General features: G+C 64.6%; 100 protein-coding genes, 1 tRNA gene and 1 pseudogene. 48 read left to right on the forward strand and 54 right to left on the reverse strand.

The genetic code is table 11. The features are described from left to right. Positions 1-321: 321 nt before the first annotated feature. Both RAD15_RS17685 and RAD15_RS17690 read right to left on the reverse strand, forming a co-directional pair. A complete protein-coding gene (locus tag RAD15_RS17685) occupies positions 322-1,092 on the reverse strand; it encodes an alpha/beta fold hydrolase (RefSeq protein WP_458179421.1) in 771 nt (256 codons plus the stop codon). Between the two features lie 306 nt (positions 1,093-1,398). Beyond that, entirely contained in the window at positions 1,399-1,857 is a 459-nt protein-coding gene (locus RAD15_RS17690; RefSeq protein WP_458179422.1) for an Hsp20 family protein, read from the reverse strand. Positions 1,858-2,077: 220 nt separating this feature from the next. On the opposite strand from RAD15_RS17690, the gene RAD15_RS17695 reads away from it, so the two are divergent. After that, positions 2,078-3,025 carry an alpha/beta fold hydrolase gene (locus RAD15_RS17695; protein ID WP_458179423.1) on the forward strand — a complete coding sequence of 316 codons (948 nt, stop codon included), beginning with the start codon at positions 2,078-2,080 and terminating at the stop codon, positions 3,023-3,025. Between the two features lie 50 nt (positions 3,026-3,075). Here the strand turns inward: RAD15_RS17695 and RAD15_RS17700 are convergent, their stop codons facing one another. Further along, the gene (locus RAD15_RS17700) at positions 3,076-5,883 is read right to left on the reverse strand and encodes a di-heme-cytochrome C peroxidase (protein ID WP_458179424.1); all 2,808 of its coding nucleotides are present in this window, start codon (positions 5,881-5,883) and stop codon (positions 3,076-3,078) included. A gap of 178 nt (positions 5,884-6,061) precedes the next feature. Beyond that, positions 6,062-7,858, reverse strand: a complete 1,797-nt coding sequence (locus tag RAD15_RS17705) for an adenylate/guanylate cyclase domain-containing protein (protein ID WP_458179425.1) — start codon at positions 7,856-7,858, stop codon at positions 6,062-6,064. Between the two features lie 214 nt (positions 7,859-8,072). On the opposite strand from RAD15_RS17705, the gene RAD15_RS17710 reads away from it, so the two are divergent. Beyond that, entirely contained in the window at positions 8,073-8,705 is a 633-nt protein-coding gene (locus tag RAD15_RS17710; protein ID WP_458179426.1) for a LysE family translocator, read from the forward strand. Between the two features lie 151 nt (positions 8,706-8,856). Here the strand turns inward: RAD15_RS17710 and RAD15_RS17715 are convergent, their stop codons facing one another. Further along, on the reverse strand, positions 8,857-9,609 hold the full coding sequence (locus RAD15_RS17715) for a sulfite exporter TauE/SafE family protein (RefSeq protein WP_458179427.1): 753 nt from the start codon (positions 9,607-9,609) through the stop codon (positions 8,857-8,859). A 91-nt stretch (positions 9,610-9,700) separates the two neighbouring features. On the opposite strand from RAD15_RS17715, the gene RAD15_RS17720 reads away from it, so the two are divergent. Beyond that, the gene (locus RAD15_RS17720) at positions 9,701-10,591 is read left to right on the forward strand and encodes a LysR substrate-binding domain-containing protein (RefSeq protein WP_458179428.1); all 891 of its coding nucleotides are present in this window, start codon (positions 9,701-9,703) and stop codon (positions 10,589-10,591) included. Positions 10,592-10,651: 60 nt separating this feature from the next. Here RAD15_RS17720 and RAD15_RS17725 read toward each other — a convergent pair whose 3' ends face one another. The 3 genes from RAD15_RS17725 to RAD15_RS17735 form a co-directional block, all read right to left on the reverse strand. Then, a complete protein-coding gene (locus tag RAD15_RS17725) occupies positions 10,652-11,632 on the reverse strand; it encodes a Bug family tripartite tricarboxylate transporter substrate binding protein (RefSeq protein WP_458179429.1) in 981 nt (326 codons plus the stop codon). A 22-nt stretch (positions 11,633-11,654) separates the two neighbouring features. Then, positions 11,655-12,437 (reverse strand): histidinol-phosphatase, encoded by a 783-nt coding sequence (gene hisN, locus RAD15_RS17730; protein ID WP_458179430.1) that lies wholly within the window; start codon positions 12,435-12,437, stop codon positions 11,655-11,657. A 526-nt stretch (positions 12,438-12,963) separates the two neighbouring features. Next, entirely contained in the window at positions 12,964-13,854 is an 891-nt protein-coding gene (locus RAD15_RS17735) for an N-formylglutamate amidohydrolase (RefSeq protein ID WP_458179431.1), read from the reverse strand. A 360-nt stretch (positions 13,855-14,214) separates the two neighbouring features. Here RAD15_RS17735 and cpdR point away from each other — a divergent pair, with 360 nt between their 5' ends. Continuing rightward, complete coding sequence (gene cpdR / locus RAD15_RS17740) at positions 14,215-14,574, forward strand: cell cycle two-component system response regulator CpdR (protein ID WP_007597092.1); 360 nt, start codon at positions 14,215-14,217, stop codon at positions 14,572-14,574. A 75-nt stretch (positions 14,575-14,649) separates the two neighbouring features. Then, positions 14,650-14,724: transfer RNA gene (locus RAD15_RS17745), tRNA-Val, on the forward strand. Between the two features lie 237 nt (positions 14,725-14,961). On the opposite strand, the gene RAD15_RS17750 is transcribed toward RAD15_RS17745, so the two are convergent. Further along, positions 14,962-15,408, reverse strand: coding sequence for a DUF4440 domain-containing protein (locus RAD15_RS17750; RefSeq protein WP_458179432.1), 447 nt, complete (start codon positions 15,406-15,408; stop codon positions 14,962-14,964). A gap of 235 nt (positions 15,409-15,643) precedes the next feature. Here RAD15_RS17750 and RAD15_RS17755 point away from each other — a divergent pair. Further along, positions 15,644-16,117 (forward strand): annotated as a pseudogene (locus RAD15_RS17755) (L-2-amino-thiazoline-4-carboxylic acid hydrolase). A 12-nt stretch (positions 16,118-16,129) separates the two neighbouring features. On the opposite strand, the gene RAD15_RS17760 reads toward RAD15_RS17755, so the two are convergent. After that, on the reverse strand, positions 16,130-16,597 hold the full coding sequence (locus RAD15_RS17760; RefSeq protein WP_458179433.1) for an NUDIX hydrolase: 468 nt from the start codon (positions 16,595-16,597) through the stop codon (positions 16,130-16,132). Positions 16,598-16,838: 241 nt separating this feature from the next. On the opposite strand from RAD15_RS17760, the gene RAD15_RS17765 reads away from it, so the two are divergent. Next, entirely contained in the window at positions 16,839-17,261 is a 423-nt protein-coding gene (locus tag RAD15_RS17765; RefSeq protein ID WP_458179434.1) for a RidA family protein, read from the forward strand. Positions 17,262-17,298: 37 nt separating this feature from the next. On the opposite strand, the gene RAD15_RS17770 is transcribed toward RAD15_RS17765, so the two are convergent. Next, entirely contained in the window at positions 17,299-18,390 is a 1,092-nt protein-coding gene (locus RAD15_RS17770; RefSeq protein WP_458179435.1) for an enolase C-terminal domain-like protein, read from the reverse strand. A gap of 189 nt (positions 18,391-18,579) precedes the next feature. Between RAD15_RS17770 and RAD15_RS17775 the strand changes: the two genes are divergently transcribed. Continuing rightward, complete coding sequence (locus tag RAD15_RS17775) at positions 18,580-20,142, forward strand: adenylate/guanylate cyclase domain-containing protein (RefSeq protein ID WP_458179436.1); 1,563 nt, start codon at positions 18,580-18,582, stop codon at positions 20,140-20,142. 300 nt (positions 20,143-20,442) lie between these two features. Here RAD15_RS17775 and RAD15_RS17780 read toward each other — a convergent pair whose 3' ends face one another. Both RAD15_RS17780 and RAD15_RS17785 read right to left on the reverse strand, forming a co-directional pair. Then, positions 20,443-21,666 carry an ABC transporter substrate-binding protein gene (locus RAD15_RS17780; RefSeq protein ID WP_458179667.1) on the reverse strand — a complete coding sequence of 408 codons (1,224 nt, stop codon included), beginning with the start codon at positions 21,664-21,666 and terminating at the stop codon, positions 20,443-20,445. Between the two features lie 137 nt (positions 21,667-21,803). Next, positions 21,804-22,826, reverse strand: a complete 1,023-nt coding sequence (locus RAD15_RS17785) for an AraC family transcriptional regulator ligand-binding domain-containing protein (RefSeq protein WP_458179437.1) — start codon at positions 22,824-22,826, stop codon at positions 21,804-21,806. Positions 22,827-23,018: 192 nt separating this feature from the next. Here RAD15_RS17785 and RAD15_RS17790 point away from each other — a divergent pair, with 192 nt between their 5' ends. Then, a complete protein-coding gene (locus RAD15_RS17790) occupies positions 23,019-24,173 on the forward strand; it encodes a DUF3047 domain-containing protein (RefSeq protein WP_458179438.1) in 1,155 nt (384 codons plus the stop codon). 290 nt (positions 24,174-24,463) lie between these two features. Here RAD15_RS17790 and RAD15_RS17795 read toward each other — a convergent pair whose 3' ends face one another. The 3 genes from RAD15_RS17795 to RAD15_RS17805 form a co-directional block, all read right to left on the reverse strand. Continuing rightward, a complete protein-coding gene (locus tag RAD15_RS17795; RefSeq protein ID WP_458179668.1) occupies positions 24,464-25,393 on the reverse strand; it encodes a carboxylesterase family protein in 930 nt (309 codons plus the stop codon). A gap of 125 nt (positions 25,394-25,518) precedes the next feature. Further along, positions 25,519-26,004 (reverse strand): hypothetical protein, encoded by a 486-nt coding sequence (locus RAD15_RS17800; protein ID WP_458179439.1) that lies wholly within the window; start codon positions 26,002-26,004, stop codon positions 25,519-25,521. A gap of 23 nt (positions 26,005-26,027) precedes the next feature. Then, the gene (locus RAD15_RS17805) at positions 26,028-26,432 is read right to left on the reverse strand and encodes a DUF3606 domain-containing protein (RefSeq protein ID WP_458179440.1); all 405 of its coding nucleotides are present in this window, start codon (positions 26,430-26,432) and stop codon (positions 26,028-26,030) included. A gap of 272 nt (positions 26,433-26,704) precedes the next feature. Between RAD15_RS17805 and RAD15_RS17810 the strand changes: the two genes are divergently transcribed. Continuing rightward, entirely contained in the window at positions 26,705-26,845 is a 141-nt protein-coding gene (locus tag RAD15_RS17810; RefSeq protein WP_018321489.1) for a hypothetical protein, read from the forward strand. On the opposite strand, the gene RAD15_RS17815 is transcribed toward RAD15_RS17810, so the two are convergent. From RAD15_RS17815 to RAD15_RS17825, 3 genes are read right to left on the reverse strand one after another with little or no spacing between them, the layout of a single operon-like run. Beyond that, entirely contained in the window at positions 26,842-28,371 is a 1,530-nt protein-coding gene (locus RAD15_RS17815; RefSeq protein WP_458179441.1) for an ATP-binding protein, read from the reverse strand. The two genes, RAD15_RS17810 and RAD15_RS17815, sit on opposite strands and share 4 nt — an antisense overlap. Positions 28,372-28,387: 16 nt before the next feature. Continuing rightward, positions 28,388-29,092, reverse strand: coding sequence for a response regulator transcription factor (locus RAD15_RS17820; RefSeq protein WP_458179442.1), 705 nt, complete (start codon positions 29,090-29,092; stop codon positions 28,388-28,390). Positions 29,093-29,111: 19 nt separating this feature from the next. Continuing rightward, positions 29,112-30,608: a DUF4153 domain-containing protein gene (locus RAD15_RS17825; protein WP_458179443.1), complete on the reverse strand. Its 1,497-nt coding sequence runs from the start codon at positions 30,606-30,608 to the stop codon at positions 29,112-29,114. A gap of 187 nt (positions 30,609-30,795) precedes the next feature. Between RAD15_RS17825 and RAD15_RS17830 the strand changes: the two genes are divergently transcribed. Further along, positions 30,796-32,139 carry a glycoside hydrolase family 3 N-terminal domain-containing protein gene (locus RAD15_RS17830; RefSeq protein WP_458179444.1) on the forward strand — a complete coding sequence of 448 codons (1,344 nt, stop codon included), beginning with the start codon at positions 30,796-30,798 and terminating at the stop codon, positions 32,137-32,139. Here RAD15_RS17830 and RAD15_RS17835 read toward each other — a convergent pair. The 3 genes from RAD15_RS17835 to RAD15_RS17845 form a co-directional block, all read right to left on the reverse strand. Next, entirely contained in the window at positions 32,136-33,755 is a 1,620-nt protein-coding gene (locus RAD15_RS17835; protein WP_458179445.1) for an ABC transporter substrate-binding protein, read from the reverse strand. The genes RAD15_RS17830 and RAD15_RS17835 overlap by 4 nt on opposite strands. A 94-nt stretch (positions 33,756-33,849) precedes the next feature. Continuing rightward, positions 33,850-35,304 (reverse strand): dihydropyrimidinase, encoded by a 1,455-nt coding sequence (gene hydA, locus RAD15_RS17840; RefSeq protein ID WP_458179446.1) that lies wholly within the window; start codon positions 35,302-35,304, stop codon positions 33,850-33,852. A 115-nt stretch (positions 35,305-35,419) separates the two neighbouring features. Beyond that, positions 35,420-36,028, reverse strand: coding sequence for a TetR/AcrR family transcriptional regulator (locus RAD15_RS17845; RefSeq protein ID WP_458179447.1), 609 nt, complete (start codon positions 36,026-36,028; stop codon positions 35,420-35,422). A 101-nt stretch (positions 36,029-36,129) separates the two neighbouring features. On the opposite strand from RAD15_RS17845, the gene RAD15_RS17850 reads away from it, so the two are divergent. The 5 genes from RAD15_RS17850 to RAD15_RS17870 all read left to right on the forward strand — a co-directional run bounded on the left by RAD15_RS17850 (position 36,130) and on the right by RAD15_RS17870 (position 39,848). Next, positions 36,130-36,825: a PspA/IM30 family protein gene (locus tag RAD15_RS17850; protein ID WP_458179448.1), complete on the forward strand. Its 696-nt coding sequence runs from the start codon at positions 36,130-36,132 to the stop codon at positions 36,823-36,825. Between the two features lie 43 nt (positions 36,826-36,868). Then, positions 36,869-37,144, forward strand: coding sequence for a YiaA/YiaB family inner membrane protein (locus tag RAD15_RS17855; RefSeq protein ID WP_458179449.1), 276 nt, complete (start codon positions 36,869-36,871; stop codon positions 37,142-37,144). A gap of 195 nt (positions 37,145-37,339) precedes the next feature. Beyond that, positions 37,340-38,365: a hypothetical protein gene (locus RAD15_RS17860; RefSeq protein WP_458179450.1), complete on the forward strand. Its 1,026-nt coding sequence runs from the start codon at positions 37,340-37,342 to the stop codon at positions 38,363-38,365. After that, entirely contained in the window at positions 38,362-39,555 is a 1,194-nt protein-coding gene (locus RAD15_RS17865) for a hypothetical protein (RefSeq protein WP_458179451.1), read from the forward strand. Before RAD15_RS17860 ends, RAD15_RS17865 begins: the two co-directional genes overlap by 4 nt. Positions 39,556-39,641: 86 nt before the next feature. Then, positions 39,642-39,848 carry a hypothetical protein gene (locus RAD15_RS17870; protein WP_458179452.1) on the forward strand — a complete coding sequence of 69 codons (207 nt, stop codon included), beginning with the start codon at positions 39,642-39,644 and terminating at the stop codon, positions 39,846-39,848. Positions 39,849-39,966: 118 nt separating this feature from the next. On the opposite strand, the gene RAD15_RS17875 is transcribed toward RAD15_RS17870, so the two are convergent. Next, positions 39,967-40,812, reverse strand: a complete 846-nt coding sequence (locus RAD15_RS17875; protein ID WP_458179453.1) for an SDR family NAD(P)-dependent oxidoreductase — start codon at positions 40,810-40,812, stop codon at positions 39,967-39,969. 185 nt (positions 40,813-40,997) lie between these two features. Between RAD15_RS17875 and RAD15_RS17880 the strand changes: the two genes are divergently transcribed. The 4 genes from RAD15_RS17880 to RAD15_RS17895 all read left to right on the forward strand — a co-directional run bounded on the left by RAD15_RS17880 (position 40,998) and on the right by RAD15_RS17895 (position 46,338). Further along, the gene (locus RAD15_RS17880) at positions 40,998-42,494 is read left to right on the forward strand and encodes an aldehyde dehydrogenase family protein (RefSeq protein WP_458179454.1); all 1,497 of its coding nucleotides are present in this window, start codon (positions 40,998-41,000) and stop codon (positions 42,492-42,494) included. Positions 42,495-42,613: 119 nt separating this feature from the next. Next, positions 42,614-43,741 (forward strand): alkene reductase, encoded by a 1,128-nt coding sequence (locus RAD15_RS17885; protein ID WP_458179455.1) that lies wholly within the window; start codon positions 42,614-42,616, stop codon positions 43,739-43,741. 138 nt (positions 43,742-43,879) lie between these two features. Continuing rightward, entirely contained in the window at positions 43,880-44,383 is a 504-nt protein-coding gene (locus tag RAD15_RS17890; protein WP_458179456.1) for a GFA family protein, read from the forward strand. Positions 44,384-44,676: 293 nt separating this feature from the next. Then, a complete protein-coding gene (locus RAD15_RS17895; RefSeq protein ID WP_458179457.1) occupies positions 44,677-46,338 on the forward strand; it encodes a thiamine pyrophosphate-binding protein in 1,662 nt (553 codons plus the stop codon). A 49-nt stretch (positions 46,339-46,387) separates the two neighbouring features. Here RAD15_RS17895 and RAD15_RS17900 read toward each other — a convergent pair whose 3' ends face one another. Further along, positions 46,388-47,767, reverse strand: a complete 1,380-nt coding sequence (locus RAD15_RS17900) for an LLM class flavin-dependent oxidoreductase (protein ID WP_458179458.1) — start codon at positions 47,765-47,767, stop codon at positions 46,388-46,390. A gap of 252 nt (positions 47,768-48,019) precedes the next feature. On the opposite strand from RAD15_RS17900, the gene RAD15_RS17905 reads away from it, so the two are divergent. The 6 genes from RAD15_RS17905 to RAD15_RS17930 all read left to right on the forward strand — a co-directional run bounded on the left by RAD15_RS17905 (position 48,020) and on the right by RAD15_RS17930 (position 53,745). Further along, positions 48,020-49,405: a M20 family metallopeptidase gene (locus RAD15_RS17905; RefSeq protein ID WP_458179459.1), complete on the forward strand. Its 1,386-nt coding sequence runs from the start codon at positions 48,020-48,022 to the stop codon at positions 49,403-49,405. 101 nt (positions 49,406-49,506) lie between these two features. Continuing rightward, the gene (locus tag RAD15_RS17910; RefSeq protein WP_458179460.1) at positions 49,507-50,418 is read left to right on the forward strand and encodes an amino acid ABC transporter substrate-binding protein; all 912 of its coding nucleotides are present in this window, start codon (positions 49,507-49,509) and stop codon (positions 50,416-50,418) included. 130 nt (positions 50,419-50,548) lie between these two features. Then, on the forward strand, positions 50,549-51,280 hold the full coding sequence (locus tag RAD15_RS17915; RefSeq protein ID WP_458179461.1) for an amino acid ABC transporter permease: 732 nt from the start codon (positions 50,549-50,551) through the stop codon (positions 51,278-51,280). Between the two features lie 3 nt (positions 51,281-51,283). Beyond that, a complete protein-coding gene (locus tag RAD15_RS17920; protein ID WP_458179462.1) occupies positions 51,284-51,976 on the forward strand; it encodes an amino acid ABC transporter permease in 693 nt (230 codons plus the stop codon). 12 nt (positions 51,977-51,988) lie between these two features. Continuing rightward, entirely contained in the window at positions 51,989-52,720 is a 732-nt protein-coding gene (locus RAD15_RS17925) for an amino acid ABC transporter ATP-binding protein (protein ID WP_458179463.1), read from the forward strand. 164 nt (positions 52,721-52,884) lie between these two features. Further along, the gene (locus RAD15_RS17930; RefSeq protein WP_458179464.1) at positions 52,885-53,745 is read left to right on the forward strand and encodes a D-amino-acid transaminase; all 861 of its coding nucleotides are present in this window, start codon (positions 52,885-52,887) and stop codon (positions 53,743-53,745) included. A 137-nt stretch (positions 53,746-53,882) separates the two neighbouring features. Here RAD15_RS17930 and RAD15_RS17935 read toward each other — a convergent pair whose 3' ends face one another. The 3 genes from RAD15_RS17935 to RAD15_RS17945 all read right to left on the reverse strand — a co-directional run bounded on the left by RAD15_RS17935 (position 53,883) and on the right by RAD15_RS17945 (position 57,281). Then, positions 53,883-54,344, reverse strand: coding sequence for a carboxymuconolactone decarboxylase family protein (locus RAD15_RS17935; protein ID WP_458179465.1), 462 nt, complete (start codon positions 54,342-54,344; stop codon positions 53,883-53,885). Between the two features lie 25 nt (positions 54,345-54,369). Next, positions 54,370-55,986, reverse strand: coding sequence for an MDR family MFS transporter (locus tag RAD15_RS17940; protein ID WP_458179466.1), 1,617 nt, complete (start codon positions 55,984-55,986; stop codon positions 54,370-54,372). A 116-nt stretch (positions 55,987-56,102) separates the two neighbouring features. Further along, positions 56,103-57,281, reverse strand: a complete 1,179-nt coding sequence (locus RAD15_RS17945; protein ID WP_458179467.1) for an HlyD family secretion protein — start codon at positions 57,279-57,281, stop codon at positions 56,103-56,105. 311 nt (positions 57,282-57,592) lie between these two features. Between RAD15_RS17945 and RAD15_RS17950 the strand changes: the two genes are divergently transcribed. After that, the gene (locus tag RAD15_RS17950; RefSeq protein ID WP_458179468.1) at positions 57,593-58,501 is read left to right on the forward strand and encodes a LysR family transcriptional regulator; all 909 of its coding nucleotides are present in this window, start codon (positions 57,593-57,595) and stop codon (positions 58,499-58,501) included. Positions 58,502-58,623: 122 nt separating this feature from the next. On the opposite strand, the gene iaaH is transcribed toward RAD15_RS17950, so the two are convergent. Then, positions 58,624-60,042 (reverse strand): indoleacetamide hydrolase, encoded by a 1,419-nt coding sequence (gene iaaH / locus RAD15_RS17955; protein ID WP_458179469.1) that lies wholly within the window; start codon positions 60,040-60,042, stop codon positions 58,624-58,626. Between the two features lie 76 nt (positions 60,043-60,118). Beyond that, on the reverse strand, positions 60,119-63,568 hold the full coding sequence (locus RAD15_RS17960) for an indolepyruvate ferredoxin oxidoreductase family protein (protein ID WP_458179470.1): 3,450 nt from the start codon (positions 63,566-63,568) through the stop codon (positions 60,119-60,121). A gap of 154 nt (positions 63,569-63,722) precedes the next feature. Here RAD15_RS17960 and RAD15_RS17965 point away from each other — a divergent pair, with 154 nt between their 5' ends. Further along, positions 63,723-64,178, forward strand: a complete 456-nt coding sequence (locus RAD15_RS17965) for an Lrp/AsnC family transcriptional regulator (RefSeq protein WP_458179471.1) — start codon at positions 63,723-63,725, stop codon at positions 64,176-64,178. A 132-nt stretch (positions 64,179-64,310) separates the two neighbouring features. Here RAD15_RS17965 and RAD15_RS17970 read toward each other — a convergent pair whose 3' ends face one another. From RAD15_RS17970 to RAD15_RS17980, 3 genes are read right to left on the reverse strand one after another with little or no spacing between them, the layout of a single operon-like run. Beyond that, complete coding sequence (locus RAD15_RS17970; RefSeq protein WP_458179472.1) at positions 64,311-65,096, reverse strand: fumarylacetoacetate hydrolase family protein; 786 nt, start codon at positions 65,094-65,096, stop codon at positions 64,311-64,313. 15 nt (positions 65,097-65,111) lie between these two features. Further along, entirely contained in the window at positions 65,112-66,479 is a 1,368-nt protein-coding gene (locus RAD15_RS17975; RefSeq protein WP_458179473.1) for an LLM class flavin-dependent oxidoreductase, read from the reverse strand. Positions 66,480-66,500: 21 nt separating this feature from the next. Beyond that, complete coding sequence (locus RAD15_RS17980) at positions 66,501-67,553, reverse strand: Ldh family oxidoreductase (RefSeq protein ID WP_458179474.1); 1,053 nt, start codon at positions 67,551-67,553, stop codon at positions 66,501-66,503. 296 nt (positions 67,554-67,849) lie between these two features. On the opposite strand from RAD15_RS17980, the gene RAD15_RS17985 reads away from it, so the two are divergent. Next, positions 67,850-71,965 carry a bifunctional diguanylate cyclase/phosphodiesterase gene (locus RAD15_RS17985; protein ID WP_458179475.1) on the forward strand — a complete coding sequence of 1,372 codons (4,116 nt, stop codon included), beginning with the start codon at positions 67,850-67,852 and terminating at the stop codon, positions 71,963-71,965. On the opposite strand, the gene RAD15_RS17990 is transcribed toward RAD15_RS17985, so the two are convergent. The 5 genes from RAD15_RS17990 to RAD15_RS18010 all read right to left on the reverse strand — a co-directional run bounded on the left by RAD15_RS17990 (position 71,939) and on the right by RAD15_RS18010 (position 77,784). Then, positions 71,939-72,280 (reverse strand): hypothetical protein, encoded by a 342-nt coding sequence (locus tag RAD15_RS17990; RefSeq protein WP_458179476.1) that lies wholly within the window; start codon positions 72,278-72,280, stop codon positions 71,939-71,941. The two genes, RAD15_RS17985 and RAD15_RS17990, sit on opposite strands and share 27 nt — an antisense overlap. A gap of 228 nt (positions 72,281-72,508) precedes the next feature. Next, entirely contained in the window at positions 72,509-73,501 is a 993-nt protein-coding gene (gene galE, locus RAD15_RS17995; protein ID WP_458179477.1) for a UDP-glucose 4-epimerase GalE, read from the reverse strand. Between the two features lie 19 nt (positions 73,502-73,520). Then, positions 73,521-74,327 (reverse strand): WecB/TagA/CpsF family glycosyltransferase, encoded by an 807-nt coding sequence (locus RAD15_RS18000; protein WP_458179478.1) that lies wholly within the window; start codon positions 74,325-74,327, stop codon positions 73,521-73,523. Then, positions 74,320-76,692 carry an exopolysaccharide transport family protein gene (locus RAD15_RS18005; RefSeq protein WP_458179479.1) on the reverse strand — a complete coding sequence of 791 codons (2,373 nt, stop codon included), beginning with the start codon at positions 76,690-76,692 and terminating at the stop codon, positions 74,320-74,322. The genes RAD15_RS18000 and RAD15_RS18005 overlap by 8 nt, the downstream gene beginning before the upstream one ends. Positions 76,693-76,983: 291 nt before the next feature. After that, positions 76,984-77,784 (reverse strand): methyltransferase, encoded by an 801-nt coding sequence (locus tag RAD15_RS18010; RefSeq protein ID WP_458179480.1) that lies wholly within the window; start codon positions 77,782-77,784, stop codon positions 76,984-76,986. 405 nt (positions 77,785-78,189) lie between these two features. On the opposite strand from RAD15_RS18010, the gene RAD15_RS18015 reads away from it, so the two are divergent. Further along, positions 78,190-79,215, forward strand: coding sequence for a glycosyltransferase family 2 protein (locus RAD15_RS18015; RefSeq protein ID WP_458179481.1), 1,026 nt, complete (start codon positions 78,190-78,192; stop codon positions 79,213-79,215). A gap of 16 nt (positions 79,216-79,231) precedes the next feature. Here RAD15_RS18015 and RAD15_RS18020 read toward each other — a convergent pair whose 3' ends face one another. Beyond that, positions 79,232-80,218, reverse strand: coding sequence for a glycosyltransferase (locus RAD15_RS18020; RefSeq protein ID WP_458179482.1), 987 nt, complete (start codon positions 80,216-80,218; stop codon positions 79,232-79,234). Between the two features lie 309 nt (positions 80,219-80,527). Between RAD15_RS18020 and RAD15_RS18025 the strand changes: the two genes are divergently transcribed. Both RAD15_RS18025 and RAD15_RS18030 read left to right on the forward strand, forming a co-directional pair. Next, a complete protein-coding gene (locus RAD15_RS18025; protein WP_458179483.1) occupies positions 80,528-81,880 on the forward strand; it encodes an O-antigen ligase family protein in 1,353 nt (450 codons plus the stop codon). A 122-nt stretch (positions 81,881-82,002) separates the two neighbouring features. Beyond that, positions 82,003-83,148 carry a GNAT family N-acetyltransferase gene (locus tag RAD15_RS18030; protein ID WP_458179484.1) on the forward strand — a complete coding sequence of 382 codons (1,146 nt, stop codon included), beginning with the start codon at positions 82,003-82,005 and terminating at the stop codon, positions 83,146-83,148. Between the two features lie 22 nt (positions 83,149-83,170). On the opposite strand, the gene RAD15_RS18035 is transcribed toward RAD15_RS18030, so the two are convergent. Continuing rightward, positions 83,171-83,710, reverse strand: coding sequence for an RBBP9/YdeN family alpha/beta hydrolase (locus RAD15_RS18035; RefSeq protein WP_458179485.1), 540 nt, complete (start codon positions 83,708-83,710; stop codon positions 83,171-83,173). 122 nt (positions 83,711-83,832) lie between these two features. Between RAD15_RS18035 and RAD15_RS18040 the strand changes: the two genes are divergently transcribed. Beyond that, a complete protein-coding gene (locus tag RAD15_RS18040) occupies positions 83,833-84,309 on the forward strand; it encodes an Lrp/AsnC family transcriptional regulator (protein WP_458179486.1) in 477 nt (158 codons plus the stop codon). Between the two features lie 52 nt (positions 84,310-84,361). On the opposite strand, the gene wrbA is transcribed toward RAD15_RS18040, so the two are convergent. The 3 genes from wrbA to RAD15_RS18055 form a co-directional block, all read right to left on the reverse strand. Further along, positions 84,362-84,961: an NAD(P)H:quinone oxidoreductase gene (gene wrbA, locus RAD15_RS18045; RefSeq protein ID WP_458179487.1), complete on the reverse strand. Its 600-nt coding sequence runs from the start codon at positions 84,959-84,961 to the stop codon at positions 84,362-84,364. Positions 84,962-85,163: 202 nt separating this feature from the next. Next, on the reverse strand, positions 85,164-85,862 hold the full coding sequence (locus RAD15_RS18050; RefSeq protein WP_458179488.1) for a pirin family protein: 699 nt from the start codon (positions 85,860-85,862) through the stop codon (positions 85,164-85,166). A 49-nt stretch (positions 85,863-85,911) separates the two neighbouring features. Beyond that, positions 85,912-86,664 carry an SDR family NAD(P)-dependent oxidoreductase gene (locus tag RAD15_RS18055; protein ID WP_458179489.1) on the reverse strand — a complete coding sequence of 251 codons (753 nt, stop codon included), beginning with the start codon at positions 86,662-86,664 and terminating at the stop codon, positions 85,912-85,914. Positions 86,665-86,779: 115 nt separating this feature from the next. Between RAD15_RS18055 and RAD15_RS18060 the strand changes: the two genes are divergently transcribed. Continuing rightward, entirely contained in the window at positions 86,780-87,715 is a 936-nt protein-coding gene (locus tag RAD15_RS18060) for a LysR family transcriptional regulator (protein WP_458179490.1), read from the forward strand. Between the two features lie 118 nt (positions 87,716-87,833). On the opposite strand, the gene RAD15_RS18065 is transcribed toward RAD15_RS18060, so the two are convergent. Then, on the reverse strand, positions 87,834-88,091 hold the full coding sequence (locus RAD15_RS18065; RefSeq protein WP_458179491.1) for a hypothetical protein: 258 nt from the start codon (positions 88,089-88,091) through the stop codon (positions 87,834-87,836). A gap of 163 nt (positions 88,092-88,254) precedes the next feature. On the opposite strand from RAD15_RS18065, the gene RAD15_RS18070 reads away from it, so the two are divergent. Together RAD15_RS18070 and RAD15_RS18075 are read left to right on the forward strand one after the other, a co-directional pair. Beyond that, positions 88,255-89,241 (forward strand): tripartite tricarboxylate transporter substrate binding protein, encoded by a 987-nt coding sequence (locus RAD15_RS18070; RefSeq protein ID WP_458179492.1) that lies wholly within the window; start codon positions 88,255-88,257, stop codon positions 89,239-89,241. 95 nt (positions 89,242-89,336) lie between these two features. Beyond that, complete coding sequence (locus RAD15_RS18075) at positions 89,337-89,687, forward strand: hypothetical protein (protein WP_458179493.1); 351 nt, start codon at positions 89,337-89,339, stop codon at positions 89,685-89,687. Positions 89,688-89,693: 6 nt separating this feature from the next. On the opposite strand, the gene RAD15_RS18080 is transcribed toward RAD15_RS18075, so the two are convergent. The 3 genes from RAD15_RS18080 to RAD15_RS18090 all read right to left on the reverse strand — a co-directional run bounded on the left by RAD15_RS18080 (position 89,694) and on the right by RAD15_RS18090 (position 91,239). Further along, on the reverse strand, positions 89,694-90,161 hold the full coding sequence (locus RAD15_RS18080; RefSeq protein WP_458179494.1) for a YbaK/EbsC family protein: 468 nt from the start codon (positions 90,159-90,161) through the stop codon (positions 89,694-89,696). 28 nt (positions 90,162-90,189) lie between these two features. Further along, entirely contained in the window at positions 90,190-90,921 is a 732-nt protein-coding gene (locus RAD15_RS18085; RefSeq protein WP_458179495.1) for a haloacid dehalogenase type II, read from the reverse strand. Positions 90,922-91,065: 144 nt separating this feature from the next. After that, positions 91,066-91,239 (reverse strand): hypothetical protein, encoded by a 174-nt coding sequence (locus RAD15_RS18090; protein WP_458179496.1) that lies wholly within the window; start codon positions 91,237-91,239, stop codon positions 91,066-91,068. Between the two features lie 768 nt (positions 91,240-92,007). On the opposite strand from RAD15_RS18090, the gene RAD15_RS18095 reads away from it, so the two are divergent. Further along, positions 92,008-93,138, forward strand: coding sequence for a sterol desaturase family protein (locus tag RAD15_RS18095; protein WP_458179497.1), 1,131 nt, complete (start codon positions 92,008-92,010; stop codon positions 93,136-93,138). Positions 93,139-93,305: 167 nt separating this feature from the next. Here the strand turns inward: RAD15_RS18095 and RAD15_RS18100 are convergent, their stop codons facing one another. Continuing rightward, the gene (locus tag RAD15_RS18100; RefSeq protein WP_458179498.1) at positions 93,306-94,190 is read right to left on the reverse strand and encodes an amidohydrolase family protein; all 885 of its coding nucleotides are present in this window, start codon (positions 94,188-94,190) and stop codon (positions 93,306-93,308) included. Between the two features lie 285 nt (positions 94,191-94,475). Here RAD15_RS18100 and ykgO point away from each other — a divergent pair, with 285 nt between their 5' ends. From ykgO to RAD15_RS18115, 3 genes are all read left to right on the forward strand, one after another. Then, positions 94,476-94,601 (forward strand): type B 50S ribosomal protein L36, encoded by a 126-nt coding sequence (ykgO, locus tag RAD15_RS18105; protein ID WP_006611362.1) that lies wholly within the window; start codon positions 94,476-94,478, stop codon positions 94,599-94,601. A 107-nt stretch (positions 94,602-94,708) separates the two neighbouring features. Next, positions 94,709-95,362: a tetratricopeptide repeat protein gene (locus RAD15_RS18110; protein ID WP_458179499.1), complete on the forward strand. Its 654-nt coding sequence runs from the start codon at positions 94,709-94,711 to the stop codon at positions 95,360-95,362. A gap of 246 nt (positions 95,363-95,608) precedes the next feature. Continuing rightward, positions 95,609-95,869 (forward strand): hypothetical protein, encoded by a 261-nt coding sequence (locus tag RAD15_RS18115; RefSeq protein WP_458179500.1) that lies wholly within the window; start codon positions 95,609-95,611, stop codon positions 95,867-95,869. Positions 95,870-95,881: 12 nt separating this feature from the next. On the opposite strand, the gene RAD15_RS18120 is transcribed toward RAD15_RS18115, so the two are convergent. Beyond that, positions 95,882-96,064, reverse strand: coding sequence for a hypothetical protein (locus RAD15_RS18120; RefSeq protein ID WP_458179501.1), 183 nt, complete (start codon positions 96,062-96,064; stop codon positions 95,882-95,884). 329 nt (positions 96,065-96,393) lie between these two features. On the opposite strand from RAD15_RS18120, the gene RAD15_RS18125 reads away from it, so the two are divergent. Beyond that, complete coding sequence (locus RAD15_RS18125; protein WP_458179502.1) at positions 96,394-97,350, forward strand: alpha/beta fold hydrolase; 957 nt, start codon at positions 96,394-96,396, stop codon at positions 97,348-97,350. A gap of 118 nt (positions 97,351-97,468) precedes the next feature. Here the strand turns inward: RAD15_RS18125 and cycA are convergent, their stop codons facing one another. Next, positions 97,469-97,879 (reverse strand): cytochrome c-550 CycA, encoded by a 411-nt coding sequence (gene cycA, locus RAD15_RS18130; protein ID WP_458179503.1) that lies wholly within the window; start codon positions 97,877-97,879, stop codon positions 97,469-97,471. A 229-nt stretch (positions 97,880-98,108) separates the two neighbouring features. On the opposite strand from cycA, the gene RAD15_RS18135 reads away from it, so the two are divergent. Then, positions 98,109-99,602 carry an FAD-linked oxidase C-terminal domain-containing protein gene (locus tag RAD15_RS18135; RefSeq protein WP_458179504.1) on the forward strand — a complete coding sequence of 498 codons (1,494 nt, stop codon included), beginning with the start codon at positions 98,109-98,111 and terminating at the stop codon, positions 99,600-99,602. Positions 99,603-99,648: 46 nt separating this feature from the next. Here RAD15_RS18135 and RAD15_RS18140 read toward each other — a convergent pair whose 3' ends face one another. Next, complete coding sequence (locus tag RAD15_RS18140; RefSeq protein ID WP_458179505.1) at positions 99,649-99,972, reverse strand: putative quinol monooxygenase; 324 nt, start codon at positions 99,970-99,972, stop codon at positions 99,649-99,651. A 235-nt stretch (positions 99,973-100,207) separates the two neighbouring features. On the opposite strand from RAD15_RS18140, the gene RAD15_RS18145 reads away from it, so the two are divergent. The 4 genes from RAD15_RS18145 to RAD15_RS18160 all read left to right on the forward strand — a co-directional run bounded on the left by RAD15_RS18145 (position 100,208) and on the right by RAD15_RS18160 (position 104,624). Next, the gene (locus RAD15_RS18145; RefSeq protein ID WP_458179506.1) at positions 100,208-101,446 is read left to right on the forward strand and encodes an FAD-binding protein; all 1,239 of its coding nucleotides are present in this window, start codon (positions 100,208-100,210) and stop codon (positions 101,444-101,446) included. Next, entirely contained in the window at positions 101,443-102,765 is a 1,323-nt protein-coding gene (gene glcF / locus RAD15_RS18150) for a glycolate oxidase subunit GlcF (protein WP_458179507.1), read from the forward strand. Before RAD15_RS18145 ends, glcF begins: the two co-directional genes overlap by 4 nt. Positions 102,766-102,833: 68 nt before the next feature. Further along, on the forward strand, positions 102,834-103,211 hold the full coding sequence (locus RAD15_RS18155; protein WP_458179508.1) for a histone: 378 nt from the start codon (positions 102,834-102,836) through the stop codon (positions 103,209-103,211). Between the two features lie 405 nt (positions 103,212-103,616). Then, positions 103,617-104,624, forward strand: a complete 1,008-nt coding sequence (locus RAD15_RS18160; RefSeq protein ID WP_458179509.1) for a TorF family putative porin — start codon at positions 103,617-103,619, stop codon at positions 104,622-104,624. Between the two features lie 237 nt (positions 104,625-104,861). Here RAD15_RS18160 and RAD15_RS18165 read toward each other — a convergent pair whose 3' ends face one another. Further along, positions 104,862-106,625: an ABC transporter ATP-binding protein/permease gene (locus RAD15_RS18165; RefSeq protein WP_458179510.1), complete on the reverse strand. Its 1,764-nt coding sequence runs from the start codon at positions 106,623-106,625 to the stop codon at positions 104,862-104,864. 313 nt (positions 106,626-106,938) lie between these two features. On the opposite strand from RAD15_RS18165, the gene RAD15_RS18170 reads away from it, so the two are divergent. Together RAD15_RS18170 and RAD15_RS18175 are read left to right on the forward strand one after the other, a co-directional pair. Next, entirely contained in the window at positions 106,939-108,603 is a 1,665-nt protein-coding gene (locus tag RAD15_RS18170; protein ID WP_458179511.1) for an L-lactate permease, read from the forward strand. A gap of 139 nt (positions 108,604-108,742) precedes the next feature. Then, positions 108,743-109,141, forward strand: a complete 399-nt coding sequence (locus tag RAD15_RS18175) for an META domain-containing protein (RefSeq protein WP_458179512.1) — start codon at positions 108,743-108,745, stop codon at positions 109,139-109,141. Positions 109,142-109,302: 161 nt separating this feature from the next. Here the strand turns inward: RAD15_RS18175 and RAD15_RS18180 are convergent, their stop codons facing one another. The 3 genes from RAD15_RS18180 to RAD15_RS18190 form a co-directional block, all read right to left on the reverse strand. Continuing rightward, a complete protein-coding gene (locus RAD15_RS18180; RefSeq protein ID WP_458179513.1) occupies positions 109,303-110,514 on the reverse strand; it encodes a hypothetical protein in 1,212 nt (403 codons plus the stop codon). Between the two features lie 199 nt (positions 110,515-110,713). After that, positions 110,714-112,345, reverse strand: a complete 1,632-nt coding sequence (gene groL / locus RAD15_RS18185; RefSeq protein ID WP_458179514.1) for a chaperonin GroEL — start codon at positions 112,343-112,345, stop codon at positions 110,714-110,716. A 158-nt stretch (positions 112,346-112,503) separates the two neighbouring features. Then, positions 112,504-112,800 (reverse strand): co-chaperone GroES, encoded by a 297-nt coding sequence (locus tag RAD15_RS18190; RefSeq protein ID WP_458179515.1) that lies wholly within the window; start codon positions 112,798-112,800, stop codon positions 112,504-112,506. Between the last annotated feature and the right edge of the window lie 71 nt (positions 112,801-112,871).

The raw sequence follows: 112,871 nt of genomic DNA on the forward strand, positions 1-112,871 counted from the left end.
TCCTCGCCCATTGCGCCTCGGTCAGCTCATATCGCTTCGCCGCCATCATCTGCTCCGTGTCGAATCACGGAACTCTATGAATCAGCGATCAAACCACTTGGGAATCCTGAATGTCGATCGGCCCTAGTGCGCAATTGCGCACGGGAGCCAGGACCCATACCGCGTGATCTATCGAGTGGGTGAGGTGCGAGTACCGGACTAGGAGTCTTCGCCAAACGTTTGCTTGGGGTAATGGGTCCTGGCTTTCGCCAGGACGACATCGCAGCAAAACAAAAGGCGCCTGAAATGCTCAGGCGCCTTTTTGCATCGAAGCAGCCGTCCCTAGCTCCGCGGATATCCCGCGGCTTCCAGGATCAGATTCGCCACCTCCTTCGGATGTGAGACCAGCGAGAGGTGGCCGGCATCGAGCTCGATCGTGGTGGCGTTCATGCGCTTGGCGAGGAAGCGTTCGAGATCGGGATTGATGGTGTAATCGTTCTTCGACACCGCGTACCAGCTCGGCTTCGAACGCCATGCCGCTTCCGTGGTGCGGCCGCCGAAGATCGAGGCCGCGGTCGGCCATTGCACCGCATAGAGCTCCTTGGCCTGCTCCGGCTTCACGCCATTGGCAAAGTACTTCAGGAACGCGTCTTCCGAGAGCTTGGTGTAACCATCGCGCTCGACGATGCCGGCGCGCACCGGGCCGGTCGGAAACTGCTTCGACAGCGCGACGAAATCCTCGTCGGCATCGGGTGCGCGCGCGGCGACATAGACGAGGCCGGTGACCTTCGGGTCAGTGCCGACCTGGCTGATCACGGTGCCGCCCCAGGAATGCGCGACCAGGACCGTCGGTCCATCCTGCTCGGCCAGCGCGCGCTTGGTCGCCTCGACGGAATCGGCAAGCGACGACAGCGGATTCTGCACGGCGGTCACATGCAGGCCTGCGGCCTGCAGGATCGGGATCACCTCCGACCAGCTCGAGCCGTCGGCCCAGGCGCCGTGCACCAGCACGACGTTCTTCGCCTTCACGGCCTGCGGTGTTTGCGCGTGAGCAAGGCTGAGGGGGGCCGCCAACAGGCTCGCGGCGACGAAAAGGCTGCGCCAAAGTGACATGATCGTTCTCCGTCTTGTTTTGTGTTCGATAGCCAAAGGACGGTGCGCAAGGCGGCGGCGTTACGCTCAATCACTCGCCTGTGACCAGCGTCCTGGTCGGGCGCGCACGAGACGTGCAGGCGAGCTTACGCAGTGTGAGGGTGACCGTGGAACGAGAGACCCAGCCTGTATTTCCAGTTCGACCGAAAACCAGCCGGCGTGTCGGCGCTTCCCGCGAGCCAACGATTGAACACGCAAAAAAACGCCCCGGGGCACCGGGGCGCTTTCTCAAACCTGGAAGTGGCGTTGCGTGATTTATGCGGCGGCTTACGCGGCCGCGTTCTCGATCACCTGCGCCTTCGGGGCGCTGGTGCTGATCGCGATCTGGCGCGGCTTCTTGGCTTCGGGAATCTCGCGGACGAGATCGACGTGAAGCAGTCCGTTCTCGAGCGAGGCGTCCTTCACCTGCACGAAATCGGCAAGCTGGAAGGCGCGCTCGAAGGCGCGCGCGGCGATGCCGCGGTAGAGCACCTCGGCCTTGCTGTTCTCGTTGGCGACTTTCTCGCCCTTGATCGTCAGCGTGTTTTCCTTCGCGACGATGGAGAGCTCGTCCTTGGCGAAGCCCGAGACCGCAACGGTGATGCGGTAGGCGTTCTCGCCGGTGCGCTCGATGTTGTAGGGGGGATAACCGGGGCTGCCGTCCGAACCGGCCTGGTCGAGCAGGTTGAAGAGGCGGTCGAAGCCGACGGTGGAACGATAGAACGGGGTGAGATCGTAGGTACGCATGGTCAAGTCCTCCATTGAGCGACTGTTGGGTAACCCGCCCGCCATCGGGCCGGGCTTTAGTCTGTGTGCAGCCTGATGTTCCGGTTCCGAAACACTGGTAGCGGCCTGCACCATGGTGATATGGGTTCAGGGGAACGGCGTTCAAGAGGGCGGTCACTTGCGCCTTTTCGGCGCTTCCGCCCCTTGATTTGTAGCCCTTCGCGCCCAACCACCTCCCATCATGACGCTGGTCTCGATCCCGTCTAATCCCGTTCCCGAAGACGTCGTCAGCGGCACCATCAAGACGCCGGACGGCGTCGAGCTGCGCTTTGCGCGCTGGGCGCCGCCGGCGGGCCGCAAGGGCACCGTCTGCGTCTTCACCGGGCGCAGCGAGCAGATCGAGAAATATTTCGAGACCGTGCGCGATTTGCGCGACCGCGGCTTTGCGGTGGCGATGATCGACTGGCGCGGGCAGGGCCACTCCTCGCGCCGCCTGCGCGATCCGCGCAAGGGCTATGTCCGCGACTTCGCCGATTTCGAGATCGACGTCGAGACCTTCGTGCAGCAGGTGGTGCTGCCGGATTGTCCGCCGCCCTTCTTCGCGCTCGCCCATTCCATGGGCGGCACGGTGTTGCTGCGGGTGGCGCATGCCGGCAAGCGCTGGTTCGACCGCATGGTGCTGTCGGCGCCGATGATCGACCTGCCCGGCCGCACCACCTCGTTTCCGGCGCGGGCGCTGCTGAAGACGATGCGCCTGATGGGAATGGGCGGCCGCTACGTCCCCGGCGGCAGCGATCGCATCACCGGGCTCGATCCCTTCATCAACAATCCCGTGACCAGCGATCCCGTGCGCTATGCGCGCAATGCCGCGATCCTGGAGGAGGATCCGACGCTCGGACTGGCATCACCGACGGTCGCCTGGGCCGACACCGCCTTCCGCGCGATGCAGACCTTCAAGGGCATGAACTATCCCTCCGAGATCCGCCAGCCGATCCTGATGCTGGCGGCCTCCAACGACGCCGTGGTCTCGACCGCGGCGATCGAGGAGTTCGCCTATCATTTGCGCGCCGGCTCCCATCTCGTGATCGCCGGTGCCAAGCACGAGATCCTCCAGGAGCAGGACCGCTACCGCTCCCAGTTCTGGGCCGCCTTCGACGCCTTCGTGCCGGGCACGCCGCTGTTCAAGTGAGAGACGGTCTGCTCTCTCGCCCCGCTGGCGGGGCGAGAGAGCAGAGCAACTCATAGCGTCTTCAGATACTCGATCAGGTCGTAGCGCTCTTGTTCCCTAAGCACGCGGCCGATGGTGCCGTCCTTGCCGGGGCCTGGCGTGCCATCGAACGAGTGGCCGGCATTGCTGTTGCCGAACATCTCGGTGCCATCAGACGCGCGCGTCGAGAAGCGCGACTGCCCGGTCTTGCAGCTCTCGCCGTCGGCGACCGCAAAGCCGACCTGCTTCGGATCGTAGTCGCGACCACCACCCATGCAGAACGATTTGGGGCGCTCGGCCGCGGGGCTCAGCATCCAGTAGAGCGAGGGCACCGATCCGTTGTGCAGGTAAGGCGCGGTGGCCCAGACGCCGTTGAGCGGGCGCGCGCGATACCAGGGGCCCGGCTCATTCTTCTCGGCCGGCTGCGGACCGGGATTCGGGCAGTTCTTGCGCTTGCCCCACCAGGCCTGCTGAACCTTCGGGTCGATCTTCGCGTCGTCCATCGCCTTGCGGCTGACGATGTCGACGAGCACCATCAGCCCGAGCGAATACGGCATGTCGGTCGAAGAATAATCCGGCAGATTGCAGCTCCACCAGGCATTGAGATTCTGCGTGGGATCGAGCTTGAAGAAGCCCGGCACCTGAACCGTCCGCGTCTGCAGGATACTGGCCTGAGCGGGGTCGGTTCCCATGCCCCTGACGCTCTTCTGCACCTCGTTCAGGAATTTGTCGTCCCCGATGGTTTCCCACCGTGACGAGGACCAGATGCTCTGCTGCGGAAATTCGCTGTCGAACACGGGGTCGTTGACCGGGCCGAGATGGCACTCGACGCAGATCTCCGCATAGAGCTTGCGGCCGCGTTTGACGCGGTCGCCATCGATCTTCCACGCGGCATCGCCGAAGATGTCCGACGGCCATTTCGGCGACGTCAGTCCGGAGAGCTGCTTTTTCGGAAGGGGGGCCGATCCCTTCAGCAGATCCTCGATCCAGTTCAGATTCTTGATGTCCATCGACGAGCGGAACAGCGCGTCCTTGGGTGTCGTGTCGGACAGATTGAGCAGCGCGGTCACCCCCAGCGCTTCGCCGGCGTTGCGGATCAGCGGTTGCTCGATGGACGCGTCGTATTGCGCGAATTTGAGCCAGGGCACGGTCCAGATTGGCGGGAAGCTGACCGGCGCATCCTTGGCGTGCAGATTCTTCTCGAAGCCGCTGAGGCCGCTGAGAGTCATGTCCTGCGAGAAGACCTGATTGCCGATGCGGTTGAGCGCATCGAGGCGGCCATAACCTTCCTCGGTGTCCTGTTGCTGTTCGTTCTGCTTCGTCTTCTCGTTGAACCTCGTCTTGCCTGCGACGGTCTTGTCGTAGGTCGTTTCCCAGTCTTTCAGGAACGTGCCGATCGCACTCAGCTTCTGCTTCAGCGCATCGCGATCCGCATCGCCGGCGGAGGGGCCGAGCACGCGGTCGGCGAAGCGCGTGAAGCGACCCGGCACGAGCAGCGTGTAAGCAATCGACAGGCCGGTCGTGATCTCGAGCTTCCTGAGGTCGGTCATCGCCGGGCCGCCATCGAAGCGGATGTCGATGCCCTTGTAGTGGATCTGGCCGGTGTGGCAGGCGGCGCAGGTCAGACCGATCCGGTCCTCGCCGACCTTGCCGGTCGCGGGATCGGGCACGCCGGTCATGCGCGCAAACCCGACGGGCAGGCCGCCGACGTTTTCAGCCTGGGCCCCCCAGTTGACCGGCGGATCCCAGAGCCGCGCCGGCACCGGCTTCGTCTTGTCGTAGACATTGGCATAGCCGAACCGGCGCAGCGTGGCGTCGTCGGTGTTGATCGTCTGCGGGCTCGGGATGAAGCCGAAGCGCTGCAGATGGTCGCTGTCATGGAGCATCCCGGGCTTTGCGAAGAAATGCAGCCGCGGCTGCTCGAGCGCCATGAACCAGCTATAGGGCACCGGGAAGGTCGCGGTGCCCTGGCTGGCATGATGAAACCAGTGCCGGTCCTCCAGCGCCCAGTTCTGCTCGAGCCAGTATGCAGCCCGGGCTTCGACGAGCTTCGGCAATGGCGGGGCCACGAGCTGGCCGACGACGTTGGGCAGCATCGGCTGGAATTGATCGGGAAAGCGCAGCGCCACGACGCCAAAGACGAGCAGCGCGGCGACGAGACCGCCGATAGCGCGCAAGATCAGCGAGGGCGGGGTGACCGGCTGGCTGACGACCCGCTGGGTGATCCTGTCAGGGAATCTGCGCTCGTTGAACAATGTCCTCACCTCGGCCACGCTGAGATAGCGGTCGTCACCCTGACCCTTGCCCATGATCTTGAGCAGGACCGGCCATTCGAACTTCATCAGGATCGGGTAGTACCAGCGCGATTGATTGCCGGCGCGCTTGAGATTGTCCTTCATGAAGGTCTGGATTTGCGAGGCGTTGAGCCCGGTCTCGGTGCCGCCATCGGGATCGGCATAGGTGCTGCCGAAACCGGCGAGCCGCGCGATCTCGTCCTCGTTGACGCGCCCGTCGACGCCGAGGATGCGCGAGCCGGCACCGAGCTTGTCGAGCGGGCCGCCGCGCAAGCCATTGAGCTGCGCGCCCCAGAAGATGCTTTGCAGGATGTGACAGGCGCCATTGGCGATCAGCGCGACGCCGCGGACCTGGATGCGGGCCGAGGTCTTCTTCAGCCCGGCCTCGCCGCTTGCATTTGCGATGGTCTGCGACAGCGTCCGGAGCGGGACGGTCCCACCGTCGACGAAACCTTCGCCGACGAGGCCGCGCAGGAATGGACAGGGATTGTTCGGCGAGACCTGGATCGAGGGATCGAAGGGCGGCTTCGAAGCGTGGTCATGCATGGCCCAAAATCCTGAAAACGGCGAATCGTGAAATACGGACGCGCGGATCAAGCGCGGAAAGTCCTAACAAACCGACAGCAACTTATACTACTTCAGCGTGTAGCGAAGTGTGGCTGAATTCACTGTCCTGTCAATAAGAGCAGGCGAACTGCACGGGGGACGCAGGGGATCGCGGCGCTCAGGACTCGGCGGCGCGCTTCAGGTCGCTCTGGACCAGGGTCAGCTTGCTGAGCGGCACGCCCGCTTTCAGAAGCCCCTCGCGGTAATGGGCGAGGTCCTCGGGCCGCTTCCAGTGGAAATTGCGCAAGTGACGGTCGACGTTGAGAGTCGGATAGTTGCCCATGAGCACGCCCGCCGCCTCGAACGCCTCCTCGTTCCGCCCCAGTTGCGCCAGCGCCGCGGCGCGGATCGCCAGCGCCTGCATGTGGTTGGGGTTGATGTAGAGCTGCTCGCGCGCCCACGACAGGGTCGCGTCATATTGCCCTAGGAGATAATGGCTGAATGCGTTCAGCGCGGTCCATTGATAGCGCGGATCGCTGTTGTCGCGCTGCGAGGCCATCGAGAACAGCTCGATCGCCTCGCGATGCTCGCCGATGATGAAATGGCAGATGCCGAGCACGCCGCGCGCGCCGTTGTCGTAAGGGTTGAGCGCGACCGCACGCTTGGCGGCATCCATCGCGGCCTCGTAATGGCCTTCCATGCCGTGAGCCCAGGACAGGATCGAGAACGCGAAGGAGGAGCGCGGGTCGAGCCGGACGCTGGTCTCGGCGAGGTGCATCGCCTCGGCCCACATCTCCCGCGTGCCCTTCACCCAGCCGAACTGGATGCTCTGGATCTGGATCGTGGCGAGATAGGCATGCGCGATCGACAGCTTGGGATCGACCCTGATGGCCTCCCGGAACAGGTCCACGGCGGTGGCCAGATCTTCCTTGGTCTGGCGGTAGTAATGCGACAGCCCCTTGAGGAAGCGGTCCCAGGCGGTCACGTCGGTCGAGAGCCGCGCGGGTGCCGAGGCTTCGGCCCGGACGATCTCGGTGGCGATGGCGGCGGACAAATTGGTGGTGATCTCGTCCTGCATCGCGAACAGGTCGCCGATGTCGCGGTCGTAGCGGCCGGTCCAGAGCTGCTCGCCGGTCTCCGGTGCGATCAACTCGGCGGTGACGCGGATCTTGGCTCCGGCGCGCCGCACCGAACCCTGGATCAGATAGGTGGCGTCGATCTCGCGCGCGATCAGGCGGGTGCTGGTGTTCTTGCCCTTGAAGGCGAAGGTCGAGTTGCGGCTCAGCACGCGATAGAAGGATTGCAGCGACAGCGCGTGGATCAGGTCTTCGGTCAGGCCGTCGGAGAAATATTCGTCCTGGGCGTCGCTGAGATTGGCGAAGGGCAGCACGCCAACGATGGCGGTGCGGTACTGCTGCGAGAGCGCGGACGCTTCCCTCAATTCGGGCGCGAGCGCCGGGGCACCCTCCGGCGTCCAGGTCCAGACCCCGACCGCATCCTTGATGTTCTTGAAGCGATGGTTGCCGGCGTCGGTCAGCAGCACGGTGAGATGCTTGCTCGCTTCCCGATAGGCCTTGGCCGAGATCGCGAAGCCGCCGGGGCTGGCCACGGATTCGAGGCGGACGGCAATGTTGACATCGTCACCGAAGACCTCGTCCTCGTCGGCGATGACATCACCCATGTGGATGCCGAGCCGGAATTGCATGGCGCGGTCGGCCGGCAGGTGGTGGTTGCGCTCCGCCATCAGCGTCTGCATCGCGATCGCCGCCTCGGTGGCGCCGACGATCGAGGCAAACTCCAGCAGGAAGCCGTCGCCGGTGTTCTTCACGACGCGGCCGCCGTGATTGAGGATGATGGGATGGATCGCGCTGCGATGGGCCTTGAAGGCGGCATGGGTGCCGGCCTCGTCGCTGCCCATCATGCGCGAATAGCCGGCGACATCGGCGCAGACGATGGCAGCCAGACGTCTTTCCATATCCCGAGAGCTCCAACAGACCGAGGACCGGCCACGGCGTGGCAGTCGCCTCGAATCCCGCATTTCAAGAACCCTGCCTTTATAAAGCAGATGAGGCCGAGCGGAAGTATGATCCGCATTGCAAATTCGACGTAAATCCCACGCAATCCCGGTGGTAGACGCCGGCGGCCGAACCGAATAAGCCCGCTTCTCGAGGCCGACCTGGGTACCTTACATGCTGGGCATTCACGAAATCTGGCTCTTCATCCTGTCGGGCGTGCTGCTCAACATCACGCCGGGGCCGGATACGGTCTATGTGATCGGCCGCAGCATGCAGATGGGCTGGCGGGGCGGGGCCGCGGCCGCATTCGGCATCAGTTGCGGCTGCTTTTTCCATGTGGCGGGCGCTGCGATCGGCCTTTCGGCCCTGCTGATGGCCTCATCGACCGCCTTCTCGATCCTGAAGCTGGTCGGCGCGGCCTATCTGGTCGTCACCGGCCTCCAGATGCTGTGGTCGCGCCCCGTGCTGACCGCGGTCCGGGATGAGGCCGAGCGAAGCTCGCTGCGGCGGGTCTTCCTCCAGGGCGTCTTCACCAACGCGCTTAATCCGAAGGTCGCGCTGTTCTTCCTGGCCTTCCTGCCACAATTCGTCGCAGCCGACGCGCCCCACAAGCCGCTCGCCTTCCTCACGCTCGGCCTGATCTTCATCTTTACGGGGACGCTGTGGTGCCTGGTGCTTGCGGCGTTCGCGGCGAAAGCCGCACACCGGCTGCGCAAATCCGAGGGGGCGATCGCCTGGGTCAACCGCGCCCTCGGCGGCCTCTTCATCTATCTCGGCATTCGCGTCGCCATGCTGGAGACGCGGTAGCTCGTTCGAACGGATGACATGAGGCTGCGTAGGGTGGGTTAGCGTAGCGTAACCCACCATGTCTCCTCGAATGCGGAACGAAGTTGGTGGGTTACGCCTCGCGACTTGCGCTGTGCGCAATCCGCGACGCTAACCCACCCTACGTTCTTTTCTAGGCGAATTCCTTCACCAGCGCGCTGCCAGCCAGATAAAGGCCGAGCAGGATCATCGCGATCAGAAACCAGCGGCGAAATGCTTCCGCCGGCATCCGTGCGCGCACCGACTGGCCGATGAACATGCCGGCAAAGGCCATGGCCATGCCGACGGCGCCCGGCACGGCATTGGCCGGCGTCAGCAATCCGCCGGCGGTGAGGTTGAAGGCGAGCGCCAGCGTCGCCGTCGTGAAGAACACGCCGAGCGCCTGCACCAGCTCGTCCTTCTCCATGCCGATCGCCTGCATGAACGGCATCGAGGGGATCACCTGCACGCCTGTCGAGGCCGAGATCACGCCGGTGACGACACCGACCACGCCGCCGACCCATTTCTCGTTTTGCGGCGCGACGCGGAACTGGAATTTGTTCAGCCCGATGATCGCATAGACGACGAGCAGGACGCCAAGCACGATCGTGCCGTAGCGCGCATGCGGGCCGGTCAGCGCACCGGCATTGAGCCAGCAGCCGATCACGGTCCCGATCATCAGCGGCCACAGCCGCCTCAGGATGTCGCGCAAATGCGGGCCGACGAAGGTCTGCCAGATGTTGGTGACGATGGCGGGCACGATGACGATGGCGATCGCGCGGCTCGGCGCCATGCTCACCGCAAGCAGGCCCATGGACACGGTCGGCAGGCCGAGGCCGACCACGCCCTTGACGAATCCGGCGATCAGGAAGACGGCGGCGATGACAATGAGAAGCGGGTCGATCATGTCAGCACATTGACCGATGCCGCGATCAGGCACAATCTGGAGGTTACGGAGACAGCCTTCGTTTCGAACGAAGCCTGAGGAGGGACCCGCCATGCGTTTCGACCTCGTCGACCTCCAGCTTTTCATCGCGGTCGCAGACCAGCGCAGCATCACCCGCGGCGCCGAGCGGTCGAACCTGGCGCTGGCATCGGCCAGTGCGCGCATCAAGGGGCTCGAAGATGCGCTCGGCGTCGCGCTGCTCAAGCGCGGGCGCCGCGGGGTCGAATTGACTGCGGCCGGCGAGAGCCTGCTCGACCATGCGCGCGTCGTCATCCACCAGATCGACGCCATGCGTGGCGATCTCGCCGGCTTTGCCAGCGGCGTGCGCGCGAGTGTGCATTTTCTCGTCAACACCTCGGGGCTGTCGGAGCATCTGCCGAAGGCGCTGGCCGGATTCTTGCGCGAGCATCGCGACGTCGCCATCGACATCGAGGAGCGCGAGAGCACCGACATCGCGGCCGCGATCACCGCCGGTGCCGCCGATCTCGGTTTCGCCGCCGAGCACGCGCTGCCCGATCATATCGAGCGCTTCGTCTTCAGCGAGGATCACCTGACCTTGGTGACGTCGCGGCGCGGTCCGTTCGCGGGCCGCCGCCAGATCGATTTTCAGGAGACGGCAGCTTGCGACTTCGTCGGGCTGACCAGCGCCACCGCGCTTCAGATGCACATTTCGAAGCACGCCGCGCGGCTCGGCATGCGGCCGCACTACCGCGCGCGCCTGCGCGATTTCGACGCGATCTGCCAGATGGTCGCCGCCGACGTCGGCATCGCCCTGGTGCCGATATCCGCCGCCCGCCGCTGCGCCAAGCTGATGCCCCTCGCCATGGTCCGCCTGCGCGATACCTGGGCCAACCGCAAGCTCGTGATCTGCGCACGGAGCTTCAAGGGATTGCCGCGGCCGGCCAAGATGCTGGTGGAGCATTTGCGGGCAGAGGCGGTGTGAGGGAGGACTTCATGCGTTCCGCATCGGCGGTGCGCTAAGCGGGAGAGGTGAAATCGGCTCCTACCTCGCCGTCTCGACCCCGGCGTCCTTGATCACCTTCGCCCACTTCTTCGTCTCATCCGCGATGAACTGGCGAAAATGTTCCGGCTCGTCGCCGACCAGCGTCGCGCCCTGTGCGGTGAGCTTCTCCTTCACCGCGGGATCCGCCATCGCCTTGGTCGCGAGGGCATGCAGCGCCGTGACGATCTCCTTCGGCGTGCCCTTCGGCGAGACCATGCCGTACCAGTTCTCGATGCGCAGATCGGGGAAGCCCGCTTCCGCCGTGGTCGGCACCTCGGGCGCGGTCGGGGAGCGCTCGGCGGAGCCCACCGCGATCGGCTTCAGCGCGCCGGCCTTGACCTGCGGCAACAGCACCGGAAGATCCAGGAACGTCATCTGCACCTGCTGGCCCAGCAGATCGTCCACCGCGGGTGCCGCGCCACGATAGGGCACGTGGACGATGTCGATCTTCGCCGTCAGCTTGAACAATTCACCGGCCAGATGCGGCAGGCTGCCGGGGCCGGAGGAGGCGAAGTTGAGTTTTCCGGGCTGCGCCTTGGCGAGCGCAATCAATTCGCCGATGTCCTTGGCCGGCACATTGGTCGCCACCACAAGCATCTCCGGCACGGTCGCGACCAGCGTCACCGGCGTGAGGTCGCTCGAGGTGTCGTAGGCGACCCGCTCCATGCTCGGGCTGATCGCGAGCGCGCCGGCGGAAGAGATCGCGATAGTGTAGCCGTCGGGCGGAGCCTTCGAGACCGCATCGGTGCCGAGCACGCCGCCCTGACCACCGCGATTGTCGATCAGCACCGGCTGTCCCGACAACTCCGACATGCGCTGGCCGATCACGCGGGCGATGATGTCATTGGGCCCGCCGGCCGGGAACGGCACGATCAGCTTGATCGGTTTGGCCGGAAAATTCTGCGCCGACGCCACCGCTGACGGCAGCAGCAGGAACAATCCCAAAAACAATCTAACGAGCGACCTGCGTGAGATGGTCATGCAAGCCTCCCGCCCGCGTTTGTTATTGGTTGAGCAGCTTCAGTGCTTCTTCGTGAACTCTTGCGTCACCGGCCGCGACGATGCGGCCGCCGCCCTGGGCCGGCTTGCCTTCCCAGGTGGTGACGACGCCGCCGGCGCCGGTCACGATCGGGATCAAGGCTGCGATGTCGTAGGGCTTCAGCTCGGTTTCGACCACGAGGTCGACATGGCCTGCCGCCAGCATGCAATAGGAGTAGCAGTCGCCGCCATAGCGCGACAGCCGCGCGCCCTTCTCGATGCGGCCGAAAATGGCGCGGTCGCGCTCGTTCATCAGAAGCGGGCTGGTGGTGTAGGTCGTGGCTTCCGAGAGCGAGGCGCAGCGACGGACCTGGAGCCGGCGCTCGCCGGAGGGGCCTTTATAGTTGGCCGAACCGTTGTCGCCGGAAAACCGCTCGCCGATGAAGGGCTGATGCATCATGCCGTATACCGGCGCACCCTTGTGCAGCAGCGCGATCAGCGTCCCCCAGATTGGAAAGCCGCCGATGAAGGATTTGGTGCCGTCGATGGGGTCGAGCACCCAGACATAGTCGGCGTCCTCGCGCTCATTGCCGAATTCCTCGCCGACGATGCCGTGCTGGGGGAAGCTGGCCTTGATCAGCCGCCGCATCACCGCCTCGGCGGCGCGGTCGGCCTCCGTCACGGGGTCGAAATCCTTGGTCTTGCTCTTGTCGTCGATCGACAGCGAGGTGCGGAAGAACGGCAGGATGGTTTCGCCGGAGGCGGTGGCGAGCCGTCCGATGAAGGCGGAGAAGTCGATCACCGTCACGGTGAGTTCCTCAAAGCGAAAGTTGGGTGAAGCTCGCTCTTGCCTAGCTCAATTCGCCTCCCGCGTGCAGCGCTGTCTTGATTTGCACCCTGGTATTTTGAATGCAGAGAGGCACTGCCTCATTCGAGCCACCCGCTGGCCAAATATCGATCACGGAGTTGAAAACTTAGTTCCGAACATGCCTTGTTCGTATGCAAATGACTATCAACCCATTGAATTTCCTTATCAAAGAAACTGAATCTGGGTTTCTCTTAAAGCAATTGAGCCATGTGCGTATTGCATGGGAAACGGCTCAAAAGCCCTTGCACTTTGTGCGGCGCGGCCGCATATTGTTGCGGTGCGGTAGCGCTCTGCGTTACCGCTGCCCTCCTTGGGCGTTTCCTCCCTAGACTTGGGCCGCTTCTTCATCAGAAGCGGCCCTTTTTTCTTATGTCGCCTGTTTTCGTTTCGAGGCGCGCAACGATGCGAAGCGAAAACGCGTTCGCGCCGATCCTTCACCGCACCCGTCGCTTGAAAAAAGTCGCGCCTATTCCGCCGCGGCCTGGAACGGGCCGAGATCGCCGAACGGGATCGTGGTCGCCAGCACGTCGGCGAGCACGCCGAAGTCGCTTGCCACTTGCGCAAAGCGCGGGCCGCGCTCGCGCCGGCGCTCGTCCATGTAGATCGCGCGGTTGAACTCGAGCTGCACCGCGTGCAGTCCGCTCGCCGGGTTGCCGTAATGCTCGGTGATGAAGCCACCGGCATAGGGCTTGTTGCGGCCGATCGAATAGCCGAGGCTCGTCATGGTCTCCTCGACGCGGTCAGGCAGCAGCGGCGTGCAGCTCGTGCCGTAGCGGTCGCCGATCACGACGTCGGGCCGGCGCGGCTCGTCCCTGCTGACGCCGACCGAGGGCATCGAGTGACAGTCGACCAGCACCACGGTGCCGAACATCTGGTGCACCTTGTTGATCAGCCGGCGCAGCGCGCGATGATAGGGCTTGTACAGCGTCTCGATCCGCCCCAGCGCATCGTCGACCAGGATGCGGTCGCGATAGATCTCCTGGCCGTCGCCGACCACGCGCGGGATGGTGCCGAGACCGCCCGCGACCCGCATCGAGCGGGTATTGGCAAAGCTCGGCAGGCGGCCGCTGAACATCCGCGGATCGAGCTCATAGGGCTCGCGATTGACGTCGACATAGGAGCGGGGAAAGTTGACCCGCACGGTCGGGAAGCCGCGGTCGCTGAGATGGCCGATCAGCTCGTCCATGAAGGAATCCTCGGACCGCCGCAGCGTCGGCAGGTCGATCTTCGAGGCGTTCAGGAATTCGTCCGGATAGGTCGAGCCGGAATGGGGCGAGTTGAAGATGACGGGCGCGCGCCATTCGGCGGGCTCAAAGATCTCGAAGGCTGGCGACATGTCGCCGTCAAACCGGGTCATCTTCTCAGGCTTCGTCCCTTGGTCTCAGGCTTCGCCCTGGCGCACAGGAATTCGGCAGGGTCCAAATCGCATTGATTCGGCCGATCGAGCGGCTCTTATGTGTCGTCATTGTCCGGAATCGCAACCATTCTGCCAAGCGAAAAGATGTGATCGGCCTGGAAACCGCCTTGGAACATGTCTTAACCGTGCGGGCAGGGAAGCGGGGATGGGCCGGCGCGGCTCGATTGATTCGGAGCCCATTCGGGTTCACAAGGAGCCGGCAGCGCGAGCTGCCAGGGTAAAGATTTTCACCCCAAATTTACCCTCTGTCGGGCTTAGTAAGCTCTGCTGATATCCTCTGGGGATTCGACGTTTCCTGCCATGCCAAAGATCCTGCTCGCCGAAGACGACAACGACATGCGCCGTTTCCTGGTCAAGGCGCTGGAAAACGCCGGTTTTCAGGTCTCGTCCCATGACAACGGCATGGCCGCCTATCAGCGGTTGCGTGAAGAGCCGTTCGAGATGCTGCTGACCGACATCGTGATGCCGGAGATGGACGGAATCGAGCTCGCCCGCCGGGCCTCGGAACTCGACCCCGACATCAAGATCATGTTCATCACCGGCTTCGCCGCGGTCGCCCTGAACTCGGATTCGGACGCCCCCAAGAACGCCAAGGTGCTGTCCAAGCCCGTGCATCTGCGCGAATTGGTCAGCGAAGTGAACAAGATGCTGGCGGCCTAAATCGGCCCCGTTCCGTCCTTGCACAGGGTCCCCTGAGCCGTTATAGGGACCCCACCCGACGCAAGTGGACTATTAGGGCGCGTAGCTCAGCGGGAGAGCACTACCTTGACATGGTAGGGGTCACAGGTTCGATCCCTGTCGCGCCCACCACGCTTCGCCTTCGGCTCCGCGTGGCACAGCCTGGAAAATTGCGGCGAAGCGTGTCCGGCGTAGCTCGCAGAGCGTAGACGGACTGGCGCGTCCTGCTCCGAACGCCGAAGCCCAAAGGGCGCAGGCGGGCTGCCGCCGTGAGCTTCGGCTCGGCAAGCCGTCAATCTACTTCAGTTCCGTGTTCGCGACCGGCAGGATGGAAGCGACGTGCCAGCCGGTCGCGTCCTGCACATAGGTCTAGCTGATCAAAAACGTATTCTGTTGCGCCGGCTTGTCCGGGAGGGCGCGTGTGAAAACGATGGGGACGAGGACCTGCATGACCTCGTTCGAGATCACGGCGACGTGGAATTTCGCCATGTCGGGTTCGAGATGCCAGGTGCCCTCGTAATATCCCTTGAACCGGTCGGCGATCGCATCGCGGCCTCTCGTCTCGATGCCTCTCGCAAACAGCAGCGTGCCGGGCGAATTCCAGAGCATGGCCTTCACACCGTCCGCATCATGCGCATTCTGCGCGGCAATGAATTTTTCGAAGATGGTTCGCGCCTCGGCATCGTTGGCGGCAGCCTGCGCGCGTTCGCCTGAGCTGAACGTCACGGCAAGAAACAGCGCGGCTGCGATTGGCGCAACACGACGACGTCGTGCACGTGGCTGGATCGAGCCTGAAGACATCTCGGAACGGATCATACTCGCCTCTCTATTTGAATGACGGTCGTAATACCATTAGCCGCTTCGCCGGGCTTTCAGGATCGCGCGATCCGCAGCCACCACTGCATCACAAATTCGTTGCCAGGCCTGGTGGATGCCGCGGAGATTCGGCCGGCTGTGGAGCTGAAGGGCAAACGCTCGTCTCAGACTAGAATTGGGTTATCGTTTCGAGATTGTTGCGTGGCGCTCTCACTCAAGATGCGAGGCTCTGGCAATGAGCGTTTCCGTCATCGAACAGGCAAAGATCCAGGCGCAGGTGCTGGTGCCGCTGGTCAGGGCGCTCCAGGCCGAGCTCGGCGAGGCGCGCGCCAACGCGCTGGTGCGCAAGGCGCTCGGCGATCTCTATCGCGGCTTCGGCGAGGAATTCTGGAAAACGAAGAACGAGACCGATCTCGGCAAGGCCGTCTCGTCGGCCTTCAGAACCTAAGCCTGCGACGATGCGCTCGCCTATGACGTCATCGAGCAGACGCCGGAGGCCTTCGCCTTCGACGTGAAGCGGTGCGCCTATGCCGAGTTCTACAAGGCGCTGGGCGCGCCCGAGCTCGGCTTTCTCCTGGTCTGCACCGCCGATTTCGCGACCGCGGAAGGGTTCGGCCCCGATGTCACGCTCACGCGCACGCAGACGATCATGCAGGGCGCCGATCATTGCGACTTCCGCTACCGGCGTGATGATAGCAAGGGCCGGTGAAGGGGCCGCCCTTCACGCAGTCCTGCTCTTTCCTCCCAGCGGCAGCTGCTTGAGCCCGGTCGGATAAAGGCTCGGGCCGCCGTCCACGTCGAGATCGGCAAGGTCGAACCAGCGGGCGACGATCTCGGCCCCGTTGTCTTCCCTGAAGTCGATATGGTCCTGACCGCGGAACGCAGCCTCGGGAAACGCCACTTCGGAGATGAACACCACCTCGTGCCCGGTCGCTCCCTCGTGCACGAAGATGTTCTCCAGCATCGACGGCTCGCCCCTGAGCGTGATGTCGATGCCGAGCTCTTCGTTGAATTCCCGCACCAGGCCGGCCCGCCAGCTCTCGCCGAACTCGATCTCGCCGCCGAGCGGACGCACGCCCTTGAGCCGGCCCGCATCGTCGCGAACCTCGGCCGCCAGCAGCCGCCCGTCCCGCCAGTGCAGGCCGATCGCGACGACGCGGATGTGAGGATGCGGACGCCAGGTGGTCATGAGGGCATCGTTATCGCGCGCGCCGCCGCTGCGCAATGCGCGCAGGCGAGGTCTTGTCGGGCTGGGTCTGCCGCCTTCGGCACGCAAAAACTTCGCAGCCTTGATCCATGACTAGCCGCCTGCCATTGTCCGGTCATCCACCGCGGCAACGAGCTTGGTGCGATCGAATTATGGCGTTCGGCGAAATGCGTCGCTTCGCCGGATGTGAAAACCGGATGTGAAAAGAAGGCAGGCTGGCGAGATGAGCAGCGTGAACAAGCCCGGCGGCAACTACCTGCCGGTGATCATCCATGGTGGAATTGCGTATGTCAGTGGTCAGCTGCCGCGCCGCGGCGAAGACCTGCTGTATGCGGGCAAGGTCGGTGCAGGTGTCGATATCGCGGCCGCACAAGAAGCTGCGGCCCTCTGCGCCGAGCTCTGTGTTGCGGCCATCAACCACGCAACGGGCGGAGAGGACAAGATCGTCCAGGTCCTGCAACTCGTGGGATACGTCGCCTCGGCGCCTGGATTTACCCAACAGTCGCAAGTCATGAACGGTGCCTCCGACCGGCTGATCGAGCGCCTCGGCGATCGCGGTCGTCACACGCGTACGTCCGTCGGCGTCGCCGAGTTGCCGCGAGGGGCTCCCGTCGAGCTGAGTATGATCGCCGCTGTTCGGTCGTAGGTCCGTCGATCGTTGATCGACGCGGCGACAGACGGCCTTATATCACGAGATATTTCTTCACCGCCGCCTCGTCCCACGCGATCCCGTTCCCCGGCTCCTCGCCCGGCAGCGCAAAGCCGTCCTTGATTGTCAGACGCGTCGACAGCACCGCGTCGGCCCAGTCGACATATTCCAGCCAGTGCGCGGTCGGCGTCACGCAGAGCAGGTGCGCGCTGACTTCCGAGAACAGATGCGTCGACATCTCGATGCCGGCGGCGTGCGCGAGCGCGGCGGCACGCAGCCAGCCGGTGACGCCGCCGATGCGCTGCACGTCGGGCATCACGTAGTCGCAGGCTTCCGCCGATAGCGCCGACTGCATCGCAAAGGCGCTGTCGAAATTCTCGCCGATCTGGACCGGCGTGCGCAGCGCGTCCGCGATGCGGGCGCAGCCCTCGTAATCGTCGTGGCGGATCGGCTCCTCGATCCAGCTCAAGCCCTCGTCGTCGAGCATCTCGCCGCGGCGGATCGCTTCAGTCACCGTGAGCGCCTGGTTGTAGTCGCACATCAGCGTCACCTTGTCGCCGACCGCCTTTCTCACCGCGCGCACCATCGCCTGATCCTCCCGCGCATCGGGCCGGCCGACGCGGATTTTTGCGGCGTGAAAACCCTCGGCCAGCAGCTTGTGCGCCTCCTCCACTGCGGCACCCGCCGGCATGATGCCGAGGCCCTTCGAATTGTAGGCCTTGACCGGTTTCGGCGCGCCGCCGAGCAGGCGGGCGAGCGGCAGGCCTTTGCTACGGGCGAGTGCATCCCAGGCCGCCATGTCGATGCCGGATTGCGCCAGCCGCTGCAGGCCGGCGAGCCCCAGCAGCGTGAAGCGCTGGGTCAGCTTGCGCTCGATCTCGAACGGCAGCAGCTCGTCGCCGGCGACGAGTTCCGACATTTCGGCGACCATCGCGGTCAGCGGCTTCAGGGCCGAAGGCGTGATCGAGAACAGATAGGCGTGCCCCACCGCGCCCTGGTCGGTCTCGCAGTCGATCAGCACCAGCGGTGCTTTTGCGACGGCCCCGGTCGAGGTTTGCAGCGGCAGGTTCATCGGCACGATCACGGGGCGCGCGTGGAAGCGTTTGATGCGGATGGTCTCGGTCATGGGATCTCCCGGCGGAGTGAATGCAGGTTCATGCCGATCTTAAACGGTTGTGATGAAACGAAAAGGCGCCTGCCGCGACCACCATGAAATGGGGTTGCGCCGGCCTGCTTTTGTTGGCTCTGTGCCGCCGCATTCTTTGCCGCGAATCCCTGGACTTTGCGACAAAATCGCACACAACGGAGCCACAGAGTGAAACAAGAGATCGCCGAAGAACAGCGCAAGAGCGGCGTCCTCATCGGGGCCGTGATCGCCTTCCTCCTGCTTGCCCTGCCGCTCGCGGTGTGGCTGGACCTGACCGAGCTCAGCAAGACCGCGCTGCGCCGCCAGGCCGCCGACCTCAATTCGGTCATCACGAGCGTGCGCAGCTATTACGCGACCAACGTGGTCGGGCGCATCCTCGCCAATCCCAACGGCACGACCAGGGTCGTTCACAATTACGAATCCGTGCCCGGCGCGATCCCGATTCCCGCGACGCTGTCGCTGGAGCTCGGACGGGTGATCGGCGCGCAGCAGGAGAACATCAGCTATCGCTTCGTCTCGGACTTCCCGTTCCAGAACCGCGTGCCGCACCAGCTCGACAAGTTCGAGAAGGACGCGCTCGATGCGCTGCGCAAGGACCCCGAGCAGAAGATCGTGGAGACCGACACCTCGCTGTTCTCCGACAAGGTCCGCCTGGTCGCTCCCGTCACGATGGGCCCGGCCTGCGTGAGCTGCCACAACAGCCACCCCGAGAGCCCGAAGAAGGACTGGAAGGTCGGCGACGTCAGGGGCATCCAGGAGGTGATCATCGCCCAGCCCATCGCCGCCAACATCTTCTCGTTCAAGTTCCTCTTGGCCTATTTCCTGATCGCCGCGGGAAGCGGCCTGTCGTTCCTCTCGTTGCAGCGCCGCCAGGCGAGCCGCATCAAGGGCATGAACAAGGAGCTCGAATCCACCAACGACTTCCTCGCCTCGCTCTCGATGAAGATCTCGCGCTACATCCCGCCGCAGGTCTACAAGAGCATCTTCTCCGGCCAGAAGGACGTCACCATCCACACCGAGCGCAAGAAGCTCACGATCTTCTTCTCCGACATCCAGAATTTCACGGCGACCGCGGAGCGGCTCCAGCCCGAGCAGCTGACACAACTGCTCAATGAATATTTCACCGAGATGTCGGCGATTGCCCTCGAATATGGCGGTACCGTCGACAAGTTCATCGGCGACGCCATGCTGATCTTCTTCGGCGATCCCGAGACCAAGGGTGACCGCGCGGATGCGCAGGCCTGTCTCCAGATGGCCTGGCGCATGCAGCAGCGCCTTGCCGAGCTCAATGCGAAATGGCGTGCCTCCGGCATTGAGCAGCCGTTCCGCTCGCGCATGGGCATCAATTCGGGCTATTGCAATGTCGGCAATTTCGGCAGCAGCGACCGCATGGACTACACCATCATCGGTGCCGAGGCGAACCTCGCCGCGCGCCTGCAATCGATCGCCGAGCCCGGCGGCATCGTGCTGAGCTACGAGACCTTCGCACTGGTCAGCGACATCGTCCGCGCCCACGCGCTGCCCGCCATTACGATGAAAGGCATCAGCCGCGAGGTCATTCCGTATTCGGTCGATGCGCTGAACGACGCGGCGGCGGAGCGCAGCGGCGTCATCACCGAGCGCGCGCCGGGGCTGGAGCTCTATCTCGATCCCGCCGTGGTGAAATCCGGCGACGCCGCCCGCGTGCGCGCGCTGCTGGAGAACGCACTGGCCTCGCTGAAGCCGGCGTGAGGGTGCGCGTGCGTAGCGTTCGTTCCTCTTGAGAGCGCTCCGCGTGGCACACTCTCTTACCCTCCCCTGGAGAGGGAGGGTCGATCGCGCGCAGCGCGAGCGGGGTGGGGTGATCTCTCCACTCGGGCACCGTTGGATGGGGAGAGACCGTCACCCCACCCCGTCTCACATTTTCGCTGCGCTCAATGTGAGCCGACCCACGGGCGAGCTACGCTCGTCCCGGACCCCTCCAGGGGAGGGTAAGCGTGCACTTCCCGCAACGAGAGAGGAGGGAGGCCCGGCAAAAGGTTTACGTGAGCCTCACCTTGCCGCACCTTCCGTGAACGCCGTCTCGATCACCTCGCCAAATGGCTGCCAGGAGCGGCCGTCAAATTGCACCAGCCGCATCTGCCTGATCGGCAGATAGCTCTCCGGCGAGGTGCTCATCCTGATGTTGGGCAGCGCGACGGACGGCTGAAAGGCCTTCAGCGACGCCGCCTGCCGCATGATGTTCTCGCGCGAAAAATCGTCGCCGCATTGCTTCAGCACCTTCGTCAGCGCCTCAGCAGCGGCGTAGCCATAGACCGCTGCGCTGTTGTTGGTGCTTTCGATCTGGTGGTACCTGTCCATGAAGGCGAACCAGTCCTTCATGGCGGGATCGTCCTTCCATGCGGGATCGCTCGGATCCTTCAAAAAGGCCGCCGAGATCACGCCGGCCGAATTCTCCAGGCCCGCCGGCGCCATCGCATTGGCGATCGTGGCGGAGGCATCGTTCACGATGAAGACCGGGCGCCAATTGAGCGACGCCGCAAGCTTGATCACCTTGGACGCGGTCGAGGGCACGCCGAGGAAGACGAAGATGTCGGCGCCGGCGCGCTTGAGGATCGAGACGTGGCCTTCGAGATGCTCGTCATTGATGTCGAAGGCGATGTCGACGAGGACATGTCGGTTGAGATCGCCGAGACCTTCCTGGATGCCCTTGTAGAGCATGCGGCCGAACTGGTCGTTCTGCCAGAGCACGACGATCTTCTTCCTGGGATAATAGGCCTGGATGTAGTTGGCGTAGATGCGGCCTTCCGACCGGAACGACGGCTGCCAGCCCATGGTCCAGGGAAACGCCTTGGCCTGGCTCAGCTCCTCGTCACCGGAGGCGACGAACAGCTGCGGGATCTTCTTCTCGTTCAGGTACCAGCGCGTGGCGAGATTGCCGGGCGTGCCGAACGATCCGAACATGACATGCACGTCGTCCTTCTCGACCAGATTGCGCGTCAGCTCCAGCGCGGTCCCGGGATCGGAATTGTCGTCGCGCGTGATGAAGCGGATCTTGCGGCCGTTGATCCCGCCGCTCGCGTTGACCATGTCGAAATAGGCGGCCTCCGCCTTGCCGATCGCGCCGAACTCCGAGAGCGGCCCCGAATACGGCATCACATTGCCGATGCGGATTTCCTTGTCGGTGGCGGGTTGCTCGGTGTGTTGCTGCGACATCGCCCCCAGCGATGCGAAAGCGACGATCGAAACGAACAGCAGTCTGCCGGTGACGCGCATGTTCGACACCTTGTCGTTGGCCCCCAACGAGGTCGGCTCAATTCGCACCAAGGCGAGTTGATCTACGTCAAGCGTTTGGCAATCCTGTGGCCGACTGCGACAGCCGCGCATGAAACGGCAGACGTGCTGACGCGCCGCTACGGCAGCCCCCGCGATTCAAGCAGCCGGCGCCAGCGCGTGGGGGGAACGCCGCTCCAGCGCTCGAAGGCCCGGCTGAAATGGGCGGGGTCGTCATAGCCGAGCATGGATGCAATGTCGCCGATCGACCGGTCCGTCTGGCACAACAGTCGCACCGCCCGGCGCTGCAGCGCGTTTCGCAACAGGTCGCTGTAGCTCAGGCCCACGTCGCTGAGCCTGCGTTGCAATGTTCGTCTTGCGAGTCCCGACCGGGTTCCGATGCGTGACAGGGTCGGACGCCGGTCGAGCAGCTCCAATTCGATCAGGACGGATAGACGGCCCGGCAGGTCTTCCGGATCCGGCAGGTCGAAAATGCGCCCGAGCTCGCTTGCGCTCAGCCCGTCGTCTTGTTCGAGATCCGGATTGACCGATGTCAGCAGCCGGCGGTCGAAAACGATCGCGCTGGCGGCGTTGCCGATCGCCGTGTCGGTGCGCATCAATTCGCCGACCGGACATCGCAGCCGGCTTGGCAGGTCCGCAAGGACGATCCGGTTCGGCAGCCAGCAGGCGCCGGCAAAATGCCTGACGACGGCAATCATGTACCAGATCGCGAGCATCTCGTTCTGCTGGCGCCCGTCGCGCGCAGGGTCGGCCAATTCGTATGACCAGTGAAGGTCGTTGCCGTAACGACGGACGACCAGCTGGGTGGCGTTCTGCAGCATGTGCGGCAGGCTCGTTCCGGCGCGCTGGATCGCCTCGAGCAAGGTCGGGGCCTGGCTCACCCATCTGCCGAAAACGCCGAGGCCCGCCATCGACGTCTGGCGACCAAGCCGGGCCGCAAAGACTTCGTCGTGCAATTCCCGCGAGGTCACCATCAACAGCCGGAAATGATCGCGCAGTGGCAGCAGCGTGTCGGGCGATTCCAGCAAGGCGAGGGGAAGATCGGCGCGGCGAAACACCCGCTCGATCGATCCTCCGGCCGCGGTCACGACCTGTGCGATCGGACCGAGCGTGCTCGCGCGTGTGTAACCGGTCTGGTGCATCTGCCCTCACGCGCCAAACCGGCGGCCACGTCGGCACGTCATGGCAGGCTGAATTCGGCGCGAAAGCATAGCATTCGAATCCCCGGGGAATACGGCCAAACGCCCGTGTCACGTACGGGCAGGGAGGAATGCATGTGCTTTGCTTGTCTTGGCTTCTCGTCTCCGGCCTGGAAAATTTCCCGGCGTGATGTCATGTTGCGTGCATCGGCACTCGGCCTGGCGCTGCCCCTTGCCGGTCCCGCATGGCAGACGGCGCGAGCGGCAGAGCAGGGCGTTCCGGCGCCGGCGGATCCGGTGAGCGGCGTCAAGGACATCATCGCGAAGGCGAATTCACCGGAACTGGTTGCCTATAAGGCGTTCGAGATCAACGGTGCCGATCTGCCCTGGACCGATCTCGGTCTCGACGCGACGCGGGGCCAGCAGGTGACGTTCCTCCTGGGCGGGCGCATGTGGCTGTCGCGCGATCGCGATCTCTGGTTCGGCCCCGGCCTGATCTTCCACGCGCGCACGCGTGGGCAGCGGCCGATGTACAATCCGATGCTGGATACGGGAACCATGACGATCTCCCACGATGGACGCATCGAGGTCGCGCGTTCGGCCGCCGAATGGGCCAATGAGGATGGGGCCCTGGGTACGCCGGAAGACATCTACAAGAAGGCGGATGTGAGGATCAGCGGGATCGCGCTGCTGTGGCGCGGGGATGCCGCGGTGGGCGTCGAGAGCCTCCTGGCGCAAGGCGATGTCGGCGGCCTGCTCAAATCCGAGCTTGCGCGTCTGGAGCGGGGCGGCAAGCTGCCGCCGGGCTGGTCGAACCTGCTCGGCTTTGGCGGCGGACAGGAGGTCTTCAGCCAGGGCGCCGGCGGCGAGATCGTCTGCGACGTCGCGGGCCATGTCAGCATCATCGAGCGGCCGCTGCCGCTTGCATTGGCCTCCCGTCCGCGCCTCGCGTGGCGCTGGAAGATCGATCAATTGCCGTCCGTCGTCGCGGAGGATCAGGCTGCGACCCACGACTATCTCTCGATCGGCGTGAAGTTCGAGGACGGGCAGGATCTGACCTATGTCTGGAGCGAATATTTGCCTGAAGGCAAGGTCTTCCGCTGCCCGTTACCTGCATGGACTGCGATCGAGACGCATATGATCGTGCGTTCCGGGAAGGTCGGTCTCGGCAGCTGGCAGGCGCACGAACGCGACGTCGCAGCAGACTACGCGGCCCATATCGGCGGATCGGCGAAGGCCATCTCGAAAATCTGGCTGCTGGCCGTGGCGCCCTTCCAGCGCCGCCACGGCGCGTGTCGCTACGCCGATATCGCGGTCACCACCGCGGATAACGCCGTGCACAAGGTCTAGCGCGAGAGGTGACTCAGGTGTGTCGACGCGCCGTCGGCGGCGCGTCGTAGGCGCGCTCACTCATCTTCCGATTGAGAGAGCACGTCGTGTGGCACCCCTCTCCCTAACCCTCCCCCACAAGGGGGAGGGAACGGACCTTCTCTGCGGCCCATGACTCGATCTATTAGGGCGCTTGCGATGAGTCACGGTGTAGCGGCGAACTCCGCTCGGCTCCCTCCCCCCTTGTGGGGGAGGGTTGGGGAGGGGGGTAGCCCAGCAAATGGTGTTTCGTCGTCGTGCCGCCCGCCCCGCTACGGCAGCCCGCGCGCCTCCAACTGATGCACCAGCAGCAGCGTCGGCTCGGCGAGGCTGTCGCCGGAGCCGTCGAGGCCGAAGGCGCTCGCGATGCCGTCGCGGCTGCGCAGCAGCGTGGCACGCGGACAATGGCCCGCGCCGCAGAGCGTCTTCTTCAGCGTCTCGCCCTGGGCCACCACGCCGGCGGCATCGTCCGCCGACCAGGCCAGCACGATCGGCACGTCGACGTTGATGATGCCTGGGAAGACCGAGCGCTTGTCATATTGGGCAGCGTCGGTCCCGAGATAGGCCTTCACGCTGTCGCCGGCGTCCTTGCCGGCGCGGTAGAATCCGGACACCAGCACGACGCCCGCGACGTCGGCGCGGTCGGTCTGGAGCTCGGGATGTGCCAGCAGGGTGGCGACATGGAAGGCGCCGGCGCCGTAGCCGACCGCGACGATCTCGCGGGCATCGCCGTTGAACAGGTCGATATTGCCGTGGACCCAGGACAGCGCCGCCGCCACGTCGCTCGCGCCGGCCGGCCATGCCGCCGCGGGCGCCAGGCGATAGTTGACGCGGACCCCGATCATGTCGTTGCGCGCGGCAAAGCACATGACCTGGTCCTGGATCTCGCGGGACAGGTCCGGCGCTCCACGGTCGCCGGTGAAGGTGTCGCCGGCCACGAACAGCAGCACCGGCCGCGGCGTATCCGCCTTGGTCGTGCTGGCGGCGACATCGAGCACATTGGCCTCACTCTCGCCGTAGCGCAGGCCGCGCGAGAAGGTGACCTGCTCGCACAGCCGCGCGGTGCCGCCGGCGGTGGTGTCGGAATCGGTGAGGCCCACCTTCACGAGATCGGAGGACGCCGCCAGCCGCGCCGGCAGCGGGCCATGCGCGGAGGCGGTCGAGACGGTCAGAAGCAGGAAAAATGCGAGATAATTCTTCATCATGGTGCCGGCCTGCGTGCCTGATATTGGCTCGCTGGTTTGGCCTGTCTTTTCAGTTCGCCCTATTAGTTAGCTCGTCTTGAGGCGATTTCACGGCACCTCTCGGCTTGTCCTTCGAGCGTCGCTCAATTTCCCGGCTGGAACGTGCATTCTGCGCCGCTGCCGTCCTTCCGCCTGATGGCGTTGGGGTCGATCGTGCAGCTCAGCTTGGTCAGGCTCTCGAAATTCGATCCCGCCGCGCCGTCGGGCGGAATGCCGGCCAGCGCCTCGGTGGCGAAGATCTCGTTGGCGGTGGAGCCGTTCACGGTCTTCGTCTTCTTGCCGAAGGTGACTTCGCAGTTGCGCACGGTGATGTCGACATTGCCGGTGCGGCAGACGATCTTGTCTGCGGTCACCACGATCGGCTTCTTGTAGGGAATGTCGCTATTGGCGGCGAACAGCATCGCCACCGCCTTCTTCTCGCCGCCCGAAAGGTCCGGCGACAGCGGCGCGATCACGCCCGCGAGCGCCAGCGCGGTCGAGCCCGAGACCTTTGCCGGCGTGGCGCCGGAGGCCCCGGACGCGCTGGCGACGACAAGGGCGCATGTGAGGATATGCCTGCGGGCGTGCATCCTTGCCTCCTGCATCCGGCGTCTCAGGCGGTTTTCTTCCGCTTGGCGGCCTTCTTCGTCGTCTTCTTGGCCGCCTTCTTCTTCGCCGCCTTCTGGGCGGCGAGGTAGGCTTCCACCTTCCTGGAAGAATGGCCGGCTGCGGCGACGGCGGCCTTCAGCTTGGCCGGGGTGATCTTGAACTTCTTGGACCAGTAGCGGACCTCATAGGCCTCGCTCAGCGCGATCCGGCTCTTGTCGGAGGCGCGGTGCTTCTGGAGCTTGATGTAGGCCTCGACCTTCTTGGCGGAGTGGCCGACCTTCTTGACGGCGTATTTGAGCTTGGCCGGGGTCACCTTGAACTTCTTCGACCAGTAGGCGACTTCGTATTTCTCGGTGAGCGCGATCAGCGCCCGATCGGCTCCGCCCCGCTTTGCCTTGTTGTCGGCCATGCTGTCCTCCTGCCCTTGATTGCGTGCGTCAGTCTAGCATGCAACCGGATTTGGAGCGCAAGGCACCGGTCGCGCGGCGATTGCGCGGCGCAGCGGTTTTGCACCGGTGTGTCAGATGCTTGTCCGGCGCGACCCAGCCTCGGTCCGGAGACGGCTTTCTACTGTGCATGGGGTTGTTTTCGCGATTTTGTGCCCCTCGCATTTCCGTGACGGAACCTTTTGCCGGCTGATGCGACTTATCCATGACACGGGGAAACACGTGCGAGGCAGTCATGGCACACAAGCATACCGCCGATCCGGCAGAGATCATGCGGGCGACTGGTCATCCCGAACTTGAATATGCCGCCGGCTGGACTATCGCCGGTCTCGTCACCATCGGCACCATCGTCGCCGCCTGGGTGTTTGCGATCTAGGCTACCGGGAATTGGAGTTCGAAGGCGGCCCCTTGGTCAGTGGGCTTCAGCCTGATTGAGCCGCCATGGCTCGCCATCACCGCACGTGCGATCGCCAGCCCCATGCCGGTGCCGCCCTGGTCGCGGCGGGTGGTGAAGAACGCATCAAAAATCCTGTCGCGGTTCGGCGCCGAGATCGGCTCGCCGTCATTGCTGACAGTCACAAGCAGGGTCGTCCGCTCGTCCACCGCCTCCAGCCTGATTGTCCCAGCCTTGTGCCGCATGGCGTTGTCGGCGAGGTGCGACAGCACGATCAGCGCCTTCTCCGAGGACATGCCGATCGCGCGGTCGAGGCTGCCGCTGGCCTCGATTGAGCTGGCCGGAAACCGGCTCCTGAGGTCGGCGATCACGGGGGCCAGCTCCGTGCGCTCGTTCTGGGGCAGGCTTTCGGCCCGCGCCAGCTCGCGCAGCCGCTGCGCCATCGCCTCCAGCCGCTGCGTGTCGGACAGGATGTTGGCGATGAACGTCTTCTGCTCGGCCGGCGTCAGGCCCTCGGATTTGCCCTGATAGGAATCCTGCAACAGCTCGGCCGCGCCCTTGATCGAGGTCAGCGGCGATTTCAGCTCGTGCGTGAGGTGGGCCGAGAACGTCGCGATGTAGTCGGAGCGCCGCGCCAGTTGTTCCGCCATGCCGAGAAAACTGTGCGAGAGCTGGGCGAACTCGCGCGTACCGTAGTGCCGCAGCGGCCTGAACGCCTCGCGGTCGCCGCGGCCGATTCTGGCGGCGCGGTCGATCAGCTCACGCATCGGCAGCGTGATGGTGCGCGAGAACACCAGGCCGATCGCGATGGTGCCGAGGATGACGGCAAGCCCCGCCAGCACGAACTTGGCCCGCTCCTGGTAGAGATGGTCAAAAATGTTGCTCGGCGTCCGCGTGGTGTAGATCACCCCCGCAACGCGGTTGTTGACAATGACGGGCATCGCCGAGAAGACGTGCACGCCGAGGCCGCGGCTGAAGGAATAGATCGGCGGCGGCGGCTTGTCCGGCACGCGGTTGCGCAAGGTGGCGCGATACTGCCCGTGCAGCGCATCCGCGACTTCCTCGATATGGGCGAGCGATTGCCCGACTTCCTGCCGCCCGGCGATCACGACGCCCTGCGGATCGAGGATGCGAAAGCCCGCCAGCGTCACCTTCTGGGTCTCGCGGATGATCGGCGTCAGCCTGGCGCCGATCTCGACATAGGCGGGCTGCGCCGGCTGGGGCGCGGCTTGCGCATCGGGCCGCCGCCGCAACAGATCGTTGGCGGTGAGGTCAAGCGCGGGGCGGATCGGGGTGACCTGGTCGCCGGGGTCGGGCAGCACGTTCGGCGGTACCTCGGCGCCAAGCGTGAGGCCGTTATCGAGTCTTGCGGTGACCTCCTGCGCATAGATCGTGGCGAGCACACGGCTCTGCGCGATCAGCTCGGCCTGGGTCTGGCGGATCAGCTGGTTGTCGTAGAGGCGGAAGAAGAACAGCCCGACCAGCGGCAGCACACCGACGGCCGCCATTTGTCGGGTGCCGCGCTCATGTCTCTTTCTCGCAGCGCCCGAGCTTGAAGCCGACGCCGTGGATGGTCTCGATGACGTTCTCGCAATTCAGCGCCGCGAGTTTGGCACGGATGTTGCGGATGTGGCTGTCGATGGTGCGGTCGGAAACCTGGATGTTGAGCTGATAGGCCGCCCGCATCAGCTGCTCGCGGTTGAACACCGAAGTCGGCCGGGTCAGGAACGCGCGCAGGATGCCGAACTCGATCGCGGTCAGCTTCAGCGGCGTGCCGGTGAAGGTCGCGACATGCTGCTCGGGATCGATCAGCAGGCCGCCTTGTACCAGCGCGGCAGGACCGGCCTTGGCCTCGCCATTGCGCGGACTGAGGCGGCGCAGGATGACATTGACCCGCGCCACCAGCTCGCGCGGGCTGAACGGCTTGGTCACGTAGTCGTCGCCGCCGATCTCGAGGCCGAGGATGCGGTCGATCTCCTCATCGCGTGCCGACAGGAACAGGATCGGCACGTCGGAGGTCTTGCGGATCTCCCGGCAGACGTCGAGCCCGTCGAACTCGGGCATGCCGATGTCGAGCACGATCAGATCGGGCCTGTCGGCGGCAAAGCGGGCGAGCGCCTCCTTGCCGTCGCGAGCCTCGATCACGTCCATGCCGGCCTTCTTCAGGGCGACGCGTATGACCTCGCGGATGTGGCCTTCGTCGTCGACGATGAGAATGCGATGCGCCAAGAAACTCTCCGCTGCCTCGTCAGCTCGCCGGCCGATTCGTCGCCAGGGCTTCCAGCCTGCGCTGGAGCCGCCAGTTCCGAAAGCCCCAGCTTCGCCAGGCGAGGTCCTGGCGCTGCTGTTCTACAAGGCGGTCGCGGCGCGACACAAGGCAGCTCTCGGGGATGCCGGGCTTGAGCATGATCGCCTTGTCTATGGCTGGCAGCGCCTGCGGCCCGAGCGTCAGGAGATAGTTCATGTCGATCTGCACGCCGTTGCCCGACGCCTCCCGGCTGTGGGCGACATTGTAGTTGGCGATGAAGGCATCGAAGTTCACGAGTGAGACGACATACAGCACGATCGTTAACGTGATCAGATTGGCACTGATGAGCCATTGGTTGGACTGGTTGAGCGCGATGCGGGCCACGATCAGGACCAGTCCCAGCGCCACCAGCCCCATCCAGATGAAGGCCGCGATCCGCCAATAGGTCAGCATGTAGATGTCGACGTAAAGGTCGAGGCGGAGGATGGAGGAGGCGACCAGAAGGACGTTCTGCCCGACCCAGAGATAGACCAGCGGCCGGATCACCTTCGACTGTTCCGCCGGGCCGCCCGGCCGCATCGTCATCAGTACGAAGGCGGCGGCGAGCAGCGCGGTCGCGATCAGCGGATAGGCGCCGCGATGGGCATAGGCCGCATAGGTCATGCTGGCTGGCAGGGCCACATGCCCCCACAGATAGATGCCGTCGAGAATGGACTGCGCCGCGAATAACAGATTGAACAGGATCAGCGAGCGCAGAATGCTGGAGGGACCCAGGAACTCCGGCGAGATGAAGGGCGCAACCGGCTCCGGCGCCGCGACATCGGTTTGGGCGGTTGCAGCAACCTTCCGGCGCCGCCAACGCACATGGATGAACGGCCAGACCAGCGCCAGCATCAGGATCCAGAACAGCACGCGCGGGATGCTGACATATTCGAGGATGATCCTTGGATTGAGCAGCGAGACCCATTGCTCGATCACGGGATTGGCGGCAGCGAACAGCGCGACGAACACGGTGCCCAGCACCACCGGCATCAGCCACAATGCGATGCCGCGGGTGAACGCCGACATGTTGAAGACCTGAAGCGCGTCGGGGAAAATTCTGAAGGGACCGAACAAGACGAAGTTTCGCAACGCGCGGGCGCGCTCGGCGAGTTCGGTCGTTTCAGGATTGGTTGCAAGCAGCAGAGCGATGACCAGCGCCGCAACGAGGATCAGAAACGAAAGCGTGTTGAGCTCTTCGATGGCGGGCACCAGTCCGATGACGACGGTGACGGCACCGATCGCCGCGCGGCGGATGTCCAGCGACGCGTGGTTGGCGAGCAGGGAGGCGCAGACGATCGCGACCGCAAAAATGGCCAGCGACAGCCCGGCCCTCTGACCGTAGAACAGCCAGTCGGCGAGTGCGGCGAGCACCAGCGCCATCGCGAGGTTGACTGATACTGTCGAAGGCCTGATCGGCTGGAGATCCGCGGCGATCGTCGTAGCCAGGCTCGTCATGTGCAAATGACCTCTCGTGAATGTCGATGTCGTGCAATCTGCACGGCGCTTGCGCAGAAGCCGGGGCCATCGTCTGCACGGTTTCAGGAGTCTTTTGCAGATTTCGTGCAGGTGCGCTTTTGTCCCTCGCGCGGCCTAAGTCGCGCTGATAGGTGCGATGCGTTCATCATTTTGGACGTGACGCATCATGCAAATCCTCCACCGTATCGGTCTCATCCTGCTCTGGCTTGCCGCGCTCGTCGTCGCATTCGCGGCCGCGAACAAGAACGATCCTTATCTGGTCCCCTTGCGCGGCGCCGGAAACATCGCGCTTGTCGTTGCAAGCCTCGTCATCGTCGCCATGCTGCTTCGCAGGGGGCGATGGCGCGGCATGATGGGCAAGCTGCTCGTCATGCTGTGGTGCCTGCCGCCGCTCTTGATGTCGGCGGCGCATCTGAAGTTCGAGCTGCGCAAGCACGACATTCTCAGCGCGAGCGCCGCTGAAGCGCGCCAGCTCGGGCCTCACTTCATGGTCGGCTATTCCTCTTTTCCCGAGGTCTCGCGCCTTGCCGAGCAAGGCTTGATCGGCGGCGTCTATGTCACCCGGCACAACATCCGCGGCCGGACGATCGAGGCGCTCCGGGCCGAGATCGCGGCGCTCCAGGACAAGCGGCGTGCCGCCGGCCTGCCGCCGCTGGTCGTCGCCGCGGACCAGGAGGGCGGCATCGTCGGGCATCTCGCGCCGCCGCTCACGAAGGTGCCGGCGCTGGCGACGCTTGCCGGGCTCGCTCCCGACGACCAGCAGGCCAAGGCCGCAGAGTTCGGCCGCATCCACGGCCGCGAGCTTGCCGGGCTCGGCGTCAACCTCAATCTTGCGCCGGTGCTCGACCTCAAGCCGCCGCAGAGGCGCAACCGCCTCGATTTCCACACGCTGATCGGCCAGCGCGCGATTGCGACCGATCCTGTCGTCGTCAGCACGATCGCGAGCGCCTATGTGCGCGGGCTGGAAGAGTCAGGCGTCGGCGCCACACTCAAGCATTTTCCCGGCATCGGACGCGTGCGCACCGACACGCATCATTTCAGTGCCAGCCTCAACACGCCGGTGAGGGAGTTGGAGGCAACCGATTGGCTCCCATTCCGCGAAGTGCTGTCGCATTCGCGCAGCGCCCTCATGGTCGGCCATGTCACGCTCACTGTGGTCGACCCCGATCGCGCCGCGTCGCATTCGAAGCGGGTCGTCGACGGCATCATCCGCGGCAAATGGGGCTATCAGGGCGTGGTGATGACCGACGACCTCGTGATGGGCGCGATCTACCAGCACGACGTCTGCAAGGCCGTGGTCGAGGCGATCAACGCCGGCGTCGATCTGCTGCTGGTCGCCTATGACGGTGCGCAGTACTACCGGATCTTTGCCTGCGCCCTGGAGGGATCGCGGCAGGGCAAGCTCGACGCGGCGATGCTGCATGCGAGCGAAGCGCGGCTGGAGCGGGGCCTTCCGACCGAGCAGGCGCGGGCCGCCTCACGAACTGTCACCGTCGCTCGCCAAAACTAGCCCTTCGCGAACTGACGGTAGTCAGGCTCGCGATGAAACCAGAACTCGTAGCCGCTGACGCCCTTCTGCATGGCGACGTCGTGGATCGGCTGGTTGAGCGGCACGACGGGAACGTCGCGCATGCAGAGCGCGATGAAATCCTTCACGCACCGGTTGTACTCCGCCGCATCCGCGGTGAACCGCGCCTTGTCGATCAGCGCGTCCATCTCCTTGTTCTGGTACGAGGAGATGTTGAAGATCGAATTGTTGCCGTGGAAATTCCAGTAGAAGTAATATTCGGGATAATCGAGCCAGCCGCTGAAGCGGTTGAGCGCGAGCGGCAGCTCTTTCTTGTTCAGCGTCGTGCGCCAGTTCGCGCCGGGGATTTTTTCGATTCCCGCCTTGATGCCGATCTTGGCGAGATTCTCCTGGATCAGGATGGCGGTCGGCTCGCCGACGGTGGCCGTCCCCGTGTCCAGCGACAGCGTCGTCTCCAGGCCGGATTCGAAGCCTGCTTCCTTGAGCAGGGCCTTGGCTTTGTCGAGATCGGTGACGTAGGGGAAGGGCTGCGGCCAGACCGGCTTTGAGACTTCGGCCGCTCCGCCGTACATGGGAACGGCGCGGCCGAAGAAGGCGCTGCTCTGGATCTGCTCGTAAGGCATCGCCCAGGCAATGGCCTGACGCAGCTTCACATTGTCGAATGGCGGCTTCGCCGTGTTCATCGCGATGGACCAGAGCGCGTTCGGGATCGGCACGCCCGACACTTTGACCTTGCCCTCTCTAATGATCTGCTCGAAATCGCGGGGCGCAAAGCCGCTGGAAATATCCGCATCGCCTCGCTCCAGCATGGCACGGCGGGTGCCGGCGGAAGGGACGTCGCGCGCGATCACGCGCTTCACCTTCGGCAGCGGTCCGCTCTTCCAGTCGTCGAAACGCGCGAGCACGGTTTCGCTGCCGGGCTTCCAGCTCTCGATCCTGTAGGCGCCGCCCCCGGCCTCGTTGTTCCTCAGCCACGCCAGCGCCCAGGGGTCTTCCGGCGTCGCATTCTTCTTCGCGAGCTCGGAATTGATGACGAAGGGCACGACCACGGCGACGTTGAACAGCAGCATCTTGTCCTTGCGGACATAGTCGATGCGGAAGGTGTGGTCGTCGACGACCACGAACTGCTCAGGCTTTTCCAATGACCCCGCCGACATCTGGAAGGTCGGAAAGCCGCCGACCTTCACCGCGCGGTCGAACGACCATTTGACGTCCCTGGCCGTGACGGGCGTGCCATCGTGGAATTTCGCGTCCTGCCTCAGCTTGAAGGTGCAGGACATGCCGTCGGCCGCGACTTCCCAGCTTTCGGCAAGCTCGGGCGCGAGCTTCTCACGGTCGTATGAGATCGTCCCATCGGGCAGTGTCTTCGAGGCATAGGTCAGCAGGCGGTCGTAGCAATTCCAGGACAGGCCGTTCACGGTCTGGTTGGATCCGACGCCCTGCATGTCGAGCGAATTCGGCCCCAGCTCCTGCACCACCAGCAGCGTCTCCGCGCGCCCCTGCGCCCAGGCAAGCGACGGGGCGACCGTCATTCCAGCGACGCCGAGGCCGCCAAGCACGACGTTGCGGCGGGTCATGTCGAAAGGTGATGTGCTCATCGCTGCCTCCTCGAGAGAAATTTGCGACATAAAGAGGCAAGGCGCATGCCATCGGCCGCGCTTCATGGCGTCGCATCCAGCACGCGTGGCGCGGTTAAGGCGTCACCGCTCCGCGAGCCACCGCACGCGGGGTGGTCAATTCCTTCCAGGTGGAATTGGCGACATGCACCGGCGAGAAGGCCGGACGCTCGACATAATGCCCGTCGCCCGCCTCGGCGCGCAGATCGCCATCCTTCCAGGCGACACGGCCGCGCGACAGCGTCACCGCTGCACCGCCCGTGCAGGAGAATCCTTCGAACACGTTGTAATCGATCCGGCTCATCTGTCGTTTCGCGCTGATGGTCTTTGTCGCCCTGGGATCCCACACCACGATATCGGCATCCGAGCCGACCGCGACCGCGCCCTTGCGCGGATAGATGTTGAGGATGCGGGCGATGTTCGCCGAGGTCACCGCGACGAACTCTTCTTTCGTCAGCCGCCCGGTGGCGACGCCCGCGGTCCACAATAGCGCAAGGCGATCTTCGAGCCCGCCGGTGCCGTTCGGAATCTTTCTGAAGTCGCCGAGCCCGAACCGCTTCTGCTCCGTGGTGAAGGCGCAGTGGTCGGTCGCGACCACTTGCAGTGATCCGGATTGCAGGCCGGCCCACAGGCTGTCCTGATGCGATCTGTCGCGGAACGGCGGCGACATCACGCGCTGGGCGGAATGATTCCAGTCCTTGTTCTGGTATTCACGTTCGTCGAGCAACAGATGCTGGATCAGCGGCTCGCCATAGACGCGTTTTCCCGCCGCGCGCGCCCGCGCGATTGCCTCGTGCGCCTCGCGGCAGCTGGTGTGCACGATGTAAACAGGCGTGCCGGTCATATCAGCGATCATGATGGCGCGGTTGGTGGCTTCGCCCTCGACTTCCGGAGGTCGTGAATAGGCGTGGCCCTCGGGGCCGGTGACGCCGCGCGCGATCAGCGCCTCCTGCATCAGCGCGACGACGTCGCCGTTCTCCGCGTGCACCACCGGCATGGCACCGAGATGCGCGCAGCGCGCGAACGAGTTGTAGAGCTCGTCATCGTTCACCATCAGCGCGCCCTTGTAGGCCATGAAGTGCTTGAAGGTGTTGATCCCGTAGGTTTTGACCACGGTCTCCATCTCGTCATGGATCTGCTTCGACCATGACGTCACCGCCATGTGGAAGCCGTAGTCGCTGGCCGCCTTCTCGGATTTGTGCCGCCATTCCTGATAGGCCGCGAGCATCGACTGGCCGGGGTCGGGCAGGCAGAAATCCACCACCATCGTGGTGCCGCCGGTCAGCGCCGCCTTGGTTCCCGATTCGAAATCGTCGGCGGTGACCGTGCCCATGAACGGCATTTCGAGATGGGTGTGCGGGTCGATGCCGCCCGGCATGACGTAAGCACCGCCGGCGTCGATCACTTCAGTGCCCGCGGGCGCATCGATCGAAGCGCCGACCGCGACGACGGTCTCGCCATCGATCAGCACGTCAGCGCGGCGCGAATGATCGTGATTGACGACGGTGCCGCCGCGGATGAGGAGGGGCATGGAGGACTCCGGAGGAGAGGCGAGGGACAGGACGCAGCGAAGGCTAAGCGGGCCACTCACGATGCGACAGGCGAAATTTTAGTCAGCCGCCGGTTTCGCTGTGCCCTCTCGGCTATTACGCAGCCCGCGCGATCATTCCCTCGATCATCGCGCGCACCAGGCCGGCGATCTCCTTGCGCAGCGCCGGCAGCGGCACGGCGACCAGCTTCTGCTCCAGCCCCAGCGCCACCATGCCATGCACGGCCGAGAACAGGCTGCGCGCGGTGATGCCGAGTTCCTCCGGGCTGCGCTTTGGAAACAGTGCGGCCAGCGGTTGGTAGATGTGGCGAAACAACTGCATCTGGTCGTCGACGGACCAGTCGGGGATGATCTTGTCGGCCTCCATGCGATGCTCGAACAGCGCGCGCCAGAGCTGGAGATTCTCTGCCGCGAAATCGCAATAGGCGATGGCGATGCGGACCAGGGTCTCCTGCGGCGAGGGCTCGCCGGCGCCTTCCGCTGCGCTCAGCGCCTCGTCGAGCCGAAGCAGCGTACGCGACCCGACACGCAGGATCAGTTCGTCCACGTCGGCCACGAGATTGTAGACCGCGCCATTGGCGCAGCCGATCTCGCGGGCGAGATCGCGGGTCTTCAGGCCGGCCAATCCGCGGGCCGCGATCATCCGTTCCGCCGCCAGGATCAGGTCGGATCTGAGTTTCTCTCGGCGTTCCAAGGCTTTAGTCATTTGTTAACCAAATTCGTGAGCGTCGCTCAAATTTCTCTTGAGCGACGCTCAAGGTGTGCTACAAAGCATCCGTGAGCAATGCTCATAACAGGGAGCAGCAAATGTTCAAGACCGTAGTGACCCTTTTCCGCGGCAGCGTGGCCGCCGCCGGCGAGGAGCTGGAAGACCGGACGGCCCTTCTGATCCTCGACCAGCAGATGCGCGATGCGGCCGCAGCCGTCGAGCGCAGCAAGCGGACGCTGGCGCTGGCGATCGCGCAGGACCAGCAGGAAGGCCGCAAGCTCGAAGCGACGATCGCCCGTATCGCCGATCTCGAGACCCGCGCCGTTGCGGCGCTCGATGGCGGCCGCGAGGATCTCGCCAAGGACGCGGCCGAAGCCATCGCTGGCCTGGAGGCCGATCGCGACGCGGCGCTGACGGCACGCGCGCTGTTCGCGACCGAGATCGCCCGCCTGAAACGGCACGTCGCAAGCGCGCAGGCCCGCATCACCGAGCTCGATCGCGGCCGCCGCATCGCCCGCGCTTCGGAAGCGGTGCGCTCGCTTCGCCGCAGCGGCATTGAAGCCGCACGCCCTTACGAATCCACGCTGCCGGAGGCCGAGAGCACCTTGAGGCGCCTGCGCGACCGGCAGATGGAAGCACAGGCAGCTGACGATGCGCTGGTCGAGCTCGACGCGGCCACCGGTCCGCTCGCCACCGCCGAGAGATTAGCCGAGCAGGGCTTTGGTCCCCGGCTCAAGACCACCGCGGACGACGTGCTCGCGCGATTGAAGTCCAGGCGCGCGCCGACTGCCTGATCCCAAATCCCATCATCATCATTCGAACCAACAGGAGACCATCATGAACCAGAACGGCCAGCCCCACAGCAGCGCCTGGGTGACCTTCACTTACGCGTCCTTCGGCGCCTCCGCCTTCCTCGTCGCCATTGGCATCTTCTTCCTGCCGATCGACCTCTGGATGAAGGGCTATCTCACCATGGGCATCGTGATGCTGATCCAGACCTGCATCACCCTGACCAAGACCGTCCGCGACAATCACGAGAGCAGCCGCCTGGTGAACCGCATCGAGGACGCCAAGGCCGAGCGCCTGCTGATGGAAGTCTCCAAGGCGGCTTAAAAAGAAAGCGCCGGAGAACGAGCTGCACCCAGTCTGGGGCGGCGGATGCAAGAGCATCCGCCGCTTCCTCGCGTGTCCGGTCATTTGCCGCAATCGCCGCAACATATCCTTTACCCTGCGAGCATCACAAAAATGGTGCTCATCGCTCTTTAAACGCTTTGCGTGAAAAACCGTCCGGATCACGGGCAGGCGAGCATGGCAGACCTTTGGAGCGAACGAAGCTGGCGCCATCTGCGCGAGGCCGCCGGGCGGCTGCGTGGCCATACCGCGTTCTGGTTCAAGGCGTTCGCTCAGCCGACGATCGATCTCACGCTGCGCACCCATCCCGGGCACGTGACCCGGATCGTCGAGAGCCCCGGCCTGTCGCTGCCGCAGCACGAACTCGATCAACTCGTGGCGCAGCTCCGCATCGTCGCGGCCAAGACGCTGCCGGCCGATGAGCTGACCTACGGCATCTTCTCCGGCGAACGAGAGCGCCTGTCCCGTGCCATCGTCACGCTGATCTCGGAGCAGGACAGTGGCCGCCCGATAGCCTTCAACGCGCTGTCGATGATGCAGGTCGAGCTCGACGGCGCGCCCGTCGATGTTACCCATCTCGGGCTAGTCATGGTCGATCCCGAAGCGCGCGGGCGGGGCCTGTCCTGGGTGCTCTACGGCCTGACCACGCTGGTGCTGTTCCTGCGCGACGGCCTGCGCCCACGCTGGATCTCCAACGTCACCCAGGTGCCCTCGGTGGTCGGCATGGTCAGCGAGACCTTCTCCGACGTCTATCCGTCGCCGCGCCCCGAGGCACGGCAGAGCTTTGCCCATCTCCAGCTGGCGCGCGGTATCATGCGAGATCACCGCAAGGTGTTCGGCGTGGGCGGCGATGCCGGCTTCGACGAGAGCCGCTTCGTGATCACGGACGCCTATACCGGCGGCTCCGATGCGCTGAAGAAGACGTTCGACGAGGCGCCGAAGCACCGCGACCCGCAATATGGCGACTTCTGCATCCGCGAGCTGAATTACCACCGCGGGGATGATTTCCTCCAGATCGGTCGTATCGATCTTGCCGCCGCGCGCGCCTATCTGTTCGAGCAGGTGCCGCACCGGTCGCTCCCCGGTTTGCTGGTTGCCTCCCTGCTTCTCGCCCTGCAACGGCTGGTGCTGCCGGTCATCCATTGGCTCGACGACGACAGGGCTTTTGGCACGTTGCGGCCGCGGCAGGAGCGCAGCCGATGACGTCAGTCGTTATTGCCAATGCGATCGTCAATTTCTGCGGCGTGATCGGGCTTGTCGTCGCCATGCTCGCGCTCCACCGCCGCGATGCGCGGAGCCCGTTGACCGGGCGCTTCCTGATCGCCCTCGGTATCGTCGCACTGCTGTTCCTGGTCCGAAGCACGGCGTGGCTGACCGGAAGCAGCCTGCTCGACGACCTCTCGGTGATCCCCGCCGCGCTTATTCCGTTCGGCGCGCTGATCGTGACCGAGGGGATGCTGAGGCGGCACGCCCCCCGTGTCATCAAGCTCGCCGTGATCGTCGGCGCGGTCGTGCTCGGCATCGGCGGTGCGCTCGGGCTCGAACGCTTCGACACGCCCTATGCCGCCGCGTTGGCGTTGTTCCAGCTCGGCGGTTTCGCCGCCTGCGCGTTCTTGCTCGCGACCCGCGACCGCCAGTCGCTGATGGCATCGGAGAACCGCAGCATCGACCGCATGACCATCGGCGCCGTCATCGTACTGCCTTTCATCGTCACCGATTTCGGCGCGTTGATGCCGAACATGCCGATCAAGCTGGGCGCGCTCGGGGCGCTGCTCGTGGTCACGGCGATCCTGATCGCCGGCAGCAGTGGTGAAGCGCGCTGGCACGCCGTGCTGCTCACCGTGCTTCGGCTGGTGAGCTCGGCGCTGCTCGGGCTCGCTGCGGCCTTCGTGGCGCCCGATGTCGATGCCGCTCAGGTCGCGCGCTTTTGCGCCATCGCCGTGTCGGGCGTGCTGGCGATCGGCCTCATGACCGATACCCTGCGGTCCTATCTCGAATCCCGCGCGGCGGGTGTGCTGAGCTCGGTCGCGATTTCGCCTGCGACCACACGTGACCAGCTCATCGCGGAGCTGTTGCGTCACCCGCTGTTCGAGAGCGCGAGGCGCTATCGCGAGGACGATCTTGCGGCCTACGATCCGGTCCTGTTGCGCAACCGTCTCACGACCCATCGCGTGCTGCGACGCGCGGACGCGCCGTGGGGGCATCTGCCTGATGATCCGGCGATGGAGCGGCTGGTGTCGCTGATGGCCGCAGGCAACGCGACGCATCTCGTCGTGCTGTCGCCCGATCCCGTCGATATCCTCGCGCTCGCGGTTCCCGTGACGTCGGCCGATCCTGCCACCGAGACCGCGATTGCGCTGGTGCAGCGCATCTTGATCGTGACGGATGTGTGATTGTCGAGGTCTGGACCGGCATTGCCGATTGAGATTCGAACGCAGGTGCGATATGGCTCTCGCGCTTTCAGAGGCGGAGATGAGCATTGTCGAAACAATCCCTGCGTGAGGAGGCCGAGCGCCTGATCCGCGAATCGATGGAAAAGAAGACCATCGTCGTCAAGCAGGGCTCGACCCGCATCGAGGCCGTCTGCGGCAAATGCGGCGCGCCGAACCGGGTCCAGGCCGAAAAGGGCCAGAGCCGCGTCACGTTCGCCTGCAAGAATTGCGGGCATAAGCAAGAGACGCTGTAACCCCTCATCCTGAGGGGCCCGCCGAAGGCGGGCGTCTCGAAGGATAGAGGCCCCAGCCGGGCCTGCATGGTTCGAGACGCGCGCAAGGGCGCGCTCCTCACCATGAGGGTCTGCAAACCTACTCCCCCTTTACGAACTTCGCGAACGCATCCGCGTAATCCGGATGCCAGCGCGAGAGCGGCGGGCGGTTCTCGACGATGTCGCCGGCGGCCCAGAGCATGCGCTTCTCGTCGAGCGCGCGGGGCACGTCGTTGTCCGGACAGAGAATGTAGAAGTCGCCGGCCTCGAGCTGCGCCAGCATGAAATCCACGGTCTGCTCCGGCGTCCAGGCGCCGGCCGGCTTCTCGGTGCGGCCCTTGGCGGTGAGCCCGGTGAAGACGAAGCCGGGAATCAGCAGGTGCGCGCTGACCTTGCAGTCCTTCGTATTGCGCAGCTCGTGCTGGAGGGCCTCCGTAAACGCTTTCACGCCCGCCTTGGAGACGTTGTAGGCGGGATCGCCGGGCGGCGTGGTGATACCCTGCTTCGAACCGGTGTTGATGATGAGACCGGCCTTGCCGCGCGCGATCATGTTGGGCGCGAAGATGCGCGAGCCGTTGATAATGCCCCACATGTTGACGCCGATGATCCGCTGCCAATTGTCGGGCTCGGCGAACAACGTGCTGCCGGGCTGGATGCCGGCATTGTTCATGAGGACGTCGGTGCCGCCAAAGCGCTCGCGCGCGCTGCGCTCCAGTTCCGTCAGGCTTTCTGACTTGCTGACATCGACCATGGACGTCGTCACATGTGTGGCGGACGTGACGGATGACAGTTTTGTTGCGGCCTCCGCCAGCCGCGCCGGGTCGACGTCGGCGATGCAGACTTTCATGCCGGCGCGCGCAAAGGCCATGGCGGCGGCCAATCCGATGCCGGACGCGCCACCGGTGATGACGGCAACATTGTCTTTGACGATGGCTGGGTGTGGCATGGATCGTCTCCGGCGGAGGGGCTCCGCCGTCCTATAACATGGCGGCCGCGCGACCCTGCACAACTTGGCATGGGAGGTCTTCGTTCCGCGCTGCCTTTACGGCTTTCCGGCACCGCTGTATTCTCTCCGACCTAACGATCCCGCCGAGATCGAACCAATCAATCACCTGACTAGGGAGTGCAGCCATGGCTGTGTCACAGGCTATTCCGATCACGCGTCATCCGTTCGCCAACGGGTCCTACAAGCAGATGCTGATCGACGGGAAGTGGGTTGACGCTGCTTCCGGCAAGCGCTTCGAGACCCACAACCCTGCCACCGGCGAATTGCTCGCGACCGTTGCCGAAGGCGACAAGGAAGACATCGACCGTGCGGTCGCCGCTGCCCGTCGTGCCTTCGAAGGTCCCTGGAGCAAGGTCAAGCCGTTCGAGCGGCAGAACCTTCTTCTGAAGCTAGCCGACCTCGTCGAGAAGAACTTTGACGAATTGTCGCAGCTCGACACGCTCGACATGGGCGCGCCGCTCAGCCGCACCCGCGCCTATCGTCTGCGCGCCGTCGGGATGCTGCGCTACTACGCCGGCCAGACCACCGCCATCCACGGCGAGACCATCGAGAACTCGCTGCCCGGCGAAATCTTCTCCTACACGCTGAAGGAGCCGATCGGCGTCGTCGGCGCCATCATCCCCTGGAACGGCCCGCTCACCGCGACGATCTGGAAAATTGGGCCTGCAATCGCGACCGGCTGCACCGTGGTGCTCAAGCCGGCCGAAGAGGCGCCGCTGACCTCGCTGCGTATCGCGGAGCTGGCGATGGAAGCGGGCGTGCCCGCGGGCGTCATCAACGTCGTGCCCGGCTATGGCGAGACCGCGGGCGCAGCGCTCGCTTCCCATCATGACGTCGACAAGGTCGCCTTCACCGGCTCGCACGTCACGGGTCAGTCGATCATCCGTGCCTCCGCCGGCAACCTCAAGCGCGTTTCGCTCGAGCTCGGTGGCAAGTCGCCGGACATCGTGTTCGCGGATGCCGATCTCGATGCCGCCGTGCCGGGCGCCGCGATGGCGGTGTTTGCCAATTCGGGCCAGATCTGCAGCGCCGGCACGCGGCTGTTCGTCGAGCAGTCGATCTACGAAGAGTTCGTCGGCCGCGTCGCCGAGTTCGGCAAGAAGCTGCAGGTCGGCAACGGCCTCGATCCCAACGTTCAGATCGGCCCGCTGGTCTCCGAGCAGCAGCTCGAGCGCGTCACCGGCTATCTCGACATCGGCCAGAAGGAAGGCGCGCGGGCGCTCGCCGGCGGTGGCCGTGTCACCGAAGGCGCGCTGTCGAAGGGCTTCTTCGTGTCGCCGACGGTGTTCGCGGGCGTCCAAGACAACATGCGCATCGCGCAGGAGGAGATCTTCGGTCCCGTCATCTCGGCGATCGCATTCAAGGACATGGATGAGCTGGTCAAGCGCGCCAACAACACCACGTTCGGCCTTGGTTCGGGCTTGTGGACGCGCGACGTCACCAAGGCACATGCGGTGGCCAAGAGCCTGCGCGCCGGCTCGGTGTGGGTGAACTGCTACCAGGCGATGGACCCGGCCGTGCCCTTCGGCGGCTACAAGATGAGCGGCTACGGCCGCGAGTCCGGCAAGCAGCACGTCGAGGAATATCTCAACGTGAAGGCCGTCTGGGTCAAGACGGCGTAAGGCCTGTTCGCTCCCACGTTTGGTGGTAGGGAATATCTGCTTTTGTAGGGGCGGCGCCTTTTCCGGTGGCCGCCCCTCGCTATATGATCCGCATCCTTCCATAGCCAGTCGGTGTCAGCATGAAATTTTCGGCGTTGTTTCAACCGTTGCAGGTCGGTCCCTACAAGCTTGCGCATCGCGTCGCGATGGCGCCGCTGACGCGCATGCGCGCCGAGCGCGAGAGCTTTTCGCCGCGACCGCTCAACGCCGAATATTACGGCCAGCGTGCGACGCCGGGCGGCCTGATCATCGCGGAAGCCTCGCCGGTGCTCTCGCATGGCCGCGGCAATCCGGCAACGCCTGGCATCTATTCGGAGGCGCAGATCGCGGGATGGCGCAAGGTGGTCGATGCCGTGCATGCCAAGGGCGGCATCATCTTCCTCCAGCTCTGGCATGTCGGCCGCGTCTCGCATTCCTCGTTCCACGGCGGCGCGCTGCCGGTCTCGGCCTCGGCGGTTCCGATCAAGGCCGAAGGCATGAAAGCGATGACCGCCGACGGGAAGATTTCCGACTACGAGACGCCGCGCGCGCTGGAGACCGACGAGGTCAAGGGCATCGTCGAGGCGTTCCGGCAGGGCGCCAGGAACGCGCTCGCGGCCGGCTTCGACGGTGTCGAGATCCACGGTGCCAACGGCTATCTGCTCGAGCAGTTCTTGCAGTCGCGCAGCAATCAGCGCACCGATCAATATGGCGGCTCCATCGAGAACCGTGCGCGGCTTTTGCTCGAAGTCACGCAGGCCGCGATCGATGTCTGGGGCGCCAATCGTGTCGCCGTGCGATTGTCGCCCCACGGCATCGCCAATGACTCCGGCGAGCCCGATCCGATGCCGCTCTACACGTATGTCGTGAAGGCGCTGGACAAGCTCGAGCTCGCCTACCTGCATTTGATCGAGCCGCGCTCCAGCGGCGCCGGGCGCGCCGACGTCCACTGGGAGAATGTGCCGTCGGCGATGGTGCTGTTCCGTCCGCTCTACAGCGGCGTGCTGATGACCGCCGGCGGCTTCACCGGTGAGACCGCGAATGCCGCGATCGCGGACGGGCATGCCGACATCATCGCCTTTGGCCGCATCTTCATCTCCAACCCGGATCTGCCGGGGCGCCTCGCGCACGATTACCCGATTACGCCGTACAACCGCGCGACATTCTATGGCGGCGAGGAGAAGGGGTACACGGATTATCCCGTTTATGACGAGCTGACGCCGGCGTAGGCGAATGTCGTAGCCGGATGAGCGACGCGATATCCGGGACCTGTTGCCTGAGCCGCGGTCTTCCCGGATGTCGCTTCGCTCATCCGGGCTACGAGGATTGTCGTGTCGCTGCGCTCGCAATGACGACGGAGAAAGACGATGGCCAAAGCCGCAGCCGCCGCAGGTATCGCCAGGGGTCAATGCCTCTGCGGCAAGGTCACCTTCGAGATCGACATTCCCGCGCGCTGGGCCTGGCACGATCACTCGGCCGCCAGCCGCCGCGCCCATGGCGCGGCCTACGCCACCTATGTCGGAAGCTGGAAGAAGCGCTTTCGCATCACCTCGGGGAAAACGGCGCTCACCCGCTACGAGGACAAGGCGACCAGGACCGCGCGCAGCTTCTGCGCCCATTGCGGCACGCCGATCGCCTATGAGCGCCCGCGCGGCCCGCACATGGTCAACATTCCCCGCGCACTGTTCAACGAGCGCACCGGCCGCCAGCCGCTCTATCACATCGCGATCGAGGAGCTGCAGGAATGGGCCTATACCGGCGAGCCGTTGGTGCCGCTGAAGGGTTTTCCCGGCGTAGTCTGGCAACGCTCGAAAAAGAAGAAGCGGGCGGGTGGCGAGGACCCGTTCGAGCTGGGGCGGGACGAGATGTAGTGGGAGCTGCGCGCTCTCCTCTCGTGCCCCGGATGCAGTGCAGCCCCCCGGCGATGCGAAGCATCGTCCGGTGTGATGCGCTGCTGAGCCGGGGCCCATGCATCGGCGAGCTCGGTGCAGATCTGCGTCCCGGCTCTGCGTCGCAACGTTGCACGTTGCGCCGCGTCCGGGACACGAGAGCAGAGAGCGCTGCGCCCACGCAACGCAGCCATGACCGCGCTTCCTTGCGCGCCTCCCGGAACTTCGGCCATCATGTGTCCGTCCTTGCGGCAACGTCCGCTCCTGGAGGAAACATGAAGAACAAGATCACCGGCCGCTCCGCCTTTCTCGCGCTGCTCAAGGACGAGGGCATCACGCATCTGTTCGGCAATCCCGGCACCACCGAGCTGCCGATCATGCATGCGCTGAAGGACCATCCCGATCTCACCTATGTGATGGCGATGCAGGAGAGCCTGGTGGTGGCGATCGCCGACGGCTACAGCCGCGCCTCCGGAAAGCTCGTCGCCTGCAACGTGCACGTCGCGCCCGGCCTCGGCAACGCGATGGGCTCGCTCTACAACGCCCAGTTCACGGGCACCCCGATGATCCTCACCGCCGGCCAGCAGGAGCAGGGCCACGGCCTGATGGAGCCCGTGCTCTACGGCCCGCTGGTGCGCATGGCCGAGCCGCTGGTGAAATGGGCGGTCGAGGTGACCCGGCTGGAGGATCTGCCGCGCATCGTGCGCCGCGCCGCCAAGGTCGCGATGACGCCGCCGACCGGGCCGGTGTTCATCTCGCTGCCCGGCGACATTCTCAATAGCGAAGCCGGCATCGATCTCGGCCGTTCCACGCGCATCGATGCCCGCACGAGACCGTCGGACGAGGCGCTGAAGGCGTTTGCCGCGCGTCTGCTCAAGGCCGAGCGCCCCGTGATCGTCACCATGGACGAGGTCGTCAAGAGCGATGCGCTGAAGGAAGCTGCTGAACTCGCCGAGCTGCTTGGCGCGGCCGCGTATCAATCCTCCACGCCCTACGGCTCGCACTTTCTCTCCGAGAGCCCGAGCTTCGTCGGCACCCTGGCGCGCGTGCAGAAGGTCGCACGCGACACGCTGGCACCGTATGACCTCCTGATTGCGCTTGGCGGCGATCCCTTGCGGATGTCGGTCCATAGCGAAGTCGATGCGCTGCCGGATGGCCTTGGCATCGTGCAGATCGGTCTCGTCGACTGGGAGATCGCCAAGAACTACGGCGCGGAGATCGCGCTGAAAGCGGATTTGAAGGAAACGTTGCGAGCGCTGATCCCGGTGCTGAAGGAGATGGGCGGCGCGACACTCGCGAGCCGCGCCAAGCAGCGCCTTGCCGAGCTTGTGCCGAAGAACTGGACGGCGCGACGCACGGCATTGGTCGACCAGATCGGCAAGAGCGCCGGCCGCACACCGATCGATCCGGACTATCTGGTGCTGCAAATGGTCGAGGCGATGCCTGATAACGCCATCCTCGTCGACGAAGGCCTCACCTCCAGCCGCCAGGTGACGGCGCTGCGCCCGCATCGCAACCGCTACGACTATCACGGCCTTGCTTCCGGCGGCATCGGCTGGGGCCTGCCGGCCTCGGTCGGCGCCAGCATCGCCAATCCGGATCGCCCCGTCGTGTGCTTCTCCGGCGACGGCAGCGCGATGTATTCGATCCAGTCACTATGGACGGCGGCGCATCACAAGCTGCCGCTCAACGTCGTCATCGCCAACAATGGCGGCTACCGCATCATCAAGCAGCGCCTGCTCGCCTTCCATGGCGACGACAATTATGTCGGCATGGATTTCGTCGATCCGCCCGTGGATTTTGCCGGCATCGCCAAGGCGCTGGGCTGCGAGGCGATCAAAGTGAGCGATCCCCGCGAGCTGAAGGCGACGCTGGCGTCGGCATTCGGCCGGCCGGGGACGAAGCTGATCGAGGTGATGGTGGACGGGAAGGTGTAGCCCTGCTGTCGTCCCGGCGAACGCCGGGACGACACTGAGTGTGTGGCGCCTACCCCCTCTTCCCCACCCGATACCCCGCTGCCGGATGCGGCGCACCTAGCCTGGCACGGCCGCTGCCAAACAGCTTCTCCCGCAGCGTGCCCTTTGCATATTCCTGCTTGTACCGCCCACGCCGCGTCAGCTCCGGTACCAGCATGTCCGCGATGTCCTCGAAATCACCAGGCGAGATCGCAAAGGCGACGTTGAGGCCATCGACGTCGGTGGCCTCGAACCAAGCCTCGATCTTGTCTGCGACCATCTCGGGCGTGCCGACCACCACGGGCCCGGCGCCGCCGACGCCGACATGCTCGATGACGTCGCGCACGGTCCAGACGCGGTCGGGATCGGCGCGGGTGACGTTGTCCATCGCGCTGCGGCCGGCGTCGTTCTGGACGTGGCGCACCTGCTGATCGAGGTCGTAGCCGGAGAAGTCGACGCCGGTCCATCCCGACATCAGCGCCAGCGCGCCTTCGGGGCTGATGTGACGGCGGTAGTCGGCATATTTTTCCTTCGCCTCGGCTACCGTCCGCCCGAGGATGATCGTCATCATCGAGAACATCAGGATCTCGGCCGGATTGCGCCCGACCGCGGCAGCCTCCTGCCGGATCGCGGAGACGCGCGGCGCGATCACCTTGGCCGACGGTCCCGACATGAACACGCATTCGGCATGCTTCGCCGCGAACTGCCGGCCGCGCGGCGAAGTGCCGGCCTGGTACAGCACGGGCGTGCGCTGCGGCGAGGGCTCGCTGAGATGGATGGTGTTGTTGATGCGGTAGTTCGCGCCCTCATGATTGACGCGATGCACTTTCGCGGGATCGGTGAAGATGCCGCGCGCCCGGTCGCGCAGCACGGCGTCGTCTTCCCAGCTGCCTTCCCAGAGCTTGTAGACGACCTCCATATATTCGTCGGCGATGTCGTAGCGATCGTCGTGCCCGGTCTGCTTGTCCTTGCCGGCGCCGCGCGCGGCACTGTCGAGATAACCGGTGACGACATTCCAGCCGATCCGTCCCTCGGTGAGATGATCAAGCGTCGACATCCGCCGTGCGAACGGGTAGGGCGGCTCGAAAGACAGATTGCTGGTGACGCCGAAGCCGAGATTCTCGGTCACCGCGGCCATCGCGGACAGCAGCAGCAGGGGCTCGTTCGACGGCGTCTGCGCCGCGTTGCGCAGCGCTGCGTCAGGGCTGTTGCCGTAGACGTCATAAACGCCGAGCACGTCGGCCAGGAACAGCCCGTCGAAACGGCCACGTTCCAGCGTTTTGGCAAGATCGATCCAATAGGGCAGGCGGTGATAGTCGGCGGTACGGTCGCGCGGATGGGTCCACAGGCCCGGCGACTGGTGCGCGACGCAATTCATCGCAAAGGCGTTGAGCCTGATCTGTTTGGCCATGATGGTTCCCCCGGCGCCCTGTACCAGGCGCTCTTCGAATGGTAGATGTGCGCCCCAACCTGGCGAAGTTCTTGCATATAACTTGCGCTTGGCAAGGCCAAAATCAGCGGTGCTGCCGCACTTGGCAAGCCAATCTCAAGAGAGCAAGAACGAAATCCCAAGAGCTAACCAAGAACTATCGAAGTCCCCGCCACTTTCGAAGGCCTCCCCGTCTCGGTAAGGTCCTTCGTCTCAAAGTTTCGAAAACAAGTCATGACCAGAGCCGACGCCATCGCCCGCGCCCGCGACGATTTCAAATCCGGCGCGTTCCTCGCTGAACTCGACCGCCGCGTGGCCTTCAAGACCGAAAGCCAGAACCCCTCGCGCGGCGCCGAGCTGCGCGGCTATCTGGAACAGGAGATGCAGCCGGCTTTTGCTGCGCTCGACTTTACCAGCCGCATCGTCGAGTCTCCCAGCGGCAAGGCGCCGTTCCTGTTCGCCGAGCATCACGAGAGTGCCTCCGCGCCGACCGTGCTGATCTACGGCCACGGCGACGTCGTCGATGGCATGGAAGGCGAGTGGCGCGACGGCCGCGATCCCTGGCGCACGACGGTTGCGGGCACGCGGCTCTATGGCCGCGGCACCGCCGACAACAAGGGCCAGCACAGCATCAACATGGCGGCGCTCCGCGCGGTGCGCGATGCCCGTGGCGGCAAGCTCGGCTTCAACGCCAAGTTCATCGTCGAGATGGGCGAGGAGATCGGCTCGCCCGATCTCGGCAAGGTCTGCGATCTCAATCGCGACGCGCTCAAGGCCGATCTGTTCATGGCCTCCGATGGGCCGCGTCTGTCTGCCGACCGTCCGACGCTGTTCCTCGGCTGCCGCGGCGGCATCCGCATCCATCTGGATGTGAACCTGCGCGACGGCGGCCATCACTCCGGCAATTGGGGTGGCGTGCTCGCCAATCCCGCGACCATTCTGGTCAACGCGATCTCGACGCTGGTCGACGGCCATGGCCGCCTGCAGCTCGACGCCCTGAAACCGCCGCGGCTCACCAACCAGATCCGCAGCTATCTCGCCGACGTCCAGGTAACGCCGACCGAGGACGAGCCGGCGCTCGCGGAGAACTGGGGCGAGGAGGGCCTGTCGGCAGCCGAGCGGCTCTACGCCTGGAACACGCTGGAAGTGCTGGCGATGTCGTCGGGCAATATCGAGAAGCCGGCCAACGCCATTCCGGGCCACGCCAATGCCGTGCTGCAACTGCGTTTCGTGGTCGGCACCAGGATCGAGGGGCTGATCGACGCTATCCGCGCTCATCTGGCCGGACGCGGCTTTCCGATGGTCGAGGTGCGGGCGGCGCAGAGCTTTGCCGCCTCGCGCACCGATTTCGACAGCCCCTGGATCAAATGGGCGGCGGATTCGGTGAAGGAGACCACCGGCAAGGCGCCGGCGGTGCTGCCGAATTTCGGCGGCTCACTGCCGAACGACGTGTTTTCCGAGATTTTGGGCCTGCCGACGATCTGGGTCCCGCACTCCTATCCCGGCTGCTCCCAGCATGCGCCCAATGAGCACATCCTGCTGCCATTGACCGAAGAGGCCTTGACGGTGATGGCCGGGCTGTTCTGGGATCTCGGGGAATTGCCCAAGCCGCTGACCTGAGCCCATTAACCTGAGCCGCAAGCCAGCCGAAAGTCACATTCTAATCCGGCCCAATCTGTGCTTGCATCCGGGCCGCATCATCCTGAAAGGGGAAGAAAAAAGTGAAACATTTCCGTAGCATCGGGCTCGCGCTCGCCGCGACCTTCGCCGTCAGCCAGGCCGGGGCCCAGGAGCTGACCGGCACGCTGAAGAACATCAAGGACACCGGCGCCATCACGCTGGGCTTCCGCGACTCCTCGATCCCGTTCTCCTATCTCGACGACAACCAGAAGCCCGTCGGCTTTGCGATGGACATCTGCAACAAGATCGTCGACGCCGTGAAGAAGGAGCTCAAGCTCGACAAGCTCGAGGTCAAGCTGAACCCGGTGACGTCGGCGACCCGCATCCCGCTGATGGCGAACGGCACCATCGACCTCGAATGCGGCTCGACCACCAACAATGCCGAGCGCCAGAAGCAGGTCGCCTTCACCAACACCCACTTCCTGACCGCGAGCCGCTACGTCTTCAAGAAGTCGAGTGGCCTGAAGTCGATCGACGACCTCAAGGGCAAGACGGTGGTCTCGACCGCCGGCACCACCAACATCAAGCAGCTCACCGAAGCCAACGTGGCAAAGGGCCTCGGCGCCAACATCATTCCGGCCAAGGACCATGCCGAAGCCTTCCTGATGGTCGAGACCGACCGTGCGGTCGCCTTCGTCATGGACGACATCCTGCTCGCGAGCCTCGTTGCCGGCTCGAAGTCGCCGGATGACTACGTCATCTCCAAGGATGCGTTCTCCAAGCCCGAGCCCTACGGCATCATGCTGCGCAAGGACGACGCGCCGTTCAAGAAGGTGGTCGATGCCGCGACGGCCGCGGTCTACACCTCGGGCGAAGGCCAGAAGATCTACGAAAAGTGGTTCACGGCCAAGATCCCGCCGAAGGGTCTGAACCTCAACACGCCGATCTCGGCCGAGCTGAAGAACGAGTTCGCCAAGCCGACGGACTCGCCGAACCCGGACGACTATAAGTAAGATAAAACCTCGATCTTTCGATCGGGATCATGTCCGGCCACTCTTGACACAAGGGTGGCCGGACATTTGCATAGGCGGCCAAGACTTTCTCTGAAGCCATCTCTGATTGGCGCGTTCGCGCGGGGGACACGTGAACTACCACTGGAACTGGGGAATTTTCTTTCAGCCGAACCCGATGGGGACCGGCACCTATCTCGACATGCTGCTGTCGGGCCTGGTGCTGACCCTCAAGACCGCGGCGCTGGCCTGGATCATCGCGCTGATCACCGGCTCGCTCGTCGGCGTCATGCGCACGCTGCCGTCGAAGGGCGCCTATTGGTTCGGCTTCGCTTACGTCGAATTCTTCCGCAACATGCCGCTGCTGGTGCAGCTGTTCCTGTGGTTCTTCGTGCTGCCGGAGCTGCTGCCGAAGGCTGCGGGCCTGTGGCTGAAGCAATTGCCGAACGCGCCGTTCTGGACGGCTGCGATCGGCGTCGGCTTCTTCATGTCGGCTCGCGTCGCCGTGCAGCTGCAGGCCGGCATCGGCTCGCTGCCGCGTGGGCAGAAGATGGCCGCAACCGCGCTGGGCCTGACCACCGCGCAGGGCTATCGCTACGTGCTGCTGCCGATGGCATTCCGCATCATCCTGCCGCCGCTGACCTCGGAGTTCCTCAACACCATCAAGAACACGGCGGTCGCGATCACTATCGGCCTCCTCGAGCTGACCGGACAGGCGCGCTCGATGCAGGAGTTCTCGTTCCAGGTGTTCGAGGCCTTCACCGCCGCGACCATCCTCTACCTCCTCGTCAACGCCGTCGTCGTGACCGCGATGCGCTTCCTCGAGCGCTGGGTCGCGATCCCCGGCTACATCACGGGGAAATAAGCGATGCTCAGCAATTTCGATTTCGACGTCATCCGCCGCGCGCTGCCCTATCTGTTCTACGAGGGCATGACGTTCACGCTGACGCTGACGGCGCTCGCAGCATTCGGCGGCCTGGTCTTCGGCACGGCGCTCGCGCTGATGCGGCTGTCCGGCTACAAGACCCTCGGGCGCATCGCCGGCCTCTATGTCGACTTCATGCGGTCGCTGCCGCTGGTGCTGGTCATCTTCTGGTTCTACTTCCTCGTGCCCTATATCGGGCAGTGGGTGACCGGTGCCTCGCGCCCCATCAGCGTGGGCGCATTCGCATCCTCGCTCATCACCTTCATCATGTTCGAGGCCGCGTACTTCTCCGAGATCATGCGTGCCGGCATCCAGTCGATCTCGCGCGGACAGCCGGCTGCGGCCAGCGCGCTGGGGCTGACCTACGCCCAGACCATGCGCTACGTCGTGCTGCCCCAGGCCTTCCGCAACATGCTTCCGGTCCTGATCACGCAGACCATCGTGCTGTTCCAGGACACTTCGCTGGTCTACGTTCTGTCGATCACGGACTTCCTGGGAGCGGCGAGCAAGGTCGCGCAGCGCGACGGGCGCCTCGTCGAAATGTATCTGTTCGCCGCCGTTGTCTACTTCACCATCTCCTGTATCGCGTCCTTCGGCGTCCGTCGCCTGCAGGCGCGCATCGCCATCATTCGATAGAGCGTGTCGGTCATGATCGAAATCAGCCACGTCAACAAATGGTACAGCCCGACCTTCCAGGTGCTGACCGACTGCACCACCAGCGTCACCAAGGGCGAGGTCGTCGTGGTTTGCGGCCCCTCGGGCTCGGGCAAGTCGACGCTCATCAAATGCGTCAACGCGTTGGAGCCGTTCCAGAAAGGCGACATCAGCGTCGATGGGACCAAGGTCAACGATCCCAAGACCGATCTGCCGAAACTGCGCTCGCGGGTCGGCATGGTGTTCCAGCACTTCGAGCTGTTTCCGCACCTCAAGATCATCGACAATCTCTGCCTCGCGCAGCAGAAGGTGCTGGGCAGGTCGCATGACAAGGCCGTGACGAAGGGCATGATGCTGTTGGATCGCGTCGGCCTGAAGGAACAGGCGCAGAAGTTCCCCGCGCAGCTTTCCGGAGGCCAGCAGCAGCGCGTGGCGATCGCGCGTGCGCTCGCGATGGACCCCATTGTCATGCTGTTCGACGAGCCGACCTCGGCGCTCGACCCCGAGATGGTCAGCGAGGTGCTCGATGTCATGGTCGACCTCGCCCATGAGGGCATGACCATGATGGTCGTGACCCACGAGATGGGGTTTGCCCGCAAGGTCGCCAACCGCGTGATCTTCATGGACCGCGGCGAGATCGTCGAGGACGCGCCGAAGGACGACTTCTTCGGCAAGCCGCGCAGCGACCGCGCGCAGAAATTCTTGTCGAAGATCTTGTCGCACTGATCTGTCGTCATTCCGGGCTGGTCCGAAGGACCAGACCCGGAATCTCGAGATTCCGGGTTCATTCGCTTTGCGAATGCCCCGGAATGACGAAACGAGGGGTGATCGACGCCCTCAACTGGCGTATAAGCGCGCCAATTCCCCCTTTCCCCCCCAGGAGACCTGCCTTGGACTCGATCGCCTACGTCAACGGCTCATTCGTCCCGCTCTCAGACGCCAAAATCTCGGTGCTCGATCGCGGCTTCCTGTTCGCCGACGGCATCTACGAGGTCTCGGCGGTGCTTGGCGGCAAGCTCGTTGACAACGCCTCGCATCTGGCGCGGCTGGAGCGTTCGGTCGGCGAGATCAGCTTGAGGCTGCCGGAGACGGTCGAGCGCATCACCGAACTCCAGAAGGAGCTGATCGCGCGCAACAAGGTTGAGAGCGGCCTGGTCTATCTCCAGGTGACGCGCGGCGCCGACAAGGGCCGTGACTTCCCGTTCCCCAAGGGTGACGTCAAGTCGAGCCTGGTGATGTTCACCTCGGAGAAGGACATCATCAACGCCCCGGTCGCGAAGACCGGCATCAACGTGATCACCGTGCCCGACATCCGCTGGGAGCGCCGCGACATCAAGAGCGTGGCGCTGCTGGCGCAGGTGCTGGCCAAGCAGGCCGCGGCCGAAGCCGGCGCGGGCGAAGCCTGGATGCTGCAAGATGGTTATGTGACCGAAGGCGGCTCGTCCACGGCGTTCATCCTGACCAAGGATGATGTCATCGTCACCCGTCCGAACTCCAACGCGATCCTGCCGGGCTGCACCCGCAAGGCCGTGATCGCGCTCGCGGAAGAGCGCCAGCTCCGCGTCGAGGAGCGTTCCTTCACGGTCGCCGAAGCGCTCGCCGCCAAGGAAGCGTTCATCACCTCGGCCTCGTCATTCGTGCAGCCGGTGGTCGCACTCGACGGCAAGACGATCGGCGACGGCAAGCCCGGCCCGATGGCGACTCGCCTGCGCGAGATCTATGTGGAGTTCGCCAAGGCGACGGCTGTTTAGGCCGCATACGCCGCCATCGTAGGGTGGGCAAAGCGAAGCGTGCCCACGTCTTTTGAATTCATGGAAAGATGGTGGGCACGGCGCAAGTGCGCCTTTGCCCACCCTACGAGACTGCCCGTGAGGGGCGGGCCGTCACCTCACGCCACCGACGCCTTGACCTTCACCGGATGCACGGCACGGAACGCGATCGCGATCCTGTTCCAGGCGTTGATGGCGCCGATCAGCATGGTCAGGTTCACAGTCTCCGCATCGGAGAATTGCGCGCGGACCCCTTCGTAGACGTCGTCGGGTGCGTGCGTCTGCGAGATCAGCGTCACTGATTCCGTCCAGGCCAGCGCGGCACGCTCGCGGTCGGTATAGAGCGGAGATTCACGCCAGGCATTGAGCAGGTAGATGCGCTGCTCGGTCTCGCCGCGCTTGCGGGCGTCCTCGGTGTGCATGTTGATGCAGAAGGCGCAGCCGTTGATTTGCGAGGCGCGGATCTTGACGAGCTCGATCAGCGATTTTTCCAGGCCCGTCGACTGGATCTGCTCTTCCAGCGCCATCAGCGCCTTCATCGTATCGGGGGCGGCCTGGTAGAAGTTCATGCGGGGTTTCATGGTCGTTCTCCTTCTTCGGTTGGGGTCAGTGGGCTCCGCCGGCCGAGACCTGGCCGGGCTTCTTCAGAAAGAATACGGCGACGAGAGCGACGATCAGCGCCATGCCGAGCAGATAGAAGGTATCGCTGAAGGCGAGGATAAAGGCCTGCTTCTGCACGATATGGCCGATCGCGACATAGGCGCGATGCGCGGCGTCCGCACGGTCGAGAATGCCGTGATTGACGAAATATTGCGTGAGCTGTTCCAGCCGCGTGCGGGTGGCCTGCTCGAACACCGAGACCGACTGCATCAGCACGTTGGAATGATACTGCTCGCGCTTGGTGAGCACGGTTTGCAACAGCGCGATGCCGACGGCGCCGCCGAGATTGCGCATCATGTTGAACAGGCCGGAGGCCGAGCCCGCATTCTCGGCTTCGATGCCTGATGTCGCGACCGCCGACAACGGTGCCATGACCAGCGCCTGCCCGATCGCGCGGACGACGTTCGGCCACAACAGCTGATCGGCGGCGTAGTCGTTGGTCATATCGATGTTCATGAAGTTGGAGCCTGCGAACAGCACGAAACCCACGCCGATGATGATCCGCGCATCGAACTTCTGCATCAGGCGCGGAACCAGCGGGATCAGCACGAGCTGCGGCAGTCCGGTCCATGCCAGCACCATGCCGATCTGTTCGGCATTGTAGCCCTGAATGCGTGACAGATATTGCGGCAGGATGAAGACCGAGCCGTAGAGTGCGATCCCGAGCAGGAAGTTCGCGAGCATGCCGAAGCCGAAATTGCGGCGCGCGAGCAGCCGCAGGTTCAAGAGCGGCTTCTTCACCGTGAGCTCGATGATCAGGAAGGCGGCCAGCGCGACGGCCGCGATCACGCTGAGCTTGACGATGAAGGGCGAGCCGAACCAGTCGTCCTTGTTGCCTTCCTCCAGCACGGTCTGCAGCGCGGACAGGCCGATCGCCATGGTGATGATGCCGGCCCAGTCGCCCTCCGCGAGCAGCGCAAGCTTCATGGGCTTGGCGTCGAGCGCGTACCAGAGCATGCCGACCATGATCGCGCCGGGCACGAGGTTGACGTAGAAGATGTACTGCCAGCCGAAATTCTCGGTGAGATAGCCACCGATGGTCGGGCCGATCGCGGGCGCGAATGTCGCCGACAGCGCGAACAGTGCAAGGCCGACCGGCTGTTTTCCGCGCGGCAGCAAGGTGATGATGAGCGTGAACGCCATCGGAATCAGCACGCCCCCGGTAAAGCCCTGCACGGCGCGCAGCACGATCATCTGCGGCAGGTCCTGCGCCAGCGCGCAGGCCGCGGAGAGAGCCAGGAACAGGATCGCATTGGTGAGCAGGTAGATGCGGAGCGAGAACACCTGCGCGAGCCAGCCGGACAGCGGGATCACCACGATCTCCGCGATCAGGTAGGAGGTCGAGATCCAGCCGCCGTCGTCGATGCCGGCGCCGATTGCGCCCTGGATGTCCGCAAGCGAGGCGTTGACGATCTGGATGTTCAGCACCGCCATGAAGGCGCCGAGCGTCGCGCCGATCACCGCGATCCAGGTTTTGGCGGACACCGCCGGTGTGGCGGGAGCAACTGGAGCCGGAACGTTGGCGGCGGATGCGGCGGTGAGGGCAGGTTGGAGCGTGCTCATGGAAGCCTCGTCTCGGATACGGAGACAGGATGCATTAGGCCGATGGTTTCGATAATCGCAGAAGCTTTGGAAGGATCGTCCGGCGGGACTTGATAATCCTGCGGGACCTTGCGGCGTCAGCCGCCGTTCGGGCGCGTGGTGTTGTCGGCGAGGCGCTTTGCCGTCTCGCGCTCGGCCAGCACCGTCGCCTTGGTGTCGACGGTCGGCACCGCCGACATGCCGGGACGCAGCAGGCCGGTCAGGCTGTGGTCGTCGAGCACGATCTTGACCGGCACGCGTTGCACGATCTTGGTGAAGTTGCCGGTCGCATTGTCGGGTGGCAGCAGCGCGAATTCAAGTCCGCTGGCCGGCGACAGGCTATCGACATGGCCGTGCAGCGTGCGATTGCGAAAGCTGTCGACGTGCAGCTCGACCGGCTGGCCGGGACGCACATTCGTCAGCTGCGTCTCCTTGAAGTTCGCGACGACATAGACCGCATCGAGCGGCACCACCGCCATCAATTGCGTGCCGGCCTGCACGAACTGCCCGACGCGCAAGCTGCGGGCGCCGATCGTGCCGTCGACCGGCGCGGTGATCTCGGTATAGGACAGGTTCAGCGTCGCCTGCTGCGCGACTGCGCGCGCGCGTTCGAGCTGGGCCGTGGCCTGGGCGCGCTGCGTGGTGAGCACGTCGACCTTGCGCTGCGCGGCCGCGAGGCCGGATTTCGCGTGCTGCAGTTGCGCGTTGCTGGCGCGGAGCGCCGCGTCGGTCTGCTGCGCGCGCTGGATCGTACCGGAGCCCGACTTCATGAGGTCGTCGTAGCGGGCGCGCTCCTCCTGCGCGAATTTCAGGTTGGCGTCGGCCGCGGCCACATCCGCCGTGCTCTGTTCGATGATCGGCTGCTGCAGTTCGAGCTGGGCATCGATGTTGCGCACCGAGGCTTCGCCGGCGGCGACATCGGCTCTCGCCTGGTCGAGCGCCGCCTTGAAATCGCGGTCGTCGATCTTTGCGAGCAGCTGGCCCGCCCTAACCCTCTCATTGTCCCCGACAAGGACCCGCGCGATGTATCCGGAGACCTTGGGCGCGATGATCGTTGAGTCCGCCTTCACATAGGCGTCGTCAGTCGTTTCAAGGTAGCGGCCGTTGATCCAGTAATCGTGTCCGAAATAGACGATTGTTGCCGTGCCAGCGAGGAGCGCGAGCGCCAACGCCGCGCGTCGGACCATATTCCGCGCCGGGACAGGTCGCGCTTTGGGGTGATCATGAGTGATTTCAGTTGCTTGTTGAAAGTTCTCGGTGCGGGGCATCTCGGACATGACGGTCTCCTATCGGCTGGCTGGGACTATCGGTCTGTCTGGTTCGCGTGATAATTGGCGAAATACTGGAAGGATTATCCACCAGGGGTGGATAGTCGGAGACTTCGCTTGGTTCGTAGGATGGTCTACCGAGCCGGGCCCGCGACTGCGCCAGAGCGATTGCCGCGTCTGTCGCGCGATTGCTGCTAACGCCTGCGTGCCGCTGCACGCGGTGCTCCAAGCGGGATGAGAGGGCCTACCTGCTATGATCCGAGAGATAATCGGGGCGAATTCCTTGCGATTGTCGATCAAGAGCGGATAATCAGGCGACCATGGATCGATTGACCAGCCTCGAAGTGTTCAGCCGGGTGGTCGAAGCCGGCGGCTTCTCCGCAGCCGCGCGCAAGCTCAACATGTCCACCACCATGGTGAGCAACCATGTCCAGGCGCTGGAAGACCGGCTCGGGGTGAGGCTGCTTCAACGCACCACGCGCAAGGTCAACCTGACCGAGATCGGCAAGGCCTATTACGACCGCTGCGTTCAGATCCTCGCCGATATCGAACAGGCCGACGACATCGCGAGCGAGTTGCAATCGACGCCGCGTGGAACGCTGCGCATCCACACCGCGACCCACATGGTGCCGTTCGTCGCTCCCGTGATGGCCGAATTCCTCGCGACCTATCCGGAGGTCAAGGTCGATCTGCGCATGGGCGAGACCAATGTCGACTTGATCGAGGAAGGCTTCGATCTCGCGCTGCGCATGATCGCGCCGCCGGACTCCAGCCTGATCGTGCGCAGCCTTGCGACCTGGCGGCACGTGCTGTGCTGCTCGCACGCCTATATCGAGGCGCATGGGCGCGTCTCGAAGCTCGAAGAGCTCGCCGAGCACAATTGCGTGCGCCACATCAACTATCCCTTCGACGAGTGGCGCTTCTTCGATCGCAAGGGCACGCCGGCCTCGGTGCGCGTTTCAGGCAATCTGATCACCAACAGCGGCGAAGCCCTGCGCGAGGCGGCGTTGCAGGGCGCAGGTATCAGCCTCGCGGCCGGATTTCTGGTGGGCAACGATCTCGACGCCGGACGGCTGGTGCGCCTCCTGCCGGAATACCGTCCGGTCGAGATGTCAATGAACGCGGTCTATCCGCACAAGCATCATCTGTCGGCGAAGGTCAGGACCTTCATCGACATGCTCGTGCATCACGCCGCCGAGCAGCAGAAGCTGATCAATCCGTATTCTTAGCTGGCACAGTGCCGTAGGGTGGGCAAAGGCGCGCTTGCGCCGTGCCCACTAACTTTCCATGAATTCGACAGAAGAGGTGGCACGCGCGCGAAGTGCGCGCCTTTGCCCACCCTACGAGAGCGTCAGCGTGGCGGCGGCAGCCGTCCGAACACTGTGTCGAGCGCGATGCCGATTGCAAGCAGCCTTTCGTCGCTGCCCGCAGGGCCATCCAGCTCGAGTCCGATCGGCAGCTTGCTGGTGGCGCCAAGCGCAATCGGGATCTGGATGCCGGGAATGCCGGCATTGCTGCCGGGGTCGGTGTTCTGGATGAACAGGCCGAAATTTTCCAGGCTGCTGGAGTCGGGATTGGAGGCAATGGCGACCCGCGGCGTGGTCGGGAAGGCGATGGCCTCGAGCCGGTTGTCAGCAAAGCTCTTGGCGTACAGCGCCTGCAACGCTGGACGTGCGGTCGCGATCGCGGCGTCATAGAACGGCTTGGCGTCGACCAGCGTGTTGTCCGGGCCCGGCAGCTTGCGGGGGATCACCAGGCCATCATAGGTGCCCTTCACGTCGGCGCTGGAAATCTCCTCCGCCAGCGCTTCGATGGTGAGGCCGGTTCCAGTGTGCGCGAGATAGGCGACCAGATCGTCATAGGCCTCGTACAGCGCGACGGGAAAACTGACCTGGCCGTCGAGCTCCGCCAGTTGCGGCATCTCGATCTCGACCACGACGATGCCCCGGGCTTTCATCTGCGCGACGGCCGCATGGAAGGCGGCCTCGGTGTCGGCATCGAGATTGGCCAGCATCGACCTCACGAGGCCGACACGGACCTGCGTCAGATCAGCCGCCGCGATCGAGCCGCCACCCGCGATCACGCGATCGAGCAGCGCGACGTCCGCCATGGTCGCAGCCATGGGACCTGCGGTATCGCGAGTGTGCGAGATCGGCGCGATGCCGTCCTGCGGATAGCGGCCGACGGTCGGGCGCAACGAGGCGCAACCGTTCAGGGCGGCAGGGACCCGCACCGACCCGCCGGTGTCGGTGCCGAGCCCGCCCGCGACGATTCGCGCGCCGATCGCAGCCCCCGTTCCGGACGAGGAGCCGCCGGCGATCAGGGCGCGGTCATAGGCGTTGCGCACGCCGAACTCCGCGCCGGTCTTGAATGCGGTGTTGTAGCCCGAGATGCCGAAGGCAAGCTCGTGCATGCTGGTCTTGCCGATGATGACCGCGCCCGCGGCGCGCAGCTTCGCCGCCACCGGCGCATCGGCCTTCGGCACGTAATCTTTCAGCGCGGGCGTACCGGCGCTACAGGGCAGTCCCGCGACCTCGATGTTGTCCTTGATCACGACCGGCACGCCGCCGAGCGGTTTGCTCCTGTCGCCTGTCGCATCGAATGCGGCGGCCGCCTTCAAAGCGCCGGCCTCGTCCAGGGTGACGAAGGCATTGAGATCGGCGTTGGCTTTGGCGCGAGCAAGAGCTTCTGTCGTGAGCGCCGCGCTCGTCACCTTGCCGGCGCGGAGGTCCGCTACGGCCTGGGTCAGGGTCAACTGGTCGAAATCCATGATGCGTCACCTGATTGCAGAGGCGCCAACAGGGCGCCTCTCAAAGTCCGGAGGCTGAGGCCTCACTGGCGCCGCGTCAACCGTGGGCGTGCATCTTTCGCGTTACCGATGTCGTCAAATTCGTGAGGAGCCGTTCGACCTCGGGCTTCGCCTTGGCGATCGCGGTGTCCTTCACCGGACCGTAGCCGCGGATGTCCATCGGCGCTTTTGCGATGGCGATGAGATCGGGCAGATGCGCTGCGTCGAGCCCGCCGAGCATCCGTTCGATCACGTCTTCATACCAGACGATCAGCTCCCGCTCGGCGTGCCGTTCCGCCGTGTAGCCGAACGGATCGAACGGCGTCCCGCGCAATCCCTTCAACCGCGCGAGCATGGCGAGCGGCATCTGAATCCACTGCCCAAAGGCGCGCTTGCGGGGACGACCGCGCGCATCGTGCTTGGACGGCAGGAATGGTGGGGCAAGGTGGTAATGGATACTGAAGCCGTCCTCGAACTCGCGCTTAAGTTCGTCGAGGAATCCGGTCTGCATGTGCAGGCGCGCGACCTCGTACTCGTCCTTGTAGGCCATCAGCTTGAACAGGGCGAGTGCAATGGCTTCGGTCAGGGCGGTGCTATTCAAAGCAGCTTCGGTGTCGCGAACCTTTGTGACAAGCGCCCGATAACGGGCCGCATAAGCCTCATCCTGATAGGCGGTAAGGAAATCGGCGCGACGGTTGATGAGCTGGTCGAGCGTCTCGACTTTGGGCGCATCGTCCGTCTTCGGCAGAAAATCCGGATCGGCTGCGGCGATGCGGCCCCAGGCAAAGGCGTGCTTGTTGCGCTCGACGGCGACGCCGTTGAGCTCGATCGCGCGCAGCAGCGCCTGCAGCGAGATCGGCACCAGTCCGTGCTGCCAGGCAAAGCCGAGCATGATGATGTTGGCAAAGACGGCATCGCCGAGCAGCCGCTCGGCCAGCGCGTTCGCATCGATGGTGTCGAGATTGCCATCGCCGATCACCTGCCGGATCGCGCGCAGGCGGGCAGGGGAGGCGAGATCGGCGTCGCGGAAGCGAACGACGTCGCCGGTCGGCATCTCCGCGGTGTTGACCGCGGCGCGCGTGCCGCGGCGATAGGTGCCGGATGCCTTTGGTGAGGAACTGACGACGAGGTCGCAGCCGATCAGCGCATCGGCGGCGCCCTGGTCGATCCGGACCTGATGCAGCGCCTCGGGCGACGGCGCCAGGCGGATGTAGCTCAGCACCGGCCCGAATTTCTGCGCAAAGCCCGTGAAGTCCAGCACCGAGACGCCGCGGCGCTCGAGATGCGCGGCCATGCCGATCAGCGCGCCAACTGTGATCACGCCGGTGCCGCCGACGCCGGTGATCAACAGGTCGTAAGGGCGCTCGAGCGTCGTGGGCGCGGGCGTGGGAAGCGTGGCCGCGCGGCCGAGTGCGTCGATCTGACTGGCGCTCTTCTTCCGGCGCGTTGCGCCTTCCACGGTGACAAAACTCGGGCAGAAGCCGTTGAGGCAGGAGAAGTCCTTGTTGCAGGCCGACAGATTGATTTGGCGCTTGCGGCCGAACGGCGTCTCCCTGGGCTCGACGCTGAGGCAGTTGGATTCGATCGAGCAATCGCCGCAGCCCTCGCAGACGAGATCGTTGATGTAGGCAAAGCGCTTGGGGTCGGCCATCTCGCCACGCTTGCGCCGGCGCCGCTTCTCGGTGGCGCAGGTCTGCTGATAGATCAGGACCGATACGCCGGAGACCTCGCGCAGCGCGCGTTGCACGGCATCCATCTCCTCGCGCGGGTGGATGCTCACGCCACCGGGCAAATCCGCCGGCGAAAATCGGGAGGGATCGTCCGAGACGAGCGCGATGCGTTCGACGCCTTCGGCGCGGACACTGTGCGCGATGGCATGCACGCTGACGGGACCGTCGACCGGCTGGCCGCCGGTCATCGCCACGGCGTCGTTGAACAGGATCTTGTAGGTGATGTTCGCCCCGGCGGCGACCGCCTGGCGGATCGCCATCGAACCGGAGTGGTAATAGGTGCCCTCGCCCAGATTCTGAAACACGTGCTTGTTGCCGGTGAACTTCGACGACGCCGCCCAGTTCACGCCTTCGCCGCCCATCTGGATCAGCGAGGAGGTCTCGCGGTCCATCCAGCTCGCCATGAAATGGCAGCCGATGCCGGCCAGCGCCTTGGAGCCCTCCGGCACCTTCGTCGATGTGTTGTGCGGGCAACCGGAACAGAAATAGGGCGTGCGCGTCGCGCCGGCGACGTTGATCGTGCGCGCCGCCTCGGGCATCAAGGTGGCTGCACGCGCGGCGAGATTGAGGCCCGGAAACATCGGATCAAGCCGGCGCGCCAGCACGCCCGCCAGCGCGCGCGGCGACAATTCACCGATCCAGGAGATCAGCCTCGCCCCTCGCTCGTCGTGCTTGCCGACCATGCGCTCGGGCTTGCTGCCTGGATAGTCGTAGAAATATTCCTTGAACTGGCTCTCGATGATGCCGCGCTTCTCCTCGACCACGAGGACCTCGCGCTTGCCCCTCACGAAATCCATCGCGTCATGCAGCGCCAGCGGCCAGACCATGCCGACCTTGTAGACATCGATGCCGATGCTGCGGCAGGCGGCTTCATCGAGGCCCATCAGCCGCAGCGCCTCCATCAGATCGAGATGCGCCTTGCCTGTCGTGACGATTCCGTAGGTGGCGCCCGGAATGTCGTAGATGTGGCGGTCGATCGGATTGGCCTTTGCGAAGGCGTAGACCGCGTGCTTCTTCGCCTCCAGCCGTTCCTCGATCTGCGGTCCCGGCAGGTCGGGCCAGCGATAGTGCAGGCCACCCGGCGGTGGCGTGAAGTCGGGCGTGCGGAACAGGCGCGGCGGACGCAGCGCGACGGATGCGCCCGATTCCACGATCTCCGAGATCGCCTTGAAGCCGACCCACATGCCGGAGAAGCGGCTCAGCGCATAGCCGTATTCGCCGAATTCGAGATATTCGCCGACGCTGGCCGGATGCAGCGTCGGCATGAACCAGCTCATGAAGGCGACGTCGGATTGGTGCGGCATCGAGGAGGAGACGCAGCCATGATCGTCGCCGGCGACCACCAGCACGCCGCCGTGCGGCGAGGAGCCGTAGGCATTACCGTGCTTGAGCGCATCGCCGGAGCGATCGACGCCGGGGCCCTTGCCGTACCAGAGCCCGAACACGCCATCGACTTCTCTGTCAGCTTGCGTCTCGACCTGCTGCGAGCCGAGCACCGCGGTTGCCGCGAGGTCCTCGTTCACGGCCGGAAGGAATTCGATGCGATCGCGCTTCAGCCCTTCCTGGATGCGCCACAGTTCGAGATCGACGCCGCCGAGCGGCGAGCCGCGATAGCCCGAGATGAAGCCGGCGGTCTTGAGCCCGGCCGCGCGGTCGCGCCGTGCCTGGTCGAGCGCGATACGGACGATCGCCTGCGTGCCGGTGAGAAAGACGCGGCCCTCCTGGCGGTCGTAGCGGTCGGAGAGCTCGTAGGTGTCGAGTGACGGAATGGCGTCCATGGCGGACCTCGCGCGGCGTCCCTGCCGAATAATGGCAGGGTATGCCTGGGAGACTGGTAGGTCTTACCTATTTATCCCCTATGGGGCGCTCATTCGGTAGAGTTTTGCAATAACTGGCAATGTTTGGTAGATTTCCTCAAATTGAGGGTCTTCCATGATCGAAGAACAGGACTCGCGGATTCTCGCGCACCTCCAGAAGGACGGCCGCGCCACCAACCAGCAACTGGCCGACGAGGTCGGCATGTCCACCTCGGCCTGCTGGCGCCGGGTGCGCGCGCTGGAGGAGAGTGGCGTCATCCGGGGCTATGCGGCGCTGGTCGTACGCGAGCAGGCGGGATTTGCGATGTCGGCCATCCTCCATGTCTCGCTGGAGCGGCATGACGCGAAATTCGTCGACGAGTTCGTCGCACGGGTGACCACGCGACGCGAGGTGCTGGAGTGTTTTGCGACGACGGGCGACGCCGATTATCATTTGCGCGTCGTCGTGCAGGACATGGCGGCTTACAACCGCTTCCTCGACGAGTTCATGTTCCGCATTCCCGGCATCCGCTACGTCCGCAGCAACGTGGTGCTGAAGGAGATCAAGACCGGCGTGGCGCTGCCGTTTTGAGGAGGTGTCGTAGGGTGGGTTAGCCGAAGGCGTAACCCACCGCCTCTGTCTCCGCGGAAAACAAAGAGGTGGATTACGCCGAGCAGATGCACTTCGTGCATCTGCAGGGCTAACCCACCCTACGGCCCTCTATTACCGCTTCTCCCGCACGAACCTGTTTCGCAATGTCCCGATGCCGGTGATGTCGATCTCCACGACGTCGCCGTGCTTGATGTCGGGCGAGGCGCCGTCGGTGCCCATCCAGATCACGTCGCCGGGCCATAGCGTGAAATACTTGGTCAGCTCGACCAGGAACGGCACCACGCCGAAGATCATGTCGTTGGTGTGGAAGCGGTTGGTCTCCTTGCCGTTGACCCGGACGATTGTCTGCATCTTGGCGAGATCGGCCTCGGTCTCGATCCACGGGCCCATCGGCTTGAAGGTGTCGGCGTTCTTCGAGCGCCACAGGCTGCGATCGGCCTTCTGCCAGCTCCGTTCGCTGACGTCGTTGCCGATGGTGTAGCCGAATACGCAGTCCATCGCGTTCTGTTTGGTGAGATGCTTCACCTTCTTGCCGATGACGACGGCGAGCTCGCCTTCATAGTGGATCTTGTCCGTCGCGAAGGACGGAATCACCACGTCTTCCTCATGCGCGATCAGCGCGTTCTGGGCGCGATAGCCGATCTCGGGCCTGTCGGGCACGGCCGGCACTTCGCCGCGCTTGTCGGCGGCCTCTTTCAGGTGCTTCAGATAGTTCAATCCAACGCAATAGAAGGTACGCGGGATCAGCGGCAGCTCGATCTTGACGTCGCCGAACGGATGCGTGCGCGAGCTGCGCTGCCATTCACCGAACGGATCGCCGTCGACCGCGATCACCCGGTCGCCTTCAATAATCCCCCAGGACGTCTTGCCCGAGGCGGTGAATGTCAGCCAGCGCATGGTTTGTCCTTGCTGTTATTCCGCGGCATCGCGCGGCTGCACCTTCCAGGCGCCCGCCGCCGGCCGCTTGAGCCCGAGATTGTCCCGCAGCGTCTTGCCGCGATACTCCTTCTGGAACAGGCCGCGGCGCTGCAATTCCGGCACGATATGCTGCACGAAATCGCCGTAGGAACCGGGCACGTAGGTCGCGGCGATGACAAAACCGTCGCAGCCGCGCTCGACGAACATCTCTTCCAATTTGTCCGCGATCTCCTTGGGACCGCCGACCATCGCATCCTGGACCTGGCCGCGGCCCGAGAAGGTGACGAAGTCGCGCGCGCTCGGATTGCTCTTGCCCGAATTCTTGAGCACGCCGTCGCGGATGCCCAGAATGCCTTGCATGCTCTTGAGCTCCTCCGTCGTCAGGGGCTCGTCGAGATCCTTGGAGGCGAAATCGTAGTTGAGCGCTTCGGCGAGCAGGGACAGCGCGTCGATCTGGAGCGGCAGCTTGTTGATCAGCGCCATCTTGTCTTCGGCCTCGGCTTTGGTCGCGGCGCAGACCGGTGTCGTCAGATTGCAGAGGAACATCTGGTCGGGATCGCGGCCGGCTTTCGCGGCCTCGTTGCGCACGGAAGCATAGCCGTCCTTGGCCGCGGCGAGGTTGCGCGCGGCCGTGAAGATCACCTCGCCCCATCGCCCGGCAAAGCGCTGGCCGCGGCCGGACGCGCCGGCCTGGATGATCACGGGATGGCCTTGCTCCGAACGCGGCACGGTGAACGGCCCGCGGGACTTGAAAGCCGGCCCCCTGTGATCGAGCCGCTTCACCTTGGCCGGGTCGGCAAAGCGGCCGCTCGTCTTGTCCATGATGAGCGCGCCGTCCTCCCAGGTGTCCCAATGGCCGAGCACGACCTCCATGAACTCGTCGGCCTTGTCGTAGCGGGAATCGTGCTCGGGATGGGAGTCGCGGCCCATGTTGAGCGCTTCACCGTCATTGAGCGAGGTGACGACGTTCCAGCCCGCGCGTCCGCCCGACATCAGGTCGAGGGTCGCGAAGCGGCGGGCGACGTCGAATGGCTCGTAATAGGTGGTCGAGCAGGTCGCCCCAAGGCCGAGCTTCGAGGTGACCATGCCCATCGTGGTCAGCACGATCAGCGGGTCCATCTTCACGCAGCGGATGCCGTATTCGACGGTGTGGGCGTGGTCGTTGCCATAGCGATCCGGCATCGCCAGGCGATCGTCGAAGAAGGCCATGTGGAATTTGCCGGCTTCGAGGATCTTTGCGATCTCCTGATAGTAATCTGCGGACATCGAGTCGTCGCGCGAGTCCGGATGTCGCCAGGAGCTCGGCAAATTCGTGCAGTTCTGTGCCTGAAGGAATCCGACCAGTACCATCTGCCGCGTCATGCTGCCGTTCTCCTGATAGCGTCAAGCCAGATCGAGCACGGTGTCGAGCCTGTACTCGCGCGCCAGCGCGCGCAGCTTTTCCCAGGTTGCATCCTCGATCTCGATGCCGTCGCGCAGGCGCTGCTGCTCGCGCACGCCTTCGATCTCGCCGGGATAGTAGACGCCCTTGCTGCCCTCGGAGGGCGGCGTCGATTTCAGATAGCGCGCGAACTCCGCGACCTCGCGCTTGAACTCCTTCAGCGGGCGGAACGCTGCGACGTTGAACACAGCCATGAAGCATCCGTCATTGTGCCGGCCCGTCGGTTCGACGCCGAAGCCGAGACCGGTGAGCAGGCCGCACAGCACCTCGACCATGGCGGCAAGGCCGCTGCCCTTGTAGCCCTCGGTGCCGCCGAGCGGCAGCAGCGCGCCGCCCTTGCGATATTGGGTCGGGTCGGTGGTGTGGCGCCCATCGGCATCGATGATCCATCCCGTCGGAATCTCCTCGCCGCGGGCGACCGCGAGCTGGATCTTGCCGGCCGCGACCGCCGAGGTCGCCATGTCCAGGTAGAACGGTGCGTCGAGATCGGACGGCACCGCGATCGAGATCGGGTTGGTGCCGAGCCGCGCCTCCTTGCCGCCGAACGGGGCGACGTGTTTCGGCGAGCGCCCCGAATCGGCGGTCGCAATCCCGATCATGCCTTCGCGCATTGCCATCAGCGGATAGGCGGCGAGGCGGCCGACATGGCTTTGCCGGAACACGGTGCAGGCGGCGAGGTTGGCCGTCTTCGCCTTCTCGATCGTCAGCGCCATCGCCCTGGCGTTGACGTGGAAACCAAAACCCCAATGGCCGTCGATCACGGTCGTGGTCGGCGATTCCTGGACGATGGACCATTTGGCGCCGGGAACGATGTGGCCGGCCTTGATGCGGTCGATATAGGTGGGAACGGCAATCACGCCGTGGGAATCGTGGCCGGCGAGGTTGGCATTGACGCAACCGATGGCGACCGCGTCAGCCTCCTCCTCGGAAGCCCCGGCGGCACGGAGCAGCGCAGCGCTGACGCGCGTGAGGCGGTCGGCCTTGACGATCGGCATGGCGTTCCCTCGACTTGGTGCCCTTAACGGGCTGCTCGTTGGGTGCCATCGTCTCAAAGCCGAGGTGCGATATCAATCTCCCGTAAACCAACACAGGGCTGCAAATTCGTAAAGAGAACGCGCCTTTGGTCGGAGATTCATGCCGCGCGGCGGTATTTTCGATAGTTTGGCGCGGGTTGTTCGCAGCTCGTTCACTTTGATCGACGGTTTGCTGCGCGCAATAACGACCACTTAGGCGGTCACCGTTCATAAAGTCACCCGGGAGAAATAGGCAGAAATGCCCGGGAGTTGAGATCGTGCCGACGACACTCGCGCGCACCTTTGCGGCGTTGAGCGCCATTAACGAAGCGATTCTCTACGCGGAATCGCCGGACGAGCTGTACCAGAAGGTCTGCGACGCCGGGTTTTCGAGCGGGGACTTTCTGGCCGTCGCCGTGTTCCTGGTGGGATCGGATGGCGGACGGCTGCGTTTTGCGGCCGGCTGCGGTGACGACATTCCGCGACTGCGCTCGATCGAGATTACGACGGAAGCCGGAACACCGGAAGGATCTGGTGTCGGTGGCGAGGCGTTTCGCGATCAGAAGCTGTGCATCAGCAACGACTATCTGAACGATCCGCGCTCGCTGGCGTGGCGCGAGGGCGCGGCCAAGGCCCATATCGGCGCGGCTGCGGCGCTGCCGCTGCTCTGCAACGGCAAGAGCGTCGGTGTGCTGTACGTGACCCGCAGCGAAGCCAACTCGCTGAACGAGCAGATGGTGTCGCTGTTCGAGCGCATGTCGGCCAATATTTCCTATGCACTGGACAATTTCGGGCGCGAGAGCGCGCGGCAGGCCAGCGAGCGGGCGACGCGGCGGCTCAACCGCATGTTCGGCGCGATCAGTGCCACCAACGAAGCCATCCTGCGCGCCAAGACCGAGCATGAGCTGTACCAGCTCGTGTGCGATGCCTCCGTGCACAGCGGCAAGTCGCTGGCGACCATCGTGCTGCTCCGCGAGCCGGATTCGCATTGGATGAGCCCGGTCGCGTCCACCGGACAGAACCTCGAGCTGATCACCCAGGCGCGCTATTCGATCGATCCGGAGAATCCCTACGGCCGGGGCATATCCGGCGAGGTGTTCCGGACGCAGAAGCCGATCGTCGAGGACGACCTCGCCAGCCGTACCAAGGGCTCGCCGTGGGAGCAGGCCAACGTCAACACCGGCGTTGCCGCCTGCGTGGTCGCGCCGCTGATCAGGCACGGCGAAAGTGTCGGCGTGCTCTTGTTCTTCATCAGCCGCTCCTGGGCCAAGGACGAGGAGATCGTTGCGCTGTTGCTGCGCATGGCCGAGAACGTCTCGTTCGCAATCGAGAATTTTGGTCGCGAGGCCGAGAAAGCCAGGATCGCTTCGGAAGAAGAGCGTCTGGCACGCATGTATGCGGCGCTCAGCGCCACCAACGAGGCGATCCTGCGCGCGCGGTCGCGTTCCGAGTTGTTCGAGCTCGTCTGCGAAGCGACGGCGAAGGGCGCCAAGTTCACCTCGGCCAGCATCGCACTGCTCGACCAGCCCGCCGAATTGTTGCGCGTCGTCGCCAGCTACGGACCGAATGCGGAGCATGTTCGCAGCTTCAAGTTTTCGACGTCCGATGAAGTGCCGGAAGGGCGCGGGCTGACCGGTACCGCCTTTCGCACGCGCCAGCCCGCTGTCAGTAACGACGTGCTCGCCGACGACCGCATCGCGCCGTGGCACGCCAGCGCCCGCCGCACCGGCATCGCCTCCTCCGCGGCGCTGCCGCTGTTCAACGGCGACCGGGTGGAGGGCGTGTTTCTGTTCAACTCGCCGGAGTGCGGCACCTTCACGCCCGAATTCGTCGAGCTGCTGCGCAAGCTCCAGGCCAATGTCGCCTTCGCGCTGGAGAATTTCGACCGCGCCGACGAGAAGGCCAAGGCCGAAATGCAGCGTAATCGTCTCCGCGGCATGCTCGAGGCGCTGAGCGCGACCAATGAAGCCATCATGCGGGTGACAACCCGGGCCGAATTGTTCGAAGTGGTTTGCGAGGCGGCGGTGCTGGGCGGCACCTTCTCCTCCGCGACCATCGCCATGGTTGACCCGACGGGGCACTACCTCGACATCGCCATGACCAAGGGCGAAAGCTGCTATCAGGTCAAGGAATGGCGGTTCTCGACGTCGGCCGGCGACCCGGAAGGTCGCGGGCTGACCGGTACCTCCTTCCGCACGCGCGCGCCCTGCGTCGCCAACGAGCTTCTCAGCGACAGGCGCACCGCGCACTGGCACCAGATCGCGCGCATCCAGGGCACCAGATCGGGCGCCTGCTTCCCGCTGCTCAGCAACGGTTGCAAGTCGATCGGTGTGCTGCTGTTCCTCTCATCGGACGAAGGCACGTTCACGCCGGATCTCATCCAGCTGCTGGGCCGGCTTGCCGAGAATGTGTCGTTCGCGCTCGACAATTTCGAGCGCGCCGAGGAAAAGGCCCGCACCGAGGCGCAGAAAGAGCGCCTGACGCGCATGTTCGCGGCACTGAGCGCGACCAATGAAGCGATCATGCGGGCGAAGTCGCGCGCCGAGCTATTTGAGCTCGTTTGTCTCGCGGCGTCGAACGGCGCCAAGTTCACCTCGACGACCATTGCGCTTGCCAGCGCCGACAGCGACCAGCTCGAGATCGTCGCCAGCGCTGGACCGTCGTCTGACACCACGCGTAACGTCCGCCTCTCGGTCGACGCTGAGCGACCTGAAGGTCGGGGGATGGCTGGCACGGCGTTTCGGACCCGACAGCCGTGCATCATCAACGACTATCTCAATGACCAGCGCGTGAGCGCCTTCCATGCCATCGTTCGCGGGGACGGCGCGCGATCGGGCGCGGCGTTGCCGCTTATCGCCCACGACCAGCCTGTCGGCGTCATGATCTACATGTCGACCGAGAAGGACTCTTTCACCAGCGAGTTCGTCGAGCTGTTGCAGCGCCTCGCCGACAACGTTTCCTTCGCGATGGAGAATTTCGATCGCGCCGACGCCAAGAACGAGGCGGACGAGCGAATCGAATATCTTGCCTCGCACGACAGTCTGACGGACCTGCCGAACCGTGACACGTTCAACGGGCTTCTGCGCGAGGCGATCGACGAGGCGCGGCGCCACGATCACCGCTTCGCGGTGCTGTTCATCGATCTCGATCGCTTCAAGGTCATCAACGACTCGCTGGGACACGAAGCCGGCGACCTGCTTCTGCTCGAGGTGGCGAACCGGTTGCGCGGCGCGCTGCGGGTCAGCGACGTGGTGGCGCGGCTCGGCGGCGACGAGTTCGTGGTGATCCTCGACCAGTGCGGCGAGATCGACGACGTCCAGCGCATCGCGACCGGGCTGCTGACGGCGCTCGCCGAGCCGATGGAGCTGGCCGGGCACGAGTGCCACACCACGGCGTCGATCGGCATCGCGATGTATCCGGCCAACGGCTCCGACGCGCAGACGCTGACCAAGAACGCCGACATGGCGATGTATCTCGCCAAGGAAGACGGCAAGAACGGCTATCGCTTCTTCTCCAAGGAAGTGACGACGCAATCGATCGAGCGGCTGTCGCTGGAGAGCGCGCTGCGCCGGGCGCTGGAACGCGAGCAGTTTTCGCTGAACTACCAGCCCAAGGTGGACATGGAGACCGGCCAGATCACCGGCGTGGAAGCGCTGCTGCGCTGGACGCATCCCGATCTCGGCAACATCTCGCCGGCTCAGTTCATCCCGCTCGCCGAGGAAACCGGCCTGATCGTGCCGATCGGCCGCTGGGTGGTGAGGGAGGCCTGCGCGCAGGCGATGGCCTGGCAGCGCCGCGGCCTGTTGCCGGTGTCGATGGCGGTCAACCTGTCGCCACGGCAGTTCGCCGACGAGCATTTGTTGCAGGACGTCGACGAGGCGCTGGCGGCTTCCGGCATGTCGCCGGTGTTGCTCCAGCTGGAGGTCACCGAGAGCATGATGATGCGCAACGTCGGACGCGCGCTCAAGGTGCTCGACGCCATCCAGAGCCGCGGCATCCGCCTCGCCATCGACGATTTCGGCACCGGCTACTCGTCGATGTCGCTGATGAAGCACTTCCCGATCGACACCATCAAGATCGATCGCTCCTTCGTTCGGGATCTGCCGCAGGATTCGGAGGATCAGGCCATCGCACAGGCGATCATCAGCATGGGCAAGGCGCTCGGCATGACCGTCGTCGCCGAAGGCGTCGAGAACGCCGAGCAGGAAACGTTCCTGCGCACCCATGGCTGCGACGAGATGCAGGGCTTCCTGATCTCGAAGCCGCTGCCCGCGCGGCAGATGGCGGAGCTGCTGCGGCCGATGGTCCTGCCTATCGCCCCGCCGCTCCAGCCGGAGCCGGATCTTGCCGCCACCGAAGCTGCGGCGTCACGGCTGAAACGCGCTGTCGTCTGACGGCTGCGGGTGCAGTTCGCGGACGTCATGTTCTCCGCCCTCGGCCTTGCTCGGAAAATCCTGAGGCCCCGTCAGCGAGGTCTGCTCGACGAACAATGCGAGAATTGTGCGCGCGCCGTCGGCGAAGCTCGTGCCCTCGTTCAATCCGAGTTCGGCACACCATGTGCAGCTCATCGGCTCCTGGTCGTCGACCACCGCCATGGCAGGCCCCCACCACCAGGCAGGCGCAGGCGAACGCTCGTCCTCGGGCACGACATGCCAGCGGACGAACTCCTCCATCACGCGCTCGAACTCCAGGCGTGCAGCCTGATGCATGCGGTCGATACTCCTTGAATCCACATCCGATGGCAGGCCGACAGGCGGATTTGATCGTGGCCTTGACGCTCGGAAAAATCGGCTCGTGCAAATGGCCGAGCCATGCATGCCGACATCGTCGTCGGCCATGCCGGTAGTGCGGCCGTCGGCGATGCGTCAACGGCGGCAGCGAATGTCCATTCTAGCCGTTTGGAGGCACGGCAGGCAAGGTACGGGTGTTACGGTTGCTTAACGGGCCTTGCGCGGATGGGCCTTCTGGTGCCAGGCCCAGGCGGTGCGGATCACCGTCGGCAGGTCGGAATGACGCGGCACGAAGTTCAGCACTTTTCGCGCGGCCGAGGGATCGGCGACCAGGTAAGTGGGATCGCCGGCGCGGCGCGGCTTGACGGTGTGCGGTACCTCGCGCCCGGTCTCCTGCCTGATCGCGGTCAGGATCTCGCGCACGGAAAAGCCCGACCCGGACCCGAGATTGAAGCTGCCGCCGGGGTGTCCTTCTTCCAGAAGCTTCAGTGCGGCGAGATGCGCCGCCGCGAGGTCGGTGACGTGGATGTAGTCGCGGATCGCGGTGCCGTCGGGCGTGTCGTAGTCGTCGCCGAACACGGCGAAGTCGACATGGCCCTGGAGCGCCATCATCGCGCGCGGAATGAGATGGGTTTCGTTGTCACGCAGCTCGCCGATGCCGCCGGCCGAATCGGCGCCGCTGGCGTTGAAATAGCGCAGGCAAAACGCGCCGAAGCCATAGGCCGCGCGATAATCGGCGAGCATCCGCTCGATCATCCACTTCGACGCGCCGTAGGGATTGATCGGCGCGCACGGAAAGTCCTCCGGTAGCTCCTTGGAATCGGCGTTGCCGTAGACGGCGCCGGTCGAGGAGAACACGATGCGATGGCAGCCCGCGTTGCGCATCGCCTGCAACAGCGACAGCGTGCCCTGGACGTTGTTGATGTAGTATTTCTGCGGGTCGGTCATGGATTCGCCGACGAGGCTGGCCGCCGCAAAATGCATCACCGCCGTGACCTTGAGGTCGGCGAAGACACGCGCCAACGCGGCGCCGTCGAGCAGGTCGCCCGTCACCAGCGGGCCGGCGACGAAGCTGCGATGACCTGTCGAGAGGTTGTCGAAAACGACGGGCAAATAGCCGGCGGCGGTCAGCGCGCGGCATGCGTGCGAACCGATGTAACCCGCGCCTCCCGTGACGAGGACGATCGGTCGGTCGGTCATGTCCTTAACCCGGCCTCTCTCAGCGATTGAAGCGCCGCTTGCGGCTGAAGAGAAGATAGAGCGCGCGGGGGTTGGTGGTCAAATAGCGCCAGAACAGGCGGCGTGGCTCGAGCCATGTGCGCCAGGCCCATTCGAGTCCGATCTTCTGCATCCATTGCGGCGCGCGGGACCGGCTGCCCGACAGAAAGTTGAAAAGGCCGCCGGAAGTCTTGATGACGCCGACATTCGTCAGCAGCGGCGTGTATTCTTCGACGAAGGCCTGCTCGCTGGGTACGCCGAGCGCAACCCACAGATAATCCGGCGCCAGCGCGTTGATCTCTTCGACCTTCGCGCGCAGCGCATCGCCGCGCAGATAGCCGTGGCTGCGCCCGATGATCTTGAGGCTCGGATACGCCTTCTGGACGTTCTCGACCGCAATGACGTTTTCGGCTTCGCTGGCGCCGAACATGTAGAAGGTACGGCCCAGCGCTTCCGCCTTGCGCGCGACGACGTGGAACAGGTCGGTGGTCGCGACACGCTCGGGCAGCGGGAACCAGGATTGCAGCTTCGAGGCCGCCACCAGCGGCTGGCCGTCGGCGTTGATCAGGTCGGCGGCGCGGAACAGGCGCTCGGTCTGCGGCTCGGTCGAGCAGCGCGCCAGCACCTCGCCATTGGCCGAGGTCAGGAACAGCGGACGGCCGATGCGGTGGAGCGGATCGGTCGCCTCGATCATGAAATCGGCGGTCGCTTCCAGGTCGAGCGCGGCCATGCGAAGGCCGCCGACGGTGGTCCGCGGCACGTCGGCGGTTGCGGCCCGGCCGTCCAGGTTGACGCGGCGCTCAAGCATATTGTCTGCCTCGCTGGCGCGCTTGGGTTGCGGGGGTGAGCTCGTCGAGCACGACGCCGACGAGCTTGCACTCGGCGCGGCCGAGCGTGCTCAGGATCTCCTCCAGGCCGTCGTTGATGTCGAGGCTGGTCGGCAGCACCGCCACCAGCGCGTCGGCATCGTCGAGCAGCTTGCGGGCTGCGGCCGCGAGCGGCGTCACGGGACCGTCGAGCACCACGAGGTCATAGCCACCGGCGGAGCGCGCCTGCGCGATCGCCTTGCGAATGGCCTCGGTCGCCTTGCCGGCATCGGCGTCGGCGGCCGGCAGCACCGAGATGCCGTTGACGGTCTTGATCTCGCGCGCGGCCTTGCTGCCGATCGAGAGCCAGCCGTGCCTGCTCGGCTCGCTCTTGCCGGGACGGTTGATCTTGTTGGAGAGCGAGTGGGCGCGATGGTCGGCATCGATCATCAGGACGCGGGCGCCGTCGCGCGCGGCCGCGAGCGCAAAATTGAGCGCGGTCACGCTGCGCCCGGTGGTCTCGCCACTTCCGACCAGCGCGACGACCGGCATCGCCTTGCCGCCGGCGCGCCGGGCCACGGCAGTGCGCATGTCGCGCCAGGCGTTGAGCAGGCTCGTCAGCGGAAAGCCGGGGCGCAGCGTCGGCCAACCCAGCCGGGTCAGATCGACGCCGCCGCCGGTGGCGAGAATGGCGCCGAGTGTGTGGATGACGTCGGCCTCCTGAAGGCGCGCGATCAGCGGCTTTTCGATCAGGGGCGTTTCGGGCATCGAAGGTTGCAGCGATGGCGCCGCGAGTTCCGGCAGAGCTTGCGCCACCTCCGGGGTCGGCGAAACCTGGACGGGCTGAACGACCTCGGGAGCCCGCGGGATCTGCGGGGCTCGTGCGGTGTCCGGCGCCGGCGTGCGCTGCGGACGGGCCGGCGTGGGCATCGGCGCCGTCGCGCCGGCGAACAGGAGCTCGACCGCGACGAACCAGCTCGACGCAGCGAGTGCGCCGAAGATCAAGCCGATCATGGCGAACAGGCTCATCGCGGGCGGAAACGAGCGCCGCTGCGGCACCGTCGCTTCGCCGATGACGCGGGCCGCCGAGGTGTTCAGCGTTTCCTGCTCCTCGGTCTCGCGTGAGCGCTTGAGGAATGATTGATAGACGTCGCGGCTGGCATCGGCCTCGCGCTCCAGCTCGCGCAGGCGGACGGCGGCCTGGCTGAGCTGGACGCTCTGCCGCTTCTGGGCCTCCAGCGCCCGGTTGAGGGAGGCTTCATAGTCGCGGGCGCGCGTCAAATCGTTCTTGGCGGACTGGGCGAAGCGGTCGATCTCTTCGTTGATGGTGCGCTTGAGATCCTCGACCTGCTTCTCGGTCTGGCGCAGCGCCGGATGGCGCGGCCCGAGCTCGCCGGTCTGCTCCGCATATTTCTTGCGTGCGTCGGCGTATTGCGCGCGCAAATTCGCGATGGTCGGCGATTGCAGCGCTTCCGGAATCGCGCCGGCATCGGCGGCGGTGCGGCGGCTCGCTTCGATCTGGTCGAGCCGCGCCTGCGCATCCATCGTCGCCGCGCGGGCGGCGGACAGCCGCTGATTGCTGGCGGACAGCTGCTGGTCGCTGATCAGCGAGTCCTGGGTGCCGACGAAATTGTTCTGGGCCTTGTAGGTGGCGAGCGCGGTCTCGGCGTTGCGCAGCCGCTCGCGCAGCTCCTTGAGGCGACCGGAGAGATCGTTGGTGGCACGGCGTGCGGCCGACGCCTGCGAGTTGCGGGATTCCGTGAGGTAGGTGCTGGTGAGCGTGTTGGCGAGCATCGCCGCCTTTGCGGGATCGGTCGACCAGACCTCGATATCGACGATGAAGCTCTTCTCGGTCTTGCGGATGGTGATGTGCCGGTTCAGCGCGTCGAGCGCCGCAAGCTGCACTTCCTTCTTCTCCGCGGCAGAGGGCGCGCTGGGCTGAAGTCCGATCAGGCCGAGCAGCGACGACATCAGGCTCTTGGCGTCGCCGCCGCCGAATTCCGGATCCTTGTCGAGACCGGCCTGCTGGATCACCTGAAGCAGCACGCTGTTGGAGGTCATCAGGCGCGCCTGGCTCTCCACCACCATGGACATGCCCGAGACGTCCTGCGCGCGCGGCGTGAGTTCGCGATCGACGAGTTGAAGCTCGCGCGGGTCGACGTAAAGCTGCGCGGTGGCGGTGTAGCGGGGCGTCAGACTCTTGCCGACGGCGACGGCAAGCGTTGCGCCGAGGAGCGCGGCCGCGGCGATCGCGATCTTTCGCCGCCACAGCAGATTGACCAGCTCCAGTGCGCTGAAGCCGGCTTGGGGCCGCGGTTGCGGAGCCTCTGGTCTCGCTCGATCTATCGGCTGGTTATAGTCCAGCATGATCCCCAGCTTTCATTCCAACTGCAGCGGGCTGAGGGGTTACTCTTCGCTTTACGCCACGCACCCGCGATATAGGTGCCCAATCAACGCAACAGGGAAAATTAACCATACTCATTGAGGGACTATTCACCGAAATGGCAAACAAAGCGTTTAAGCGCACGCCCCGTTTCGTCGCGTCGTTGTGACGCTCAGGACGCCGAGCTCCCCCAGAGATTAACGGTTCGTTACCGCGCGCAGCGTGGCCGCGAAGCTTCGCTCGGCCTGGAATCGGCTGCGCGCGCGCCATGGTCGTCAGCTCTTCCGCAGGATGACGTGATAATCGCCGCGGCGGACGTCGGTGCCGCGCGGCAGCACGGCGTTCAGCACGGCGGCGCCGGCGTCGACCAGGGCCGCGAACAGCGGCTTGCGGCGGCGCATCTCGGGATAGCGCGGGCTCTCGACCTCACGGCGGTAAATCATCTCGAGGCCGTTAGCCGCCGCGAACGCTTCGAGCCGCGGCAGTGTCACCAGGGGATGGAAGAAGGTCGGGAACGGCGGCTCGCCGGGCAGGCCGGCATCCTTGATGCCGCGGATGTTGCGGTAGAACCAGACGTGGAACCAGTGCGGCGAGTACTTCGTGACGACGCCGGACAGCGAGCGTGGATTGGGCGCGCCGATCAGGATCATGCCGCCGCGCTTGAGCGCGTCGCGGAAGTTCAGGAGTGCGGCATCGACATGAGGCAGATGTTCGATCACGTTGTAGCAAATCACGAGATCGAAGGTTTCTCGGCCAAAATTGTAGATTTGCACGTCGCCGAGGATCGCCTCGTCCGCATAGGTGTTGTTGCGGACCTGATCCTCGTCGATGTCGACGACGGTGACCTTGCTGCGGCTCAGCAATTCCGGCGGCAGAACGCTGCACGAGCCGCCGCCGGCCTCATAGATGGCGAGCGGGCCCTGCGGCAATTCGCGGCGCAGCACGTCGTGGACGGCGAGCAGGCTGTCGCGGGCTTCGCCGGGGACCAGATCGTGCAGCGCCTGGGCGGGGGTAGTGGCCGCGGGGATTTTGATCGCCGTGGCTGTCGCGAAATCGATCGTCGCTGGCTTGTTCATGTTTTTGGACCGCGCTTGTTCGACTCAAATTTACAGGAAAAATCTCGCATGCTCGAAGAGCAAATCTGATGCCGCGTCGCTTCACCGGTCGCGGTGCTTACGGCCGGGTTAATGCGCAAGGGCGTTAACTACGGCATCGTCCATGTTGGTCCGTTGTCGGCGCAGTGGACCGTGAATTGCAGGTTCACGCGCGCAAGGTTTCGCAGGAGAGGCGCGCGAAAGCGGTCAGGCGATGGTGTTGCGGCGGGATGGCCGGGAGATCGGTGATTGGCGCCGGCACGCGTCTCCGGCCGGCCGTTCATTTTGGGACGCAACCGTCTCGCGGCGATGTGCCGTCCCGGGACGGTGACGATCCGCGGGACCGAAGCAGGGCTTTTTCAACATATCTCGGACATCTAGAACGTCATGACATTGATCCCGACAGACCTGTCCGCCACGCGTATCTCGGATGCCGTGCGCGATCCCAACCGGGAGATCGCGGCGAGCTCCCGCGTCATCGACCTGTCGGTCGGCATCGTCGTCTGCATTCCCTGCTTCCGCCGCCCGCAACATCTGCGGCTGACGCTGGACTCGCTGGCCAGCCAGCGCACCCCGCGCTCCTTCGCCGTGGTCATGGTCGAGAACGATGCCGTACGGCGCGAGAGCGCGCCGGTTGCCGCGGAGTACCTGGCCGCCGGCAGGCTCCAGGGCATCTGCCTCGTCGAGCAGCGGCAAGGCAATTGCCAGGCGATCAACGCCGCCTTCGAGACGGCGCAGGCGCTGTTTCCCGCCGCGACCCGCTTCCTGATGATCGACGACGACGAGATCGCCTCGCCCGACTGGCTCGAGCTGATGGTCCGCACCGCGGAGGCGACCGGCGCGGACGTGGTCGGCGGGCCGGTGCTGCCGGTGTTCGAGGACGACAGCAAGCCCTGGCTTTCGCGTCATCCCGCCTTTCGTCCCGCCTATGATTACAGCGGCGCGGTGCCGCTGATCTATGGCTGCGGCAATTGCCTGATCACGCGCGCCGCCTTCGAACGGTTCGACCGCCCTGCGTTCGACCTGCGCTTCAATTTTCTCGGCGGTGGCGATTGCGATTTCTTCGTGCGGTGCCGCGATGCCGGCATGACGTTCCACTGGACGGCGGAAGCCGTCATCACCGAGACCGTGCCGCACAACCGCACCAGCCTCGGCTGGATCGCAAAGCGTGGTCTGCGGATCGGTGCTATCAACTATCGTGTACAGTACAAGGCGGCGCGGAGCGCGCCGGCGCGCGCGGGCGTGTTTGCGCAGATGCTGGGAAGGTTGCCGCTGTCACTGCTACGCTCCGCTCGTCTGCTCGCGACATCGAAGGCCGTTGTCGCCATGCATCCCGCGCTGGTCGCGCTCGGCTCCATGCTCGCGGCGTTCGGTCTCGAGCCGAAGCCCTATGAGGCCTCGAAGATCACCTGAGGCAGTAGCCGACCGGCTAGATGCCAAAGCCGGCGAGGGCGACCCTAACCGTGGCGCGCGGCAGCGATTTGAGCGAGCGCCGGCCGACCATCCCGAGATAGGCCAAGGCCTCGCGATATCGGCCGAAGCGCACGGCCTGCATCGCCGAATAGGTGACGAGATGAACCTCGGCGGCCCGGCGCAGCCCGGCTGCCATGCCCTCGGGCAATCTCGCCATGATCAAGCCGTCATCGAACACCCGCGCAATCGCCGGGAAGAAGTCCTGCGGCGTCCGCACAGCTGCGTTCATGGTATTGGCGGTGTGCAGGCGATAGTCGAGCAGAAGCTTCGGTGCGAACTCGAACTCGCCGATCGCGGCAAGGCGGCACCAGCAATGCCAGTCCTCGCAATATCTCAACGACGTATCGAAGCCGCCGATGGCGCGGAAGGCCTCCGCGCGCGCCAGCGCGATACCGCCATTGACGATGAAGTTGCCGCTGGCAAGCCGCGCCAGCACGTCGCCGGACGGCTTGCGGCGTGCCTTCAGCAGGGCGCGCCGGCCGATCTGCCGTCCCTCGCTGTCGATCGTATTGTAGTCGCCGTAGACGAGAACCGCGCGCGGAGCGCCGCGCGCCGTCGCGAGCAGCGCCGCCACCGCACCGGGCCGCAGGCGATCGTCGGCATCGAGGAACAGTAGCCACTGGCCGCTCGCATGCCGGGCACCGAGATTGCGCGCGGCCGATACGCCGGTGGAATCGTTGCTCATCAGGCGCAGCCGCGGGTCGCGCGTGGCGCGGACGATCGCGATCGTGTCGTCGGTCGAACCGTCGTCCACGACGATCACTTCGGTCACTTCGCTTTGCGCGAGCGCGCTGGCGAGGGTCTCGCCGACATAGGCTGCGACGTTCTTGGCAGGAATGACGACGGACACCGATGTGGGCGAGCCGACCTGGAGCGGGACGCGCGCAGGCGCCGTCACGCGTGCGCTGGCCGGTAGTTCGAGGATCTCGTCGGCGGTGATCAAGCGGCGGCTCGTCTTTAAGGATCTGTTAACCAGGGCTCATCTGCCGAGCTGCCAGCGATCGCAGCCTCGACGAGGGCGGATGATACCCGCATTACCGGCAAATCGTTGCCGGCAAGGCTGCTCGCGCTGCCGGTTTCGCGGATTAGCGTTAAGTCGGCAGCATCAAGCCCGTCGCAAATAGGAAGGAGTGCGGCAGGGTTGCTCGGCTGCAGAAGATGCCGGTCATCTCCGGCATGCTGGTTGACGGAGGGTTAACGCGGATGAGGTAGGACCGGAGCCTCCGCCGGCTTCACCACCGGCCTTGAGCCAATGGATCGCAGCGCCGCTGACATGACTGACGTCGAGGTTCGATCGTTCGGCCACGTCCTGCGCGATGGGCTTGCGGGGCTCGATGCCGCGCGGGCGGCGCGCTGCCTCGTTGCCGTGGCGGCCCTGCTTCTCGTGCTGGTGACGCTCGATCCGTTTCCCGATCTGCGCAATGAGGAAATCGCCAATGTCGGCGGCGGACGAATGGCGCTCACCTATATCTCCTGGGGCCTGCTGGCCGCGGTCGCGGTGCTGCTCGTCGCGGCCACGGATGCGCCCGCGCTGAAGAGCCTGGTGACCCCGCTGCATCTCTGCCTCGTCGGATGGCTGCTGATCAACATCGTATTTTCCGAGAGCCGCGGTGTTTCGATCCAGCGCTTCGTGCTCGCGGCCAGCGTGACATCGCTCGCCGTGCTGCTGCCATTGCTGCCGCCGACGCAACGCAGCTTCAACCTGTGCCTGGGCGCCTCCGCGCTCGTGCTGCTCGTGCTGTGTTATCTCGGTGTCTTCCTGGCTCCGCAATATTCGGTCCACACCGCGCTCGACGTCACCGAGCCGCAGCTCGCCGGCGATTGGCGCGGCAGTTTCGGTCACAAGAACGTCGCCTCGCCCGTGATGACCATCCTGGTCTATGTCGGCATCTACCTCTCCGCGGTCGGCGCGTTCGTGATGGGACCGGCGATTGCCGCACTGGCCGGCATCTTCCTGATCTTCACCGGCGGCAAGACTTCGTCGGTGCTGTGCCTTGCGATCTACGCGCTCGCGTCGCTGGTCTACGTGACGCCGAGCCTGTGGCTGAAGCGGATCATCTGCTTCGTGCCGCTGGTCGTGATGAACCTGCTCACCGTCGGCAGTGTCTTGAGCCCGGCGCTCGGGACGATGACACGGCTGCTCCCCCTCGACCCCACCTTCACCGGCCGTTCCGCCATCTGGGAGTTCGCGATCGCAGCCGTCGCCGAAAAGCCGATCATCGGTCACGGCTATGCGGCCTTCTGGGACGATGTGACCGCGCGGCAGACAGCCCAAGGTTCCGAATGGGCGACGAGCGCGGCGCACAGCCACAACAGCTACCTCGATCTCGCGGTCACCATCGGCCTGCCGGGGCTGATGCTCGTGATATTCGTCTTCGTGCTCGCACCGCTCGGTAATTTCCAGTCGGCCCAGGCTCACAACCGGAGCAGCGCGATGGCCAAGCTGTTCCTGACCGTCTGGCTGTTCGGCCTGTATTACGGGGCCACCGAGACGTTCCTGCTCGAACGGCAGAGTCCGATCTGGTTCATGTTCGCGCTCGCGGTGGCCGGCCTGCATTTCCTGGCCAGGTTCCAATGCGTCGCGCAGACGGAACCGGAGGGCTGACAGCTTGTCGCAGCCGGAGCGGCAATTAGTGTCATCGGCTTAACGATAAGCAGCGACGTCACTTGTGGTCGCCGGCAAAACATAATCTATCTGGAAACATTCAGTAATCGTAAGCCCCGCGGATGACGTTTCTCAGCGTCGAGCAATCAGACGATCTTGTGTCCAGCACGTCGGAAATCGCAGTCGATTTCACGCGTGACTGGCGGCACGCCGCATCGCGCCTGAACGCCGGGCATCGCATCGCTTTCCAGCATGGTTACTGGCTCGGTGCCTGGTACGAGGCGTTTGGCGACCTCGCGCCGCTGATCGCCGTGATCTCCGATGCCGCGACCGGCAGGGACATCGCGGTGGTGCCGATGGTCAGCCATGTCAGGCGCGGCATCCGCGTCGTCGAGTTCGCCGATTTCGGCGTCTCCGACAACAACGCGCCGATCCTGGCGCTCGATGCCGCGCTGGATGCGGCGGCGATGGATGCGATCGGCAAGGCGCTGGTCGAGGCGTTGCGCGCCTTGCCCGACCGTTTCGATTTGCTGCGCCTGAGGAAGATGCCGGCCCAGATCGGCGGCAAACCGAATCCGCTGGTGGCGCTCGGTCGGATCGGATCCAGCTCGCTCAACGGCAATCTGGTGCTGACGGGCGACGACTACGAGGACTACCAGGCCTCGATCAAGCGCATGCAGATGCCGCGCTGCTGGCGCGTCTTCAGTCGGCACGAAGGCGCCAGGTTCGAGATCGCCACCGATGTCGCGCGTGCGCATGAGCTGCTGGACGTGATGGATGTCCAGCAGCAGGCGCGCATGCAGAAGCTCGGCTCGCGCTTCGTCCTCAACGACGAGACGCATGCAAGGTTCTATCGCGATGTCGCCCGCCGGGGTGTTGCGGAAGGCTATGCCGTCATCTCGGCGCTGGTGTGCGATGAGGGTATCATCGCCACCGCGCTTGGCGTCAGACACGGCGCGACCTATTTCCTCCTGCGCATCAGTCACGCCGGCGATTCATGGTCGAGCTGCTCGCCGGGGCTGCTGGTCACCGAGCGCACCATGGCGGCGTTGCATGCCGACGGCGTGCGCCGTTTCGATCTCAGCATCGGTAACCAGGACTACAAGCGCCGCTTCGGCGCCGAGAAGGTCGCGCTGACCGATGTCAGCGTCGCGCTGTCCTGGCGCGGCGTTCCTTTCGCATCGCGCGACCATGCCGCGCAGGGCCTGCGGCGCCATCCCCCGCTCGCCGCCCTCGCGGCGCGGATGATGGGGAAGGGAACGCGTTGACGGACGCCGCTTCTTGTGCGCGTCACCTCGGAAGGCCCGCGCGGAAGGCATCCAGCAACGCGCGTCCCTGCGGCCAGTCGCCGAGCCCGCTCGACGCATTGATGTGGCCGAGCGCGCCCGGCACAATCACGCCGGACTGCCAGGTGCGCGCCCGTCGGCGCGTCATCTCGAGCCCGCCATAGGGATCGTTCGTGCTGGCGATGATGAGCGAGGGAAAGCGCAGCGCGCGATCCGGGACCGGCTTGAACGCGGCAGCCTCCGCGGGAAGATTGACGCCGTCCGGATCCGGCACCGCGACCAGAAACGCGCCCGCGATCGCGGATGGGAAGCGAGCGGCCCAATGCGCCACCAGCAGACAGGCGAGGCTGTGAGCGATCAGCACGGGCGGCTTCGCACAGCGCCCGACTGCCTGCTCCAGCGATTGCTCCCAATCGTCGCGGTCGGGTTGGTCCCAGCTCGCCGGCTGAAACCGCGTGAAGCGCGCGTCACCGCGCTCCCAGATCGTCTGCCAATGGGTGTCGCCGGAGCCGCCGAGGCCGGGCAAGGTGATGATGTCGTGCATGGTCGTCCCGTGATATCTGAGAGAAAGGCGCAGTGTGGCCGTTCGCGGTGCTGCGTGACATGGCAAGTCATCGGCGGAATCGATCATGTGCCGATGATCTCAAGGTGGAATGGAGAATTGTCTTGGATCGTTTCGGGAGCATCGACGCCAAGGACCTGAAGATCCTGGAGGCGCTGCAAGCCAATGCGCGCGTGCCGCTGTCCGAGCTTGGCCGGTCCGTCGGGCTGTCCCAGCCGGCGATCTCCGAGCGCGTCAAGCGGCTCGAGGAAGCCGGCATCATCGAAGGCTACGGCGCCCGGATCAATCCGCGCGCCCTCGGGCTCGGCCTGATGGCGCTGGTGCGCTTGCACACCACGCATGAACACATCAAGACGTGCCTGAAGCGCTTCGCGGAGATTCCGTACATCATCGAGGTCCATCGCGTGACCGGCGATGATTGCTTCGTGCTCAAGGTGCTCGTTCCGGCGCCGGAAGATCTGGAGACGATTGTGGATCGCATTGCAGGCTTTGGCGCAGTCACGACCTCGCTGGTGCTGCGCAGCGAGCCGGTGCGCCCGATCGGCCGCGATCTCGTCAGGAAGAAAGCCGAACGGGCTTGAGGGCGGCATTCCCGAAAGAGAACGCCGCCCCGCGCCGCGTCAGCCGCGCGGCTCAGCCATGTAGCTTCCTGGCGGTCTCCGCGATCTGGCGGCCCTGATAGCGCGCGCCGGCGAGCTCGTTGGCGCTGGGCTGGCGGCTGCCGTCGCCGCCGGTGATCGTGGTGGCGCCGTAGGGCGCACCGCCGGTGACCTCGTCGAGCTTCATCTGACCGGCAAAGCCGTAGTTCATGCCGACCACGACCATGCCGAAATGCAAGAGGTTGGTGATGATCGAGAACAGCGTCGTCTCCTGGCCGCCATGCTGGGTCGCGCTCGAGGTGAAGGCGCCGCCGACCTTGCCGTGCAGCGCGCCCTTGGCCCAGAGGCCGCCGGCCTGGTCGAGGAAGTTCGCCATCTGCGAGGCCATGCGGCCGAAGCGGGTGCCGGTGCCGACGATGATCGCGTCGTAATTGGCGAGGTCCTCGATCTTGGCGATCGGCGCCGCCTGATCGATCTTGTAATAGGAGGCTTTCGCGACCTCGGCCGGCACCAGCTCGGGCACGCGCTTGATGTCGACGGTGGCGCCGGTTTCGCGTGCGCCTTCAGCGACGGCGTTCGCCATCGCTTCGATATGGCCGTAGGCGGAATAATAGAGGACGAGAACTTTGGTCATGGTGGTCTCCGTTGGGATCGATGTTCAAAGAAGGTTCGGCCGTCATGCCCGGGCAGAAGCGCGAAGCGCGTCTTCGCGCTAGACGTCCCGGGCATCCACGTACTTGTGTTCCGCGTAGAGAGGCGTGGATGGCCGGGACATAGGCGAGCGGAAGCGACGCCGTCCTTCGGACGGCTATGCCCGGCCATGACGGAGAGCGTTGTTACGCCGCGTCGACGAGCACGAGCTCGGTGTCTTCCAGCGCCGTGATCTTCAGCGTGTCCTCGTCGCGGATCGCAGCGCCATCGCGGGCATTGACGCGCACGCCGTTGATCTCGACCGAACCTGCGGCAGGCACCAGATAAAGATGCCGCGACTTCTGCGGCGCGTACTCCGCGCTCTCGCCGGCCCGAAGCGTGGTGGCGAGCACCCGCGCATCGGCGCGGATCGGAAGCGCGTCCGCGTCACCTGCGATCCCGCTCGCGATGGTGACGAGCTTGCCGGAGCGGTCCGCCTTCGGAAACGGCTTCGAGCCCCAGGTCGGCTGTCCACCGCGAGCCGTCGGCTCGATCCAGATCTGGAAGATCCGCGTCCTGGTCGGCTCGAGATTGTACTCGGAGTGGCGGATGCCGCTGCCGGCGCTCATCACCTGCACGTCGCCCGCCTCAGTGCGGCCCTCGTTGCCGAGGCTGTCCTGATGGGTGATCGCGCCCTCGCGCACATAGGTGATGATTTCCATGTTGGCGTGAGGATGGGCGGGAAAGCCGGTGTTCGGCGCGATCTCGTCGTCATTCCACACCCGCAAGGAGCCGTGACCCATGTTGTTCGGATCGTAATGGCCAGCGAAGGAGAAATGATGCTTGGCCTTGAGCCAGCCGTGATCGGCGCCGCCGAGCTTGTCGAAAGGTCTGAGTTCGATCATCTGCGTAATTCCTTTGCGTAATTCCTTGGGTTGGACGGTGGCGCCTTGATCAGGCGCCGAACCCGCCGTCGACGTTGAGCACGGTGCCGGTGACGAAGGAGGCTTCCGGGCTTGCGAGGAACACGATTCCGGCGGCGACTTCCTCGGGGCGGCCGAAGCGTTGCAGCGCGTGCTGCTTGCGCTGGGCCTCCGCGAAGTCGCGGTCGTCGTCCGGGTTCATGTCGGTGTTGATCGAGCCGGGCTGCACCACGTTGACGGTAATGCCGCGCGGGCCGAGGTCGCGCGCTGCGCCCTTGGTGTAGCCGACCACGGCCGCCTTGGTGGCAACGTAGTCCGCAAGACCCGGGAACGAGGCGCGGTCAGCCAGCATCGAGCCGACGGTGACGATGCGGCCGCCTTCACCCATCAACTGCGAGGCGGCGCGGATCGCCGCGATCACGCCATGCACGTTGACCTGATCCTGGCGGGCCAGCGCGTCGGTGTCCGCATTGGCGTCGTCGGTCGCGCCGCCGGCGGCAACGCCGGCATTGTTGACGAGGATGTCGAGACGGCCGAACTCCTTCGCCACGTCCTTGACGAGTTGCGTCACGTCCTTCGCGGAAGCCTGGTCGGCCCTGAAAGCACGCGCCTTGACGCCCTTGGCCTTGAGCTCGGTGACGACGGCTTCGGCCTTGTCGGGCGAGGCGACATAGCTGATGGCGACGTCAGCGCCTTCATCGGCGAGCGCGCGGGCCGACGCTGCGCCGATACCGCGCGAGCCGCCGGTGACGAGGGCAACCTTGCCTGAGAGCTTCTTGGTCATTGGATGTCTCCATTCCGTTTGCGATTGACCCCTTGGATAAGCCTCCGCCTGTGGTATAGAAATAGAAACTGTTGAAACGCATTGTTTCCTTAAGTATCCCGATTGGATCGACCCCATGGCGAAACTTCCCGATTTCGAGGCGCTCGCGATTTTCGCAAAAGTCGTGGAATTACGGTCGTTTGCGGGGGCCGCGAGCGAGCTGGCGATGTCCAAGGCAACCGTGTCCAAGGCGGTCACGCGGCTCGAGGAGCGGCTCGGCGCCCGGCTCTTCAACCGCACCTCGCGCCGCCTCGCGCTGACCGATGCCGGGCACAAGCTGGCCGAACGGGCGACGCGCCTGCTCGTTGACGGCGAGGCAGCCGAGAATGAAGCACTGGCGCAATCGGTGGCGCCGCGCGGCCTGGTGCGGCTCGCCGTGCCCATGACATTCGGGATCAAGGCGGTCGCGCCGCTGTTGCCGGAGTTCTTCAAGGCCTATCCGGAAGTCTCGGTCGACCTGCACTTGAGCGATGCGACCGTCGATCTGATCGGGGAGGGCTTTGACATGGCGGTGCGGATCGCGCGGCTGCCGGACTCCTCGCTGATCGCGCGGCGGCTCTTCACCATGCCGCGCTTCACGGTGGCCGCGCCGTCCTATCTCAAGCGCCATGGACGGCCGACGCATCCGATGCATCTGGCCGAGCACAAATGCTTCAGCTACGCCTACATGTCGACGCCCAACATCTGGCACTACACCAATTCGGCCGGCGAGCAGGCCAGCGTGCGTCCGGGCGGACAGCTTCGCGTCAACAATGGTGAAGCCGTGATGCCGTCATTGATCGCGGGCCTCGGCATCGCCGAGCTGCCCGAATTCATCGTCGGCGAGGCGATCTCGTCCGGCGAGGTCGAAGTGATCCTGAAGGACTGGAAGCAGGCCGAAGGCGCCGTGCATCTGGTGACGCCGCCCGGCGGCCCGCGCCCCGCACGCGTCGAGGCGCTCGGCGATTTCCTGGCGGCAGAACTGCCGGGCACCTGCAAGCGGCGGCCGCGCGGGAAGACCAAGGCGTCGTAGGCCGAGAGGCTTTAACGCCGCCGGTCATTGCGAGCGCAGCGAAGCAATCCAGAGTGTCTCCACGGAGGGATTCTGGATTGCTTCGTCGCAAGAGCTCCTCGCAATGACGGTGGTCCGACTACGACACCTTCACCCCGTCGATCGCGACAATGCGCAAGTTCGGCTTCAGCGTCTCTTCCAGCCGCGACTTCAACTCATGAACGCGCGGGTCGGTCGATCGCGCCGCGCACACGCCGTATTGATGGACCGATTGCGCCAGCGCGCGCCGCGCTTCCGGCGTTCGCGTCATTTCGGGCCCTGACAGCCGCAGGACGATCGCGGCGAGATTCACCAGCATCTCGTCCAGGGCGACGTCGATGGTCGCGAGTTTTCCCATGGCACACTCCCTGCCAAGCGGATCTGGGAAGGCAACGGTGGCTTTGGTGCGGCGTTCCGGGGCGCGGGCCGGACATGGTTAAGGCTTCGTAAACGTCTTGTTCTTGCCGGTCGCCACGCTAGGCTGGCCGGCGAAACAAAGAAAAACAGGGGGAGGCACCATCATGGACCGACGCGATCTCTTGCGCGCCGTTGCCGCACTGCCGTTGCTGCGGGCTGCGTTGCCGAATCCGGCCTTCGCGCAAACCTATCCGGTGCGCAACATCACCCTGATCGTGCCGTTTCCGGCCGGCGGCCAGGCCGATCTCGCGGCCCGCCCGGTGGCCATGGCGCTGGAGCGGATCCTCGGCAAGCCCGTCATCGTCGACAACCGCGCCGGCGGCGGCGGAGGATCGGTCGGCAATGCTGCGGCGGCGCGCGCCGAGCCCGACGGCTATACGCTGCTGATGACGCTGTCGTCCCTTGCAGTGCTGCCTGAGGCCGACCGGCTGTTCGACCGTCCCGTCGCCTATGAGGTCTCGCAGTTCATGCCGATCGCACGCGTGCTCGCCGATCCCACGCTGCTCGCGGTGCCGGCCTCGGCGCCGTGGAAGACGGCGCAGGAATTTGTGGAGGACGCGAAGAAGCGCCCGGGCCAGATCACCTATGGCTCCTCGGGACCTTACGGCACGCTGCATGTGGCGATGGAGATGTTCGCGAACAGCGCCGGCATCAAGCTGCTGCATGTGCCGTTCCGCGGCGCAGGTCCCGCGCTGACTGCGATCCTCAGCGGCACGGTGCAGGCGATCGCCGCGGCACCGGGGACGCTGAAGCCGCAGGTCGACGACGGCAAGCTGCGCGTGCTCGGCAATTGCGGCGCGCAGCGCATCGCGAGCTTTCCAGACGTGCCGACCTTCCAGGAGCTCGGCTACAAGGACGTCGAGATGTATATCTGGGCCGGGCTCTTTGCACAGAGTTCTCTTCCCGCGCCGATCGCGACCCGCCTGCGCGAGGCGATGGCGCAGGTGATGACGAGTCCCGATGTGCTCAAGGCGTTTGAAACTTCGGGAAGTCTCGTCGCCTATCAGGATGCGCCGGCTTTCGCGCAATTCGTCGCGACCGACAGCACGCGACTGATCGCGGCCGTGAAGAAGATCGGCAAGGTGGAGTAGGTTCCAGCAGCGCTTTCACATTTTGTTGTTGGTCCAGAACCGGGTCCCGCCTCATTGATTGATGAGAATTCGAGGGAATCGAGAAGGATCGGGACATGCGAACAGAGCGGATTGCGCTGGGTGTGGCGCTCGCGATCGGCGGCATCGTCGCGCAGGGCGCAGCATTCGCCCAGGAATATCGTGGAACCATGGAGCAGCAGATGGCCTGCACGCCGGATGTGTGGCGCCTGTGCAGCGACCAGATCCCGGACGTGAGCCGCATCACGGCTTGTCTGCAGCAGAACACGCCACAGCTCTCGAGCGCCTGCCGCGCGGTGTTCCAATCGAATAATCAGATGCAGCCGCAGCAGCAGGTTCCGCGCGGTCGCGCTGCGCCGCCGTCGCGTTACAACGCTGCGCCGCCGTCTCCGTATGCGCCGCCGCGACCTTACGATGAGGATGATTAGCCGGCTCTAAGGCCGATGCTCGCAAACATCGACCCATTCAGCCGCGGTCAGCTCGGCCATCCGGTCCGGCGTGATGCGCACGGCGCTGTGGGTCGAGCCCGCGGCCGGAACCACGACGTCAAAGGCCTTCAGCGACACGTCGCAATAGATCGGTAACGGTGCCTTCAGTCCGAACGGGCAGACGCCGCCGACCTCGTGGCCGGTGATCTCGGCGACTTCTTCCAGCCCCAGCATCTTCGGCTTGCCGCCGAATTGCGCCTTCACCTTCTTGTTGTCCATGCGCGAGGTGCCGGCCGCGACGATCAGGATGACGCGCTCGCCGATCCGCAATGACAGCGTCTTGGCGATCATTCCGGGCTCGACGCCATAGGCTTCGGCGGCCAGCGTCACGGTCGCCGAGCTGATCGGCGATTCGATGACGGAGATGTCGGGGGCTTTTTCGGCGAAAAAGGCACGAACGGATTCCAGGCTCATTCACTTCTCACGGGCGGGCAACGATCTCTCAGGCAATCCCGGGCAGCACCGAGAGCGAGCGGACCCGGTGATCCGGCGCAAAGCCGAGCTCGTCCATCTGGGTGCGGATCGCCTTGAACATGGTCAGCGGTGCCACGAGTTCGTTCTCGACGCAAGCCAGCGCCATCGCCTCCGGCGTCACCCGCTCGATCCAGGCGACGTTGAGGCCAAAGGATTTCGCGCCGGCGACGTCCCACGGGTTGGAGGAGACGAACAGAACCTCATCCGGCGCGGTGCCGAGCACCTCGCCGATCAGCTCATACGCTTGCGGGCTCGGTTTGAAGACCTTCTTCGCATCGACGCTGATGGTGGCATCGAGCAGGCGGTCGAGACCGGAGTTGCGCACCAGCCCGTTCAGCATGTCCGGACTGCCATTGGAGAGGATGGCGAGTTTTAGCGGCTTCAGCGCAGCAAGCGCAGCCGTCGCATCCGGATAGAGATCGAGATGCAAATACTTTTCGACCACGCGCTCGAATGCATCGCTCTCATAGGCGAGGCCGAGCACGCGCAGCGTATAGGCAAGCGAGTCACGCGTAACGGCGGTAAAATCCTGGTAGCGCTGCATCAGCGAGCGCAGCCAGGTGTATTCGAGCTGCTTGATGCGCCAGATTTGCGTGATGATCTCGCCATAGCCCGGAAACGCATCCTCGGTGATGTCAGCGACCGACTGGATGTCGTAGAGCGTTCCGTAGGCGTCGAAGACGACGGCTTTGATGCTCATGGGCTGTCCTTTCGGGCCGTTGTGGTCACAAGAACTCCGCCTGGGGGAGTGCGCGTCATCGTCAGCTTACCAAAGCACAGCGGAAGTCTACCACGCGCAAGCGTGATCGGCGGCTTGTGACCCTTTGCGGGCACGGCTCACTAGCTAACTTGCGAACGGCCAGAGTTTGTTCATTTCCCTGATGGTCAGCCAAGCGGCGAGTTCTTCCTCGACAATATTATGGGCTCGTTCGACGTCCTCTGGTTTGACCACACCTCGGACAAGCAGGGTGCCAACGATGTATTCGGCGCCCTCCCGCGCATCGGACTTTTCGGTCATTATTATCTCCGAGTAGGCCGTCTCAGTTGGCGGTCGGGAGCGGTTGAGCCAAAGAGCAACTATTATGCCACCGCAAACCATGAGACCCATGATAAAGGACAGCTCGTAGGATGGGTTGAGCCTTGCGAAACCCATCAATCATTTGCGATGACGAGGCTCTATGGATAGAGCGTAAGCGAAACCCATCAAACTGCCTACCGATGATGAAGCAAGATGGGTTTCGCAAGGGCTCAACCCATCCTACGCGCTGATCCGTTGCGGGCATTTGCGCTTTTGAATTTAATATTGAGTAACGAGTCGTCAATACAACGTTATGTTGTATGGTGATAGGAATTCAATACATGGCGGGAAAGCGATCTGGAGCGCCTGATACGGCGGCGGATGTTCGCGGCATGCCATTGTCGTGGTTCAATGCAGAGATAAAGCGCTGCTTGCACGGATGTGAGACTGGCGGGAGTAGCCAAGGACGCAAGGCCTTCTTCAAGCGTTTAATCTGGACCGAGGCAGAGCGCGAACGCAATCACGGCATCGCGGCTCCACGCCGTCGATTTGGATCATAGTTTCTCGAAAGACGTATTTGTTTCGTTTATGGCCCTTAGGTGATGTGAACCGATATCCGTCGCGAGGTCGGCTTTTTTACCAAACGCGGACTTTGACTTCCGGCAATTTTAACTCTTATCGATCATCTACGTGCCCTAGCCGCTGGATTTGAGAAACTCTGGCGCGCCTATTCTGACGCGCTTGAGAATCTTTGTTGGGAGACCGTTGATGGCTCAAGAAAGTTCGAGGCCGCGCATCGGCGAAGGGCGCATCGGCAGTTCTCTCTGCGCCGCGATCGGCGTGCTCAGCGTCGCGGCGGTGCTGTGCCTGCGCTACCCGGCCTTTCTCACGACGCCCGAGCTGCGCGTCCATTACGACGTCGAGCTGCTCCGCCTCACCCTCGCGATCGCCATGGTCGTCGGTGCCTGGCTCGGCGTCCTCGGGATCGTGCTTGGCGGCCCGCGGGTGCTCGCTGCGGTCGGCCTCAGCGCGCTCTTCCTCGCCACGCTGCTTGGCGGGCCCTACGTGCCGACACCGGATTTTCTCCAGCCGCGCTTCTATCTCGGCCTCGACTGGCTGGTGCTCGATCTATTCTTCACCGGCGCAGCATTCGTGCTGCTCGAGTGGGTCTTCCCACGGGTGCGGCCGGAGCAAGGGCCGCTCAGCCCCGGCTGGAGGCTCGATCTCGCCTATTTCGGTGTCAACCACCTGCTGATCGGCATCTTCCTGGTGGTCTCGACACATTTTGCCCATGACTATTTCGCCTGGGCGATCAGCCCGTCACTGCAGGCGCATGTCGTGGCCCTGCCGGCGATCGTCCGCTTCGTGCTGATGATCCTGGCGGCCGATGCGGTCGAATACATCTCCCACCGCGCCTATCACGAGGTGCCGTGGTTGTGGCGAATCCATGCGGTCCATCATTCGCCCGAGCACATGGACTGGCTCTCGGGATCGCGCCTCCATTTCTTCGAGCCATTGGCAACGCGCGCCCTGGTGCTGGTGCCGATCGTCCTGCTCGGCTTCCCGCAGGACACGATCTTCGCCTATCTCATTTTCATCTCTGTGCAATCGGTGCTGATCCATTCAAACATCAAGATGGATGTCGGCTGGCTGCGCTACGTGATCGTCACGCCGCAATTCCATCACTGGCACCACGCCTCGGACGCCGAGGCCATCGACAAGAACTATGCGGCACACACGCCGCTGTTCGATATGCTGGGCAGAACCTGGCACCTGCCCAAAGACCGCTGGCCGGTCAAGTACGGTACGGTGAAGCCGATCCCCGGCGGCATGCTCGGCCAGTTCGCGCACCCCTTCATCGGGCCGGTGAAGGAATTCCTCGAACATCGGGACCCCTGAAGCGGCGTGTTCCGCCGTTGCCAGCATGAGAGTCGCAGCGTGTTTGCTCACTGAGGAAAATCGGTGAGGTGATGCCGGTGACGCGTGCGCTCCCTCCCGCCTTGGGGGAGGGAACGGAGAGAGCGCTGCCGTTGTCAGAGCTCGATCCGACGTCAGCTCGCCGCGCTTCAGATCCCCAAGATCTTCCTTGCGTTCGCTTTCAGCACCTTCGGCCGGATCTCGTCGCGGATCTCGATCTTGGCAAAGTCCGACAGCCAGCGGTCCGGTGTGATCACCGGCCAGTCCGAGCCGAACAGCATCTTGTCCTGCAGGATCGAGTTGATGTAGCGCACCAGGATCGGCGGGAAATACTTCGGCGACCAGCCCGAGAGATCGATGTAAACGTTCGGCTTGTGGGTCGCGACCGACAGCGCCTCTTCCTGCCAGGGGAAGGAGGGGTGGGCGAGGATGATCTTGAGGTCGGGGAAATCGGCCGCGACGTCGTCCATGTACATCGGGTTGGAATATTTCAGCCGCATGCCCATGCCGCCCGGCATGCCCGAGCCGACGCCGGTCTGGCCGGTGTGGAACAGCGCGATCGCGCCGCCATTGTTGATCTCTTCATAGAGCGGATAGGCCATGCGGTCGTTGGCATAGAAGCCCTGCATGGTCGGGTGGAATTTGAAGCCGCGCACGCCGTATTCCTCGATCAGCTTGCGCGCCTCGCGCGCGCCGAGCTTGCCCTTGTGTGGATCGATCGAGACGAAGGGGATGAGGACGTCGAGATGGTCGGAGGCGACCTCCAGCATCTCGTAATTGTTGTAGCGGCGGAAGCCGGTCTCGCGCTCGGCGTCGACCGGGAAGATCACCGCGGCGATGTTCTTGGAGCGATAGTAGGCCGCGGTCTCCGGCACCGTCGGCGGGTGCTTGTTCGGCGACTTGAAATATTCCGCCATCTGCGCCTGGAAATCGTCATAGCCGTCGTCGGCGTGGCAGCCGCAGGGCTCCTCGGCATGGGTGTGGATGTCGATGGCGACGACATCGTCGATATTGGGCAGCTTGAGCTTGGGCATTGGTTTCCTCCCGACGGGTTGCCAAATTGATTATATGATATAACGAAATTGGCAAGGCTCGCCTTCGTCGCTGGCCTGAGCCGCCGCGATGGGGCCGTTTCAGTCCTATCCCGAGGTTAATGCGGTGGAACGGCCCGTTTGCATTGACATCCCCTCCCACCATGCCTTAAGAACCGCCCCGTCCCGGGCGGTCGTCCGCCGGCGGGAAAAATCTCATTTTGCCACATTCGCGCGTGCCGAAACGGTAGTGCCGAACACGGCCTTTCGAACGTTCAGGATTCCGCCATGAAGGTCCGTAACTCGTTGAAGTCGCTGCGCGGTCGCCATCGCGCCAACCGCCTGGTCCGCCGCAAGGGCCGGGTCTATGTGATCAACAAGGTGCAGCGCCGCTTCAAGGCTCGCCAGGGCTGATTTTGCCCTGTCGGTGGCCGAAGCGCGCCCCGCAAGACCACGGTCTCACACGAGTTTGACGCCGCCTTTGCTTTGCAAGGGCGGCTTTGCGCGTTTAGACTTTGACCATGGCAGTGAGATTCCCTTTCGCGCGTACCCTGTGTCTGGCCCTCGTGCTGGGAACGGTCGGCGTCGTGCCGGCCTTCGTCGCTCCCGCCCTGGCGCAGGTTGACCGGCAGGTCCCGCCCGGCAAGCCAAAGAAGCTCCCGGAAGCACCTGCCAAGCTGCCCAAGGTCGATCGCAGCAAGAATCTCGATTTCCTGTTCGGCGCGCTGAAGGCGGCGCCCGATGAGGCCAGCGCCAAGCATGTCGAGGCGCGGATCTGGGCGATCTGGATCCAGACCCCGAGCGACACGGCGGCGCTATTGATGGCGCGTGCCAAGACCGCCGTCGACGCGCAGAAGATCGAGATCGCGATCAAGCTGCTGGATTCCGTGATCAAGCTACGGCCCGATTACGTCGAGGCGTGGAACCGGCGCGCCACGCTCTATTACATGCAGAACGATTATGGCCGCTCGCTCGCCGACATCCGCGAGGTCCTGATCCGGGAGCCGCGCCATTTCGGCGCCCTCGCAGGGCTCGGCATGATCATGCAGGAGGTCGGCGACGAGAAGCGTGCGCTCGAGGCCTACCGCAAGGCGCTCGCCGTCAATCCGCACCTCGAGAAGATCCCCGACCAGGTCAAGACGCTGACCGAGAAGGTCGAAGGCCGCGACATCTAGCCTAACGCGCGATGAGATTTGGATGAATCGTCATCGCGCTTTAGGTTGTTGTAGACGCATGATCTTTCCGGAAAACCGCTTCGCACTTTGCGCTAACGCGGCCCTTCGGGTCCGGATCATGCTTTAGAACTTGACCATTTCTTGAGTGAATGCGGCGCCTTCGGATTAACCACGATCGGAGGCGCGGCGTCTTGAGGACTATTGTCGGCGCCACCACAGGCCTACCTGCATGGCAGGAGCACAGCCATGAAGCGATTGATCTTCGCAGGTGTACTGCTGTTGGCGTCGGGGACGGCGAGTCTCGCCGACGGTCTGTTCTGGGTGGTCGGCAACCGCGCCACCGGCAAATGCAATATCGTCACCAGCAATCCCGTGATCATCGGCGACATCTGGTTCGGTGACGGCCCCTACAAATCCAAGGCCGACGCCAAGCTTGCCCGTTCGACCATCCGCGCCTGTCCCGCCGTCGCCCCGGACGACGAAAAGGACGAGGACAGCACGAACTAGGCCGACAGCGTCCTAATGCAGGACGCTGCCGCCACGCTCAGCGAGACCTTGATCGGCCGCTGCGGCGTAGGCCTTTGCAAGCTCCGTCTCGAGATGCTCGTTGATCAGGAGCAGCGCGCGCACGGCGCCGCGCAGGTCGCCGTTGCAGCTTGCCACGATCTCGTCGATCGCAGTGTCATTGGATCTGAAGCTCATCGAAATTCTCCGGTTCAAATCAGGACAAATCCTGCCGGTCTTTCCTGCATCCCCTGGGATTGCGAGGAGGATCGGCGCCCACCCGCGTCCAAATGGCGGAACCGACCGTGGCGATTATATGGACGCCGCGATGACGACCGCATGAAGCTGGTCCGAGGCTTGCGTGTCATTGGGAATAACGTTGATTCCGTTGATGTTTTTGGATTGGAAATTATGCACATATCCACAGGCCCAGCATTTCCGGTGGAATTGCCGAAGCCGGCCGAGCGAAACTGCCACCTGCCAAACCCCGTAGCTGCGATGTGCCCTGGATTGCCCGGACAGTCTCCATGATCGTGATGTCAGTCGTGACGGCGCTGGTTCTGCTGGCGCTGGTCACGCAGGCCGGCATCATTGCCGTGCAACGCGCCTATCCACCGCAGGGCCGGATGATCGAAGTCGATGGCGCGACGCTTCACGTCGTCGATATCGGTCCGCGCGATACGGGCCTGCCGATCGTGATGCTGCACGGCGCGAGCTCCAATCTCGAAGCGATGCGCCGTCCGCTGGGCGATCTCCTCGCCGGCGAGCATCGCGTCATCCTGATCGACCGTCCCGGACATGGCTGGAGCACGCGCGCACGGCGGCAGGATTCGACGCCGCAGATTCAGGCGCGGATGATCGACGAGGCGCTTCGCAAGCTCGGGATCGATCGTGCGGTCTTTGTGGTGCACTCCTGGAGCGGGGCGCTCGGCGCGCGCCTTGCGCTCGATCATCCCGGCCGCGTCGCCGGGCTCGTCATGCTGGCGCCGGTTACCCATCCCTGGCGCGGCGGCGTCGGCCGCTACAACGAGATCATCGCAACGCCGGTGCTCGGCCCGCTGCTCGCCTACACCATCACGCTGCCGCTGGGGTATGTCCTCACTGAACCCGGTGCGCGCAACGTGTTCCTGCCGCAGATGATGCCCGACGGTTTCGTGCAGGACTCCGCGACGCCGCTGCTGCTGCGCCCGCGCGAGTTCATCGCCAATGCCTATGATCTGGTGACGCTGAAGGAGGCGGTGACCGCGCAGGTCGCGCGCTATGGCGAGATCAGGGCGCCGGTCACGATCATCGCCGGCGAGCCCGACAAGACGGTGAAGACCGACATCCACGCGCGCCCGTTCGCGGCGACCGTGCCGAATGCGAAGCTGATCGTGCTGCCAGATCTCGGCCACATGGTGCAGAACGCCGTGCCGGATCTCGTGAAGGCCGAGATCGAGACGATGATCGGAAAAATCGTCCCGGCGCAAGCGGCCGCCGATTAGCGCGTTTTCGAGCGAAGTGGATGCCGGTTCGCGCGAAGAAAACGCGTCAGAACAAAAAGCTACAGCTTCGGTTCCAATTCAATCGGAACCGAAGCTGTAGCGGCCGCCGATCGCGCGCCTACTGCTTGATCTTCCCGTCCTTGTCGAACTGCGAGATGAAGGTCCAGAGATTGTTGATCTCGGTCTCGTTCTTGATGCCGGCGAACGCCATCTTGGTGCCCGGGATCTTGGCCTTGGGATCCTTGATGTATTCCTTGAACGTGGCTTCGTCCCAGGTGATGCCGGAATTCTTGTTCGCATCCGAGTAGTTGTAGTCCGGAGCAGTGCCCGACTTGCGGCCGTTGAGACCGTTGAGCTCGGGGCCGACCTTGTTCTTGGCACCTTCGCCGATCGCGTGGCAGGCCAGGCACTTGTTGAACGACGTCTTGCCCGCGGCGGCGTCCTGCGCCATCGCTTTGGAAGATATGGCGGTGGACGCTGCGGCAGTCATGGCGAGGGCAACCAGCGCGCCGAAAGTCAGTTTTGTCATAAGGGTGCTCTTCGTCTCTTCCCGTGTCAGATGGAGGGTCGTGGTTTTGGCAGGTCCGGTGCAAGCGGACAAGCCGCGAAACCTTGACAGGTTTCCAGATAGCAGACTTGCCCCAGAGAGAACTTGCGCTGCAACAAAGCAATGCGACCTTCGGAGGACCTACCCAAAGACGGCAAGACATGATTGATTTACCGGGACAATTCCCTCCGTCGGACGAAGGCTTCGCAATATGGCCATCATGATGCCCGTAAGCGACCAGGCAGTACTGGCGCGTCGCAGCGAGATCGTCGCCGCATTGCGCGCAATCGTCTCCGGCGAAGGCGTGATCGACAGCGCCGCCGAGATGCGGGCCTACGAATCCGACGGGCTGACCGCCTATCGGCAGCCGCCGATGGTCGTGGTGCTGCCGGATACGACCGAGCAGGTCTCCCTCGTCCTGAAATATTGTGCAGAACAAGGTATCAAGGTGGTGCCGCGCGGCTCCGGCACCTCGCTATCAGGCGGTGCGCTGCCGCTCGAGGACGGCGTGCTGCTGGGCCTCGGCAAGTTCAAGCGCATCCGCGAGATCGATTTCGACAACCGCGTCGTCGTCACCGAGCCCGGAGTCACCAATCTGGCCATCAGCCAGGCGGTCGCGCATGCGGGCTTCTACTACGCGCCCGATCCGTCCTCGCAGATCGCCTGCTCGATCGGCGGCAATGTCGCGGAGAATTCCGGCGGCGTGCACTGCCTGAAATACGGCATGACCACCAACAACGTGCTCGGCTGCGAGATTGTCCTGATGAGCGGCGAGATCCTGCGCATCGGCGGCAAATCGGCGGAGAACCCGGGCTACGATTTGATGGGTGTGATCACCGGCTCGGAAGGCCTGCTCGGCGTCATCACCGAGATCACGGTGCGCATCCTGCAGAAGCCGGAGACGGCGCGCGCGCTGATGGTCGGCTTCGCAGAGGTCGAGGCCGCTGGCGAATGCGTGGCGCGCATCATCGGCGCCGGCATCATCCCCGGCGGCATGGAGATGATGGACAAGCCCGCGATCCACGCCGCGGAGGCCTTCGTTCACGCCGGCTATCCGCTCGATGTCGAAGCGCTGCTCATCATCGAGCTCGACGGTCCCAAGATCGAGGTCGACGAGCTGATCACGCGCGTCGAGACCATCGCAAGAGGCTGCGGCTCGGTGACGCTGCAGATCTCCAATTCGGAAGCCGAGCGCAATCTGTTCTGGGCGGGCCGGAAGGCGGCGTTCCCCGCGGTGGGCCGCATCTCGCCCGACTATCTCTGCATGGACGGCACGATCCCGCGCGGCGCGCTGCCGAAGGCGCTGGCGCGCATCCGCGAGCTCTCGGAAAAATACCAGCTCGGCTGCGCCAACGTGTTCCACGCCGGCGACGGCAATCTGCACCCGTTGATCCTCTACGATGCCAACAAGCCCGGCGAGATCGAGCGCGCCGAAGCCTTCGGCGCCGATATCCTGCGCGCCTGCGTCGAGTTCGGCGGCGTGCTCACCGGCGAGCACGGCGTCGGCATCGAGAAACGCGACTTGATGGGTGACATGTTCACCGAGATCGACCTCAACCAGCAGCAGCGCCTGAAATGCGCCTTCGACGCGCAGGGCCTGCTCAACCCCGGCAAGGTGTTTCCGACCCTGCACCGCTGCGCCGAGCTCGGCCGCATGCATGTGCATGCGGGCAAGGTGGCGTTTCCGGATTTGCCGCGGTTCTGAGGACCTTCTCCCCTTGTTGTGGGAGAGGGTGCCGAGCGAAGCTCGGCTACATCAGCGTATACTGCGCCCGCTCGCGTCTCGCCAGCAACGGCAGAGCCTCTCCTGCGATATGGCTCTTGAAGTGCGTGCTCTCCTGATGCGCCTTGAAGGCCGCCTCGTCGCGGAACAGCTCGTAGAACAGGAACTGGGCCGGATTGTCCTTGGCGCGGCTGATCAGAAACAGTTTTACGCCGGGCTCGTCCTGTGCTTTCGGCAGGAAGCCGCGCAGGATCTCGGCAACGCGGTCGGCCTCGCCGGGCTTTGCTTCCCATTGCGCAACGACCAGAAGCCCGCCGCCGCTGATCGCCTGATGGATGGTTTGTTGGTTCATCGCCTGCTCGTTCATGACGGAACTCCGTTGGAGAGAGGACCATTCGATCAGTAGCGAAAGTCGGGCTGAGATGGTTCGATGATGATCGAAGCACGGATGCGCCGCGGCGGGCTGCACAAGCCGGTGCTCGCGCCTGCGCCGCGGGGTGAATGAAGACAAGGGCCTCCGTGAGGATGGAGGATACGAGCCTTGGTCGAATTGATTTCCGACGCGAATTTCGCTACCGCCTTTTCCCGTGGATACGCTCAGGGTCAGAGACGCCAAAGACGTCGAAGAGGTGGTGCGCGCGGCGATTGCCAATGAGCAGCCGCTCGAGATCATCGGCCATGGCAGCAAGCGCGGCATCGGCCATGCCATGGCGACCAACGCCGTGCTCGACGTCTCCGCGCTCAATGCCGTCACCTCCTATGAACCCAACGAGCTGATCGTCACGCTCCAGACCGGCGCACCGCTGGCCGACGTGCTGTCGCTGATCGATGCCAAGAACCAGCAATTCGCCTTCGAGCCGATGAACACGGCACCGCTGCTCGGCACGTCCGTCTCAGGCACCATCGGCGGCATGATCGCGGCCGGGCTCGCCGGCCCGCGGCGCATCAGGGCGGGCGGGGCGCGCGATCACCTGCTCGGCGCGCACGCCGTCTCCGGTTTCGGCGACAGCTTCAAGACCGGCGGCAAGGTGGTGAAGAACGTCACCGGCTACGACCTCTGCAAGCTGCTGGCGGGGTCCTGGGGCACGCTGTCGGTCATGACCGAGGTCACGCTCAAGGTGATGCCGAAGCCGGAAGCCGAGCGGACGCTGCTGTTGCGCGGGCTTGACGATGCCGCCGCCAACAAGGCGATGACCGCGGCGCTCGGCTCGCCCTTCGACGTCTCCGGTGCCGCGCACCTGCCGAAATCGGCGTTCCGGGCCAAGACCGAAGGGCTCGGCGATGTCGCCGGCCAGGGCGAGGCACTGACCGTGCTGCGGCTCGAAGGGATCACCGCCTCCGCCGCGCATCGCGCCGGCTCGCTGCGGGAATTGCTGGCGCCGTTCGGAACCGCGACCCTGGTCGAGGACATGGCGTCCGCGGCGCTGTGGGCCACGATCCGCGATGTCCTGCCGTTCGCGGCCGGCGGCGCGCTGGGAGCCTGGCCGGTGTGGCGGATCGTCTGTCCGCCGGCGTCAGGCGCGGCGCTTGGGACCCAATTGGCGCGCGAGACCGGTGGCGACGTGCTCTACGATTGGGGCGGCGGACTGATCTGGGCAGCGCTGCCGCCGAAGTCGGACGCGCATGCGCCGGTTGTACGCGAACGTACGAATGCGGTCGGCGGGCACGCCACGCTGATCCGGGCGGCCGAGGACGTCAGGCACATGGTCGATGTGTTCCACCCGCAAGCCCCCGGCATCGCCGCCCTGAGCGAGCGGGTGCGCGCCAGCTTCGATCCGAAGACCATTCTCAACCGGGGACGCTTGAGGCGGGGCGCTGTGGCATGAAGACCGAATTCTCACTCGCCCAGCTCGCCAATCCGGATATCGCGGAAGCCGACAAGATCCTGCGTGCCTGCGTCCATTGCGGCTTCTGCACCGCAACTTGCCCGACCTACGTGCTGCTCGGCGACGAGCTCGATAGTCCGCGCGGCCGGATCTATCTGATCAAGGAGATGCTGGAGAAGGACCAGACGCCGACGGCCGAGGTGGTCAAGCATGTCGACCGCTGCCTGTCGTGCCTGTCCTGCATGACGACGTGCCCCTCGGGGGTCAATTACATGCACCTCGTCGACCAGGCCCGCGTCAGGATCGAGCAGCGTTACGAGCGGCCGCTGGCCGAGCGGCTGCTGCGTCAGGTGCTGGCCTTCGTCCTGCCGGACCCGCAGCGTTTTCGCTTGAGCATGGTGCTGGCGCGCTTGGCCCGCCCGCTTGCCGTGTTCCTGCCGACTCCGCGGCCCTCGGCCACGCCCGGCCTGATCCAGCGCCTCAAGGCGATGCTTGCGCTGGCTCCGAACCGTCTGCCGCCGCCCGGTCCACTCCCGGGCAGCGTGTTCGCGGCGCTCGGCAAGAAGCGCGGCCGGGTCGCGCTGCTCCAGGGCTGTGCCCAGCAGGTGCTGGCGCCGCGCATCAACCAGGCGGCCATCAGTCTGCTCACCCGCCATGGCATCGAGGTTGTCCTGGTCCGGGACGAGCAGTGCTGCGGCGCGCTCACCCATCACCTCGGCAACGACCAGGATGCCTTGGCGCGGGCTCGCGCCAATGTCACGGCGTGGCAGAAAGAGGCTGCAGGCGAGGGGCTCGACGCCATCCTGGTGACGGCGTCCGGCTGCGGCACCGTGATCAAGGACTACGGCTATCTGCTGCGTGAGGACGCTGCGTTCGCAGCCGATGCGGCGAAGGTGTCCGCGCTCGCCAAGGACATCACCGAATACGTCGCCGGTCTCGGATTGGAGCAAGTCGAACGGCAAGACAACATCGTCGTCGCCTATCACTCCGCGTGTTCGTTGCAGCACGGGCAGAAAATCACGGGCCTTCCGAAAGAATTGCTTTCCAAGAATGGATTCGTGGTGAAAGATGTCCCTGAGAGCCATTTGTGTTGCGGCTCGGCGGGGACCTACAACATTCTCCAGCCCGAGCTTGCGGGCCGGTTGCGCGATCGCAAGGTCGCCAACATCGCAAGCGTCAAGCCGGACATGATTGCCGCGGGCAATATCGGCTGCATGGTGCAGATTGCCAGTGGCACGTCAGTTCCGGTCGTACACACGATTGAGCTTCTCGATTGGGCTACGGGCGGATCGCGGCCGGCACTCCACACGTCGAGCTGAGCTTTCGTCCGGAGGTGACGGCTGAAGCGCCCGATCGACCATTGTTCGGCGGCAACAGGAGGACCACGATGGCGAAAGCGAAGAAGAAAAAAAGCAAGAAGGCCAAAAAGGCCAAGAAGGTCGTAGCGGCGAAGAAGGCGACGAAGAAGAAGGCAGCCAAGAAGTCCGCGAAGAAGTCTGCCAAGAAGTCAGCGAAGAAATCGGCCAAGAAGGCCGCCCCGAAGAAGGCTGCCAAGAAGACAGCCAAGAAGACAGCCAAGAAGGCTGCACCGAAGAAGGCCGCCAAGAAGGCTGCGAAGAAAGCGGCACCGAAGAAGGCGAAGGCAGCTCCCGCGCCGAAGCCGTCGGCGCCGGCAGCAGCTCCGGCTCCCGAGCCGGCCACCGAGACAAGCTGGGCGATGCCTTCGTCTTCTGCGGAAGCGGCACCGGCCGAAGGGCAAGGTTAGGACAAGGGCAAGGTCCAACCCCGCGCCCATGATCGACAACAGGAAGGCCGCAGCCACGAAGCTGCGGCCTTTTTGCATCGCCGCGACGGCTTCCGGAGGCCATCATTTCCGGGGGGAGCCTGATTCGTAGCGCGAACAGCACGGTACCGCCGGGCTCCGTACTAACCCGGGGTCTCCGGTGCACTCTGGAGTGCAAATAATGTGATCGAGAAGACACACAGGCTGACAACCTTTCGTGAAAGCGTCAAAACGCCCAAAAAGTCGGCAGATGCCCGCGCTTTTTGCTTCACGGTTCACGTCCGCCAATCCAAATTGCCGCAGTTACGAATTTTGCAGTCAGGTCGGATGCCCCGGGGGGCCTCTGGGAATCCGACTGGGGTCTAAGAACTGGTGATGGGGATCGAAATGAAAAAAGTGGCTTTGTTGGCAACGGCGCTGGCAATGGTGACGACGGGTTCGGCTTTCGCGGCGGACATGGCGGTGAAGGCCAAAAAGGCCCCGCCGGTGGTTGCTTTCGATCCCTGGGATATCGCCTTCGGCGGCGCGCTCGTCAGCGACTACATCTTCCGCGGCGTCACCCAGTCGAACCATCAGCCTTCGGTCGCCGCCTATTTCGAGCCGCGCTACAACGTCACCAAGGACCTCCAGCTCTACGTCGGCGTGTCCGCGGAGAGCATCTCCTTCGCCAATCGCGCCGCTGCTGAAGTCGACATCTACGGCGGTATTCGCCCGACCTTCGGCGCCTTCGCCTTCGACATCGGCGTCTGGGGCTACCTGTATCCGGGCGGAAGCTGCGCCGACAATTTCCTCACCGGCGGCGTTCCCGGCGGCAACGTCTGCCCCGTCAGCACGACCACGATCTTCCTTGCCGACGGCAACGTCATGAAGAAGGACGTCAGCTTCTTCGAAGTCTACGGCAAGATGAACTACACCATCAACGACAACTGGGCGGTCGGCGTGAACGAGTACTACTCGCCGAACTTCCTGAATTCGGGTGCCTGGGGCAACTACGCTTCGTTGACCGCCAAGTACACGGCTCCCAGCACGGTCTTCGGCCCGTCCGGCGTCGGCATGTACGTGTCGGGTGAGTTCGGCCGTCAGTGGTTCGGCACCTCGGATGCCTTCTACGGCACCGGCGTCGGCACCGTTTTCGCCAACGGCATCCCGTACAAGGACTACAACACCTGGAACATCGGCATCGGCTTCACCTACAAGGTGTTCACGCTGGACCTGCGTTACTCCGACACCGACCTGAACAAGGGTGATTGCAACGCCTTCACCAGCGCCTTCAACGCCACCGGCACCACCAACGTCACCCCGATCAACCCGGGCGGCGCCGGATCGAACTGGTGCGGCGCGGCCGGTATTGCCAAGCTGTCGTTCGACCTGACGGCGATGAGCAACCTGAAGTAAGTTTCGTCCCGAAACGACTTGGCGAGGGCGGCAGGGCAACCTGCCGCCCTTTTGCTTTGGGCTGACAGGGGCTGTGGTTTGCTTCGGCGCGATGTGTACGGGTTAGCGCTCGATGTCGCCTCATCGTCATGGCCGGGCCTGACCCGGCCATCCACGTATTAGCTCCGAGGCAGGAAAGACGTGGATGCCCGGGTTAAGCCCGGGCATGACGAGTTCGCGGAGGCGCCCGCTGCCGCCTCAGCGCGCCGCGCTCGGCTCCTTCTCGGCTGGCGCTCCGCCCTTGCCGAGGACGTGGATCTTGCCCTCCTTCGCCAGCGCCACCTTGCGGGTGTGGAAGACGTCGAGCGTCGAGCGGTGGCCGATCGAGACGATGGTGGCCTGCGGCAGCTTCTCTGCCAGCAGCCGGTACAGCCGGGCCTCGGACGGCTCGTCGAGCGAGGCGGTGGCCTCGTCCAGGAACAGATAGTCGGGCGCGTGCAGCAGCGCGCGGGCGAGCCCCAGACGCTGCTGCTCGCCGAGCGACAGCATCCGGTTCCAGTGACCGTCCTCCTCGAGCCGCTCGGCGAGGTCGGGCAGGCCAACGGCGGTCACCGCATCGCGAATTTGCGCAGTCTCGAATGCGCCCGGCGCAGCCGGATAGACCACGGCATCGCGCAGCACGCCCACCGGGAAATAAGGGCGCTGTGGCAGCATCATCAGCTTCGCCTTCTCGGGCACGACGATGGCGCCGGTGCCGAAAGGCCAGATGCCTGCGATGGCGCGAAACAGCGTCGATTTGCCGGAGCCCGACGGCCCGGTGACGAGCACGCGCTCCGTGGCCTGGATCGCAAAGCCATCGGCCGCCACGAGCGGCACCCCATTGGGGAGATACACGCAGAGCTTCTGGAGGTCGACATTGCGGCTGCCGCCCGCCGCCTCGAGCATGATCGTCGCCTCATGCGCCGGCAAGTTTGCCGCGGTATCGACCGCCATCTCGAAGCCATCGAGACGAGCGACAATCGAGCGCCATTCCGCGATAGATCGATAGGCCGTGACGAAAAAGGACAGCGCATCCTGCACCTGGCCAAAGGCCGAGCCGGTCTGCATCATGTCGCCGAGCTGGATGCTCTTGGCGAAGTAGGCGGGCGCCACCACCACATAGGGGAAGATCGTTGCAGCCTGACCGTAGCTCGCCGTGAAGGCGGTCAGGCGCTTGGTCCGGCTCATGATCGCATACCAGTTGCCGATGACGTAGCCGAAGCGCTGCAGGAGATGACCTCGCTCCGCGCTCTCTCCTTTCAAGAGTGCAATTTGCTCGGAATTCTCGCGCACGCGCAGCAGGTTGAAGCGGAAGTCGGCCTCGTAGCGCTGTTTCTCGAAATAGAGATTGATGAGCGGTGCGCCGATCCAGTGCGTCAGTGCTGTACCCAGGAGCGCGTAGGCAAGCGCACACCACACCAGAAAGCCGGGGATGACGATATCGGTGCCGTAAATGTGCAGGGGCGCCTTGTTGGACAGACCCCAGAGGATGACGATGAACGACGCCAGGGTCACGATCGACGACAACAGACCGAGGCCGAGCACAAGCGTTTGCTCGACGAAGTTCGTGACGTCCTCAGTGATGCGCTGGTCCGGGTTATCGGCGGCGTCGCCCTTCAGCTGCATGCGGTAATGCGTGGCGCCGTCGAGCCATTCGCCGAGATAGTGTTGCGTCATCCATCGCCGCCAGCGGATCTGCAGCCACTGGTTCAGGTAAAGCTTGTAGACGGCCAGCGCGACGTAGGTGAAGGCAAGGCCGAGGAAGATCCAGACCTGCACGACAAACTCATTCAGGTCGTAGGCCTGAAGTGCGCTGTAGAACCGGTTCTGCCACTGATTGAGCAGCACATTGATCGCGACCAGCGTTAGCTCCATGGCGATGACGACGCCGAGCAGGCCGCGGCCGGCCCATTTGTCCTCGGACCGGAAATAGGGCATGGCGATTCGCCAGACGGTCGCGAGCGTGGCGCTGATGTTCTTCACAGAGCTGGGTCTCCTGAGGGGATGTGCATAACGGCCCGGCGCCAAAGGGCTGAGCCAATGGCGGAAATGGGCGCGCTTAGACTAAAGTCGCAAGTTCTGCAATTTGCGTTGGCTTGTCGCAGCTTGCAACCCTAGCATGGGCCTCGACGGCGCGGGCTAGGGGGCTCCGGGATTTCGCGAGGTTGTGAGCGGACGGGAACCGCCGCATTCGCGAGGAATTCGCTTCCAACTCGGGGGTTATCGCTTCCAGCGTCAAGCAGGATCGGCTCTCCACGCGGGTCGCCTGCCGCAACATGCGTGGGGGAGGAAGACCATGTGGAATCAAATCTATGATCCGTTGCACAGCCCCGTGCTGTCGACGATCGCGGCGGCAATCCCTGTCGTCACGCTGCTGGTCCTGATCGCGAGTGGGCGCGTTCAGGCGCATATCGCGGCGGTCATCGCCGTGATCGTGACCAATTTGATCACGATCTTCGTCTTCACCATGCCGGCGAACATGTCGATCCGCGCCTCGGTGCTGGGCATCGTGACCGGCTTCTTTCCGATCGGCTGGATCGTTCTCAACGTCATCTTCCTCTACCAGGTGACGGTGGCCACCGGACGCTTCGAACTCCTGAAGCGTGCGGTGGGCGGCGTCACCGAGGACCGGCGGCTGCAATTGCTGCTGATCGCGTTCTCCTTCGGCGCCTTCTTCGAGGGCGCCTCGGGCTTCGGCACCCCGGTCGCGATCACCGGCGCCGTGCTGATCGGCCTCGGCTTCTCGCCGCTCGCGGCATCAGGCTTGTCGCTGATCGCCAACACCGCGCCGGTCGCCTATGGCGCGCTGGGCACGCCGATCCAGGGCCTCGCCTCGGTCACCGGGCTCGATCCCTACATCCTCGGTGCGATGGTCGGCCGGCAATTGCCGTTCTTCTCGCTTATCGTGCCGTTCTGGGTGGTGTGGGCATTCGCGGGCTGGAAGGGCATGAAGGACGTCTGGCCGGCGATCCTGGTCACCGGCGTGTCGTTTGCGATCCCGCAATTCGTGATCTCGAACTTCATCAACCCCTGGATCGTGGACATCGGCGCGTCGCTGATCTCGATGGGCGCGCTGATCCTGTTCCTGAAGGTCTGGCAGCCCAGGCAGCTCTGGCTGTCGCCGGCGCTGCGCGGCCGCGATGAATCGGCAGCCACCATGGCGGCGGCAAAACCGCTCGACAAGACGCCGTTGACGCAGAGCGAACTGTTCAGCGCGCTGCTGCCGTGGATCATCGTCTGCATCGTGATGCTGGTCTGGGGCAACGGCGCCTTCAAGAGCTGGGCGAATTCGATCTTCGTCTGGAACTACCCGATTCCCGAGCTGCACCAGATGATCAACAAGATGCCGCCGGTCGCGCCAGGGCCGACGAAAGAGAGCGCGGTGTTCGGCTTCACCTATCTCTCGTTCACCGGCACCGGCATGCTGATTGCCGCGATCATCTCCGGCTTCCTGATGGGCGTCGGTCCCGGCAAGCTCGCGACCGAATACGGCCGCACCATCCGGCTCTGCGCGATCTCGCTGATCACGATCTCGGCGATGCTCGCGATCGGCACGCTGACACGCCTCTCCGGCGTCGACGCGACGCTTGGTCTGGCGTTTGCCGCAACCGGCGTGCTCTATCCCTTCTTCGGCACGCTGCTCGGCTGGCTGGGCGTGGCGCTGACGGGATCGGACACCGCCTCCAACGTGCTGTTCGGAAACCTGCAGAAGATCACCTCCGAGCAGCTCGGCCTGTCGCCGGTCCTGATGGCGGCGGCGAACTCGTCCGGCGGCGTGATGGGCAAGATGATCGATGCGCAGTCGATCGTGGTCGCCTCCACCGCCACCAACTGGTACGGCCACGAGGGCACCATCCTGCGCTTCGTGTTCTGGCACTCGATCGTGCTGGCGTGCCTAGTCGGCGTGCTCGTGACGTTGCAGGCCTATGTCTGGCCGTTCACGGCAATGGTCCTGAAGTAGCAGGCCAACTCCGGCCCCGAATGCAAATCCCCGCGAGGTTCCGCCCCGCGGGGATTTTTGCATTGACGTTGCGCGAACCTTCTCAATGGCGCCGCCGTCTTATAGAAGGTGCGGCAAATCAGGTCGGTCGAGAGGTTTCATGGTTTCGCTCAGGCGGTTGGTGTGTGCGGCGGTTGCAATGCTCGCGACGTCCACGCTCGCGCGTGCCGAGGACGGTTTCCCGTTCGGCACCGAGATGACGCTGGAGGCGCTGCCGCAGCCCGGCTCGAAGCGGATTCCGAACATCGAGATCGGCGACAATGGCGAGGTTGTGCTGGAGCTCTGGTGCAAGGGCGGCAAGGGCCAGTTCTCGGTCGCCGGCAACACCGTGATCTTCGTGCCCGGCCAGATCCAGGATCGTTCCTGCCCGCCGGCCAGGGCCCAGGCCGACGACGACCTCGTCGCGGCCCTCGGCAGCGTCGAGACCTGGAAGCGCCAGGGCGACGTGCTGACGCTTCTCGGCCCCAAGCCGCTGCGCTTTCGCACGACGGGGAATTAGTGCCGCAGCACTAATTGCGTGTCCCGGACGCGCTGCAACGCGTAGCGTTGCTGCGCAGAGCCGGGACCCAGTATTCTATCGACGACTTCGCTCGTAGCCTCTGGGCCCCCGGCTCTGCAGCGCGTCACTGACGTGCTGCGCTGCGTCCGGAGCACGAGAGCCTATTTCCACACCGACTTGTCGGCATCCCAGCGCTGGCCCTTCAGCTCCTTGGCGAGGGCCTCGACCGAACCGTTGTCGTCGGGCTGCTCGCCTTCCTCGTCGGCAGAGGTGTCGTCCGAGAGTTTGAGCTTGGCGCCGCTGCTCTCGTCAGTGGTCGTGGTCGCGGGGCTGCCGATCCAGAGCATGAGCTTGTCGGTGGTGCCCGGTCTGTCGGGCGAGACGAGGCCCGCGACCTCGATCGTGTCGGTGAGATCGAGCGCGGGGAAATCCTGGTTCGGCCGCTTGAAGACCAGCTTGAGCTTGCCGGTGGCCGGGTTGAAGCTCTGCGCCACCGGCTTTGCCGCGAGCGTCCTGCTCAGCACGCCGGCGACCGCGGTCGCGAGCTTGTCGCGATTGAGCTTGTCGCCGTCGCGCCAGTCGGCGGCGGGAATGCGGATGGTGCGGTCCATCTCGGTCATGCCCGCCGTCCAGCCCGCGGCCGTGACGCCGGGCATCGCCTTGAATTTTGCCAGCAGCGCGCCGGCGCGCTCCGGATCGACCGACATGTTGATGGTCTGCTCGCCGGCGCGCAGCGCGTCGCAGCCGACGTTGAGGCTCGCCAGCGTCACCTCGACCTCCTGGCCCTTCAGGCTCTTCAGGAACTCGGTCGCCGCATCCAGCTTGACCTTGACCGCGATGGCTTCCGGCGAGACGTCGGTGAAGTCCTTCGGCTGCGGCGTGATGCCGTCGTCGGAGGTCTGGTTATCCAGAAACTCCTTCTCGCTGAGATCGGAATTGTCGGGCGAGGTGACCTCGGTCACCGCCTGGCCGATGGCGATCTGGCCGCGGAATTCGAAACTGTCTCCGGCCTGCTTGCGCAGCAGCTTGACGGTGACGGGCGACTTCTCGCCGAGGCTCTGCGTCGAGCCGGTCAGCGTCTGGCCCGCGACCTGGAGATTGACGACGAAGCGGTCCTTGCGCTCGGAATTCCTGGCGACGGGATAGCAGACGTCGAGCACGGCTGCCGTGACCGTCTTGCCCTGCCGCGTCTCCTTCAGGATGACGTCGGCATTGCCGTCCATCAGGCCGTCGATCGAGGTGAAATAGCGCGTCTCCGTGCCGCCGGGCGCCGTGGCCTTCGGCGACAGCTTCATCTGGGCGGAGGCGACCTCGGGCGCAACCGCAAGCAGGGCCGCCAATAACACTGTCGGGCAAACCAGAAGCGCGCGCATCGACGAAATCCTCAGGCAACGGGCATGATCCGGAAAAGTGTGAAGCGGTTTTCCGGGAGGATCATGCCCAAACAACTAGAATCGGCGCCACCGTAATGGGTTTTGGCCGCCGGTTGAATCGGAAAGCGGAGCCCATCGTCGGCAAAAAAGAAGGCCGCCCGGAGGCGGCCTTCGCAACACTGTAATGCAAAAGATGGACTTAGAAGCCGCCCATGCCGCCGCCGGCGGGCATCGCGGGCGGGGCGTCCTTCTTCGGCGTCTCGGCGACCATGGCCTCGGTGGTCACCAGCAGGCCGGCCACGGAGGCGGCGTCCTGGAGCGCGGTGCGCACCACCTTGGCGGGATCGATGATGCCCTTCTCGACCATGTCGACATAGTCCTCGTTCTGGGCGTCGAAGCCGAAGGTCTCGGACTTGTTCTCCAGGATCTTGCCGACCACGATCGAGCCTTCCACGCCGGCGTTCTCGGAGATCTGGCGGATCGGGGCTTCCAGCGCCTTCAGCACGATGTTGATGCCGGCCTGCACGTCGGCATTGGCGTTGGTGAGACGGCCCACCGCCTTCTTGGCGCGGAGCAGCGCGACGCCGCCGCCGGGGACGATGCCTTCCTGCACCGCGGCGCGGGTGGCGTTGAGCGCGTCCTCGACGCGGTCCTTCTTCTCCTTGACCTCGATCTCGGTGGCGCCGCCGACGCGGATCACCGCGACGCCGCCGGCCAGCTTGGCGAGCCGCTCCTGGAGCTTCTCACGGTCGTAGTCCGAGGTGGTTTCCTCGATCTGGGCCTTGATCTGGCCGACGCGGGCCTCGATCTCCGGCTTCTTGCCGGCGCCCTTGACGATCGTGGTGTTCTCCTTGTCGATCACCACCTTGCCGGCGCGTCCCAGCATCTTCACAGTGACGTTCTCGAGCTTCATGCCGAGGTCCTCGGAGATCAGCTGGCCGCCGGTGAGGATCGCGAGGTCCTCGAGCATGGCCTTGCGGCGGTCGCCGAAGCCCGGCGCCTTGACGGCGGCAACCTTCAGGCCGCCGCGCAGGCGGTTGACGACCAGGGTGGCCAGGGCCTCGCCCTCGACGTCCTCGGCGATGATGACGAGCGGCTTGCCCGACTGCACCACGGCTTCCAGCACCGGCAGCATGGCCTGCAGGCCGGAGAGCTTCTTCTCGTGCAGGAGGATGTAGGCGTCCTCGAGCTCGGCGGTCATCTTCTCGGGGTTGGTGACGAAGTAGGGGCTGAGATAGCCGCGGTCGAACTTCATGCCCTCGACGATGTCGACTTCGGTATCGAGCGACTTGTTCTCCTCGACGGTGATGACGCCCTCGTTGCCGACTTTCTGCATCGCCTGCGCGATCATCTTGCCGATGGCGGCATCGCCGTTGGCCGAGATGGTGCCGACCTGGGCGACCTCGGAGGAGGCGGCGACGGGCTTGGCGCGCTTCTCGATGTCCTTGATGACGGCCGCAACGGCAGAGTCGATGCCGCGCTTGAGGTCCATCGGGTTCATGCCGGCGGCAACCGCCTTGGCGCCTTCGCGCACGATGGCCTGGGCCAGTACGGTCGCGGTGGTGGTGCCGTCGCCGGCGAGGTCGTTGGTCTTGGAGGCGACCTCACGGACCATCTGGGCGCCCATGTTCTCGAACTTGTCCTCGAGCTCGATCTCCTTGGCGACGGTGACGCCGTCCTTGGTGATGCGGGGCGCGCCGAAGCTCTTCTCGATGACGACGTTGCGGCCCTTCGGGCCGAGCGTCACCTTGACGGCGTTGGCGAGAATGTCGACGCCGCGCAGCATGCGATCGCGCGCGTCTCCGGAAAACTTGACGTCTTTGGCAGCCATTTCTGCAATCCCTCGTGTTTCGTGGTGTGTGTTGTTTCGTGCTGTGTCTTGCCGCTTGCTCGTCGCGGCGCGGGGCTGGCGACGAGTCCGGCGGAATGATGGATGCCCGGATCGTGCGATCCGGGCATGACATTCAGCGTCCGTTCAGGCTGATGGCCTTAGGCCAGCACGCCCATGATGTCCGACTCCTTCATGATCAGGAGCTCTTCGTTGTCGATCTTGACCTCGGTGCCCGACCATTTGCCGAACAGCACGCGGTCGCCGGCCTTGAGGTCGATCGGGATCAGCTTGCCGGCCTCGTCGCGGCCGCCGGGGCCGACGGCGACGACCTCGCCCTGGGACGGCTTTTCCTTGGCGGTGTCCGGAATGATGATGCCGCCCTTGGTCTTTTCCTCGGCGTCGATACGTTTGACCACGACACGGTCATGCAGCGGACGAAATTTGGATTTAGCCATGACGTTTCCCTTTGGAGGCTCGCTTCGGAAGTAGTGGAAGTGGGTGGGGCGGCGCTTCCGTCCAACCTCTT

This window comes from Bradyrhizobium sp. 14AA (assembly GCF_054185205.1).

Excerpts from the sequence above, each read along its gene's own strand:
- RAD15_RS17960 (WP_458179470.1), bottom strand. The coding sequence starts at position 63,568 with ATGGACGCCATTCCGTCACTCGACACCTACGAGCTCTCCGACCGCTAC.
- RAD15_RS17965 (WP_458179471.1), top strand. The coding sequence starts at position 63,723 with ATGATCGAAGAACAGGACTCGCGGATTCTCGCGCACCTCCAGAAGGAC.
- RAD15_RS17735 (WP_458179431.1), bottom strand. The coding sequence starts at position 13,854 with ATGACCCGGTTTGACGGCGACATGTCGCCAGCCTTCGAGATCTTTGAG.
- RAD15_RS17795 (WP_458179668.1), bottom strand. The coding sequence starts at position 25,393 with ATGAAGAATTATCTCGCATTTTTCCTGCTTCTGACCGTCTCGACCGCC.
- RAD15_RS18015 (WP_458179481.1), top strand. The coding sequence starts at position 78,190 with ATGACATTGATCCCGACAGACCTGTCCGCCACGCGTATCTCGGATGCC.
- RAD15_RS18000 (WP_458179478.1), bottom strand. The coding sequence starts at position 74,327 with ATGCTTGAGCGCCGCGTCAACCTGGACGGCCGGGCCGCAACCGCCGAC.
- RAD15_RS17720 (WP_458179428.1), top strand. The coding sequence starts at position 9,701 with ATGCGTTTCGACCTCGTCGACCTCCAGCTTTTCATCGCGGTCGCAGAC.
- RAD15_RS17920 (WP_458179462.1), top strand. The coding sequence starts at position 51,284 with ATGCTCAGCAATTTCGATTTCGACGTCATCCGCCGCGCGCTGCCCTAT.
- RAD15_RS17880 (WP_458179454.1), top strand. The coding sequence starts at position 40,998 with ATGGCTGTGTCACAGGCTATTCCGATCACGCGTCATCCGTTCGCCAAC.
- RAD15_RS18005 (WP_458179479.1), bottom strand. The coding sequence starts at position 76,692 with ATGCTGGACTATAACCAGCCGATAGATCGAGCGAGACCAGAGGCTCCG.
- RAD15_RS17835 (WP_458179445.1), bottom strand. The coding sequence starts at position 33,755 with ATGAGCACATCACCTTTCGACATGACCCGCCGCAACGTCGTGCTTGGC.
- hydA (WP_458179446.1), bottom strand. The coding sequence starts at position 35,304 with ATGCCCCTCCTCATCCGCGGCGGCACCGTCGTCAATCACGATCATTCG.
- groL (WP_458179514.1), bottom strand. The coding sequence starts at position 112,345 with ATGGCTGCCAAAGACGTCAAGTTTTCCGGAGACGCGCGCGATCGCATG.
- RAD15_RS17770 (WP_458179435.1), bottom strand. The coding sequence starts at position 18,390 with ATGACCGAGACCATCCGCATCAAACGCTTCCACGCGCGCCCCGTGATC.
- RAD15_RS17900 (WP_458179458.1), bottom strand. The coding sequence starts at position 47,767 with ATGGCCAAACAGATCAGGCTCAACGCCTTTGCGATGAATTGCGTCGCG.
- RAD15_RS18080 (WP_458179494.1), bottom strand. The coding sequence starts at position 90,161 with ATGAGCCTGGAATCCGTTCGTGCCTTTTTCGCCGAAAAAGCCCCCGAC.
- RAD15_RS18175 (WP_458179512.1), top strand. The coding sequence starts at position 108,743 with ATGGTTTCGCTCAGGCGGTTGGTGTGTGCGGCGGTTGCAATGCTCGCG.
- cycA (WP_458179503.1), bottom strand. The coding sequence starts at position 97,879 with ATGACAAAACTGACTTTCGGCGCGCTGGTTGCCCTCGCCATGACTGCC.
- RAD15_RS17750 (WP_458179432.1), bottom strand. The coding sequence starts at position 15,408 with ATGATCCGTTCCGAGATGTCTTCAGGCTCGATCCAGCCACGTGCACGA.
- RAD15_RS18135 (WP_458179504.1), top strand. The coding sequence starts at position 98,109 with ATGGCCATCATGATGCCCGTAAGCGACCAGGCAGTACTGGCGCGTCGC.
- RAD15_RS17780 (WP_458179667.1), bottom strand. The coding sequence starts at position 21,666 with ATGCGCGTCACCGGCAGACTGCTGTTCGTTTCGATCGTCGCTTTCGCA.
- RAD15_RS17990 (WP_458179476.1), bottom strand. The coding sequence starts at position 72,280 with ATGCATCAGGCTGCACGCCTGGAGTTCGAGCGCGTGATGGAGGAGTTC.
- RAD15_RS17725 (WP_458179429.1), bottom strand. The coding sequence starts at position 11,632 with ATGACCATCTCACGCAGGTCGCTCGTTAGATTGTTTTTGGGATTGTTC.
- RAD15_RS18065 (WP_458179491.1), bottom strand. The coding sequence starts at position 88,091 with ATGGGAAAACTCGCGACCATCGACGTCGCCCTGGACGAGATGCTGGTG.
- RAD15_RS18060 (WP_458179490.1), top strand. The coding sequence starts at position 86,780 with ATGGCGAAACTTCCCGATTTCGAGGCGCTCGCGATTTTCGCAAAAGTC.
- RAD15_RS17890 (WP_458179456.1), top strand. The coding sequence starts at position 43,880 with ATGGCCAAAGCCGCAGCCGCCGCAGGTATCGCCAGGGGTCAATGCCTC.
- wrbA (WP_458179487.1), bottom strand. The coding sequence starts at position 84,961 with ATGACCAAAGTTCTCGTCCTCTATTATTCCGCCTACGGCCATATCGAA.
- RAD15_RS18125 (WP_458179502.1), top strand. The coding sequence starts at position 96,394 with ATGATCGTGATGTCAGTCGTGACGGCGCTGGTTCTGCTGGCGCTGGTC.
- RAD15_RS18030 (WP_458179484.1), top strand. The coding sequence starts at position 82,003 with ATGACGTTTCTCAGCGTCGAGCAATCAGACGATCTTGTGTCCAGCACG.
- RAD15_RS18100 (WP_458179498.1), bottom strand. The coding sequence starts at position 94,190 with ATGCCCAAGCTCAAGCTGCCCAATATCGACGATGTCGTCGCCATCGAC.
- RAD15_RS17715 (WP_458179427.1), bottom strand. The coding sequence starts at position 9,609 with ATGATCGACCCGCTTCTCATTGTCATCGCCGCCGTCTTCCTGATCGCC.
- RAD15_RS17855 (WP_458179449.1), top strand. The coding sequence starts at position 36,869 with ATGAACCAGAACGGCCAGCCCCACAGCAGCGCCTGGGTGACCTTCACT.
- RAD15_RS18050 (WP_458179488.1), bottom strand. The coding sequence starts at position 85,862 with ATGATCGAACTCAGACCTTTCGACAAGCTCGGCGGCGCCGATCACGGC.
- RAD15_RS18090 (WP_458179496.1), bottom strand. The coding sequence starts at position 91,239 with ATGACCGAAAAGTCCGATGCGCGGGAGGGCGCCGAATACATCGTTGGC.
- RAD15_RS17905 (WP_458179459.1), top strand. The coding sequence starts at position 48,020 with ATGACCAGAGCCGACGCCATCGCCCGCGCCCGCGACGATTTCAAATCC.
- RAD15_RS17860 (WP_458179450.1), top strand. The coding sequence starts at position 37,340 with ATGGCAGACCTTTGGAGCGAACGAAGCTGGCGCCATCTGCGCGAGGCC.
- RAD15_RS17690 (WP_458179422.1), bottom strand. The coding sequence starts at position 1,857 with ATGCGTACCTACGATCTCACCCCGTTCTATCGTTCCACCGTCGGCTTC.
- RAD15_RS17885 (WP_458179455.1), top strand. The coding sequence starts at position 42,614 with ATGAAATTTTCGGCGTTGTTTCAACCGTTGCAGGTCGGTCCCTACAAG.
- RAD15_RS17845 (WP_458179447.1), bottom strand. The coding sequence starts at position 36,028 with ATGACTAAAGCCTTGGAACGCCGAGAGAAACTCAGATCCGACCTGATC.
- RAD15_RS17785 (WP_458179437.1), bottom strand. The coding sequence starts at position 22,826 with ATGCACCAGACCGGTTACACACGCGCGAGCACGCTCGGTCCGATCGCA.
- RAD15_RS18095 (WP_458179497.1), top strand. The coding sequence starts at position 92,008 with ATGGCTCAAGAAAGTTCGAGGCCGCGCATCGGCGAAGGGCGCATCGGC.
- RAD15_RS18160 (WP_458179509.1), top strand. The coding sequence starts at position 103,617 with ATGAAAAAAGTGGCTTTGTTGGCAACGGCGCTGGCAATGGTGACGACG.
- RAD15_RS18110 (WP_458179499.1), top strand. The coding sequence starts at position 94,709 with ATGGCAGTGAGATTCCCTTTCGCGCGTACCCTGTGTCTGGCCCTCGTG.
- RAD15_RS18170 (WP_458179511.1), top strand. The coding sequence starts at position 106,939 with ATGTGGAATCAAATCTATGATCCGTTGCACAGCCCCGTGCTGTCGACG.
- cpdR (WP_007597092.1), top strand. The coding sequence starts at position 14,215 with ATGCCAAAGATCCTGCTCGCCGAAGACGACAACGACATGCGCCGTTTC.
- RAD15_RS18190 (WP_458179515.1), bottom strand. The coding sequence starts at position 112,800 with ATGGCTAAATCCAAATTTCGTCCGCTGCATGACCGTGTCGTGGTCAAA.
- RAD15_RS18155 (WP_458179508.1), top strand. The coding sequence starts at position 102,834 with ATGGCGAAAGCGAAGAAGAAAAAAAGCAAGAAGGCCAAAAAGGCCAAG.
- RAD15_RS17710 (WP_458179426.1), top strand. The coding sequence starts at position 8,073 with ATGCTGGGCATTCACGAAATCTGGCTCTTCATCCTGTCGGGCGTGCTG.
- RAD15_RS17850 (WP_458179448.1), top strand. The coding sequence starts at position 36,130 with ATGTTCAAGACCGTAGTGACCCTTTTCCGCGGCAGCGTGGCCGCCGCC.
- iaaH (WP_458179469.1), bottom strand. The coding sequence starts at position 60,042 with ATGGATTTCGACCAGTTGACCCTGACCCAGGCCGTAGCGGACCTCCGC.
- RAD15_RS17935 (WP_458179465.1), bottom strand. The coding sequence starts at position 54,344 with ATGAAACCCCGCATGAACTTCTACCAGGCCGCCCCCGATACGATGAAG.
- RAD15_RS17810 (WP_018321489.1), top strand. The coding sequence starts at position 26,705 with ATGGCACACAAGCATACCGCCGATCCGGCAGAGATCATGCGGGCGACT.
- RAD15_RS17800 (WP_458179439.1), bottom strand. The coding sequence starts at position 26,004 with ATGCACGCCCGCAGGCATATCCTCACATGCGCCCTTGTCGTCGCCAGC.
- RAD15_RS17700 (WP_458179424.1), bottom strand. The coding sequence starts at position 5,883 with ATGCATGACCACGCTTCGAAGCCGCCCTTCGATCCCTCGATCCAGGTC.
- RAD15_RS18140 (WP_458179505.1), bottom strand. The coding sequence starts at position 99,972 with ATGAACCAACAAACCATCCATCAGGCGATCAGCGGCGGCGGGCTTCTG.
- RAD15_RS18075 (WP_458179493.1), top strand. The coding sequence starts at position 89,337 with ATGCGAACAGAGCGGATTGCGCTGGGTGTGGCGCTCGCGATCGGCGGC.
- RAD15_RS17760 (WP_458179433.1), bottom strand. The coding sequence starts at position 16,597 with ATGACCACCTGGCGTCCGCATCCTCACATCCGCGTCGTCGCGATCGGC.
- RAD15_RS17695 (WP_458179423.1), top strand. The coding sequence starts at position 2,078 with ATGACGCTGGTCTCGATCCCGTCTAATCCCGTTCCCGAAGACGTCGTC.
- RAD15_RS18115 (WP_458179500.1), top strand. The coding sequence starts at position 95,609 with ATGAAGCGATTGATCTTCGCAGGTGTACTGCTGTTGGCGTCGGGGACG.
- RAD15_RS18180 (WP_458179513.1), bottom strand. The coding sequence starts at position 110,514 with ATGCGCGCGCTTCTGGTTTGCCCGACAGTGTTATTGGCGGCCCTGCTT.
- RAD15_RS17805 (WP_458179440.1), bottom strand. The coding sequence starts at position 26,432 with ATGGCCGACAACAAGGCAAAGCGGGGCGGAGCCGATCGGGCGCTGATC.
- RAD15_RS17940 (WP_458179466.1), bottom strand. The coding sequence starts at position 55,986 with ATGAGCACGCTCCAACCTGCCCTCACCGCCGCATCCGCCGCCAACGTT.
- RAD15_RS18055 (WP_458179489.1), bottom strand. The coding sequence starts at position 86,664 with ATGACCAAGAAGCTCTCAGGCAAGGTTGCCCTCGTCACCGGCGGCTCG.
- RAD15_RS17830 (WP_458179444.1), top strand. The coding sequence starts at position 30,796 with ATGCAAATCCTCCACCGTATCGGTCTCATCCTGCTCTGGCTTGCCGCG.
- RAD15_RS17945 (WP_458179467.1), bottom strand. The coding sequence starts at position 57,281 with ATGTCCGAGATGCCCCGCACCGAGAACTTTCAACAAGCAACTGAAATC.
- RAD15_RS17950 (WP_458179468.1), top strand. The coding sequence starts at position 57,593 with ATGGATCGATTGACCAGCCTCGAAGTGTTCAGCCGGGTGGTCGAAGCC.
- RAD15_RS18120 (WP_458179501.1), bottom strand. The coding sequence starts at position 96,064 with ATGAGCTTCAGATCCAATGACACTGCGATCGACGAGATCGTGGCAAGC.
- RAD15_RS17790 (WP_458179438.1), top strand. The coding sequence starts at position 23,019 with ATGTTGCGTGCATCGGCACTCGGCCTGGCGCTGCCCCTTGCCGGTCCC.
- RAD15_RS18010 (WP_458179480.1), bottom strand. The coding sequence starts at position 77,784 with ATGAACAAGCCAGCGACGATCGATTTCGCGACAGCCACGGCGATCAAA.
- RAD15_RS17765 (WP_458179434.1), top strand. The coding sequence starts at position 16,839 with ATGAGCAGCGTGAACAAGCCCGGCGGCAACTACCTGCCGGTGATCATC.
- RAD15_RS18085 (WP_458179495.1), bottom strand. The coding sequence starts at position 90,921 with ATGAGCATCAAAGCCGTCGTCTTCGACGCCTACGGAACGCTCTACGAC.
- RAD15_RS18025 (WP_458179483.1), top strand. The coding sequence starts at position 80,528 with ATGGATCGCAGCGCCGCTGACATGACTGACGTCGAGGTTCGATCGTTC.
- RAD15_RS17980 (WP_458179474.1), bottom strand. The coding sequence starts at position 67,553 with ATGCCGATCGTCAAGGCCGACCGCCTCACGCGCGTCAGCGCTGCGCTG.
- glcF (WP_458179507.1), top strand. The coding sequence starts at position 101,443 with ATGAAGACCGAATTCTCACTCGCCCAGCTCGCCAATCCGGATATCGCG.
- RAD15_RS17895 (WP_458179457.1), top strand. The coding sequence starts at position 44,677 with ATGAAGAACAAGATCACCGGCCGCTCCGCCTTTCTCGCGCTGCTCAAG.
- RAD15_RS17875 (WP_458179453.1), bottom strand. The coding sequence starts at position 40,812 with ATGCCACACCCAGCCATCGTCAAAGACAATGTTGCCGTCATCACCGGT.
- RAD15_RS17925 (WP_458179463.1), top strand. The coding sequence starts at position 51,989 with ATGATCGAAATCAGCCACGTCAACAAATGGTACAGCCCGACCTTCCAG.
- RAD15_RS17685 (WP_458179421.1), bottom strand. The coding sequence starts at position 1,092 with ATGTCACTTTGGCGCAGCCTTTTCGTCGCCGCGAGCCTGTTGGCGGCC.
- RAD15_RS17865 (WP_458179451.1), top strand. The coding sequence starts at position 38,362 with ATGACGTCAGTCGTTATTGCCAATGCGATCGTCAATTTCTGCGGCGTG.
- RAD15_RS17825 (WP_458179443.1), bottom strand. The coding sequence starts at position 30,608 with ATGACGAGCCTGGCTACGACGATCGCCGCGGATCTCCAGCCGATCAGG.
- RAD15_RS17705 (WP_458179425.1), bottom strand. The coding sequence starts at position 7,858 with ATGGAAAGACGTCTGGCTGCCATCGTCTGCGCCGATGTCGCCGGCTAT.
- RAD15_RS17815 (WP_458179441.1), bottom strand. The coding sequence starts at position 28,371 with ATGGCGGCCGTCGGTGTGCTGCCGCTGGTCGGGCTGTTCTTCTTCCGC.
- RAD15_RS17970 (WP_458179472.1), bottom strand. The coding sequence starts at position 65,096 with ATGCGCTGGCTGACATTCACCGCCTCGGGCAAGACGTCCTGGGGGATT.
- RAD15_RS18035 (WP_458179485.1), bottom strand. The coding sequence starts at position 83,710 with ATGCACGACATCATCACCTTGCCCGGCCTCGGCGGCTCCGGCGACACC.
- RAD15_RS17975 (WP_458179473.1), bottom strand. The coding sequence starts at position 66,479 with ATGACGCGGCAGATGGTACTGGTCGGATTCCTTCAGGCACAGAACTGC.
- ykgO (WP_006611362.1), top strand. The coding sequence starts at position 94,476 with ATGAAGGTCCGTAACTCGTTGAAGTCGCTGCGCGGTCGCCATCGCGCC.
- galE (WP_458179477.1), bottom strand. The coding sequence starts at position 73,501 with ATGACCGACCGACCGATCGTCCTCGTCACGGGAGGCGCGGGTTACATC.
- RAD15_RS18070 (WP_458179492.1), top strand. The coding sequence starts at position 88,255 with ATGGACCGACGCGATCTCTTGCGCGCCGTTGCCGCACTGCCGTTGCTG.